Annotated in this window: 108 protein-coding genes, 1 tRNA gene, 1 other RNA gene and 1 pseudogene (2 of these 111 only partly in view); 70 read left to right on the top strand and 41 right to left on the bottom strand. The window is 70.8% G+C overall.

The window, feature by feature from the left end; translation table 11 throughout:
• Positions 1–109 carry the 5' portion of a GTP 3',8-cyclase MoaA gene (moaA, locus tag OVA26_RS14440; RefSeq protein WP_268104574.1) on the bottom strand. 1,112 nt of this gene lie to the left of the window's left edge, so only the first 109 of its 1,221 coding nucleotides appear in the window; it begins with the start codon at positions 107–109; its stop codon lies off the left edge, out of view.
• Between the two features lie 74 nt (positions 110–183).
• On the opposite strand from moaA, the gene OVA26_RS14435 reads away from it, so the two are divergent.
• The 4 genes from OVA26_RS14435 to OVA26_RS14420 all read left to right on the top strand — a co-directional run bounded on the left by OVA26_RS14435 (position 184) and on the right by OVA26_RS14420 (position 3,353).
• Positions 184–579 carry a TOBE domain-containing protein gene (locus tag OVA26_RS14435; protein WP_074695585.1) on the top strand — a complete coding sequence of 132 codons (396 nt, stop codon included), beginning with the start codon at positions 184–186 and terminating at the stop codon, positions 577–579.
• Positions 580–778: 199 nt separating this feature from the next.
• Complete coding sequence (gene modA, locus OVA26_RS14430) at positions 779–1,537, top strand: molybdate ABC transporter substrate-binding protein (protein ID WP_268104573.1); 759 nt, start codon at positions 779–781, stop codon at positions 1,535–1,537.
• Positions 1,534–2,313, top strand: coding sequence for a molybdate ABC transporter permease subunit (gene modB, locus OVA26_RS14425; protein WP_268104572.1), 780 nt, complete (start codon positions 1,534–1,536; stop codon positions 2,311–2,313). Before modA ends, modB begins: the two co-directional genes overlap by 4 nt.
• Positions 2,310–3,353: a sulfate/molybdate ABC transporter ATP-binding protein gene (locus tag OVA26_RS14420; RefSeq protein ID WP_268104571.1), complete on the top strand. Its 1,044-nt coding sequence runs from the start codon at positions 2,310–2,312 to the stop codon at positions 3,351–3,353. Before modB ends, OVA26_RS14420 begins: the two co-directional genes overlap by 4 nt.
• A gap of 1 nt (position 3,354) precedes the next feature.
• Here OVA26_RS14420 and cydC read toward each other — a convergent pair whose 3' ends face one another.
• The 5 genes from cydC to OVA26_RS14400 are packed head-to-tail and all read right to left on the bottom strand — an operon-like array spanning position 3,355 to position 9,233.
• On the bottom strand, positions 3,355–5,040 hold the full coding sequence (gene cydC, locus OVA26_RS14415) for a thiol reductant ABC exporter subunit CydC (RefSeq protein WP_268104570.1): 1,686 nt from the start codon (positions 5,038–5,040) through the stop codon (positions 3,355–3,357).
• Entirely contained in the window at positions 5,037–6,461 is a 1,425-nt protein-coding gene (gene cydD, locus OVA26_RS14410; protein ID WP_326493372.1) for a thiol reductant ABC exporter subunit CydD, read from the bottom strand. Before cydD ends, cydC begins: the two co-directional genes overlap by 4 nt.
• Positions 6,458–6,745 (bottom strand): hypothetical protein, encoded by a 288-nt coding sequence (locus OVA26_RS17380; protein WP_326493371.1) that lies wholly within the window; start codon positions 6,743–6,745, stop codon positions 6,458–6,460. The genes cydD and OVA26_RS17380 overlap by 4 nt, the downstream gene beginning before the upstream one ends.
• A gap of 7 nt (positions 6,746–6,752) precedes the next feature.
• Complete coding sequence (gene cydB, locus OVA26_RS14405; protein ID WP_268104569.1) at positions 6,753–7,784, bottom strand: cytochrome d ubiquinol oxidase subunit II; 1,032 nt, start codon at positions 7,782–7,784, stop codon at positions 6,753–6,755.
• A gap of 9 nt (positions 7,785–7,793) precedes the next feature.
• Complete coding sequence (locus OVA26_RS14400) at positions 7,794–9,233, bottom strand: cytochrome ubiquinol oxidase subunit I (protein ID WP_268104568.1); 1,440 nt, start codon at positions 9,231–9,233, stop codon at positions 7,794–7,796.
• Between the two features lie 131 nt (positions 9,234–9,364).
• Between OVA26_RS14400 and OVA26_RS14395 the strand changes: the two genes are divergently transcribed.
• On the top strand, positions 9,365–9,910 hold the full coding sequence (locus OVA26_RS14395; RefSeq protein ID WP_268104567.1) for a PadR family transcriptional regulator: 546 nt from the start codon (positions 9,365–9,367) through the stop codon (positions 9,908–9,910).
• A gap of 100 nt (positions 9,911–10,010) precedes the next feature.
• Positions 10,011–10,304 carry a hypothetical protein gene (locus OVA26_RS14390; RefSeq protein ID WP_268104566.1) on the top strand — a complete coding sequence of 98 codons (294 nt, stop codon included), beginning with the start codon at positions 10,011–10,013 and terminating at the stop codon, positions 10,302–10,304.
• Positions 10,305–10,345: 41 nt separating this feature from the next.
• Here the strand turns inward: OVA26_RS14390 and OVA26_RS14385 are convergent, their stop codons facing one another.
• Both OVA26_RS14385 and OVA26_RS14380 read right to left on the bottom strand, forming a co-directional pair.
• Positions 10,346–10,687, bottom strand: coding sequence for a heavy-metal-associated domain-containing protein (locus OVA26_RS14385; RefSeq protein WP_268104565.1), 342 nt, complete (start codon positions 10,685–10,687; stop codon positions 10,346–10,348).
• Positions 10,688–10,696: 9 nt separating this feature from the next.
• Positions 10,697–10,978 carry a metal-sensitive transcriptional regulator gene (locus tag OVA26_RS14380; protein ID WP_056230224.1) on the bottom strand — a complete coding sequence of 94 codons (282 nt, stop codon included), beginning with the start codon at positions 10,976–10,978 and terminating at the stop codon, positions 10,697–10,699.
• Positions 10,979–11,208: 230 nt separating this feature from the next.
• On the opposite strand from OVA26_RS14380, the gene OVA26_RS14375 reads away from it, so the two are divergent.
• A complete protein-coding gene (locus tag OVA26_RS14375; protein ID WP_268104562.1) occupies positions 11,209–11,571 on the top strand; it encodes a hypothetical protein in 363 nt (120 codons plus the stop codon).
• Here the strand turns inward: OVA26_RS14375 and OVA26_RS14370 are convergent.
• Both OVA26_RS14370 and OVA26_RS14365 read right to left on the bottom strand, forming a co-directional pair.
• Complete coding sequence (locus OVA26_RS14370; RefSeq protein WP_268104561.1) at positions 11,552–12,247, bottom strand: ABC transporter ATP-binding protein; 696 nt, start codon at positions 12,245–12,247, stop codon at positions 11,552–11,554. The genes OVA26_RS14375 and OVA26_RS14370 overlap by 20 nt on opposite strands.
• Positions 12,244–13,305, bottom strand: coding sequence for an ABC transporter permease (locus OVA26_RS14365; protein ID WP_056230215.1), 1,062 nt, complete (start codon positions 13,303–13,305; stop codon positions 12,244–12,246). Before OVA26_RS14365 ends, OVA26_RS14370 begins: the two co-directional genes overlap by 4 nt.
• Before the next feature lie 146 nt (positions 13,306–13,451).
• On the opposite strand from OVA26_RS14365, the gene OVA26_RS14360 reads away from it, so the two are divergent.
• The 5 genes from OVA26_RS14360 to OVA26_RS14340 all read left to right on the top strand — a co-directional run bounded on the left by OVA26_RS14360 (position 13,452) and on the right by OVA26_RS14340 (position 17,578).
• Positions 13,452–14,615, top strand: a complete 1,164-nt coding sequence (locus OVA26_RS14360) for a sensor histidine kinase (RefSeq protein ID WP_268104560.1) — start codon at positions 13,452–13,454, stop codon at positions 14,613–14,615.
• Positions 14,612–15,232 (top strand): response regulator, encoded by a 621-nt coding sequence (locus tag OVA26_RS14355; RefSeq protein WP_074695602.1) that lies wholly within the window; start codon positions 14,612–14,614, stop codon positions 15,230–15,232. Before OVA26_RS14360 ends, OVA26_RS14355 begins: the two co-directional genes overlap by 4 nt.
• A gap of 37 nt (positions 15,233–15,269) precedes the next feature.
• Positions 15,270–15,773, top strand: coding sequence for a bifunctional nuclease family protein (locus tag OVA26_RS14350; protein ID WP_268104559.1), 504 nt, complete (start codon positions 15,270–15,272; stop codon positions 15,771–15,773).
• An 86-nt stretch (positions 15,774–15,859) separates the two neighbouring features.
• A complete protein-coding gene (gnd, locus tag OVA26_RS14345; protein ID WP_074695606.1) occupies positions 15,860–16,921 on the top strand; it encodes a phosphogluconate dehydrogenase (NAD(+)-dependent, decarboxylating) in 1,062 nt (353 codons plus the stop codon).
• 90 nt (positions 16,922–17,011) lie between these two features.
• Positions 17,012–17,578 carry a ribonuclease H family protein gene (locus OVA26_RS14340; protein ID WP_268104558.1) on the top strand — a complete coding sequence of 189 codons (567 nt, stop codon included), beginning with the start codon at positions 17,012–17,014 and terminating at the stop codon, positions 17,576–17,578.
• On the opposite strand, the gene OVA26_RS14335 is transcribed toward OVA26_RS14340, so the two are convergent.
• Together OVA26_RS14335 and OVA26_RS14330 are read right to left on the bottom strand one after the other, a co-directional pair.
• Positions 17,575–18,546, bottom strand: a complete 972-nt coding sequence (locus tag OVA26_RS14335) for an NAD-dependent epimerase/dehydratase family protein (protein WP_268104557.1) — start codon at positions 18,544–18,546, stop codon at positions 17,575–17,577. The two genes, OVA26_RS14340 and OVA26_RS14335, sit on opposite strands and share 4 nt — an antisense overlap.
• Before the next feature lie 93 nt (positions 18,547–18,639).
• Positions 18,640–19,092, bottom strand: a complete 453-nt coding sequence (locus OVA26_RS14330; protein WP_268104556.1) for an HNH endonuclease signature motif containing protein — start codon at positions 19,090–19,092, stop codon at positions 18,640–18,642.
• A gap of 109 nt (positions 19,093–19,201) precedes the next feature.
• Between OVA26_RS14330 and yiaA the strand changes: the two genes are divergently transcribed.
• Complete coding sequence (gene yiaA / locus OVA26_RS14325; RefSeq protein ID WP_268104554.1) at positions 19,202–19,669, top strand: inner membrane protein YiaA; 468 nt, start codon at positions 19,202–19,204, stop codon at positions 19,667–19,669.
• Between the two features lie 4 nt (positions 19,670–19,673).
• Here yiaA and OVA26_RS17375 read toward each other — a convergent pair whose 3' ends face one another.
• Positions 19,674–20,840, bottom strand: a complete 1,167-nt coding sequence (locus tag OVA26_RS17375; RefSeq protein WP_326493370.1) for a GNAT family N-acetyltransferase — start codon at positions 20,838–20,840, stop codon at positions 19,674–19,676.
• A 216-nt stretch (positions 20,841–21,056) separates the two neighbouring features.
• On the opposite strand from OVA26_RS17375, the gene OVA26_RS14310 reads away from it, so the two are divergent.
• On the top strand, positions 21,057–21,341 hold the full coding sequence (locus OVA26_RS14310; RefSeq protein WP_268104552.1) for a hypothetical protein: 285 nt from the start codon (positions 21,057–21,059) through the stop codon (positions 21,339–21,341).
• A 75-nt stretch (positions 21,342–21,416) separates the two neighbouring features.
• Here the strand turns inward: OVA26_RS14310 and OVA26_RS14305 are convergent, their stop codons facing one another.
• Both OVA26_RS14305 and OVA26_RS14300 read right to left on the bottom strand, forming a co-directional pair.
• Positions 21,417–21,887 carry a GNAT family N-acetyltransferase gene (locus OVA26_RS14305; RefSeq protein WP_268104551.1) on the bottom strand — a complete coding sequence of 157 codons (471 nt, stop codon included), beginning with the start codon at positions 21,885–21,887 and terminating at the stop codon, positions 21,417–21,419.
• A 121-nt stretch (positions 21,888–22,008) separates the two neighbouring features.
• Positions 22,009–23,043, bottom strand: coding sequence for an LLM class flavin-dependent oxidoreductase (locus tag OVA26_RS14300; RefSeq protein WP_056230183.1), 1,035 nt, complete (start codon positions 23,041–23,043; stop codon positions 22,009–22,011).
• A 90-nt stretch (positions 23,044–23,133) separates the two neighbouring features.
• On the opposite strand from OVA26_RS14300, the gene OVA26_RS14295 reads away from it, so the two are divergent.
• Together OVA26_RS14295 and OVA26_RS14290 are read left to right on the top strand one after the other, a co-directional pair.
• Positions 23,134–23,895: a hypothetical protein gene (locus OVA26_RS14295; RefSeq protein WP_268104550.1), complete on the top strand. Its 762-nt coding sequence runs from the start codon at positions 23,134–23,136 to the stop codon at positions 23,893–23,895.
• 105 nt (positions 23,896–24,000) lie between these two features.
• Positions 24,001–26,595: a DEAD/DEAH box helicase gene (locus OVA26_RS14290; protein WP_268104548.1), complete on the top strand. Its 2,595-nt coding sequence runs from the start codon at positions 24,001–24,003 to the stop codon at positions 26,593–26,595.
• A 90-nt stretch (positions 26,596–26,685) separates the two neighbouring features.
• Here the strand turns inward: OVA26_RS14290 and OVA26_RS14285 are convergent, their stop codons facing one another.
• Positions 26,686–27,246, bottom strand: coding sequence for a Dps family protein (locus tag OVA26_RS14285; RefSeq protein WP_056230174.1), 561 nt, complete (start codon positions 27,244–27,246; stop codon positions 26,686–26,688).
• A gap of 242 nt (positions 27,247–27,488) precedes the next feature.
• Between OVA26_RS14285 and OVA26_RS14280 the strand changes: the two genes are divergently transcribed.
• The 9 genes from OVA26_RS14280 (at position 27,489) to OVA26_RS14240 (ending at position 40,834) form a co-directional block, all read left to right on the top strand.
• Positions 27,489–28,070 (top strand): hypothetical protein, encoded by a 582-nt coding sequence (locus OVA26_RS14280; protein ID WP_268104547.1) that lies wholly within the window; start codon positions 27,489–27,491, stop codon positions 28,068–28,070.
• Positions 28,067–34,453: an RHS repeat-associated core domain-containing protein gene (locus OVA26_RS14275; RefSeq protein WP_268104546.1), complete on the top strand. Its 6,387-nt coding sequence runs from the start codon at positions 28,067–28,069 to the stop codon at positions 34,451–34,453. Before OVA26_RS14280 ends, OVA26_RS14275 begins: the two co-directional genes overlap by 4 nt.
• Positions 34,454–34,551: 98 nt before the next feature.
• Positions 34,552–35,061, top strand: coding sequence for a hypothetical protein (locus OVA26_RS14270; RefSeq protein ID WP_268104545.1), 510 nt, complete (start codon positions 34,552–34,554; stop codon positions 35,059–35,061).
• A gap of 238 nt (positions 35,062–35,299) precedes the next feature.
• The gene (locus OVA26_RS14265) at positions 35,300–35,803 is read left to right on the top strand and encodes a hypothetical protein (RefSeq protein ID WP_268104544.1); all 504 of its coding nucleotides are present in this window, start codon (positions 35,300–35,302) and stop codon (positions 35,801–35,803) included.
• Positions 35,804–36,032: 229 nt separating this feature from the next.
• A complete protein-coding gene (locus tag OVA26_RS14260; protein WP_268104543.1) occupies positions 36,033–36,635 on the top strand; it encodes a hypothetical protein in 603 nt (200 codons plus the stop codon).
• A gap of 323 nt (positions 36,636–36,958) precedes the next feature.
• Complete coding sequence (locus tag OVA26_RS14255; RefSeq protein ID WP_268104542.1) at positions 36,959–37,270, top strand: hypothetical protein; 312 nt, start codon at positions 36,959–36,961, stop codon at positions 37,268–37,270.
• A gap of 180 nt (positions 37,271–37,450) precedes the next feature.
• A complete protein-coding gene (locus OVA26_RS14250) occupies positions 37,451–37,948 on the top strand; it encodes a hypothetical protein (RefSeq protein WP_268104541.1) in 498 nt (165 codons plus the stop codon).
• Between the two features lie 130 nt (positions 37,949–38,078).
• Positions 38,079–39,887 carry a glycoside hydrolase family 15 protein gene (locus OVA26_RS14245; protein WP_268104539.1) on the top strand — a complete coding sequence of 603 codons (1,809 nt, stop codon included), beginning with the start codon at positions 38,079–38,081 and terminating at the stop codon, positions 39,885–39,887.
• Positions 39,888–39,940: 53 nt separating this feature from the next.
• Positions 39,941–40,834, top strand: coding sequence for an SDR family oxidoreductase (locus OVA26_RS14240; RefSeq protein ID WP_268104537.1), 894 nt, complete (start codon positions 39,941–39,943; stop codon positions 40,832–40,834).
• A 66-nt stretch (positions 40,835–40,900) separates the two neighbouring features.
• On the opposite strand, the gene OVA26_RS14235 is transcribed toward OVA26_RS14240, so the two are convergent.
• A complete protein-coding gene (locus OVA26_RS14235) occupies positions 40,901–41,365 on the bottom strand; it encodes a GNAT family N-acetyltransferase (protein WP_268104536.1) in 465 nt (154 codons plus the stop codon).
• 42 nt (positions 41,366–41,407) lie between these two features.
• On the opposite strand from OVA26_RS14235, the gene OVA26_RS14230 reads away from it, so the two are divergent.
• Positions 41,408–42,382, top strand: coding sequence for a helix-turn-helix domain-containing protein (locus OVA26_RS14230; RefSeq protein ID WP_268104535.1), 975 nt, complete (start codon positions 41,408–41,410; stop codon positions 42,380–42,382).
• Between the two features lie 4 nt (positions 42,383–42,386).
• Here OVA26_RS14230 and OVA26_RS14225 read toward each other — a convergent pair whose 3' ends face one another.
• Positions 42,387–42,659, bottom strand: a complete 273-nt coding sequence (locus tag OVA26_RS14225; RefSeq protein ID WP_056229733.1) for a hypothetical protein — start codon at positions 42,657–42,659, stop codon at positions 42,387–42,389.
• Between the two features lie 142 nt (positions 42,660–42,801).
• Here OVA26_RS14225 and OVA26_RS14220 point away from each other — a divergent pair, with 142 nt between their 5' ends.
• The gene (locus OVA26_RS14220) at positions 42,802–42,960 is read left to right on the top strand and encodes a hypothetical protein (RefSeq protein ID WP_164481598.1); all 159 of its coding nucleotides are present in this window, start codon (positions 42,802–42,804) and stop codon (positions 42,958–42,960) included.
• A gap of 77 nt (positions 42,961–43,037) precedes the next feature.
• On the opposite strand, the gene OVA26_RS14215 is transcribed toward OVA26_RS14220, so the two are convergent.
• Positions 43,038–44,042: an epimerase gene (locus tag OVA26_RS14215; protein WP_268104532.1), complete on the bottom strand. Its 1,005-nt coding sequence runs from the start codon at positions 44,040–44,042 to the stop codon at positions 43,038–43,040.
• Positions 44,043–44,117: 75 nt separating this feature from the next.
• Between OVA26_RS14215 and OVA26_RS14210 the strand changes: the two genes are divergently transcribed.
• The 4 genes from OVA26_RS14210 to OVA26_RS14195 all read left to right on the top strand — a co-directional run bounded on the left by OVA26_RS14210 (position 44,118) and on the right by OVA26_RS14195 (position 48,647).
• The gene (locus tag OVA26_RS14210; protein WP_268104530.1) at positions 44,118–44,915 is read left to right on the top strand and encodes a hypothetical protein; all 798 of its coding nucleotides are present in this window, start codon (positions 44,118–44,120) and stop codon (positions 44,913–44,915) included.
• A gap of 51 nt (positions 44,916–44,966) precedes the next feature.
• Complete coding sequence (locus OVA26_RS14205) at positions 44,967–45,569, top strand: hypothetical protein (protein ID WP_268104529.1); 603 nt, start codon at positions 44,967–44,969, stop codon at positions 45,567–45,569.
• A 274-nt stretch (positions 45,570–45,843) separates the two neighbouring features.
• The gene (locus OVA26_RS14200) at positions 45,844–47,268 is read left to right on the top strand and encodes a PepSY-associated TM helix domain-containing protein (protein WP_268104528.1); all 1,425 of its coding nucleotides are present in this window, start codon (positions 45,844–45,846) and stop codon (positions 47,266–47,268) included.
• 50 nt (positions 47,269–47,318) lie between these two features.
• Positions 47,319–48,647, top strand: a complete 1,329-nt coding sequence (locus tag OVA26_RS14195) for a Cpe/LpqF family protein (RefSeq protein WP_268104527.1) — start codon at positions 47,319–47,321, stop codon at positions 48,645–48,647.
• Positions 48,648–48,700: 53 nt separating this feature from the next.
• Here the strand turns inward: OVA26_RS14195 and OVA26_RS14190 are convergent, their stop codons facing one another.
• Complete coding sequence (locus tag OVA26_RS14190) at positions 48,701–49,171, bottom strand: hypothetical protein (protein ID WP_056229707.1); 471 nt, start codon at positions 49,169–49,171, stop codon at positions 48,701–48,703.
• Positions 49,172–49,329: 158 nt separating this feature from the next.
• Here OVA26_RS14190 and OVA26_RS14185 point away from each other — a divergent pair, with 158 nt between their 5' ends.
• Positions 49,330–50,322, top strand: a complete 993-nt coding sequence (locus OVA26_RS14185) for an aldo/keto reductase (protein ID WP_268104525.1) — start codon at positions 49,330–49,332, stop codon at positions 50,320–50,322.
• 64 nt (positions 50,323–50,386) lie between these two features.
• Here the strand turns inward: OVA26_RS14185 and OVA26_RS14180 are convergent, their stop codons facing one another.
• The 4 genes from OVA26_RS14180 to OVA26_RS14165 all read right to left on the bottom strand — a co-directional run bounded on the left by OVA26_RS14180 (position 50,387) and on the right by OVA26_RS14165 (position 53,622).
• Positions 50,387–50,839: an SRPBCC family protein gene (locus OVA26_RS14180; RefSeq protein ID WP_268104524.1), complete on the bottom strand. Its 453-nt coding sequence runs from the start codon at positions 50,837–50,839 to the stop codon at positions 50,387–50,389.
• A 130-nt stretch (positions 50,840–50,969) separates the two neighbouring features.
• Entirely contained in the window at positions 50,970–52,163 is a 1,194-nt protein-coding gene (locus OVA26_RS14175; RefSeq protein WP_268104523.1) for an NAD(P)/FAD-dependent oxidoreductase, read from the bottom strand.
• 84 nt (positions 52,164–52,247) lie between these two features.
• Positions 52,248–52,574 (bottom strand): DUF7882 family protein, encoded by a 327-nt coding sequence (locus tag OVA26_RS14170; protein ID WP_268104522.1) that lies wholly within the window; start codon positions 52,572–52,574, stop codon positions 52,248–52,250.
• 115 nt (positions 52,575–52,689) lie between these two features.
• Entirely contained in the window at positions 52,690–53,622 is a 933-nt protein-coding gene (locus OVA26_RS14165; RefSeq protein WP_056229684.1) for a helix-turn-helix transcriptional regulator, read from the bottom strand.
• Between the two features lie 158 nt (positions 53,623–53,780).
• Between OVA26_RS14165 and OVA26_RS14160 the strand changes: the two genes are divergently transcribed.
• On the top strand, positions 53,781–54,140 hold the full coding sequence (locus tag OVA26_RS14160; protein WP_268104521.1) for a sugar ABC transporter ATPase: 360 nt from the start codon (positions 53,781–53,783) through the stop codon (positions 54,138–54,140).
• 203 nt (positions 54,141–54,343) lie between these two features.
• On the opposite strand, the gene OVA26_RS14155 is transcribed toward OVA26_RS14160, so the two are convergent.
• The gene (locus OVA26_RS14155; protein WP_056229676.1) at positions 54,344–54,799 is read right to left on the bottom strand and encodes an Hsp20/alpha crystallin family protein; all 456 of its coding nucleotides are present in this window, start codon (positions 54,797–54,799) and stop codon (positions 54,344–54,346) included.
• A gap of 244 nt (positions 54,800–55,043) precedes the next feature.
• Here OVA26_RS14155 and OVA26_RS14150 point away from each other — a divergent pair, with 244 nt between their 5' ends.
• Positions 55,044–55,925: a manganese catalase family protein gene (locus OVA26_RS14150; protein ID WP_056229673.1), complete on the top strand. Its 882-nt coding sequence runs from the start codon at positions 55,044–55,046 to the stop codon at positions 55,923–55,925.
• A 71-nt stretch (positions 55,926–55,996) separates the two neighbouring features.
• Entirely contained in the window at positions 55,997–56,491 is a 495-nt protein-coding gene (locus OVA26_RS14145; RefSeq protein WP_056229941.1) for a DUF2231 domain-containing protein, read from the top strand.
• A gap of 55 nt (positions 56,492–56,546) precedes the next feature.
• Here OVA26_RS14145 and OVA26_RS14140 read toward each other — a convergent pair whose 3' ends face one another.
• Complete coding sequence (locus tag OVA26_RS14140; RefSeq protein ID WP_268104518.1) at positions 56,547–57,437, bottom strand: SDR family NAD(P)-dependent oxidoreductase; 891 nt, start codon at positions 57,435–57,437, stop codon at positions 56,547–56,549.
• A gap of 238 nt (positions 57,438–57,675) precedes the next feature.
• Here OVA26_RS14140 and OVA26_RS14135 point away from each other — a divergent pair, with 238 nt between their 5' ends.
• Positions 57,676–58,503, top strand: coding sequence for a UbiA family prenyltransferase (locus OVA26_RS14135; RefSeq protein ID WP_268104517.1), 828 nt, complete (start codon positions 57,676–57,678; stop codon positions 58,501–58,503).
• Positions 58,504–58,670: 167 nt separating this feature from the next.
• Here OVA26_RS14135 and OVA26_RS14130 read toward each other — a convergent pair whose 3' ends face one another.
• The 5 genes from OVA26_RS14130 to OVA26_RS14110 form a co-directional block, all read right to left on the bottom strand.
• The gene (locus OVA26_RS14130; protein WP_268104516.1) at positions 58,671–59,783 is read right to left on the bottom strand and encodes an FAD-dependent oxidoreductase; all 1,113 of its coding nucleotides are present in this window, start codon (positions 59,781–59,783) and stop codon (positions 58,671–58,673) included.
• Entirely contained in the window at positions 59,776–60,438 is a 663-nt protein-coding gene (locus OVA26_RS14125) for a methyltransferase domain-containing protein (RefSeq protein WP_442786075.1), read from the bottom strand. Before OVA26_RS14125 ends, OVA26_RS14130 begins: the two co-directional genes overlap by 8 nt.
• Before the next feature lie 38 nt (positions 60,439–60,476).
• Entirely contained in the window at positions 60,477–61,571 is a 1,095-nt protein-coding gene (locus OVA26_RS14120) for a type III polyketide synthase (protein ID WP_268104514.1), read from the bottom strand.
• A gap of 77 nt (positions 61,572–61,648) precedes the next feature.
• Positions 61,649–62,845, bottom strand: a complete 1,197-nt coding sequence (locus tag OVA26_RS14115; protein ID WP_268104513.1) for a glycosyltransferase — start codon at positions 62,843–62,845, stop codon at positions 61,649–61,651.
• Positions 62,846–63,017: 172 nt separating this feature from the next.
• Entirely contained in the window at positions 63,018–63,206 is a 189-nt protein-coding gene (locus tag OVA26_RS14110; RefSeq protein WP_268104512.1) for a hypothetical protein, read from the bottom strand.
• Positions 63,207–63,423: 217 nt separating this feature from the next.
• On the opposite strand from OVA26_RS14110, the gene OVA26_RS14105 reads away from it, so the two are divergent.
• Positions 63,424–63,876, top strand: a complete 453-nt coding sequence (locus tag OVA26_RS14105; RefSeq protein WP_268104511.1) for a MarR family winged helix-turn-helix transcriptional regulator — start codon at positions 63,424–63,426, stop codon at positions 63,874–63,876.
• Between the two features lie 37 nt (positions 63,877–63,913).
• On the opposite strand, the gene OVA26_RS14100 is transcribed toward OVA26_RS14105, so the two are convergent.
• Positions 63,914–64,255, bottom strand: coding sequence for a hypothetical protein (locus OVA26_RS14100; RefSeq protein ID WP_268104510.1), 342 nt, complete (start codon positions 64,253–64,255; stop codon positions 63,914–63,916).
• 422 nt (positions 64,256–64,677) lie between these two features.
• On the opposite strand from OVA26_RS14100, the gene OVA26_RS14095 reads away from it, so the two are divergent.
• A complete protein-coding gene (locus OVA26_RS14095; protein WP_056229644.1) occupies positions 64,678–65,613 on the top strand; it encodes an AraC family transcriptional regulator in 936 nt (311 codons plus the stop codon).
• Positions 65,614–65,640: 27 nt separating this feature from the next.
• Here the strand turns inward: OVA26_RS14095 and OVA26_RS14090 are convergent, their stop codons facing one another.
• Positions 65,641–67,134: a SulP family inorganic anion transporter gene (locus tag OVA26_RS14090; protein ID WP_268104509.1), complete on the bottom strand. Its 1,494-nt coding sequence runs from the start codon at positions 67,132–67,134 to the stop codon at positions 65,641–65,643.
• Between the two features lie 118 nt (positions 67,135–67,252).
• On the opposite strand from OVA26_RS14090, the gene OVA26_RS14085 reads away from it, so the two are divergent.
• Both OVA26_RS14085 and OVA26_RS14080 read left to right on the top strand, forming a co-directional pair.
• Positions 67,253–67,624, top strand: coding sequence for a MerR family transcriptional regulator (locus OVA26_RS14085; RefSeq protein ID WP_268104508.1), 372 nt, complete (start codon positions 67,253–67,255; stop codon positions 67,622–67,624).
• Positions 67,621–68,196 carry a GNAT family N-acetyltransferase gene (locus tag OVA26_RS14080; protein WP_268104507.1) on the top strand — a complete coding sequence of 192 codons (576 nt, stop codon included), beginning with the start codon at positions 67,621–67,623 and terminating at the stop codon, positions 68,194–68,196. Before OVA26_RS14085 ends, OVA26_RS14080 begins: the two co-directional genes overlap by 4 nt.
• Before the next feature lie 3 nt (positions 68,197–68,199).
• Here OVA26_RS14080 and OVA26_RS14075 read toward each other — a convergent pair whose 3' ends face one another.
• Entirely contained in the window at positions 68,200–68,943 is a 744-nt protein-coding gene (locus OVA26_RS14075; RefSeq protein WP_268104506.1) for a FadR/GntR family transcriptional regulator, read from the bottom strand.
• A gap of 78 nt (positions 68,944–69,021) precedes the next feature.
• Here OVA26_RS14075 and OVA26_RS14070 point away from each other — a divergent pair, with 78 nt between their 5' ends.
• The 4 genes from OVA26_RS14070 to OVA26_RS14055 all read left to right on the top strand — a co-directional run bounded on the left by OVA26_RS14070 (position 69,022) and on the right by OVA26_RS14055 (position 72,543).
• On the top strand, positions 69,022–69,912 hold the full coding sequence (locus OVA26_RS14070; protein WP_268104505.1) for a proline iminopeptidase-family hydrolase: 891 nt from the start codon (positions 69,022–69,024) through the stop codon (positions 69,910–69,912).
• Between the two features lie 35 nt (positions 69,913–69,947).
• Positions 69,948–71,372 (top strand): APC family permease, encoded by a 1,425-nt coding sequence (locus OVA26_RS14065; RefSeq protein WP_268104504.1) that lies wholly within the window; start codon positions 69,948–69,950, stop codon positions 71,370–71,372.
• Complete coding sequence (locus OVA26_RS14060; protein WP_268104503.1) at positions 71,369–72,295, top strand: acetamidase/formamidase family protein; 927 nt, start codon at positions 71,369–71,371, stop codon at positions 72,293–72,295. The genes OVA26_RS14065 and OVA26_RS14060 overlap by 4 nt, the downstream gene beginning before the upstream one ends.
• A gap of 156 nt (positions 72,296–72,451) precedes the next feature.
• Positions 72,452–72,543, top strand: a tRNA-Ser gene (locus tag OVA26_RS14055).
• Between the two features lie 51 nt (positions 72,544–72,594).
• Here OVA26_RS14055 and OVA26_RS14050 read toward each other — a convergent pair.
• From OVA26_RS14050 to OVA26_RS14040, 3 genes are read right to left on the bottom strand one after another with little or no spacing between them, the layout of a single operon-like run.
• Positions 72,595–74,916, bottom strand: a complete 2,322-nt coding sequence (locus OVA26_RS14050; RefSeq protein WP_268104502.1) for a DUF3488 and transglutaminase-like domain-containing protein — start codon at positions 74,914–74,916, stop codon at positions 72,595–72,597.
• A complete protein-coding gene (locus OVA26_RS14045) occupies positions 74,903–76,159 on the bottom strand; it encodes a DUF58 domain-containing protein (protein WP_268104501.1) in 1,257 nt (418 codons plus the stop codon). Before OVA26_RS14045 ends, OVA26_RS14050 begins: the two co-directional genes overlap by 14 nt.
• The gene (locus tag OVA26_RS14040; RefSeq protein WP_144785769.1) at positions 76,156–77,208 is read right to left on the bottom strand and encodes an AAA family ATPase; all 1,053 of its coding nucleotides are present in this window, start codon (positions 77,206–77,208) and stop codon (positions 76,156–76,158) included. Before OVA26_RS14040 ends, OVA26_RS14045 begins: the two co-directional genes overlap by 4 nt.
• Before the next feature lie 168 nt (positions 77,209–77,376).
• Here OVA26_RS14040 and OVA26_RS14035 point away from each other — a divergent pair, with 168 nt between their 5' ends.
• The 6 genes from OVA26_RS14035 (at position 77,377) to OVA26_RS14010 (ending at position 85,999) form a co-directional block, all read left to right on the top strand.
• On the top strand, positions 77,377–78,309 hold the full coding sequence (locus tag OVA26_RS14035; protein ID WP_268104500.1) for an ROK family protein: 933 nt from the start codon (positions 77,377–77,379) through the stop codon (positions 78,307–78,309).
• An 89-nt stretch (positions 78,310–78,398) separates the two neighbouring features.
• A complete protein-coding gene (locus OVA26_RS14030) occupies positions 78,399–79,604 on the top strand; it encodes an ROK family transcriptional regulator (RefSeq protein WP_268104499.1) in 1,206 nt (401 codons plus the stop codon).
• 137 nt (positions 79,605–79,741) lie between these two features.
• A complete protein-coding gene (locus tag OVA26_RS14025; RefSeq protein WP_268104498.1) occupies positions 79,742–81,100 on the top strand; it encodes an extracellular solute-binding protein in 1,359 nt (452 codons plus the stop codon).
• A gap of 2 nt (positions 81,101–81,102) precedes the next feature.
• Positions 81,103–82,035 (top strand): carbohydrate ABC transporter permease, encoded by a 933-nt coding sequence (locus OVA26_RS14020; protein ID WP_056229602.1) that lies wholly within the window; start codon positions 81,103–81,105, stop codon positions 82,033–82,035.
• Positions 82,032–82,943, top strand: a complete 912-nt coding sequence (locus OVA26_RS14015) for a carbohydrate ABC transporter permease (protein ID WP_143017913.1) — start codon at positions 82,032–82,034, stop codon at positions 82,941–82,943. The genes OVA26_RS14020 and OVA26_RS14015 overlap by 4 nt, the downstream gene beginning before the upstream one ends.
• 29 nt (positions 82,944–82,972) lie before the next feature.
• A complete protein-coding gene (locus OVA26_RS14010) occupies positions 82,973–85,999 on the top strand; it encodes an alpha-mannosidase (protein ID WP_268104497.1) in 3,027 nt (1,008 codons plus the stop codon).
• Between the two features lie 68 nt (positions 86,000–86,067).
• On the opposite strand, the gene OVA26_RS14005 is transcribed toward OVA26_RS14010, so the two are convergent.
• Genes OVA26_RS14005 through OVA26_RS13995 form a run of 3 tightly spaced genes read right to left on the bottom strand, consistent with a single transcriptional unit; the run spans position 86,068 to position 88,336 of the window.
• Positions 86,068–86,892 carry an alkaline phosphatase family protein gene (locus tag OVA26_RS14005; RefSeq protein WP_268104496.1) on the bottom strand — a complete coding sequence of 275 codons (825 nt, stop codon included), beginning with the start codon at positions 86,890–86,892 and terminating at the stop codon, positions 86,068–86,070.
• Complete coding sequence (locus tag OVA26_RS14000) at positions 86,889–87,581, bottom strand: phosphonatase-like hydrolase (protein WP_268104495.1); 693 nt, start codon at positions 87,579–87,581, stop codon at positions 86,889–86,891. Before OVA26_RS14000 ends, OVA26_RS14005 begins: the two co-directional genes overlap by 4 nt.
• Positions 87,578–88,336, bottom strand: coding sequence for a GntR family transcriptional regulator (locus OVA26_RS13995; protein ID WP_268104494.1), 759 nt, complete (start codon positions 88,334–88,336; stop codon positions 87,578–87,580). Before OVA26_RS13995 ends, OVA26_RS14000 begins: the two co-directional genes overlap by 4 nt.
• Positions 88,337–88,508: 172 nt before the next feature.
• On the opposite strand from OVA26_RS13995, the gene OVA26_RS13990 reads away from it, so the two are divergent.
• From OVA26_RS13990 to ffs, 6 genes are all read left to right on the top strand, one after another.
• Positions 88,509–89,636, top strand: a complete 1,128-nt coding sequence (locus tag OVA26_RS13990; protein ID WP_326493369.1) for a TIGR03364 family FAD-dependent oxidoreductase — start codon at positions 88,509–88,511, stop codon at positions 89,634–89,636.
• Positions 89,637–89,691: 55 nt separating this feature from the next.
• Positions 89,692–90,864, top strand: coding sequence for an ABC transporter substrate-binding protein (locus tag OVA26_RS13985; RefSeq protein ID WP_268104492.1), 1,173 nt, complete (start codon positions 89,692–89,694; stop codon positions 90,862–90,864).
• 7 nt (positions 90,865–90,871) lie between these two features.
• Positions 90,872–91,786 carry an ABC transporter permease gene (locus tag OVA26_RS13980; RefSeq protein ID WP_268104491.1) on the top strand — a complete coding sequence of 305 codons (915 nt, stop codon included), beginning with the start codon at positions 90,872–90,874 and terminating at the stop codon, positions 91,784–91,786.
• A complete protein-coding gene (locus OVA26_RS13975) occupies positions 91,783–92,595 on the top strand; it encodes an ABC transporter permease (RefSeq protein WP_056229916.1) in 813 nt (270 codons plus the stop codon). Before OVA26_RS13980 ends, OVA26_RS13975 begins: the two co-directional genes overlap by 4 nt.
• Positions 92,592–93,671: an ABC transporter ATP-binding protein gene (locus OVA26_RS13970; RefSeq protein WP_268104490.1), complete on the top strand. Its 1,080-nt coding sequence runs from the start codon at positions 92,592–92,594 to the stop codon at positions 93,669–93,671. The genes OVA26_RS13975 and OVA26_RS13970 overlap by 4 nt, the downstream gene beginning before the upstream one ends.
• 59 nt (positions 93,672–93,730) lie before the next feature.
• An RNA gene (gene ffs / locus OVA26_RS13965) (signal recognition particle sRNA small type) lies at positions 93,731–93,827 on the top strand.
• A 45-nt stretch (positions 93,828–93,872) separates the two neighbouring features.
• Here ffs and OVA26_RS13960 read toward each other — a convergent pair.
• On the bottom strand, positions 93,873–94,361 hold the full coding sequence (locus OVA26_RS13960; RefSeq protein WP_268104489.1) for an NUDIX domain-containing protein: 489 nt from the start codon (positions 94,359–94,361) through the stop codon (positions 93,873–93,875).
• Positions 94,362–94,581: 220 nt separating this feature from the next.
• Here OVA26_RS13960 and OVA26_RS13955 point away from each other — a divergent pair, with 220 nt between their 5' ends.
• The 14 genes and pseudogenes from OVA26_RS13955 to OVA26_RS13890 form a co-directional block, all read left to right on the top strand.
• Entirely contained in the window at positions 94,582–95,343 is a 762-nt protein-coding gene (locus tag OVA26_RS13955) for a DeoR/GlpR family DNA-binding transcription regulator (RefSeq protein WP_268104488.1), read from the top strand.
• A gap of 58 nt (positions 95,344–95,401) precedes the next feature.
• On the top strand, positions 95,402–97,546 hold the full coding sequence (pta, locus tag OVA26_RS13950) for a phosphate acetyltransferase (protein ID WP_268104487.1): 2,145 nt from the start codon (positions 95,402–95,404) through the stop codon (positions 97,544–97,546).
• The gene (locus OVA26_RS13945; RefSeq protein ID WP_056229562.1) at positions 97,543–98,775 is read left to right on the top strand and encodes an acetate/propionate family kinase; all 1,233 of its coding nucleotides are present in this window, start codon (positions 97,543–97,545) and stop codon (positions 98,773–98,775) included. Before pta ends, OVA26_RS13945 begins: the two co-directional genes overlap by 4 nt.
• 126 nt (positions 98,776–98,901) lie before the next feature.
• On the top strand, positions 98,902–99,636 hold the full coding sequence (locus tag OVA26_RS13940; protein ID WP_056229557.1) for an HAD family hydrolase: 735 nt from the start codon (positions 98,902–98,904) through the stop codon (positions 99,634–99,636).
• A 121-nt stretch (positions 99,637–99,757) separates the two neighbouring features.
• Positions 99,758–102,295 carry a glycoside hydrolase family 65 protein gene (locus tag OVA26_RS13935; RefSeq protein ID WP_056229552.1) on the top strand — a complete coding sequence of 846 codons (2,538 nt, stop codon included), beginning with the start codon at positions 99,758–99,760 and terminating at the stop codon, positions 102,293–102,295.
• A 332-nt stretch (positions 102,296–102,627) separates the two neighbouring features.
• A complete protein-coding gene (locus OVA26_RS13930) occupies positions 102,628–105,588 on the top strand; it encodes a DNA polymerase III subunit gamma and tau (protein ID WP_268104485.1) in 2,961 nt (986 codons plus the stop codon).
• Positions 105,588–106,181, top strand: coding sequence for a recombination mediator RecR (gene recR / locus OVA26_RS13925; RefSeq protein WP_268104484.1), 594 nt, complete (start codon positions 105,588–105,590; stop codon positions 106,179–106,181). The genes OVA26_RS13930 and recR overlap by 1 nt, the downstream gene beginning before the upstream one ends.
• A gap of 287 nt (positions 106,182–106,468) precedes the next feature.
• Positions 106,469–107,008 (top strand): hypothetical protein, encoded by a 540-nt coding sequence (locus OVA26_RS13920; RefSeq protein WP_268104483.1) that lies wholly within the window; start codon positions 106,469–106,471, stop codon positions 107,006–107,008.
• A 58-nt stretch (positions 107,009–107,066) separates the two neighbouring features.
• Positions 107,067–107,738, top strand: a pseudogene (locus OVA26_RS17430) (serine/threonine-protein kinase); the annotation flags it as partial.
• A gap of 392 nt (positions 107,739–108,130) precedes the next feature.
• Positions 108,131–108,730: a PASTA domain-containing protein gene (locus OVA26_RS13910; protein ID WP_268104480.1), complete on the top strand. Its 600-nt coding sequence runs from the start codon at positions 108,131–108,133 to the stop codon at positions 108,728–108,730.
• A gap of 259 nt (positions 108,731–108,989) precedes the next feature.
• Positions 108,990–110,009 (top strand): phosphate ABC transporter permease subunit PstC, encoded by a 1,020-nt coding sequence (gene pstC, locus OVA26_RS13905; RefSeq protein ID WP_268104478.1) that lies wholly within the window; start codon positions 108,990–108,992, stop codon positions 110,007–110,009.
• A complete protein-coding gene (gene pstA / locus OVA26_RS13900) occupies positions 110,009–111,346 on the top strand; it encodes a phosphate ABC transporter permease PstA (RefSeq protein WP_268104477.1) in 1,338 nt (445 codons plus the stop codon). Before pstC ends, pstA begins: the two co-directional genes overlap by 1 nt.
• Entirely contained in the window at positions 111,343–112,953 is a 1,611-nt protein-coding gene (pstS, locus tag OVA26_RS13895) for a phosphate ABC transporter substrate-binding protein PstS (protein WP_268104476.1), read from the top strand. Before pstA ends, pstS begins: the two co-directional genes overlap by 4 nt.
• Positions 112,954–113,108: 155 nt before the next feature.
• On the top strand, positions 113,109–113,370 hold the 5' end (the start) of the coding sequence (locus OVA26_RS13890; protein WP_268104475.1) for a hypothetical protein. Its footprint extends 2,369 nt past the window's final position; 262 of the gene's 2,631 nt are visible here — the first part of the coding sequence; its start codon is at positions 113,109–113,111; its stop codon lies beyond the right edge, outside the window.

Below are 113,370 nucleotides of genomic sequence, written 5' to 3'. Positions count from 1 at the left end.
GAGAGGCGGCGCCGGTCGAGGGGAGCGCGGTGGCCCCCGATGACGTCACGGTCGCGCCGAGGGCCACGGCCACCGGCCGTCGCGTTGGGCTCGCGTGCTCGGCATCCATGGGTCGAGCCTAGGTCAGCGCGGGGAGGGGGAGGGCGACGGGCCCGAGTCTCACGGGAGGGGTACGGTCGGGGGATGCCGAACACCTTCCGGATCGCGCAGGCTGCGCGTCTGCTCGGAGTCAGCGACGACACCGTTCGCCGGTGGATCGACCAGGGTGCGCTGCCGACGACCGGGGCGTCGCCGACGGAGATCCCCGGGGCGGCGCTGGCCGCGCGGGCGGTGGCGCTCGCGGCCGAGCCCGATGACCCGACCGCGATCGCCTCGAGCGCCCGCAACCGCTTCGTGGGGATCGTCACCCGCGTGCAGATCGACGGGGTCATGGCCCAGGTCGACCTGCAGTGCGGACCCCACCGGGTGGTGTCGCTCATGTCGGCCGAGGCCGCCGAAGAGCTTGCTCTCGAGCCGGGGTCGCTGGCCGTCGCGTCGGTGAAGGCGACGGTCGTCACCGTCGAGGCCCCGCGCGGCTGAGACCCCGGATCGTCGGGCGAGCGCCGGGCGGGGCTTTGCCCGTCGAGACCGTATCTCGCTGACGACTCTGCGTCCGGCGGCAACCGATTCGTCGGCGAGATGCCGTCTCGCGGGCCCGAGCGGACGAAATGACCCCCTGACTCCGCATATGCGGAACAATGGGAGGTCAGCGAGCCGCCGGCGCGCCGAAAGGAACGTCATGAGCCGCCCCCTCCGTCTTGCCGTCGTCGCCGCCGCGGCGGCCCTGCTCGCCGGGTGCGCGAGCTCCGCACCCGCGCCCGCGGCATCCGAGGACTCCCTCTCGGGAACGCTGGAGGTGTACGCCGCCGCCTCGCTGCAGCGGTCGTTCGACGAGATCGCCGCCGCGTTTGAGGCCGCCCATCCCGGGGTCACGGTGAGCGCGGTGTACGACGGATCGAGCACCCTCGCGACGCAGATCGGTGAGGGCGCGCCGGCCGACGTGTTCGCCTCGGCCGACGAGAAGAACATGGCGAAGGTGAAGGAGCAGGCACCCGACCCCCGGCTGTTCGCCGGCAACACCCTCGTGATCGCCGTGCCGAAGGGTAATCCCGGCGCCGTGGCCACCCTCGCGGACCTGGCCCGGGTCACGACGGTGCTGTGCGCCCCCGAGGTCCCGTGCGGCGCGGCGTCGCAGACCCTCCTGTCGAACGCCGGAGTCGCCGTCACGCCCGCCAGCTCCGAGCAGAACGTCACCGCCGTGCTCACCAAGGTCGCCGCCTCCGAGGCCGACGCGGGTCTCGTCTACGCCACCGACGTCAACGGTCGCGACGACGTCGAGACGATCGTGCCGGCCGGTGCCGACGCCGTCGTCAACCGCTACCCGATCGCCGCCCTGACCGGTGCCCCGAACCCCGAGGCCGCGGCCGCATTCGTGGCGTTCGTGCTCGGGCAGGACGGGCAACGCGTGCTCGCCGACGCGGGCTTCCGCGTGCCGTGAGAGCGGCGGGATACATCCCCCGCTGGCTGATCGTGCCGGCGGTGCTCGGCCTGCTGTTCCTGCTGGTTCCGCTCACCGCCCTCATCGCGCGGGTGGAGTGGGCGACGCTCTGGAGCGACGTGACGTCGGAGGCCGCCCTCTCGGCCCTGGCGTTGTCGCTGGGAACGGGGGCCGCGGCCACCGCGGTGTGCGCGGTGGCCGGCATCCCTCTCGCCCTTCTCATCGCCCGCAGTCCCGCGCGGACGGCGGCTCTGCTGCGCGCGGTCGTCACCGTGCCGCTCGTGCTGCCCCCGATGGTCGGCGGCGTCGCCCTGCTGTATCTGTTCGGGCGCAACGGCTGGTTCGGCTTCCTCGCCCTGCCGTTCACCACCACCGCTGTCGTGCTGGCCCAGGTGTTCGTCGCCCTTCCGTTCCTCGTCCTCGCGGTCGAGGGGGCGCTGCGCAGCACGGGGGTCGAATTCGAACGCGCCGCCGCCTCGCTCGGGGCGTCGCGCGCGACGATCCTCCGGCGCGTCACCCTGCCGTTGGCCGCTCCCGGCATCGTCGCCGGAGTGGTGCTGTGCTTCGCTCGAGCGATCGGGGAGTTCGGGGCGACCGCGCTGTTCGCGGGCAACCGCCCCGGTGTCACGCAGACGATGCCGCTGGCGATCTACACCGCGTTCAACGGAGCGGGAGTGTCCCAGGGCACCGCGGTCGCTCTGTCGCTGCTGCTGCTGATCACCGCCGTCGCCGTGCTGCTGCTCGTGCGCGGGTGGCGACCGGGGGTGGGCAGATGACGATTCCGGATGCCGCTGAGCTCCGCGCCCGCATCCGCGTGCGCCGCCGTGACTTCGTCGTCGACGCCACGCTCGACGTCGCCCCGGGCGAGACCGTCGCCGTGATGGGCCGGAGCGGCGCGGGGAAGTCGACGCTGCTCGGCGCGCTCGCCGGGCTCACGCCGCTCGATGAGGGGGAGATCTCGGTCGACGGGCGGGTCCTCGACCGCCCGCCGCGCACGCGGACCGCCCCGATGCACCGGGGGATCGTGCTGCTCGGGCAGGAGGCGCGCCTCTTTCCGCACCTCCCCGTGCGCGAGAACGTCGCCTTCGGTCCGCGGGCGGCCGGGGTAACGGCATCCGTCGCCCGCGACGCCGCCGAGGAGTGGCTAGTCCGCGTCGGATTGCCGGGCACGGGCGATCGGCGCCCCGCACAGTTGTCGGGCGGCGAGCAGCAACGCGTCGCGGTTGCCCGGGCTCTGGCGGCCGAGCCGCGGGTCGTCCTGCTCGACGAACCCCTCGTCGCGCTCGATGCGCTCACGGCCTCGGAGATCCGCGCGATGCTGAGGGAGCGGCTCGCGGGCGTGACGACCGTCGCCGTCACCCACGACGCGATCGACGCGGCCGCCCTGGCCGACCGCCTCGTAATCGTGGAGCGCGGGCGGGTGACGCAGGAGGGGCCCGTTCGCGAGGTGCTTTCGGCCCCGCTCACCGACGTCGCGGCGCGGATCGCCGGTCTGGAGCGGCTCGTCGGCGAGGCCCGCGGCGGGGCGTTCGTGCGGGGCGCGCTCCGGCTCGCGTCGGCGGATCCGGCCTCTCGTGCGCTCGCCGCGACCGACGGTGCCGCTCTCGCGGCGGTCTACCGTGCGACCGACGCGCGACTCGGAGAGGGGACTCCGGTCCGCGTGGTCTCCCTGGAGCCCACGCCGACCGGCGTGCGCGTCGTCACCGACGAGGGTTCCGCCGAGGTGGCGCCGATCGAGGCGGCATCCATCCGGCCCGGCGACACGGTGCGGTGGAGCGTGCCGCCGGAGCGCGTCCGCTTCGTCGCGTCACGCTGACTCAGGCCGCCGCCACGCGCCCGTTCTCGAGCCGCACCTCGCGGTCGACCAGCCCCTCCGGCACCTCGACGTGCGAGACCAGCACGACGGCCCGGTCCCGTCCGATCGCACCGAGCAGGTCGACGAGCAGAGCGTCGGATGCCGCGGGATCGACGCCCGCGGTGGGCTCGTCGAGCACGAGCACCGGGAAGTCGCGCAGCACCGCCCGCGCGAGCGCGAGACGCTGAGCCTGCCCGCCGGACACCAGCCCACCCCGGTCGCCGACTCGGGCGTCGAGGCCGCCGCGCTCGCGGACCCAGAGATCGAGGCCGACGCGCTCGAGCACCGTCCACAGTTCGTCGTCGGTGGCGCCCTCGCGCGCGAAGAGGAGGTTCTGGCGCACGGACTCGTCGAACAGGTACGGCGACTGCTCGATGATCCCGACGGTGCGGCGCAGATCGTCGCCCGAGATGTCGCGGGCTTCGATGCCGCCGACCCGGTACGAGCCCTCGTAGTCGAGGAAGCGCGTGAGCACGTGCGCCAGCGTGGTCTTGCCCGCTCCGCTCGGACCCGTGACGAGGACGCGCTCGCCCGGCCCCAGGCGCAGGGCGATGTCGTCGAGGCGGCCGGCGTCGGCGTCGAGGTCGTCGCGTGCCGGCCAGTGCGCGCGGACGCCGGTCAGTTCGAGGCCCGCGCCGAGGATCGGCGCCGCACCGGTTGCGGCGTGCTCGTCGCGGGGGAGTCCGTCGGGGACGGCTTCGGGCACGGCGTCGGCGATACGTTCCGCCGCGGAGCGCACCTGGCGCCAGGAGGCCAGGGCGAGGGGCACCGGCCCGAACACCTCGAACACGGCCATCGGCACCAGCACGACGACGGCGAGCTCCGGGCCCGACAGGGATCCACCGGCGAGCGACGGGGCGGCGACGAGCAGGGCGGCGAGCGAGGCGACCCCGGCGAGCACCGAGACGGCTCCCGAGGTGAGCCCCTGCGCCCCGCCGCGTCGGACGACGGCTCGGCGCAGAGCGGCATCGGCACGGCGGACGCGCTCGGTCGCGGCATCCAGGGCTCCGTAGGCCGTCAGCACGTCGAGGTTCGCGAGCAGGTCGTGCACCGCGTCGGCGACGGCGGCGCGGAGGGGGGCGATCGAGCGCTCGGCGCGGGCACCGGTGGCCCCGCCCACGACGACCGCGACGGCGAACGCGACCGCCAGGCAGACGAACAGCACGACGGCCGCGGGCCACGAGTCGATCGCGGTGAACACCACGGCGGCGAGCGAGGTGAGGACGGCGACCGCGAGGGGGAGCATCACGCGCAGGGGGAGGTTCTGCAGTTCGTCGACGTCGTCGACGACGCTCGAGAGCAGCCCCCCGCGCCGCGAGCGCGCGAGTCCGTCGGGAGCGAGGGGGACGAGGTCGCGCACGAGATCGGCGCGAACTCCCGCGAGCTGTTCCAGGGCCGCGTCGTGTCCGGTGAGGCGCTCGAGGTAGCGGAACACTCCCCGCGACAGGGCGAACGCGCGTACCCCGACCACCGCCATCGACAGGTACATCACGAGGGGCTGTTCGGCGGCCCGCGCGATGAGCCACGCGCTCGCCGCGAGGAGTGCGATCGAGCTCGCCGCGGTGCCGAAACCCGACAGCACCGCGGGCGCGAAGCGTCGCCGCGAGGGCATCGCCGAGCGCAGGATGCCGCGGACACGCGCGTTCACGACCGCACCTGCCGTCCGCGTGCGCGCGAGGGGTCAGAATCTGTCGCCTGGGACCCCGTTGAAGCGACAGATTCCGACCCCTCACGCAAAAGGGACGGGGGCGTGAGCTCGACCACCTCGTCGGCGATCGCGCGGGCGGAGCGGCGGTGCGAGACGAGGAGCACGCCGCGGCCGGCGTCGGCCTCGCGGCGGAGGGTCTTCCACAGGTGGGCCTCGGTGTCGGCATCCAGGGCGCTCGACGGCTCGTCGAGCACGAGCACCGGCACCGCGCCGATTCGCGCGCGGTACAGGGCCCGCGCGACGGCGACGCGTTGCGCCTGGCCGCCCGAGAGGCCCGCTCCTCCCGCACCGAGCACGATCCCGGGGTCGATGTCGGATGCGCCCGCGTCGGCCAGGGCGGCGGAGATGCGGCCGGAGTCGAGGGGGGACCCGAGCGACACGTTCTCGGCGACCGTGCCCGACACCAGCCCCGGCCGCTGGCCCGCCCAGGCGACCGCGTCGCGGGCGTGCGGGACGGCGACGCCGTCGACGCGCACCTGGCCGTCGTGCGCGGCGTACCCGAGGAGAGCGGCGATCAGCGACGACTTCCCGACGCCGCTCGGGCCGGTCACGAGCACCACCCTTCCGGGCCCTACCGACAGCGATACGCGGGGCAGCGCGTGTCCCTCGCGGTGCACCCGGACCCCCTCGAGCGTCACCGTCGATCCGAGCGTCGAGGTCATGGCATCCGGACCCCGCTCTTCTCGAGCGGAGCGCGCGGCGTCGAGCGTGTCGAAGATCTCGTCGGTCGCCGCGACCCCCTCGGACGCGGCGTGGAACTGCACGCCCACCTGGCGCAGGGGCAGGTACGCCTCGGGGGCGAGCAGCAGCACGAACAGACCGACGAGCAGGCTGAGATCGCCCGAGAGCAGGCGGAAGCCGATGGTGACCGCCACGATCGCGACCGAGATCGATGCCAGGAACTCCAGCGCGAACCCGGAGAGGAACGACACGCGCAGCACCGTCATCGTCTCGCGCTTGTAGTCGCGCGTGATCGTCTCGATCGAGTCCGCCGCGCGATGCTGCCGACCGAAGGCCCTGAGGGTGCCGAGGCCTTCGACGGTGTCGGCGAAGCGCGCGGCCAGGCGGCCGAGGGTGCGGTACTGCTTCTGCTGCACGCCGCGGGTCGCCCAGCCGATCAGCACCATGAACAGGGGGATCAGGGGGATCGTGAGCACAACGATCAGGCCCGACAGCGGGTCGGCGAGCGTGATCGCCCCGATGAGGATCGGCATCGTGATGGCGGTGGCGACCAGCTGCGGCAGGTACCGGCCGAAGTAGGCGTCGAGCGCCTCGAGACCGTGGCCCGCCGTGACCGCGAGCGAGGCGGAATTGCGGCGAGCGAGCCAGGCGGGGCCGAGGCGTCCGACCGCGCCGATCACGGCCGTCCGCAGCTGCAGCGACGCCGCGGCCGCCCCCGGGCCGACACGCGCTCCGAGGCCGCCCCGAGGAGCCCGCGGAGCAGGACGAGCGATGCCGCGACCCCCACGAACCCCCACAGCTCGCCGACCGTTCGGCCCGCGATGACGCCGACCAGGGCGCTGGTGAGCGCCCAGGCGAATCCGATGATCGTGCCCGTCTGGGCGAGGACGATCGCCGCGGTCACCGCGAAGAAGCCGCGGGAGGCGGTGGCGTGACGGAGCAGCCGGGGGTCGACGGGTTTCATGACGGTCTCAGTGGGCGACGAGCGCGGCCTTCTCGATGCGGGCGCGGGTGACGCGCTTGCGGAACACCCAGTACGTCCAGCCCTGGTACGCCAGGATCAGCGGCAGGAAGATCAGCGCCGCCCAGCTCATGATCGTGAGCGTGTAGTCGGTGCTCGAGGCGTTGTCGATCGTGAGGCTCGAGTCCGCGGCGAGCGTCGAGGGCATGACGTTCGGGAAGAGGGCGAAGAACAGGGCTGCGACGGCGGCGACGATCGTCACGGCGCCGAGGGTGAAGGCGGTGCCTTCGCGATCACGGAGGTTCGCGATCCACGACCCGATGAGGGTCAGGGCGGCGACACCGGCCAGGGCGACGACACCGAGGAGCAGGGGCGCCTCCGTGCTCGCGGCGTTCACGATCGTCCAGCCGAGGAACAGGGCGGCCAGCGCGATGGTCAGCACTCCCGCCTTCTTTGCGAGCGAGCGGGCGTCGGCGCGCACCTGGCCGTCGGTCTTGAGGGCCACGAAGTACACCCCGTGCACGAAGAACAGGGTGAGGGTCGTGAGCCCGCCCAGGATGCCGTAGGGGTTGAGCAGCGTCAGCACGGTGCCGACGTACTCGTGGTCGGCGTCGAGGGGGACGCCCTGCACGATGTTGGCGAAGGCGACGCCCCACAGGAACGCCGGGGCGGCCGAGCCGAAGAAGATCATCCGGTCGAACGCGCGCTTCCACTTCAGCGAGTCGCGCTGGTGGCGGTACTCGAACGAGACGCCGCGGGCGATCAGGGCGATGAGGATCGCGAGCAGCGGCAGGTAGAACCCGCTGAACAGGGTCGCGTACCACTCGGGGAACGACGCGAACAGGGCGGCGCCGGCGACAATCACCCAGGTCTCGTTGAGGTCCCAGACGGGGCCGATGGTGTTGATGATCTGCCGTCGGGCGATGTCGTCCTTGCCGAGGAACGGGATCGACATGCCGACGCCGAAGTCGAAGCCGTCGAGCACGAAGTAGCCCACGAAGAGGAAGGCGACGATCCAGAACCAGAGGTATGCGAGGTCCATGAGGGGCTCCTAGTAGACCGTGGTCGGGGTGTTCTCGACCGAGTCGTCGTGTTCGGCATCGGGGTCGGGCAGCGGCTCGGGGCCCTTCTGCGCGAACTTCACGATGAGACCGAACTCGACGATTGCGAGGGTGAGGTAGACGAGGGTGAAGGCGACGAGCGAGATCAGCACGCTCCAGCCGGGCACGCTCGGCGAGACGCCGTCCTGCGTGAGCATCAGGCCGAACACGATCCAGGGCTGACGGCCCATCTCGGTGAACACCCACCCGACGAGGCTCGCGAGCATCGGCAGGGGAGCGGCCCAGATCGCGACGCGCCACATCCAGCCGGCGACGGGGCGCGTGGCCTTCTTGCGGGTGACCCACAGGCCGACGACGCTGACGAGCGCCGCGATGCCGCCGAGGGCGATCATCCAGCGGAACGCCCAGTAGGTGACCCACAGCACGGGGGCGAAGTTGCCGTCGACCTGGTCGGCGAACTGGGGGAACATCTGCTGGCTGTACAGGGTGTTGAGGTCGTTGATGCCCTCGACGCAGCCGTCGAGCGAGTGCGTCGACAGGATGCTGAGCAAGAACGGCACGCGGATGCTGAACAGCTCGCTCGTTCCGTCGGGCGTGCCGAGCGTGAAGATCGAGAACGAGGCATCCTGCCCGCAGACGGTGTTAAAGGTCGCTTCGGCCGCCGCCATCTTCATCGGCTGGGTCGCGACCATCACGAGGCTCAGCTGGTCGCCGACGATAGCGACGAGGACGAACGACACCACCGTCGACCACAGTCCGAAGCGGAGCGTCTTGCGCATCATCTCGGTGTTGCGCCCGCGTGCCATGTGCCAGGCCGAGACCGCGACGATGACCATGGCCGCGAACATCCAGCCCGCGAAGATCGTGTGGGGGAAGGCCGCGAGGGCGACGGGGTTGGTGAGCATGGCCCAGAAGTCCACGAGCTCGGCGCGGTGACCGTCCGCCGACATCTGATAGCCGACGGGGTTCTGCATGAAGGCGTTGGCGGCGATGATGAAGTACGCCGACAGGGTCGCGCCGATCGACGCCATCCAGATGCTCGCGAGGTGTGCGAGGCGGGGGAGCTTGTCCCACCCGAAGATCCACAGGCCGATGAAGGTCGCCTCGAGGAAGAAGGCGAGCAGGCCCTCGAAGGCGAGCGGGGCGCCGAAGACGTCGCCGACGAAGCGGGAGTAGGCCGACCAGTTCATGCCGAACTGGAACTCCTGGACGATGCCGGTGACCACGCCCATCGCGAAGTTGATCAGGAAGATCTTCCCGAAGAAGCGCGTGATGTGCAGCCACCGCACGTCTCCCGTGCGGTACCAGACCGTCTGGAAGATCGCCACGGCGAGCGACATTCCGAGGGTCAGGGGTACGAAGAGGAAGTGGTACAGCGTCGTCAACCCGAACTGCCAGCGGGCGAGGGCGAGGGGGTCGAGCCACTCCATCAGGAGCCTCCGATCGAACCGGATTGTGTGGTCAGACCACATGCTACGCCGGGGCTCTGCGGCGCGTCGAGGGATCCCTCGGCGTCGAACGATATACTCGGCAAGTCATTTCAGACCCGCCAGGAGGCGTCGTGTCCGTTCGTCTGAGCCTGCTCGCGATCCTCGATCGCGGCGCCTGCTACGGCTCGCAGCTGCGCGCGGAGTACGAACGGCGCACGGGGGCCCGGGTCAACGTCGGGCAGGTGTACACCACCCTCGAACGCCTCGAGCGCGACGGTCTCGTCCAGGGGGCCGGCATCGACGACGAGGCGCGCGTGCTCTGGGACCTGACGGACGACGGCCGCGCCGAGGCGCGAGCCTGGTTGTCCGGTGCCTCGCTGGTCGAGGGTCGCGACGACGTCGCCCTCAAGCTCGCGCTGGCGGTGACGCTCCCCGGGGCCGATGTCCCCGGCATCCTGTCGGTGCAACGCGACGCGACCCGCGCGGCGCTCGCCGAGGTCGACGAGGAGCTGCCGGATGCCGTGCCCTCAGCGATCGTGCGCGCAGCGCGCCGCGAGAGGCTCGAGGCGGACCTGCGCTGGCTCGACGAGGTCGAGCAGCTCGCCGCCGGAGCGGAGTCCTTCGACCTGTCCGAGGATCGTCCGCGCCGCGGGCGACCCGCGCGCAGCGCCGTCTGACCGGGCGTATCGCCGTTTCGCCATCCCGTCAAGGGAGGAGCGGATCAGGGGTCGACAGCGCACTGTGAGAACACCCCGGTACGACCCAAGGAGTTCTCGCATGGTCATGGAAGCACCCCTCAGTCGACCGGGATCGTCGAAGGCTGCCCGCGCGGCGGCGAAAGCCGGGGCGACACCGCTCGCGGCCCCGCCCGCTCTCACCGAGATCCCGTGGACGCGCATCGACCTCGACCTGTACGAGGTCGCCCGTGAGGGGGACATCGTCGGGTACGTCGAGGTCGTCGGTGCCGTCTTCGTGGCGCTCGGCGGCCCGCGCTACGACCGCGCCGTCGAGGTGTCGCAGCACCTGACCTTCCACGCGGCGGTCGACGCCCTGGTGCGTCGCGTCCTCTGAGTCCGCCCGCGTGGTGACGCAAGCCGTCCGTGCGTCCTCGGTCAGCGGATCAGCGTGTAGCCCGCTTCGTCGATCGCGGCGCTCAGGGCGGCCTGGTCGGCCGCGCCCGTCGAGGTGATGCGCACGAGCGACGCGTCGTCCGCGCGTAGGTCGATGTCGACGACCTCCACGCCGTCGAGGGCGTTGAGCTCTTCGGTCACCGCGCGCACGCAGTGGTCGCAGGTCATCCCCTCGACGCGGAGGACCGTCGACGCCCCCGCGTCCGCGCGGGAGGGGGAGGCGGGGGATGCCGCGGCCCCGTGGCCGCACCCGCATCCGTCGCCGCAGCCGCCGCCGGAGGAGCGGGGTGAGGTGAGGTCGAGGTCGATGCGCTGTTCGGTCATGGGTTCTCCTTACGAGCGGACCAGCCGGGCGATGGCCTGGTTGGCTTCTTTGAGCTTCTCTTCCGCGACGGGGCCGCCCTGCGCGGCGGCTTCGGCGACGCAGTGGGACAGGTGATCGTCGAGCAGGGAGAGGGCGACGTTCTCGAGCGCCTTCGTCACCGCCGAGACCTGGGTGAGGATGTCGATGCAGTACTGGTCGTCGTCGACCATGCGCGCGATGCCGCGCACCTGGCCCTCGGCCCGTCGCAGGCGCTTGAGGAGGTCGTCCTTGTGGCCCTCGTATCCGTGCATGCCCCGATGATACCCCCGTGGGGTATGCCTAGCACCGTCCCCGGTCCTGTCAACCCCCTCGGAATCCTCGGCTCGCGGGCGGATGGTCGAACCATCAGGAGGTCGACATGTTCTCTCGTCGCACCGGTGGTGGTCAGCGATGACCGCCGATCCCTTCCCCACCGGCCCCCATCGCCCCGTGCGCATCCCGCACCTGCCCCCGCTGCGCTCGCAGCGGCGAGAATCGAAGGATGACGCGAACACTGGCAGCGCTTCCGGGCGCCGCCCGGAGGCTGTGCCTCAGCCGAAGAAACGGCGAGATCTGCACCCGTGAGGACGGCCACCGCGGCCTTCACCACCGCACCGGCGGACGCCTGCTGTGGAACGACCTGCAGGCGGACCCGCCGGAGTGCGCCGCGGCCGGGACCCCCGCAGAACCCGCCCCGGTCCTCGACGACCGGTTCCCCGGCGGGCGCGCGCTGTGCCCCGTCTGCTGGGCGTTCGTGAGCCGCGACGGCGAGGGCCTTCTGGAGCCACACGATTCGTGGCGCGGCGACGAATCGCGCTCCGAAGCCGATCGCCGTCGCGAGTGGTTCAACGCGTACGGCTGGTGACGAGGGCCGCCCGCCCGTCGACGACCTCGACCATCTCGTCGAGGGCATGGGCGTGTACCAGATCGTGCGTCACCAGAAGGGTCGCCGTCTCGCGCTCGCGCGTCAGCCGCGACAGCAACGCCATGATCTCGGTGCCCCGGGCGCTGTCGAGGGCGCTCGTCGGCTCGTCCACCAGCAGCACCCGCGGCTCGTGCGCGAGGGCGCGGGCGATCGCCACGCGCTGGCGCTGACCACCTGACAGATGTGCGGGACGACGGTCCGCGACGGCGCCGAGCCCGACCGCGTCCAGCAGCTCGTCGACCCGCGCGCGCACGAGAGAGCGTCGCTCGCGCCGACCGGAGCCCCCGAGCTCCGCCATCACCCGCACCTGCTCACGGGCGGTGAGGGCGGGAAGCAGCTGGGGCTGCTGGAACACGATCCCGATGCGATCGCGTCGCAGCGCCGTCGCTCCCGAGGCGCTGAGCCGGGTGGCATCCGTTCCCGCGACGATCACCCGCCCGGAGTCGGGACGGATGAGGGTGGCGGCGAGGGCCAACAGGCTGGACTTGCCCGATCCCGAGGGACCGGTGATGCCGGTGACGATCCCCGGTCGTCCCTCCAGCGTGACACGGTCGACCGCGGTGACGCGGGCGTCTCCGTCGGGGTAGGTGAGGGTGACGTCGTCGAGAAGGATCATCGGGTGCTCCCGAGGGCGGTGAGAGGGTCGGACGAGGTGACGGTGCGCAGAGAGACGGCCGCGCCGAGAAGGCCGAGCGCGATCATGACCGCCGCGGGCGCGAGGGTCGTCAGCGGACTCAGGACGAAGGGCAGGGTGCCGCCGGCGACGGCCCCGAGCAGGGCGGTCAGACCGATCCCGACACCGACCCCGAGGATGAGGACCACCGACGCCTGGCCGAGGGCGTCGCGAACGAGGGCGGGGGTGCTCGCCCCGAGGGCCTTGAGGACGGCGATGTCGGCCGAGCGCTGCATCGTCCACACGGTGAAGAAGGCTCCGACCACGAGGGCCGAGACGCCGAAGAGCATCGCGATCATCAGCGCGAGCGAACCGATCTCGGACCGGAACGTCGACAGCGCCGTGAGACTCGCCAGAGGAGTGGATGCCGTGGTGCCGGTGTCGGCGGCCACGGAATCCCACGCGGGGGAGCCGGTGACGGCGAGCACCGTCGGCTGCCCCGTCCCACCCAGACGCTGGGCGAGGGTCGTCCAGGCCGCCGTGCTGAGCGCGACGACGGGCGTGTGGCTGTACCACTCGTCACCTCCGATCGCGGCCACGCGGTACGACGAGCCCGCGATCGAGACGTCGTCGCCGACCGCCGCCCCGAGCGCCTTCGCGGCGCCCGCCGACAGGTCGACCTCGTCGTCGCGGCGCGGGGCGGCGAAGGCCGTACCCGCGTCGAGCCCGAAGAGGGCGACAGCGGTCGAGGCGCCGGGACCCTCGGCCCGCGTCTGCGTGATGCCGACGGGGGTGACCGTGTCGACTCCGGGCGCCGCGCGCCAGGCGGCGACGGTGTCGGCCTCGATGGTCGAGTCCGCGAAGGTCGCGCTCGCGCCGTCGACCGGGTGCAGCACCAGCCGGTCCCCGGGGAGAGCGAGCACGCCCGAGACGTTCTGAGCGGCGAGGCCGCCCGTCAGCCCCGAGAGGAAGCCGACGAGCAGGGTGATGAGGGCGACGACCGCCCCGATGAGGGCGAATCGCCCGCGGGCGAACCGCAGATCGCGCCATGCGACGTACACGTCGCCTCCTTCCGCCGACGACTCTCGCCGGCACCGTCCCAGCCTCGCCAGGGGCGGGCTCGCGGGCATCGGCGGGGTGGGCGAACTCTCTCTCCACCTTTCGGATGATCCGCCGGGGTCCTGGCATCCGTAGCCTGGAGCGTGACATGAGCCATCGACCCCTCGCCCCCGTCTTCACGGGGCTGCGCGTGGGCCTGCACGCCCTCTTCGGGGGCCTGCTCGCCCTCGTCGTCGCGCGCGTCCTGCTGACGAACGGATCGCTGCTCGCCCTCGTGCTCGCCGGCGTGCTGGGGGTCGTGTACCTCGCGGGGCTCTGGGTCGCGCGTTCGGGGCGCTCGCGGCGCAGCGTCGTGTGGGTGGTGGCGCTCACGGTGGTGTGGGCGGCGCTGGTGTGGCTCGTGCCCGAAGCGGCGTACCTCGTGTTCCCCCTGTTCTTCCTGTACCTGCACGTCCTGCCGGGGGCGGCCGGACCGCTCGCCGTCGTCGGCACCACGGCCCTCACGATCGCCGCTTTCGCCGTGCACGGGGGGCTCACCGTCGGCGGGGTCGTCGGTCCGGTCGTCGGGGCGGGGGTGGCGCTGTTGATCGGCCTGGGCTACGGGGCTCTGGAGAGGCGGGCCGCGGAGCGCGAGGCGCTCATGTCCGAACTGATCGCCACGCGCGGTCGGCTCGCCGCCGCCGAGCGCGAGCAGGGGACGCTCGCCGAACGCGCGCGACTCGCCCGCGAACTGCACGACACCGTCGCCCAGGGGCTGTCGAGCATCCAGATGCTGTTGCACGCGGCGGAGCGGGCCGACGCCGACGGCCCCGGGATCGCGCACGTGCGCCTCGCGCGCCAGACGGCCGCCGACGGTCTCGCCGAGACGCGTCGGTTCATCCGCGAGCTCGCTCCGCCGAGCCTCGATCGCGGCCTGGGCTCGGCCCTCGAGCGTCTCGCCGCCGGGTGGGGCGCCCGCGAGGGCGTCGACGTGGAGGTGGAAGTGGATGCCGCGGTCTCGCTGCCCATGGACGCGCAGACCGCTCTGCTCCGCATCGCCCAGGGGGCCCTCGCGAACGTCGCCCAGCACGCGCGGGCGCGGAGCGTGCGCATCCGACTCGTCCCGCAGGCGGGGGGTGCGCGGTTGACCGTGACCGACGACGGCATCGGGTTCGACGCGAGCGGCGCCGAGCAGGCGGCATTCGGAACGGACTCCTTCGGGCTGCGCGCCATGCGCGAGCGCGTCGATCAGCTCGACGGCGTGCTCGACGTGGACAGCGCGCCCGACGCGGGATCGACCATCACCGTCGTCCTTCCGGGAGGGGCGGCATGATCCGCGTCGTGATCGCCGACGACCACCCGGTGGTGCGGGCGGGTGTGCGCGCCCTGCTCGATGCCGAAGCCGACATCGAGGTGGTGGGCGAGGCGGCCACCCCCGACGAGGCCGTCGCCCTCGCCGCGTCGCTCGCGCCGGAGCTCGTGCTGATGGACCTGCAGTTCGGCGAACGGGCGGCGGGAGCCGAGGCCACCCGACGGGTGCGCGCGCTCGCCGCGCCACCGTACGTGCTCGTGCTGACGAACTACGACACCGACGGCGACATCCTCGGCGCCGTCGAGGCGGGAGCCAGCGGGTACCTGCTCAAGGACGCCCCGCCACACGAGCTCCTCGCCGGCGTCCGTGCCGCTGCGGCCGGGCAGAGCGCTCTGGCCCCGGCGATCGCGGGGCGCCTCCTCGCCCGTCTGCGCGAGCCGCGGGTGACCCTGTCGGTGCGCGAGATCGAGGTGGTGCGTCTCGTCGCGCGAGGCGCCTCGAACGCCGAGGTGGCCGCGCGCCTGCACATCACCGACGCGACGGTGAAGTCGCACCTCGCGCACGTGTTCTCGAAACTCGGCGTCTCTTCTCGCACCGCCGCCGTCTCGGCGGCTCGAGCCCTCGGCATCCTGCGCTGATCCTCCACGCGGGTGCGCGGGCCTTTACGATGGCCCCATGATCAGGGTGCGCGTCGTCGGGGTCGCCCTCGACCCCGCCCAGCAGCACGTCATCCTGCTGAAACCGATCGACGCGACTCGAGGACGCGATCGCGTGCTGCCCGTGTGGATCGGACCGCAAGAGGCGATGTCGATCCTCGTCGCGATCGAGGGCACGGGATCTCCGCGCCCCCTCGCGCACGATCTCATGACCGCGATGCTCGGCGAGCTGTCCGCGTCGGTCGACCGGGTGGAGATCACCCACCTCGACGAGGGGACCTTCCACGCGCGGGTAGTGCTGAACACCCCGGTCGGGCCCCGCACCTTCGACTCCCGCCCCTCGGATGCCATCGCCCTCGCCGCCCGCGCCGATGCGCCGATCCTCGTGGCCGATGCCGTCTTCGACGAGGCCGGAGTCCCCGACGACGCCGTGGAGCTCGACGGCGACCGGGCCGACGAGGACCGCGTGGAGGAATTCCGAAGGTTCCTCGACCACGTCGATCCCGACGATTTCCAGGGCTAGCACCGATCCCGGGTGCCCCCGCACGCTCCTAGACTCGCGGAAGGGCCGCGTGCCGCGGTCCGTGATCCACGACGAACGGGGAACCAATGCAACTCGCCATGGTCGGACTCGGACGAATGGGCGCCAACATCGTCCGCAGACTCATGAGAGACGGTCACGACTGCGTCGTGTTCGACGTGAACCAGGATGCCGTGGCCTCCCTGGTCGCGGAGGGGGCGACCGGGGCGACGAGCATCGCGGACCTCGCATCGAAGCTGCAGAAGCCCCGCGCCGTCTGGCTCATGATCCCCGCCGGTCTCACCGGAAAGGTCGTCGACGAGGTCGCCGAGGTGCTCGAGCCGGGCGACATCATCATCGATGGCGGCAACTCGAATTACCGCGACGACGTGCGCCGGGCGAAGAAGCTCGACGACAGCGGCATCCACTACGTCGACGTGGGTACCAGCGGTGGCGTGTTCGGTCTCGAGCGCGGGTACTGCCTGATGGTCGGCGGCCACGACGAGGCCGTCGCGCACCTCGAGCCCGTCCTGCGCACGATCGCGCCCGGACCGGGAGAGGTCGAGCGCACGCCCGGGCGCACCGGCGACTACACGACCGAGGAGCGCGGCTACCTGCACTGCGGCCCCTCCGGCAGCGGTCACTTCGTGAAGATGGTCCACAACGGCATCGAGTACGGCATCATGGCCGCCCTCGCCGAGGGCCTCAACGTGCTGAACAACGCCGACGCGGGGCTGCACCAGGGCGAGCACTCCGCCGAGGTCGCGCCGCTCGAAGAGCCGGAGTTCTACCAGTTCGACATCGACACCGCCCGGGTCACGGAGCTCTGGCGCCGCGGCTCGGTCATCTCGTCGTGGCTGCTCGACCTCACCGCCGCCGCCCTCGCGCAGAACCCGACCCTCGACGGCCTCGCCGGTCGCGTGTCGGACTCGGGCGAGGGGCGCTGGACGGTCAAGGCCGCCGTCGACACGGGCGTGCCCGTGCCCGTGCTGGCGGCGTCGCTGTTCGAGCGCTTCGCCTCGCGCGGCGAGGACCACTTCGCCAACCAGGTGCTCTCGGCGATGCGCCTGCAGTTCGGCGGGCACCAGGAGCTGCCCGCGGGCGACGTGCTCGAGGCCGGTCAGAAGAAGGCCGAGAGCGGCCGCAACTGACGTCGTCGACCCCGCCCTCGCCGCCGGTGATTCGCACCGTCGGCGGGGGCGTCGTCGTTCGCGTGCAGCGCTCCGGGGGAGACTAGAGGGATGAGCAGTACCGAATCGCCCGCGTCCTCCGACCGCTACGTCGTCGCCACAGACGGCGCGTGCAAGGGCAATCCTGGCCCCGCCGGCTGGGCCTGGGTCGGCGAAGACGGACACTGGGCGGCAGGGTCCATCCCCGAGGGCACCAACAACATCGGCGAGCTGCTCGGCCTGCTGTACGCCATCACCGATCACTCCGACGTGCGTGAACTTGTCGTGCAGGCCGACTCGAAGTACGCGATCGACACGTACTCGACCTGGATGGACGGCCACCGCCGTCGCGGCTGGGTCACTAGCGCGAAGAAGCCGGTCGCCAACCAGGGCATCCTCGAAGCGCTGATCGCGGCGCGCGACGCTCGGCGGGCCGCCGGGCTCCCCGACGTCGTGCTCGAGCACGTGCGCGGGCACTCGGGCCACGTGCTCAACTCGTGGGCCGACGAGCGTGCGGTGCGGGCTTCGCAGCACGCCGCCAAGGGTGAGGAGCTCATCTGGACCTCGCTGCGCGGCCTCGACAAGCTCGAGGTGTCGTCGGCGCCTCCCCGTTCCGCGGCCGACCGCAACGGACGCTAGGCGCTGAGGACCTCCGCCTCTTCGGCGGGGGTGAGTCCCGCTCGGCGGGGGCGGTCCAGTCCGCGTTCGCGCTCGTCGTCGAGCGTGCGGCGCATCGTCTCGGCGAGAGAGCGGCGACGCCCTCCGCATGCCACGAAAGCGGCGTCGCTGCGGCGCGCGAAGCCTCCCGCGTTCTCGGGCAGCCAAAGAGGCAGCGAGCGCGGCCCAGCCCAGTAGGCGACGCCCCGCGCGGTGAGGGTGTCGTCGTCGAGGGTGACAGTCTCGGTCGGCGTTCCCGGTGCGTCGTGAGCGGCCGCGTCGCGGGCCGCCGCGAGCACGGCTGCGAGGGGGAGCTCCTCGCCGACCGCGTTGACCGGACCCGTGATGCCCGTGCGGCCGGTGAGGTCGATCCACGCGGCGAGGTCGTCCACGTCGATCGCTTGGACGTGACGACCGGTCGCCTCGGGCGCGAGGACCCGCCCGCCGCGGGCGTAGCGTGCGGGCCAGTAGCCGAAGCGATCGGTGGGGTCGCCCGGCCCCACGATGAGCCCGGCCCGCGCCAGGAGCGCCTGGTCGCCGCGCCGGGCCGAGGTGATCCGTTCGGCGTGCACCTTAGCATCCGCGTACTGTCCGAGATCGGTCGGCTCCACGAGTTCCGCCGTCTCGTCGGCGAACGGCATGTCGGAGCGGGAATACACCGAGACGCTCGAGACGAGCGTCCAGTGCGCCGCCCGGTCGGCGAGGGCATCGAGGGCGGATGCCACGAGCCCCGGGTCCCACGAGAGCTCGACGACCTGGTCCCACTCGTGTCGGACTTCGTCGTAGGCGCCGGGCGCTGCCCGGTCGGCGCGGATCAGCCGGGCGCCGTGCGCCGCGTCGCCGGATTCGCCGCGGGCGAGGCACGTGACCTCGGCGCCCTGTGCGACCGCGTGCGCCGCGATGGCGCGGCCGAGCCACGCGGTTCCGCCGAGGATGAGGATGCGTCTCATGCGGGTCAGCCAACCACCCGAAGCGGGGGCGGGGCGAGGGTGTTCGCGCTCGGCGGAGGGAGCGGCGATGGCTGGCGGAGGGCGCGAACGTGCTCAGAACGGCGGCGGGTCGGGGTCGGGGTGAGGATCGGGGTCGAGCGCGAAGGCGACCCGACGTTCGGGTGGGTCGGTGGTGCGGCGCCCGAGCGGGCTCGTCCACACGATGCTGCCGTCGGATTGCGGGGCGGCCGTCCAGGGCGTCTCGGTCTTGAGGACGTGGTGACGCTTGCACAGGCACGCGAGGTTGCACAGCGTCGTCGGGCCGCCCCTCGCGTGGTCGAGATTGTGGTCGATCTCACAGCGGCGGGCGGGCTGACGGCATCCGGGAAAGCGGCAGTGCACGTCGCGGAGGCGCACGAAGCGACGCATCGCCGGAGTCGGACGGTAACGGTCGACCCCGAGGACCACGCCCGTGACCGGGTCGGTGAGCAGGCGCTCCCACCCCGGTGCTTCGGCGAAGAGGTGGCGCGCCGTATCGGCGTCGACGGGGGCGCACCCGTCGAGCATCGCGCCGCGCTCGCTCGCGCCGGCATGGCGTTTTCGGCATGAACCTTCCGCTAGCTTCTCGGCCACGGCATATGTCCCCGTCAGGGGACCCGACGAAGGGGTGGGAAAGATGACGGATATTTACACGCAGCAGATGCTCGGTCGCCCGACCGGAGCGTTCGTGGGGGCCTCGTGGGTGGCGCTGGGGCTGGGGGCCTCGGTGTACTTCATCGGCCTGTACAACGCGCACATGACGCTCGCCGAGAAGGGCTTCTACCTCTCGGTGTTCCTCCTCGGACTGTTCGCCGCCATCTCGGTGCAGAAGGCGGTGCGCGACCGCGCCGAAGACATCCCGGTCACCGGCGCCTACCTCGGCGTCGCGTGGGGAATGTTGCTCGTCGCCCTCGCCCTCATGTCCGTCGGGCTCTGGAACGCCGAACTCCTCCTGTCGGAAAAGGGGTTCTACGGCATTGGATTTGCCATGAGCCTGTTCGCCGTCGTGGCGGTGCAGAAGAACGTGCGCGACCTCGCCGCGTTCCGCAACGTCCACCCCGACACCGCGCCCGTCGAGCACACCGGCTACCCGACCATGGGGTGAGGCGTCAGCCGACCGGCGTCCCCTGGTGGAACAGGCACCGCGGTGCGGGGTCGCACCGCCAGAGGGACGACCGGCGGCTGACACGGTCCTCGAATCTCAGCAGATAGGTGAGCAGGACGGTGGTGGGTCCGAGCACCCGTGCGGCTCGCTCTTCGATGGCGGGCGAAGCGTCGGCCCCCGGTTCTTCTCGAAGTGCGGCGATGATCTCGTCCCGCGTCCATCGGCGACCGGACTGACCGATCTCCACGAAGTCGGGGTCGAGAAACCGCTCGAGCTCTCCCCCATGCACGCGCACGGCCGGGTGAAGGAGTATCTCTTCGGCGGCCCAGGCCGCGGCGATGAGGGCATCGGCATCCAGAGCCCTCCCGCGGATGACATAGGAGCGCTGGATCCCCGCGGTCTCGCGTCCCCACGTGCTCGACGCGACACGGCGCTGGTGGGCGTCGAACGCGGCCTCGTCGAGGAAGCGCTCCGATACCCGCCAGACGCCGTCGGTCTCGGTCGGGGTGACGTCGAACGAGAGGCACCCCGGCTCGGCCCGGGTGAGGGCGAGGTGCTCGTCCAGGTGGGCGCGCACGCGGTCCGCCTGATCGTCGTCAGCGCACCGCAGCTCTCCGGTGAGGGTCACCTCGGGGCCGCGCGGTACCGGCGTTGTGATCCCGCTCGCCCAGTCGCGACGCAGGACGCTGTAGGCGACGGATGCCACGGGCTCACCGCCCTCGACGGGCCAGCCGTCGCGGTAGTACGCCTCGAACACCCATCCGCAGCGTTCGAAGACCCGCCGCATCGCGACGTTGTCCTCGCGGGTCTGGCCCTCGAGGCGGATGACCGCGGGGTGCCGGGAGAAGACGAGGTCGGTGGCGATCCGGAGCGCGGCGGAACCGTGCCCGCGACCCCGGGCAGCATCGGCGAGGCGCAGATCGACCATCGCCGTGGCGTCGTCGAGATCGTCGAGACGGAGCACGCCGACGCGACCGTCCTTCTCGTCGTCTATCCAGAAGGTCTGGATGTCGTCGCCCTCCCATGCACCCGCCCGGATGGCCTCACCGACCTGCTCCGCGGTCGGACGCGTGCGCATGTGGAACGGGAACGTGTTCGCGGTGAGGAATGCCGTCAGCGCGGCCCGGTCGTCCGGCTCGGACAGGGCGGCGCGCGTCAGAGAGATACCCACCCGCCCACCGTAGACACGAACGCCCGGCGGAGTCATATCGCGGCGTGGGTACGCTGGAAACGCCGATCTCGTCCGCCTTCGCTGACGGCGTCGGGTCCCTCCGCGCTTTCCGCCCCTTCGAAGGAGCATCCCATCGCCGCTTCGCCCTCCCCGACGAGGATCCGCGCCCTCCGCACCGCTTCGCTCACGACCGCCGGTGTCGGCGCCGCGATCACCATGGGCGCCCTGGGGCCGTGGTTCACCCCCGTCATCCTCCTCGTCGCGACGGCGGGAGCGTTGCTGGTGATCTGGCGTACCTCCGCGGGTGTCATCGGCGCCCGCGCGATCGTGCCGGTGCTGGCTGTCGTCGTCGTGCTGACGATCGCGGCGCTGCTCGGGCTCATCGGCATCCTGCCCTCCGCGTGGGTGTGGGCTGCTCTCGGCGCGTACGCGGTGGCGTGGGGCGAGTACCTCGTGTCGCAGACGATCGCCCGCTCGCACGGGCTGACGGGCTACCGGTGATCCCGGTCGCGCGCGTCACGGTCACCGACACCGCGCGCTGACGAGCCCGGCCTGGGAGTGCCGGTGCGGTTCACCTCATCGCAGCTCGAGGCACACGAGCCCCGGTCGCTCATCCCACGGCGGGACGATCCCGAAGCCCGCGGTGCGGTACATCCGCAGGGCGGGCTCGCGCCACTCCCACACCGAGAGGTGCACCGGCCGCGTCGCTCCGCGTAGCGCGGCCGTGAGCAGCGCCGACCCGACCCCGTGTCCGCGGGCGCCGGGGGTCACCCAGAACCGGGAGATCTCGGTCACGCCTCCGGAGGATCCGACCGCCAGCACTCCGCAGTCGACACCGTCGACCGCGGCGACCAGCACGCGGCGGTCGGCGAAGACGGTAGCGGGGTCGTCGATCTCACGGATGTAACGGGCGGGCATCGCGGCGCGCGGATCGACGAGTCCGTGCTCCGCCTTCTCGGCCTCGGTCCGTCGCAGATAGTCGCCGACGAGCGCGGAGACCGATCCTGCGTCGTGGGGGAAGCTTGCGGTGCGGATGACGACGCTCACCCGCCTACCGTACGAGCCGCCGGCGGTGTCCCACGCGCGACGACGACGGTCGCGTCTCCCCGAAACGCCGAACGGACCCGGATGCCGAGGTGATCGGCATCCGGGTCCGTTCGAGGTTCGCTCAGACCGTCGCGAGCGTCGACTGCCAGCCGAGGGCGGGAGCGACGTGCTTCGCGAAGTTCTCGACCAGGCGCAGGTTGAACTCCACACCCATCTGCGAGGGGATCGTGAGCATGAGCGTGTCGGCACTCATCACCGCGGCGTCGTTCTGCAGCTGCTCGACGAGCTTGTCGGGGGTGGCCGCGTACGTTTTGCCGAAGGTCGAGCGCATGCCGTCGATCACGCCGATCTGGTCGCTGCCGGCTGAGCCGCCGAAGTACATCTCGTCCTCGGCCGTCACGATCGGGAAGATGCTGCGGCTCACCGAGGTGCGCGGTTCGCCCTCGTGACCCGCCTCGCGCCACGCGGCGCGGAAGGCGTCGAGCTGCTGGGCCTGCAGGAGGTCGAACGGCGTTCCGTCGGCCTCGGTGAGCAGGGTCGACGACATGAGGTTCACGCCGAGGCGTCCGGCCCATTCGGCAGTCGCCGTGGTGCCCGCGCCCCACCAGATGCGCGTGCGCAGGCCCGGGGAGTGCGGCTCGATGCGCTGAAGACCGGTGCCTCCACCGAAGGGGCTCAGGGGGTCGCGCTCGGCGAGCCCCTCGCCGTCGATCGCGCGCAGGAACAGGTCGAAGTGCTCGCGGGCGATGTCGCCGCCGCGCGGATCTTCGGAGCCGGTGTATCCGAACGCCTCGTAGCCACGGACGACCGTCTCGGGTGACCCACGGCTCACGCCGAGGGCGAGTCGGTTGCCGCTGATGAGGTCGACGGATGCCGCCTCTTCGGCGAGCATGAGCGGGTTCTCGTACCGCATGTCGATGACGCCGGTGCCGACCTCGATGCGCGAGGTACGGGCGGCGATGGCGGCGAGCAGAGGCATGGGGGCCGCCTGCTGGCGAGCGAAGTGGTGCACGCGGAACGAGACGCCGTTGACCCCGAGGTCGTCCATGCCCTGGGCGAGGTCGATCGCCTGGAGCATCGAGTCGCCGGCGGTGAGCTGGCGGCCGCCGCCGAGGGGGCCGTAGTGGCCGAAGGAGAGTGTGCCGAAGGAGCGCATACCGGGTGCAACGCGACAGAGCGCGATCTATTCCCACGCATACACCGCGCACGACCCCGGACGCCGTGCAGGTGTGGAACCATTCAGGACATGGACGATGACGTGCGCGAGGAGCTGCGACTGCTCCGCGCGAGAGCGTACGGTCCCCACGCCGACATCGCCGACGACGCGACCGCCGTCGCGCGGCTGCGCGAGCTCGAGGATCTCGAACGGCAGGATCGCCTGCCACCCGCGCCGCGCGTGCCGTTGACCTCCGCGGGCTCACGGGCCGCTCTCGTCGCCCCCGACGACGATGAGGACGGCGACGACGAGGACGAAGACGGCGACGACGGCGAGCGCGATCGCCCCGCCCTCGTGGGATCGAAACGGCGGCTCTGGATCTGGGCGGCCTCTCTCGCGGTGGTCGCCGCCCTCGCCAGCGCCGCGACGGCGGCGAGCCTCACGGTCGTCCCCGTGACCGCCGCGGCGGGCGCTCCGCAGGTCGACACCCTCGTGCCCGCTCCCGACGCCGCGGTCCCCCCGGTCTTCGGCCAGCGCACCGGCGCGGAGCGCGCCTACGAGAACTACTACGGCGTCGCCGCCTTCACGGGCCGGGCTCCCACCGACGCAACCGACAACCGCAACCCCTGCCTCTACCTGCTCGACGCCGACGAGGTGGGTGCGGACGACACCCGCGGATTCCGCGGCAACTTCGTCTACGGAGGGTGCGGAGCCGGCGTCTTCCCGGCGACCGTGCAGTTCGTCGTCGCCGACGGCATGCCCGACGCGTTCGTGCAGCGGTTCCCGATCGGCACGAGCATGCAGTTCGTGTTCGACGGCGAGAACGTCGGCGTCTTCAGCGACCGCGGCTGACGCGCCCCCGGCTGACGCGCCCCGACGACGACGCCCGCCTCGCCGGCGGGAGGTTCGGCCCCGTCCGCGGGTTCGGGGGCTCCCCGCGGATGAGAGGCTGGGGGAGTGACCCCCCTCCTCGAGCACGTTCCCGTCGGCGCTGATCCGGATGCCGCGTACCTGGGCTTCGTCGAGTGGGCGAACTCCCGCGGCCTCACGCTCTACCCCGCGCAGGACGAGGCGGTCATCGAGATCGTCTCGGGTGCGAACGTGATCCTGTCGACCCCGACCGGCACGGGCAAGTCGCTCGTCGCGGTGGCCGCGCACGCGGCATCCCTCTCCCGGGGTGGACGCACGTACTACACCGCACCGATCAAGGCGCTGGTGAGCGAGAAGTTCTTCGCCCTCGTCGACATCTTCGGCGCCGAGAACGTCGGTATGGTCACGGGCGATTCGTCGGTCAACTCCGACGCCCCGATCATCTGCTGCACCGCCGAGATCCTCGCGAACCTCGCCCTGCGGCAAGGCGCCGACGCGAACGTGGACCAGGTCGTCATGGACGAGTTCCACTACTACGGCGAGGCCGACCGCGGCTGGGCCTGGCAGGTGCCGCTGCTGCTGCTCACGCGCGCGCAGTTCATCCTCATGTCGGCGACCCTGGGGGATGTCACCGACATCGCCGACGACCTCTCGCGTCGCACCGGTCGGCCCACCGCGCGGGTGACCGGCGTCGAGCGCCCCGTGCCGCTGCACTTCGAGTACGCGCGCACCCCCGTGCACGAGACGGTGCAGGAGTTGCTCGACACGAAGCAGGCGCCGATCTACGTCGTGCACTTCTCGCAGGCCGCGGCCATGGAGCGCGCTCAGGCGCTGTCGTCGATCCGCATCATCGGCCGCGAGCAGCGCGACGAGATCGCCGAGGCGATCGGCGGCTTCCGCTTCACGACCGGCTTCGGCAAGACGCTGTCGCGCTACGTGCGTGCGGGCATCGGCGTGCACCACGCCGGCATGTTGCCGAGGTATCGCAGGCTCGTGGAGACCCTTGCACAGCGGGGGCTGCTGCGTGTCATCTGCGGCACCGACACCCTGGGCGTCGGCATCAACGTGCCGATCCGCACCGTGCTCATGACGGCGCTCACCAAGTACGACGGCACCCGCATGCGCCAGCTCTCGGCGCGCGAGTTCCATCAGATCGCGGGGCGCGCGGGCCGGGCCGGCTACGACACCGCCGGAACCGTCGTCGTCATGGCACCCGACCACGAGATCGAGAACGCCGCGCAGATCCTCAAGGCCGGCGACGACCTCAAGAAGCAGAAGAAGATCGTGCGCAAAAAGGCGCCGCAGGGCTTCGTCAACTGGACCGAGCAGAGCTACGACCGCCTCGTCGCGGCCGAGCCCGAACCGCTGCAGCCGCAGATGAAGCTGAGCGCCGCGATGCTCATCAACGTCATCGCCCGCGGGGGCGACGTCTTCGGCAACGTCCGCTCGCTCGTCTTCGACAACCACGAGCCGCGCGCCCGCCAGTACGAGCTCGCGCGCCGGGCGATCGCGATCTTCCGCACCCTGGTTCAGGCCGGCGTGGTCGAGGTCGTCCCGCCCTCGCGTGAGGGGTCAGGAAGTGTCGCTTCGGAGGGGGCTCAGGCGACAGATCGTGACCCCTCACGCATTCGGCTCACCGTCGACCTGCAGCCGAACTTCGCGCTCAATCAGCCGCTGTCGCCGTTCGCGCTCGCCGCGATCGAGATGCTCGACCCCGAGGTCGAGCTCGGGAGGGGGCCGGATGCCGTGCCCCCGGCGTCCTCGGTCGGCACCGGGCACTACGCGCTCGACGTCGTCAGCGTCATCGAGTCGACCCTCGACGACCCGCGCCCGATCCTGTCGCAGCAGCAGTTCCGCGCGCGCGGCGAAGCCGTCGCGGCGATGAAGCGCGACGGCATCGAGTACGACGAGCGCATGGAGCTGCTCGAAGAGATCACCTGGCCGAAGCCCCTCGACGAGCTGCTCGCGCAGGCGTACGAGGTGTTCGCCTCGAGCCAGCCGTGGATCCGTGACTTCGAGCTGTCGCCGAAGTCGGTCGTGCGCGACATGTACGAGCGCGCCTGCTCTTTCGGCGAGTACGTCTCGCTGTACCAGCTCGCGCGCAGCGAGGGCCTCGTGCTGCGCTACCTCAGCGACGCGTTCCGCGCGATCCGCCAGACGGTTCCGGTCGACGCGCAGACCCCCGACCTGCTCGATCTCATCGCGTGGCTCGGCGAGGTCGTGCGTCAGGTCGACTCGAGTCTCGTCGACGAGTGGGAGCAGCTGATCAACCCGGCCGACGATCCCACGGCTCCGGTGGTTCCGCCCGCTCCGCCGTCGATCCTCACCAACCGGCGCGCGTTCGGCGTGCTCGTGCGCAACGAGATGTTCCGCCGCGTGCAGCTGGCCGCTCTCCAGCGCGACGACGAGCTCGTCGAACTCGATCCCGACATCGACTGGCCCGCATCCCTCGACGCCTACTTCGACGAGCACGACGAGATCGGCACCGGGGGAGCGGCGCGCTCCTCGGCCCTCGTCGTCATCGACGAGTCGTCGGCCTCTGACGGCGTCTGGCGCGTCGAGCAGATCATCGACGACCCCGCCGGCGACCACGACTGGCGCATCCGCGCCGAGGTCGACCTCGCCGCCTCCGAGGAGCAGGGCACGGCGATCGTGCGCGTCACCGAGGTGCTGCGGCTCTGACGCCCTGGCCGCCCCTGTCGGAACCGGGGGCCCGCGAACGACGGATGCCGAGGCCCTGAGGCCCCGGCATCCGGTGTCTTCGTCGCGTCGTCAGGAGGTGCGGGCGACGCGGTTCTCGGCACTGACCATCCACGACAGCTGCTCGAGGCGCTCGAGCACGCCGTGCAGGATGTCGGCGCTCGTGGGGTCTTCGTCGTCGACGTCGTCGTGCACGTCGCGCACCGTGCCGACGGTGACGTCGAGGCGCTCGGTGATGAGGTCGATGACCTCGGCGGTGTCGACCTCGCCCTGGGGGAACTCGGGCAGTGTCGTGGTCTCGGCGACGGTGTCGCTGCGGCCGTCGGGCAGAGCGTGCAGGGCACGCATGCGCTCGGCGATCTCGTCGCCGAATTCACGGGCGGCGTCGATGATCTCGTCGAGCTGCAGGTGGGTGTCGCGGAAGTTCTTGCCGACGACGTTCCAGTGGGCCTGCTTGCCCTGGATCGACAGCTCGATGAGGTCGACCAGCACGGCCTGGAGCGCGTCGGTCAGCTTCTCCGACGCCTGGAAGCCCTGTTCGGCGTTCTGCTCGTCGGTGGTCTCGGGACCGCTGCCTCCGCGCGCGGGGCGGCGACGGTTCTTGGTGGGGGCGTCCTTGGTGGTGGTGGACATGCGCGTTCCTTTCGCTGGCGGTCGATAGAGACGTTAGGCGCGGCATCAGAGGGGCGTCGGGGGGTTGCGAGGTCTGCGGAGGCGCGGTAACCGGGTGAATCACCGTCACCGAAAGTGGGTGATTCGCCGTTCTGGCGGGTGTTCGTTGGGCGGGGCCATCAGGTTCGGAGAGGGAACGTTCAGTTGCGTTCCGTCGAGAGGATCCGATGCGCTCCGTTACTCCTTTTCGTTCGCTGTCCGCCGTGACCGCTCTGCTGGTCGCCTTGGCTGTGGGGCCGGTGGTGGCGACGGCGATGCCGTCGCCGGCTCACGCGTCCGCGTCGGCGGATGCTGATCGCGACACCATCCCCGACGCTGTCGAGCGTGTGGTGTGCGGGTCGGCGACATGCGCCACGGGGGTCAAGGACCGCGATGGTGACGGGATCCCGGATGCCACTGAGGTTCCGGCCTGCGGTGACACCACGTGCGCCTCGCCGACTTCCGACAGAGACGACGACGGCATCCCCGACTACGCGGAGCGGCTCGTCTGCGGCTCCGACACCTGCTCGAACGCCAGGGAGGACGCCGACGGCGATCGGATCGGGGACTGGGTCGAGATCGTCATCTGCGGCACGCGCACGTGCGCTGACGGGACGGAGGATTACGACGCCAACGGTGTCTCGGATGCCGCAGAGCTGGCCGCCTGTGTGAAGAGCGTGAACGATCTCGCCGTGACGGGCGGCGTCGTGGCGCTGTGGGTCGCCGTCGCCGCGGCGCTTGCTCTGGCTGTGGGGGTCGCGCTGCGCACGCGTCGCCGCCGGGCGGGCACGGGGACGAGCGCGTGATCCGTCGCGCTGTAGCGGCCGTCGTCACGGCTACGGTGGTCTTCGGTGGCGGCGCGGTGGCCGAGCCGCCCGCCACCGCGGCGGAGCTCGCGGCCGTGGCCCGGGCTGAGGTGCTGGAGCGCGTGCGTCAGGCGGCGTCGCCCGACGCAGCATCGACGGCGGGCGTGAAGGAGCCGCATTCGGAGACGCCGGCGCCGGCGGGTTCGGCCACTCTGGACCCCGGTGCCGCGTCCACCCTCCGTGTCGACCAGCTCGGTGTGAGCGCGGTCTTCTCCGGCCACGACGTCGACCGCCGCGTCACGCTCGAAGCCCGCCAACCCGCCGACGAGGCGATGGCGTTGCGCACCGCGGCGGCTGAGACGGCCGGCGCCGTCGTGTCGGATGTGGTCGAGATCACGGCGACGGATGCCGGTGGTGAGCGGCTCACCTCGTTCCCTGCGGAGTTGCGCGAGGTGCCTGACGATGAGTCTGCAGACGGACCCCCGGTGTACAACGTCACCCCCGGTATCTCGCTGACGCTCGCGGTCGATGCGGCCCGGGTCGCCGAGGCGGCGGTTGATCCCGCGACGCTGCAGATCTACACCCGTTCCGACCCGGGTGAGCCGTGGTCACTGTTGCCGTCGTACTTCGACGCCGAGACGGGCACGGTGCGGGGCGAGTCGGATCACCTGTCCCAGTTCGTGGTGATCGGCATCCCGTTCGTTCCCGCTCCCGGTCCGCGGATCGTGCTGGACCCCGACAACGACGAGGGGTCGGTGCAGACGCCCGCGCCGGCGTCGGAGTTCCCGTACAACTGGGATCTCGTCGACCGCCTGCGCGGGATGCTCGAGGACCGGTGCCTCGCTCGGGTGACCGTGACGCGACCCGCGGGCGTGCGTTATGTCTCGCGCGACACCCGGGCACGGGTGGCCGAGGCGGCGAAGCCCGACGCGACCGTGGGCGTCGGTTTCAACACGTTCCGCGGCTTCGCGTGGGGCACCGAGCGGGAGGGCGGGACGCTGGCGTTCTCGCGGGGACGCGGCGGCGACAACGCTCTGGCGCAGTCGTTCGTCGACCAGATGCCCGCATACACCGGGCGTCCGGCCAAGCGGGCGGCATCCACTCGGAACTTCCCTTTCGCGGAGTACGCGAACCTGCCGGGCGCGTACGCGCACGTCGAGGCGCTGTACCTCGACCACAACTTCGACCGGCCGGTGATCGATCACGGGTTCGGCAGCATCGTCGACGGGGCGTTCCGCTCTCTCGGCGGTTACCTCGAAACGCAGGGGTTCGACTGCTCCGACCCGGCGACCGGGGGGTGGCCCTCTCCTCCCTCGCAGGCGGAGCTCGCCCGCTGGCGGAACCTCGGCTATCAGAATCACCAGATCTACGGCGCCGACCCGGTGTCGTTTTCGACCGGGAACCTGGTGGAGTCGTTCCCGTTGTTCGCGCTCAGCGGGCCGGGTGCGCAGGCGATCGAGGCGACCCTCGTCTACAACGCGCAGGACGGTCGCCTTTCGCGGGTGGGGGCGGGGTGGTCGTTCAGCCTCGGCGCACGGGCGCAGCGCTTCTCCGACGGGTCCGTGCTGACCGTGCGCGGCGACGGCGCGTCGGACGTTTTCACCCCGGACGGGGCGGGCGGTTACACCTCGGTCGACGATCCCGACCTGACCCTCGTCGAGGCGGGGGCGGGGCGTCTGCGCCTCGCCGACCGTGAGGGGGCGTCGTGGGTGTTCGATGCGGCCGACATCGAGGGCATCGGAGAACTCGTCAGTCACACCGACGCGTCCGGCGCCACGACCACCCTCACCTACGGCGCCGCCGACCCGAACGTGCACCAGTTCGTGCCCCTGACTTCGGTGACCGATGCCGCGGGGCAGACGGTGACGCTGGAGAGCGATGGCGTCGGGCGCGTCACGGCGTTCCGCCTTCCGGACGGGCGCATGTGGCACCTCGCGTACGACGGTGCGGGGGATCTCGTCTCGATCACCGACGCGACCGGCGGCACCCGCTCGTTCACGTACGACGCGGCGCATCGCATGCTCACCGCCACCGATCAGGCCGGTTCGACGTACCTCGTCAACGTGTACGACGACCAGGGCCGGGTGGTCTCTCAGCGCGACGCGGAGGGCACCGAGCGGCGCTTCGTCTACGAGGCGGGCCGCACCGTCTACACCGACAACGAGGGCCGGCGGAGCGTCTTCGGCTTCGACTACCGGTACCGCATCACCAGCGTCGAGAACCCGGCCGGGCAGGTCGCGCGGTGGGAGTTCGACGCGCGCGGGGACGTCACCGCGCACACCGACGAGGCCGGACGCACCACGCGGTACGTCTACGACGCGGCGGGGAATCTGACGAGCGAGACGGATGCCGCGGGCCACGAGACCCGGTACACCTCGACCCCGTCGGGTCAGGTGGCATCCCGAACCGACGCGCTCGGACGCACATGGGCGTACACCTACGACGCGCGTGGCCTCGTCACGGGCGAGGACCGGCCCGATGGGACGACGACGCGGTACGAGTACACCCCGGGCGGCGACCTCTCCGCGGCGATCGCACCGTCGGGGGCGAGGACCCGGTACGAGTACGACGCCTGCGGCAACCTCACCACGCTCATCGATCCGCTGGGGCAGCGCACCGCGTACGCCTACGACGCGAGCAACAGGCTGACAGCCGTGACCGATCCGCTCGGCGCTGTCACCACGTGGGAGTGGGATGCGGGCGACCGGATTGTCGCGACCGTCGACCCGACGGGCGCGCGCACCACGTTCACCTACGACCGGAACGACAACCTGACCTCGGCGACGGATGCCACCGGTGCCGTGACCCGGTACGAGTGGGACGCCCTGCTGCGCATGGTGATAACCATCGCTCCCGACGGCGGCGAGACCCGGTACGCGTACGACCGCGAGGACAACCTCGTCTCGTCGACCGACCCCGAGGGCGCGACGACACACCTGCTGCTGGATACGGCGTACCGCGAGACCGGCGTCGTCGACCCGAACGGCGGCCGCTGGGAGCAGGAGGTCGATGCCACCGGCATCCCGACCGCCGTCACCGATGCCGCCGGGGCGGTGACCTCTCTTGCCCTCGATGAGCTCGGACGGACGGTGAAGACCACCGATCCGACCGGTGTCTCGACGAGTGTCACCTACGACGAGGTCGGACGGGTGGCGACCGAGACCGACGCCGCCGGCGGGGTGACGGCCTACGCGTACGACGCACTGGATCGGGTGACGAAGGTCACCGACCCCGCCGGATATGCCAGCGAGTTCGTCTACGACGTCGACGGCAACCTCGTCGGCACGATCGACCGCCTCGGCAACCCGACGCTGTTCGAAGTCGACGCGGCGGGCCAGGTCCTCGCGATGACGGATGCCGCGGGCTCCGTCGAACGCTACGAGTACGACGCCGCGGGTCAGATCACGGCGGTCATCGACGCCGACGGCGGGCGGACGATGTTCACGTATGACGCGGGCGGTCGCACGACCAGCGTCACCGACCCGTTCGGGGCCGTGACACGGACCACTTACGACGCGGTGGGTCGGGTCGTCGTCGAGACCGATCCGCTGGGGGCCGAGACCCGCGTCGAATACGACTCCGTCGGTCGGGTGGTGCGCACCGTCGATGCGCTCGGTGCTGAGCAGAGGTTCGCCTACGACCGCGTCGGCCGCCGCACGAGCGCGACGAACGCGAACGGCGTCACGACCACATACGCGTACGACGCGGTCGGCAACCTGACGACCGTTACCGAAGCCGCGGATGCCGCAGCTCCCGCCGACAGCGACACCAATGTCACGACCACATACACCTACAGCGCCACCGGCCTCTTGACCGGGATGACGGGACCGACCGGCGCCACGACGGGGTGGGAGTACGACGCGGCCGGTCGTCCCGTCGTCGAGAGGGGGCCCGCGGGCGAGAGGACCGAAACGGCGTACGACGCCGCCGGGCGGGTGCAGCGGGAGTCGAACGGGGTCGGTCTGATCGCCGCGTACCGCTACGACGCGCGCGGCGAAATCGCCACTCTCACCCGCACTGACGGGGATGTCACGTTCGAATACGACGCTGAGCAGCGGCGCATCGCGATGACCGACCCCACCGGGGTGACCGGGTGGATCTACGACGAGGTCGGCCGCATGCGCGAGCAGCTCGACTCCAACGGGCAGAAGCTCACGCACGAGTACACCGCCACCGGTCTTACCGCGGCCACGACCCTGCCCGACGGCACGGTCACGCGGTTCGCGTACGACGCTGCGGGGCGCGCGACGACGCAGACCACTCCTTACGGTGAGGTCCACTACTCCTACGACGCGGTCGGCCGGCGTACGGGAATCGAGCGGCCGAACGGCGTGTCGACGTCGGTCGCGTACGACGCGATCGGAGACGTCACCCGTGTCGCCCACACCACCCCCCTGCCCACCGAGGGGAAGACCGCGGCTGTGGCGAGCACCGTCTCGGCGTTGCGGACACAGGTCGACGGATGCCGCAACATCGACGACTATCTCGGCTCTCGGACGCTGCCGGTCGCGGGGGCGGCGAAGAAGGAGTGCGTCAAGACCGCGGCCTACCTGGACCGGCGGACCCTGCCCGCGCCGGCACCCGCAGCGCCCGCGGGTGCGTCGCTGAGTTACGACTACACCTGGAACCCCGACGGGTCCGTCGCCACCAAAGCACGCACGATCACCGCCCCCGATGGGGCGGCGGACGCGGCCTCGCAGTCGTACGGGTACGACGACCTCGCCCGCCTCATCGAATCCGAAACGAACTCAGGGGAGACCACCCGATACGGGTACGACGCGGCCGGCAACCGCACCAGCGCCACCAGCGAGCGCCGCACCGTCACCTCCACCCTCGATGCCGCCGGACGGGTGACCTCCACCTCCGACGGGGCGCGCTACGAGTACGACGCTGCCGGTTCGCGCTCCTCGGCAACCGTGGGTGGAGAGCGGACCACCTACACCCACGACCCCGCCGGACGACTTACCGGCACCGCGGGCGAGGGGCGGAAGACGTCCTACGTCTACGACGGTCTCGACCGGCGCGTCCGCTCGAGCGACACCGAAGCGTTCGGAACCGACCGCGCGACCAGCGCGTGGGACGGGCTCCTTCCCATGGCGGGTGGTAGCTCCCGTCACAGGGCGTCCAGCGTTCTCCGAGATGCGGGTGGGGACGCGCTGGTGCAGTCCGGTCCCACGGGGGTGTCTTGGCTCCTGGGCGATGCCCGTGATGTCACCGCCACCGCCACCAACGGAGGAATGCTCGACGACCTCGTCGCCTACGGCGACTTCGGGAACACGTCCTACGCCACCACCGGGTGGAAGGGTGCCGTCGGCTACGACGGGCAACCGAGTGATGCCACCCTCGGGACGAGCGACTACTACGCCAGAAACTACGACCCCTCCCTCGGGTCCTGGCTGCAAGCCGACACCTGGCGCGGCCAGCAAGACGACCCGCAATCCCTCAACCGATACGCCTACGTCGAGAACTCGCCCGTCACCTACGCAGACGCGTTCGGGTTCGTGCACATGCGCGTAAGCGAGGGCACCCGGTCAGTCCGTCCCGCGGCGGTCGCCGGTCAGGCGCGAAGGAACAACGTGGGCTTCCTCAACCTGGCGAACCGGCGAAACTCGTCGGTCGGGAGCTTCTCAATCCCAGCGCTCGCGTCTCTTCAAAAGGCATCGCGCGGGCCCGGCGTGAAGTCGACGGTTCGAAAGCCCGCATCACGCTCAGCACAGACGACCGCACTTCGCCACGTCGCAACCACGACAGGGTGCACCGCTTCGGACTGGTCGTGTCGCAACGGGTGCGTCTTCTCCTACACAACGTGCAACACGAAGCCCAGCCCCGCCGTCAGAGCTACGCCGCCGCCAACCATCGCTTGCGGCAGAGACATGAAGGTGGGCACGAGCCCGGGCCAGGTCGCCATCAACGAGGCATGCGGACGCGCATACGCCGAAGCGAACATCCGCAAACAAGACCAGTGGGTCCAAAATCTCTGGGACTGGACTCAAGGCGTTGACCGAGCCATCAGACCAGCGGTCCCATTGATCTCAGCAGGGACGGCCGCCGCGCGAGGTGCCGCTCGAGCGCCCGACGTTGTTGTGCCGCCGAAGGTTCCGCTGGTATCGCGAGAGACCCTGCTGGAGACCTGGAGCAAGCTCGATGCCGGCAAGCAACCAAACGTGCGGCAAGTTTCCACAGAGGATGAGCTGTTGAGAATTTATGAAAACTGGACTGCTGGCGCGTCACCCGTTGCGAACCCGGGGAATGGCGGCAGCGCTTTTCTGCTCGCCGACGGCACGCGCATCGGTTGGCGCCCTACCTCCAAGTCGGTCGGCCCCACCATCGACATAAAAATTGCGGGAGAGGGTAAGCAGTTGAAGATTCACATAGGCGGGTAAGTCTAGGACGGTGATCGCGTTCTTCCAGACGCCCCTACTTCGCAAGATGGCGCAACTTAAAACTGAGACGAGCTGAGCGATGATTGGAGCAAAAGAGCATGGCCGAGAGACTGCGCTACTTAGGCGGCAGTGAAATGATGTTCCCGCGCGGAGATTATCGTTGGGTCGATGTGCGGAGGTTTGAGGTGGTTGAGCCGGCAGCTGCTGTTGAGGTGTTGGCCAGCCTTGTCGCAAGCCCCTGGTACGACCACGGATATGACGTCCCTAGATCGGACGCCGCTGATCCTGGTGGGCGAATTCATGGGCCTTACAAACTAGACGCGATACGCGCCTCCAAATTCAATCCGATCGATAGGGACCGGGTTTTGACACGGCTAAGAATGTGGGCGGATTTGCATGGGCCGCAGCCGGAGTCGTTCTCGTCAGACTTGGAAGCGTTCGTTGAGAGCGTCGTTCCCGTTGGCTTCGATGTATGGGAGCTTCCTTTGCTAAACACGTTGGCGAGACGTGAGTGGGGGGACGTGGTCGGGGTTGACGGGTTCCATGAGTTCGTTGCTATTTCCCCCGGCCGGAATCTCTTGAATCTTGTCGTCGCCGCGGACGACTGATTGCAGCGAGGTGCTCACATCGCCAGCGGTCAACTGTGTCCCCCTCGACATAGAGAGTCTTACGGAGCGGCGGGTGGCACGTCGACGCCGACTGCAATCATTTCGAATAATGGGCGGGTGGGGTGCGGTTCGTTTGGGGTCTATTACATAGGAGCCGCGGGAGTTTCGCAGGCACTCACCGGGAACGCCGGACGTCTGAATTATTTCGAACTCGAAGCTGGATTGAAGGAGGGGAACTATGACCAAATTTGTCGAAAGAAACGAAATGCTTCGTAATGGGATGCGCGTGTTGGCGTCGCTCGTTGCAATTGCCAGTCTGGGAAGTATTCTAACCTCTTGTCTATGGAGCTCGAACAATGCTTTCCCAATTTTTGCGACAGAGGGTAGAGGCGGACTGGAGTTTGTGTGGTGCGGGTCTGAAATTGGGCCTTACAGATATATTTCAGTCCACCATCGCAGCAGTTTGTCGGAGGACGGGGAAGATGAGGTGGTGTCCGCTTACGGAAGTTTTTCTCTGCACAATCGTGAAGCCTTTTCCCTTCGAACGGGTCCAAGTGGGCTGGATTTTCAAGGCAAAGAATTCGAGATGGGCGACGGCAGTCTAATTTTTATCTACTTCGGAGATTCCGCAAGCGAGTTGACGGGGCCGAACCCACAGTTCACAGTGTCATCCAAGGCGCAGATATCGAACGGAAACTGGCTGTCTCCCACTGGTGTTGTGACACAGGCACCTTGCTCGTGACCTTGAGCGGACCCTTTGCGCCCCTCAATGAGACTTTGGTGTGGACAGTGGGGCCGGTTGGGGTGCGGTTCGATCCGAAATTTAGAACAGATGTGGGTGTTGAGGAATTCATGGATAACTTTAAGAAGTAGTTAGCCCGAGAAGAAGCAAACAGTTGGGATGGTTGGAGTGTTGACTTCACGTCGAAATCGGGGCAGCTTGTGAAAATCGGATTGCCGGGAGAGTGACCATGGATGATCAAGTGATCTTCGCCCACAGCCAGGATGAATTTGACGCCATGCGCGCTCGGATGACAGACCTATGTGACGTGAACTCGGTGCTGCCTGCTTGGCCCTTTCGTGGCGGCGGGTACGCCTATACATACGACTTCTTGACGATTCTGTCACGAGGATTTGGGTCAGTTTTGCAGTATATTGCGTCAGAGTGTGGAGATGGCGGAATAGAGATAATGGGTTGGGGGCGCGGCGAGGCGCTCGACTACTTCGGCGTTTACCCCGCTTTCGCCATTGGCGCAGAGAGCATCAAACGATCGTATGAATTGGCGCTGAGCGCCGATCGAGTGAATCCTCTCAATAGATATAACGTTCCGGAGGATATGTTCGAAGGCATCGTTATCGTCGGCGACTCGGAGTCGTGGTGCCTCTATGGCGACCGCGATTGGGACGTAGTGCTCATCTGGTCGAGGTTCCCGCTTGACCTCGAACCTCAGGTCCACAAGCCGATGACTTTCGAGGACTTTCTTAGCCCGCTTCGCCCGAGCGGCCCTGGCAACGATCATTCAATCTGGCGGCAACTGTATTCGAACGTGCGCGCGAACTCCTGGAACGCTTGAGGTGACATTCACATGGGGCGAACGGGAACTGGACGGCGGGCGAGACAAGCTGGTTTCACTGCAGAGGACCTGACCGACGGGGATTCCCGGAATTACGACAGAGACCCCTCGTGAAGCGACACGTATTCGAGTAGGCGACCGCATACCCACGTAGGCCGCCATCAGTAGAACTGACCTGCAATTCAGGCGGACAGGAGTGGACAAATATGTTGGTGAGATGCACCAGCACTTCTCGTGTGTTACTTCCGACTTGGCGTGAACTCGCACCGTATGACCAAACCACTTTCCCGGTAACCGAGGGTCGGTCCTACTCGGTGCTTGGAATGCAGTCCACCACGGACTCTGTAGAGTATCTCATCCACACGGACACCTTTTACCCTAGCTTTGTTCCAGCAGTTCAGTTTTCGGTAGAGAACCCCCGGATACCTGAGTGGTGGGTATATCGATCCCTGGGCTACCCCTCGGAAAATTTATACTGGATGCCCATCGCGGAGTGGGGCTATCCAGAAATGGTATTAGAGGACGGGCACTGGGAAGCTGTAATTGACCGAGATCCTCGAGCGCTCGCAATTTACACAGAATATCTCAACGCGTCTCGAAGGTTCGATGGCGAGGACCTCGCGAGGGAGGAGTGATTCGACTCGCCGCGAGCGCCCGACGGTCGCTCCACCCTCCGCACATACGACGGAGAGAGGTCAGAGGTGAAAGACGCATCACGATCGGCAGCAGGTCCATCAGCGGCGGCACTCAGAGCTCAACTACGCTCCGGCTTTCCCTCCGAGCTCGGAGAAGAAGTCGAGGCGACGGCGCGGAGGATGACCGTCAGCATGAGCTATGGCATCCATGTCGACAACAGGCCCGGCCCAGTGCTTATCGACGGTGAGAAACTTCTGCTGCCCAAAAGACACGGCTTCATTCCGCGGCGTCGGTTTCTCGGCCTCAGTGCGAGGGGAGCGCGGGCAGAGACCCGCTCGACGATCTGCGCCGCCATCGCTTCTCACTCTACGAACGGTTTCGTGAGGCAGGCGTCCGTGGGGCCGCTCGCGAAGTCCGGCGCGCTCTGGACGATTCCGTACATCGTCGACCTGGCGTCCGACTACGTCATCGAGATTCTCGCGGAGCTGGACGCGAGTATGCACCTCGTCGACCGCGACAACCTCCGTCGCTACGTCGCCGACAATCCCGCTCATCTCGCCTTGACGGAGGCGCGGATCCACAGCTACTGGAACGAGTACTACCGCACGACATCACGGGAGCGCGCACTGGACTCGCATCCCGGGTTTCGGATCCTGCGGGCCCTCTCCGATCTCTAAAGGGGAACCGAACCACGCTCCGGACCCCGGCGCGGCGCCGACGGCGAGGCGGCGCGTTGCTCCCCTAGCCGCTCGGCATCCAATCAACAACCCCGGGGGAGCCCCGCCACGTCATTCCTAACGTGAAGACGTGCCTCTCACTCCGCCCGCTCCGTCCCGCCCGCTGCGCGACTACGCCGCGATCGGCGACGGACGCACTGTCGCCCTCATCGGGCTCGACGGGGGCGTCGACTGGCTTCCGTTGCCGAACATCCACTCACGTCCCGTGTTCGCGCGTCTCGTCGATGAGTCCGCGGGGGGCTGCATCCAGCTGGCTCCCGTCGAGGAGTACGAGGTCACCCGCCGGTACATCCCGCGCACGAACGTCCTCGAGACCACCTTCACCACGGCCTCCGGGGTCGCGACGTTGACGGACGCCATGGTGACCGGCATCGCCGGCCGACTGCCCTGGGCCGAGCTCGCGCGCCGCGTCGACGGCGTGAAGGGCGAGGTCGAATTCGCCTGGTGCGTGCAGCCGGGCACCATGCTGCGGTCGGCAGCGCCGTGGACCGAGCGCATCGACGGCTTCTCGATCATGCGCATCCGGCACGTCTCGCTCGCGGTGACGGGCCACGAGCACGGTGTGCACGGAGAGCCGGATGCCGGGAACGAGAGCATCGACGGAGGGTTCACCGCCACGAAGGGCTCGCGGCACCTGCTCGTGATCGCGGCCACCGAGGGGGAGCCCCTGCGCATCCCCGACGCGAAGAACGTCGACCGCGGCATCGACCGCACGATCGGCGGGTGGGAGATGTGGTCCGACGAGTTCTCGTACGAGGGCCCCTGGGCCGACGACGTGCAGCGCAGCGCCCTCGCCCTGAAGCTCCTGCTCTTCAGCCCCACCGGCGCGATCGCCGCCGCGGCGACGACATCGCTGCCCGAGAACCCGCGCGGCGGCAAGAATTGGGACTACCGCTACGCCTGGGTGCGCGACCTCGCCTATACCGCGCACGCGTGGGTCGGTTTCGGCCTGCGCGAGGAGACGCACGCCGCGATCTCGTGGCTGCTGCGCACGATCCGCAAGAACGGCCCCGAGGTGCAGGTCATGTACACCCTCGACGGCGACGCGGAGATCGGGCTCGAGAAGCATCAGGTGCCGGGGTGGAACGGCAACCAGCCGGTCGTCACCGGCAACCCCGCGCAGGGCCAGCTGCAGCTCGGCGTCTACGGCGACCTCATCGCCCTCTGCCGCACCTACGTCGAGGCCGGCAACCGCCTCGACATCCAGACCGGGCGACTGCTCGCCGACGTCGCCGACCGCACGTGTGATCTGTGGCGTCGCGAGGACTCCGGCATGTGGGAGCTCCCGGAGTTGCGGCACTACACCTCGTCGAAGATGGGCTGCTGGAAGGCGCTCGACGACGCGCAGTGGCTGGCAGCGGGCGGGCACATCCCCGACAACGGCGACCGCTGGCGTGCCGAGCGCGACCGCATCCACCGCTGGGTCGACGAGCGGTGCTGGTCGGAAGACCTCCAGGCGTACACCCTCGCGCCCGGCAGCGAGGATCTCGATGCCTCGGTGCTGCTGCACGCGCCCACCGGGTTCGACCGCGGTGAGCGGATGTCGAGGACGGTGGATGCCATCACCGAGCGTCTCACCACGGAGAACCACCTCGTCTACCGCTACACCGGTATGGACCAGGAGGAGCACACCTTCGTCGCGTGCGCCTTCTGGCGGGCGACCGCCCTGGCCTGCGTCGGCCGGCACGCCGAGGCCATCGAGGCGATGGACGCTCTCGTCGCCCAGGGCAACGACGTCGGGATCTACTCCGAGATGATCGCCGAGGACGACGGGGCCTTCTGGGGCAATCTGCCTCAGGCGCTCAGCCACCTCGCCCTCATCAACGCTGCGCTCGTCATCCGCGAGGTCGTCGACGACGCCGAACTCGGCGACCGCTGAACCTTCGCCGGGGCGCCTCGTCCCGGCATCCATCCCCCACGAAAGGACTCGCCATGAGCACGCAGTACACGTTCACCGATCCGTCGAAGCTGTACGCCGACATCGACCCGCAGTCGCAGGACCAGAAAGAGCCCGGCCTGGACGCCGAGCTGACGCCCAAGGCGAAGCTGGGCGAGGACACCTACGTCGGCACGGAGCGGCTGAAGGGGCGCAAGGCCCTCATCACCGGTGCCGACTCGGGCATCGGCGCGGCCACCGCGATCGCCTTCGCCCGTGAGGGCGCCTCGGTCGCCATGTCGTACCTGCCGCAGGAGAAGGAGGATGCCGATCGCATCGCCGGGATCCTCCGCGAGGCGGGCGCAACGGTCGTGCAGATCCCCGGCGACCTGCGCGAGCGCGACTACGCACGCACTTTGGTGAAGGAAGCGGTCAAGGGCCTCGGCGGCCTCGACATCGTCGTCAACAACGGCGGAAAGCAGATCTTCAACGAGGACGTTACGACCCTGACCGACGAGCAGTTCGACGATACGTTCAAGACCAACGTCTACGCGATGTTCTGGATCTGCAAAGAGGCCGTGCCGCACCTGCAGCCCGGCTCGACGATCATCAACACGACCTCGATCCAGGCCTACTCGCCGGCACCGATCCTCGTGGACTACGCCTCGACGAAGGCGACGATCAACACCTTCACGAAGGCCCTCGGCCAGCAGCTCGCGCCGAAGGGCATCCGCGTGAACGCGGTGGCACCCGGCCCCATCTGGACGCCGCTGCAGGTCACCGACGGCCAGCCCGACGAGAAGGTCGACGAGTTCGGCGAAGAGACCCCCCTCGGCCGCATGGGTCAGCCCGCCGAGCTCGCCCCGGCGTACGTGTACCTCGCCTCGGCGGAGTCCAGCTACGTCATCGGCGAGACGCTCAACGTCAACGGCGGCATGCCCACGCCGTAAGCCTCACCTGCGCGAAGGCCGTCGTCCCGATCGGGGCGGCGGCCTTCGCGGCATCCGGCATCACCGTCAGTCGGCGAGCGACTTGCGGTAGAAGATCTCGCCGTCCGCGGTCTCTTCGGAGCGGTGGTAGCCCTCGCGCTCGTACAGGCGCTGGTTGGCCTCGCTCAGCGCGCCGGTGAACAGCTCCGCCTCGGTGGCTCCGGCCTCACACCCCCGCTCCTCGACGGCGGCGAGGAGCAGGGTCCCGAGGCCCTCGCCCTGCTGATCCGGGGCGATGGCGAGGCGACCGATGAGCAACAGCTCGCCGTCGCGGCGCGCGCGCACCGCTCCGACGATGCGGTGGTCCGTGACGGCGACGCACCCCAGGTTCTCCACCAGCTCGGCGCGCAGCTCCTCGAGGGTCTGCGTGAGCGGGGGCATGTCGGGGTCGCCGTAGATGAGGGCTTCGCTCGCGAAGGCGGCGCGCTGGATCGTCAGCACCTCGCCGGCGTCGTCGGTGTCGATGGGGCGGATGGTGGGCGAGTCGGCCATCGGGATCCTTTCGGGGTTTCTCAGAGGGTGGGGTTAACTATCATGGGCAGTGCTGCCGCGTCTTTCGGGCGTTCGGCCGCCCCGCACATGAACGACTTCTTCAACGAGCGCGTCCACACCGACGACATCGCCGCCACCGACGCCTGGCTGCGTTCGCAGTACGGTCACGTCGATCTGCAGGCCGACGATGCGGCGTACTCCGAGCACTCGGTCGGCGACGGGTCCTTCGCCCTGCGGCGCCTCGAATGGCGAGCTCGGGTCGACGTCGCCCACGAGTCCGACCGGTTCTACATCTGCTCGTCCACGCCGGGGTACGCGTGGCGGATCGGGCGGGAGCAGGGGGAGTACAGCATCGACCCCGGCATCCTGCAGCCGGGCGACGACCTGATCGCCCGAGCCGACCACACCCGCGTGGACGTCGTGGCCTTCGACGCCGAGTGGCTCACTCGGACGGCGCGAACCGTGTACGGCGATGAGTCGCTGCGCGTCCGCTTCGCCGCGGCCGGTCCCGTCTCGCGGCGACTGCGCGACTACTGGCTGGCGACGCAGCAGTGGGCCCTCACGCAGATCCCCGTGATGTCGGAGCCGCTCGTGCGCGCCCACCTCGGCCGAACGCTCGCGGTGGCCGCGCTGGAGGCGTTCGCGCTCGTGGGCGACCCGCGTGAGAGACGCGCATCGGCCCTGGAGCAGGCGTCCATCTACTCGAGTGCCGCGGCGTGGATCGACGATCACGCCTCGCTGCCGGTCACGATCGACGACGCCGCGCGGGCGGCGGGGACGTCGGTGTCGGGACTGCGACGCGCCTTCGCCGCCAACGGCCAGATCTCGGCGACCCCCGAGGGCTACCTCGGGCTCGCGCGCCTCAGCGCCGCGCACGCCGACCTCGTCGAGGCCGACCCCGCGACGACCACTGTCGAGGCGACGGCCGCGCGATGGGGTTTCGCCGACGCCGCGTCGTTCGTCGCCGCGTACCGGGCGGTGTACCGCGCGGAGCCCGAGACGACGCTGCGCCGCTGAGGGCTCAGCGATCGCGATCGGTGTACTCGCCGGGGTCGTCGAGGTTCTCGCGCGACTCGTGCCCGCCGGGCTGCTCGACGTCGGTGTAGGCGCCGGCGTCGTCGGTGCGGGGCCGTGATTCGCTGCCGTCGACGTTTTCACGGTCGACGTACTCGCCGGGGAGGTCGGCGCTTCCGCGATCAGCGGTGCCGTCCGGCAGCTGCACGTCGGTGTACTCGCCCTCACCGGGACCGGTGCCGTGTCCTGAGTCGTGTCCGTTGACGTCGCGCTCGGTCATTGCCGCCTCCTGAGATCGTTGGTGACCCCGACGCTAGACCTCGCATGCCGAGCCCGCCGCGGTCTTGACACGCGGCATCCCGTCATCCGCTCTCCGTGTCAAGGCGGCTGTGCGTTCGCGCTGTCACACGGAGAGTGGAGGTATGCCAGCTCTCGCCATCATCCTCGTCATCGTGGGCCTCGTGCTCTTGTTCTTCGGCCTCTTCGTCGAAGCCGTCAAGTTCCTGCTCTGGATCGGCCTCATCATCCTGATCGTGGGGATCATCGCCGCCGTCCTGCGCTTCGTTCGACGGAAGGTCTGACCGCCGAGCGCGCGACCGTGCACCTGAGGCCCCCGACCGGTGATCGCAATCGGGCGGGGGCATCGCGCGTGCGCGTGTCAGGCGGTGAAGAGGTCGCGCGCCCGCGCGGGGCGCTCGGCGGCGACGGCGTCGAGAGCCGGGCCGATCTCGGGATACCCGAAAGCGAATCCCGCCTCCGTCAGCTTGCGGGGAACCGCCCACCGGCTCTTGAGGACGAGTTCGGGCTCGTTCCGCAGGACGGCCATCGCCGGATCGAGCATCCACCGGAAGGCGGGGAGTCCGAAGGGTGCTCGGGCGACGCGGCGAAGCTCGCGCATGAGGGTGCGGTTGTCGGTGACGCCGGGGGCGGAGAGGTTGACGGGCCCGTCGAGGTCGTCTCGATCGCGGATGAAGCGGACGGATGCCACGACATCGTCGATGTGGATCCAGCTGAAGCGCTGCCGGCCCGAGGTCCGGTACCACCGCGACAGGACGGGGCCCGTCGGGTGAGCGCCGATGCCGCGGTAGCGGCGGTGCGGGAACCACCAGCTGTCGATCTGCGTCCCGCCGAATCCGAGCCGCGGCAGGGCCAACAGCACCCGCGTCGCGGGCCCGTCGCCGAAGACGATGGCCATGCGCAGAGCCACACGGCGTGTGCGGGGGAGATCTCCCGCGAAGAGCGCGCGCTCCCACGCGGTCGCCACGTCGACCGAGAAGCCGTCGCCGACGACGCCGTTGATCTCGTCGTTGCCGTGCGCCATCTCGTGGCGGTAGATCGTCGCGGTCGACGCGTTCATCCAGACGCGGGGAGGGTGCTGCGCCCCGGCGACGGCGTCGTGCAGCTCTCGGGTGGTGTCGACCCGGGAGCGGAGGATCTCGTCGCGGTTCGCGTCGGTGTACCGGCAGGACACGATCTTTCCGGCGAGGTTGATCAGCACGTCGGCGCCGTCGACCAACCGGGCGATCCCCGGGGCATCGCCCCAGACCGCGTCCCCGGAGCGTCCGACCGTGGCGACCTCGTAGCCGTCGGCGCGGAAGGCGCCCGTGAGAGCGTGACCGACGAAGCCGCTCGCGCCGGCGATCACGACACGGGGTGGGGTCACGGCATCCTCCTGGGCACGGTGGGTTCAGCCTAGGGGGGCGTCGCGGCGCCCCGATGCGCCGGGCAGGATGGGTCCGTGACCGCCGATGCCCGCTGGATCCCCGTGCCGACGAACGTGGCGTACGACGCCCTGACCCCCGGTGCGCCGGGAATCCCGGCGTTCGCGGCCGCGAACGGCTGGCAGCACCACCCGCTCGTTACCGCGCAGCCCCTCCCCGGGGTGGTGTTCCGGGATGCCGCGGGGCGGTCGCGCTTCACCCAGCGCGCGGGAGACGTCGTGCGCCTCCCCGGCTCCGCGGGGCTCGAGGTCGGCAACAGCGCGTACACGTACTCGGTGCAGATGAACCAGATGAGCGCGGAGTGGGGCTACGCGGCCGTGCGTCTGCCGCGAGCGACCCCCGGTCTCGTCGTCGAGACGCGCAGCGCGCGGGCGGTCCGGCCCCTTCCCGCGTTGCCCGGTCTCGCCCCGCGGTCCGTCTCGGGCCAACCCGAACGGGCCGCCCTGCACGTCGCGCCCGAGAACGCGGAGTGGGCGCAGGCGGTCGTCACCGAACACATCGTCGACCTCCTCGATCAGGACGGACTGCCGCTCGATCTCGAGATCGCCGAGGGGTGGCTGTTCCTTTACCGCCCCGGGCGTCTGTCGGTGCCCGACCCGTTGGTGTGGCGGCGGGTGTTCGGGATCCTCGATGCGCTGGACGTCTCGCTGAGCGCTGCGGCCGGGAGCCTCCCGGGGCCGGGGCCGTTTGCGGCGCTCCCGATGCGGGAGCAGGTGGCCCAGACCACTCGGCACGCGACGGCGACCTACTTCGCGGTCGTCGGTGGTCTCTTCGTCGTCCTGGCCGGCGGGGCGTATCTCGTGTTCGGGCGGTGACGCCTCAGCACCCGTCCGACGCGCGAGCGCTCGCCTGACATGATGAATCCCATGCGACGACAGGCCAGGGCGACACGCGTCCGTCGCGGCGGTGCTGCGGCATCCGTCGCCACGTTCGTCGCCCTGCTCTCGCACGTCAGCGGCGGGGGAGAGATCCCCGGTGTGTTCGGCGTCGTCGTCCCGCTCGCCCTGTCGTTCGTGGTGTGCACGGCGCTGGCCGGCCGCCGCCTCTCGACGTGGCGCCTCGCGGTGGCCGTCGCGGTCAGTCAGGTGCTGTTCCACTCGCTCTTCGTCCTCGGCAGCTACGATCTCGCCGCGGCGGCGCACGTCCACGGTTCGGCCCTGCCGGTTCTGACGGGCGGGCCGGCCCTGCCGGCGATGACCCCGGATGCCGCGATGTGGCTGGGCCATGCCGTGGCAGCCCTCGTCACGACGGTCGCCCTTCACCGGGGCGAGCGGACCCTCGTGGCCCTGCGCGTGCTCGCGGAGCGGAGCGTCGCCTGGCTCCGCGCCCGGGTCCGGGTCCTGGCAGGTCTGCCGACGGCACCGTCGGTGCGCCGCACGGCGGCCGTCGTGGTCGCCGCGGTGCGGCCCACCTCGGCTCTGGTCGTCTTGGCCGCGCAGCGGCGCGGTCCCCCTCTCGCGGCATCCTGAGTCCCGCTCCGCCCGTCGCCGAGATGGCGGAGCGGGCGACCGCCGCGTCGGGCCTCGCCTCGACGGCGGCGCGATCGTCGGCGCGCCCTGCCGCGCCCGCCCCCTCTTCTCCGCCCGCACGCCGACCCTCGCCTCAAGGGGGCGATGCCGGGCGATGACCCACGAGCGCGTTCGCGCTCGGAAAGCGATTCCCGATGTTCCCCTGTCCTCTCCACCCCGTCGCCGCCCCCGCGTCGGCGCGGATTTCCACCCCGGCGCCCCCGCGGAGCGCCGCATGACCGCCGTCGGTTCCGGCCCGGCCGTGGCATCCCCTCCCGAGCCCTCCCCGAGGGCCGCTTCTCGGGGGTGGTTCACCGCCCTCCTCCGACGCCTGCACTTCTTCGCGGGGCTGCTCGTGGGGCCGTTCCTGCTCGTCGCAGCCCTGAGCGGCGCGCTGTACGCGATCACCCCCACGCTCGAGAACGTCCTGTACCCGCACGAGCTCACCGCGGAATCGACCGCGCCGGCCGTTCCGCTGGCCGATCAGGTGCGAGCGGCCGAGAGCTACGTCGGGGGCGGGGCGACCCCCGTCGCCGTCCGACCGGCTCCCGAGGCCGGGGCCACCACCCGCGTGATGTTCGCCGACGACACCCTGCCCGAGAGCACGACGCGAGCGATCTTCGTCGATCCCGCCACCACGGCGATCCGCGGCGACCTCCCCGCGTACGGGACGAGCGGGGCCCTCCCGCTCCGGCACTGGATCAGCGATCTGCACCGTTCGCTGCATCTCGGCGATGTCGGACGCTGGTACAGCGAGCTCGCGGCATCCTGGCTCGGGATCGTCGCTCTCGCGGGGCTCGGACTGTGGATCGGGCGCTTCGTGCGCAGCCGTCGCGGGCGTCGCGATCTGCTGCGGCCGAATCGCCGGCACACGGGGTACCGGCGCCTGTCGGGCTGGCACTCCGCGGTCGGGATCTGGGTCGTCGTCGGGGCCCTGTTCTTCTCGGCGACCGGCATCACGTGGTCGACGTTCGCGGGCGCCCACGTCTCCGACCTGCGGACCCTCGTCGGCGAGGGGACGCCCGCCCTCACGACCACCATCGACGGGGCGGCTCCGACCGGGGGCGAGCACTCGCACCACGGAGGACACTCGGCGACCGGGCCGGCCTCCGACCCGGCGACCTTCGACGCGGTCTGGGCCGTGGCGCGCGGGGTGAACGTGAACTCGGGCGATCTCGAGATCCGCCCGCCCGCGACCGAGGGGAAGGCCTGGGTGGTGCAGGAGATCCATCGCAGTTTCCCGACCGAGGTGGATGCCGTGGCGATCGACGCCGCGACCATGCGGGTGACCGACCGGGTCGACTTCGCCGACTTCCCGCTCCTGGCGAAGCTCTCGCGCTGGGGGGTCGACCTGCACATGGGGACGATGTTCGGCCTGGCGAACCAGCTCGTGCTGTTCCTGCTCGCGGTCGGCATCGCCGCGCTCGTCGTGCTCGGCTACGCGATGTGGTGGAAGCGCCGCCCGACCGGGGGTACCGCCGCGGCGCCGGCCCGCGGAGTGCTGCGTCACGCGCCCTGGTGGGGGACCGGGGCGGTCGTCGTCGCGGCGGTCGCGATTGGTCTCGTTCTGCCGCTGGTCGGCTACACCCTCGCGGTGTTCGTGGTGATCGACGCGGTCCTCGGGTGGCGGGGACGAAGATCCGCCGCGCGAGGGAGGTGACGAGGGGGCGGCGTGCGTAGCGTGGGAATCCCCCCCCGGAAGGATTCACCGTGACACTCGCCCGTCGCCTCGCCGCCGCCCTCTCATTCGTCGCCGTCGCGGCGCTCACCGCCTGCGCGAGCGCCGCGCCGGAGACGCGCTCGAGCCCCGCGGCATCCGTCGACATCCCCCACACCCCGGTCGGGGAGCGGGTGACGTGGATCATCGACATCCTGGAGCGCGAGGCCGACACCACGGCGGGGGAGTGGTCGCGCGTGCTGCACGAGAATTTCCTCGCTCAGGTTCCGGCAGAACAGGTCGCCGAGCTCGTCAACCGGCAACTGCGCCCCGCCGCCCCCTTCACCGTCACGGCGTACCAGGGCACCGAGACGCAGGCCGTGGCCACGCTCGCCGGCGCGCTGGGCGACCCCTTCGACCTGTCGCTCACGATCGACGGGGCGAACCGCATCACGGGGATGGTCTTCGGCCCGGTGGCGAAGCCGTGGACGCCGTCGACCTCTCTCGGCGAGGTGGAGCAGCGTCTGGCCGCGCTCCCGGGTCAGGTCAGCGCCCTCGTGCTCCGCGGAGACGAAGAAGCCCTCGCCCTCGACCCCGATCGGTCGGCGCCGCTGGCCTCGGTCTTCAAGCTCTACGTCCTTCTCGCGGTGTCGGATGCCGTCGCTTCGGGCGACCTGACGTGGGACGAGACCCTCGTGCTCCGCGACGTCGACCGCAGCCTGCCGTCCGGTGAGCTGCAGGACGCCCCCACCGGGACGGAGGTGTCGGTGCGCGACGCGGCCTCGGCGATGATCCGCATCAGCGACAACACCGCCACCGACTTGCTCATCACGCGCCTCGGTCGCGAGCGGGTGGAGGCGGCGGTCGTGCGATCGGGGCACAGCGACCCGGCGTCGCTGTCGCCGTTCCTCTCGACGAAGGAGCTGTTCACGCTCGGCTGGGGCGACCCCGCGGTGCGCGCCGAGTGGGCGGGGGCCGACGAGGCCGGACGACGCGCCCTGCTCGACCGGATCGCCGCGGCGCCCCTGGCGGTCGACGGGGCCGCGGTCACGACGGCGCAGTGGCAGGACGGGTTCGACTGGTTCGCCGGTGCGAGGGACGTCGCCGCCGTGCATCGCTCGCTGCAGCAGACGCAGGATGCCGAGGTGCTCGGCATCCTGAGCGAGAACCCCGGGCAGGGCCTCGACGTGGGGTCGTGGCCGTACGTCGCCTTCAAGGGCGGGTCGAGCCGCGGCGTGTTGAGCGGCAGCTGGTTCGTGCGTGACGACGCGACGGAGGCGACGGTGGTTTTGCTGATGGCGGACGAGGACCCGCAGGCCGTCGCCGGCGCGATGAGCGACTTCTTCCACCTCGCCGAGGACGCTCTGCGTCTCGCCCACTGACCGCGCGGCCGCCCTCCGCCCCGACACGGGACCGAGGGCGGCGACGCTCCCGGTCAGGCGTCGTCGGGATCGGGCAGGTTCTGCGCGATCTTGCTGGAGGCGGCGGAGTCGCGGCCGACACCGGGCTGGAACGCCGCGATGGGGTCGTCGTCGTCGACGTGCGGCTCACCGCCGTCGGCGGCCGGGGCCGGGGAGGCGGGGGTGCGGCTCGTGCCGTCGTCAGGCTCGCGGTCGGAGCGACCGGTGTCCTCGGTGTGGCGCGACGTCGAGCCGCCCTCGCCGCGGGCGTCGTCGGTTCCGCGCTCGGTCAGGCCGTCAGCGGCGCGCGTGCCGACACCGGGGAGGTCGTTCTGGCTGGAGATGCCCTGGAGGCGTGCTTCGTCGTCCGGATCGATGCGGGCGGCGTCCACGGCACCCGAGTCCGCGCCGGCGGCGCCGGCGGGCACGTCGGCGGCGAGGCCGTCGGATTCGGGGACGAGGTTCTCTTCGTCGGCTCCGGGGAGTCGGTCGGCGGGAGTGTCCATGGTGTTCCTTCCGTGGGTGTGCCGCCACGCTAGGTGCGTCCGGGTCGCGAGGGGCCGGGGTTGCGCTCGCGCGGATGGCGGTGACTCGGTGGACGCATGCCGGCCCGGGCGTCGGAGGGGCTGGCTAGGCTCGAACCACGCTTCGAAAGGAAACCGCAATGCAGCAGCGCCCTCTCTCCCGCACCGGCCGTCAGGTCTCGGCGATCGGTCTCGGAACCTGGCAGCTCGGCGCCGATTGGGGCGACGTGTCCGAAGACGACGCACGCGCCGTCCTGGCCGCCTCGGCCGACGCCGGCGTCACTCTCTTCGACACCGCCGACGTCTACGGCGACGGTCGGTCGGAGCAGATCATCGGGACGTTCCTGAAGGGACGGGATGCCGATGACATCACCGTCGCGACCAAGATGGGGCGCCGCGAAGACCAGGTGCCCGAGAACTACGTCATGGAGAACTTCCGCGTCTGGCTCGATCGCTCGCGGCGCCTGCTCGACACCGAGACGCTCGACCTGGTGCAGCTGCACTGTCCGCCGTCGGCGGTCATCGACGACGACGCGACGTGGGACGCCCTCGACCAGCTGGTGTCGGAGGGCGTGATCGCCGCCTACGGCGCCTCGGTCGAGACGATGGACCAGGCCCTGTCGGCGCTTCGACGCCCGAACCTGACGAACCTGCAGATCATCTTCAACCCGTTCCGACTCAAGCCCCTCGACGAGGTTCTCCCGCTCGCGGCCGAGAAGAACGTCGCGGTCTTCGCCCGCGTCCCGCTCGCCAGCGGCCTGCTGTCGGGCAAATACACGCGCTCCACGACGTTCGATGAGAACGACCACCGCACGTACAACCGCAACGGCGAGGCCTTCGACAAGGGCGAGACGTTCTCGGGCGTCCCCTTCGACGAGGGAGTGGCCGCGGCCGACGGGCTCAAGGCGTCGCTGCCCGAGGGGGTGACGCTTCCGGCCGCCACGCTGGCGTGGATCGCGTCGCGCGAGGGGATCACCTCGGTGATCCCGGGTGCCCGCTCCACCGACCAGGCGGCCGCGAACGCTCGCGCGGCGGATCTGCTCGACGGCGGGTTCGACGTCGAGGCCTTCGACGCGCTCGTGCGCGACGTGTACGACCGACGACTGCGGGCGGAGATCCACCCCCAGTGGTGACCCGCTCATGACGAAAGCCGGGCCTGTCCTCACGGACGGGCCCGGCTTCTCTCATCGGTCGACGTCAGCTGACGTCGCCACGCCAGGCGCCGGACTCGGCACCGCGCGACTCGATGTACTTCTTGAAGTTCTCGAGGTCCTTCTTCACGGAGTGGTCGTCGGCACCGAAGGCGGCACCGAGCTTCTCGAGAACGCCGGAGGGCGCCCAGTCGATCTGGACCGTGACGCGCGTCTCGTCGTCGGACAGGCGGTGGAAGGTGACGACGCCGGCGTGGTTCTCGTCGCCGCCCACGCTGTTCCACGCGACGCGCTCGTCGGGGTGCTGCTCGGTGATCTCGGCGTCGAACTCGCGCTCGGCACCGGCGATCTTGACCTTCCAGTGCGTGAGGGTCTCGTTCTTCTGCGTGATCGACTCCACGAAGCTCATGAAGTGCGGGAACTCCTCGAACTGCGTCCACTGGTTGTACGCGACGCGGACGGGAACGTTGACGTCGATGGTTTCGATGACCTGTGCCATGGTGTCCTCTTTTCGTGTGGTTTCCGGGGCTGCCCCCAGTCTTCGTTCGTCGCCGGTCTCGAGGCCCGGGGGTTGAGGGATCGGCCCTCGTGGCCTATACGCGTGCGTGCCGGCTGCTCCCGCCGCGGCGTCAGGCGCGGCCGCGCAGGATCAGGTGCCAGTACACCCACGGCAGGATGCGTCGATCCGCGAGCCACGACAGTCGCCGCTCGCGGTAGAGCGAGCGCCAGAACGGCACCGTCGGCTGCAGTCGGCCCCTCCGGTCGAATTCTGCGAACACGACGGTGCCGCGCGAGACGGTGAAGGGGACGACGCTGTAACCGTTGTATTTCGCGGAGGGCGTACGCCCCGCCATCGCGGCTTTCATGTTCTTCACGAGCGCCTTCGCCTGCTGTCTGATCGCCCCTCCCGAGCGTCGGGTCGCGACGGTCGCTGCGTCGCCCACAGCCCAGATCTGCGGGTGGCGCACGTGCTGGAAGGTCTCGGGATCCACATCGACGAAGCCATGCGGATCGTCGGATGCCGCCAGCCCGCTGCCCGCGATCCACTCCGGCGCCCGCTGCGGGGGGACCGCGTGCAGGACGTCGTACGCCATCGTCTCCTCGGTGTCGCCCCGGCCGATGACGAGCGTGCGGGAGTCGGCATCCACCCGTCGAAGATCCTGGCTGTACCGCACCTCGATGCCGTACTCGTCGAGCTTGCGGCGAAGCTCGTCGTCGATCGCCGGGACCCCGAAGGGGACGGGGTCGGGGCAGACGAACACGACGCGGATGTCGTCGCGCACCCCGATTGCCCGCCACCAGTCGCACGCGAGGTACATGGGCTTCTGCGCGGCCGCTCCGCAGGAGGCGGGTTCGGGTGGCTGCGTGAAGACGACCGTCCCGGAGCGCAGGTCGCGCAGCACGGGGGAGGCCTTCGCGGCGAGCCGGTAGTCGTAGTTCGAGATTCCGGTGGGGGCGGCCATGGCCTCGGGGAGACCGGGGATCTGTTCCCAGGCCATGCGCATTCCCGCACAGACGACGAGCTGGTCGTAGTCGATCCGTCCGCCCGAGACGAGGTGCACGCGCCGGGCGTCGGCATCCACCGTGAAGGCCTCATCGCGCAGCCACCGCACCCCCGGAGGGATGACGTCGGCCTGCGGCCGCGCGGCTTCGGACGCGCGCGCGGCGCCTCCGGCGATGTGCGATTGGAGAGGGGCGAAGACGTGGGTCGTGCGCGGCTCGATCACGGTGATCTCGCCGAGGCGCGCGCGGTGCAGGCGCCCGGCGACGGACAGGCCGGCGTTTCCGCCGCCGATCACGACGATGCGCGGGGAGTCGGTCATGGGGGATCCTCTCGTCTCCCTCACGGTGGGGCCTCGAGCGGCTTACGGCCAGCGCCTTGACACCCGCGGTCCGCGGCCGACGTGTCAGGCGAAGGACTCCGGTGGGGCGGCGTCTTCGGCGGGCTCGGGCACGACGTAGAGCCCGGTGGGCGAGTTCGCCGTCGACATGAGGGCCTCGAGCCACGCGCGGTTCAGGGTCGGCGGGCGTCCTCCGTTGAACGTGAAGACCAGGTTCGAGCGCGGGTGGACCCACACCGAGGTGCGGCCGCCTCCCGTGCTGATGTCGTCCTTCCACACGAAGTAGAACGGTTCGCCCCGTCGCAGCTTGTTGCCGACGACGACCTGCAGGTGTGCGAGGAGACGGTCTTCGAATTCGTTGCGAACGCCGCTCTCGTAGATGAACGTGCCCAACGTGGTCCTCTCGCGGGCACCGTGCCCGCTCCGCTTTTCACTGTGCATTCGCTGTGTGCGATCGGGCACGGCCCGGCACGCCGCGCGCAACGACGAGACCGAAGGCGTTACGGCGTCAGAACATGCGCGCGACCTGCGCGGGGTTCTGCCCGTAGTGCTCGCGGTGATAGCGCGCGAAGCGCGAGGCGCTCGAGAAGCCCCACCGCCGGGCCACCTCGGCGACCGATACCGGGACGCCCGCGCGCAACTCCTCGTGCGCGCCGACGACGCGGACCAGGCGCAGATACTCCATCGGCGTCGTGTCGAGCGCGCGGCGGAACGCGTGCTGGAGTCCGCGGGAGGAGATCCCGGATGCCACGGCGATGTCCTCGAGCGTGAGGGGTTCCTTCGCGTGCGCCTCGATGTGGGCTATCGCGCGGCGCACGGTGCGCGGGGCGGCCCTGCGCTGGTGCGAGCGTTGCAGGGCGTCGACGTAGGGGGTGTGGAACGTCGACAGGGTCGTCAAGAGCGCGTGACGCTGCAACTCGGCCGAGAGGATCGGGTCGTCGTGCGCGGCCTCGAGCGAGGCGGAGACGTGAGCGAAGCTGCGCTCCCACTGCGTCGCGGCGGCGCGGTCGCGTGCGGCCGGGTTGAGGCGCCGCAACACGAGGCGGTCGTCGCCCGAGACGATGCGAGCGAGGCGCTCGGCGTCGCTGCGATCGAACACCAGAGCGCGCACGCGGGCGGCTCCGCTCCAGTGCGCTTCCGCGCCTCCGTCGGCCGCCAGCCACGGGCGGCGCGGATCGAGCGAGCGCCCCTCGGCCTCGACGCGGATGTCGTCGCCGATCATCCGGCACGCCATGATCTGCTCGTCCATCCGGACGGAAGAGTGGACAGAGGCAGCCAGCTCGTAGGCCACGACCGAGAACCCGGGGAGTTCGACGGAGTTCCACGAGAACGACACCCGCTGCGGGTCCACGCGCTCCAGTCGTGCGCTCGGCACGAAGCGCTGCCAGACGCGCTCCACGTCGTCGATCCCGTGCGAGCGGACCGTCAGCCTGTCAGCCATGTTGTTCCTTCCGCCGCGGCGAGGGGCGGCATCCCGTCTCTTCCCCGTACGAAGGCGGGGACGTGCGTGTCAAGGGGCGGGGTCGCGGGCGGTGCGCCCCGTTTGATGAGGGGACCGCTGATCCCGGCGGTGACGTGCGTCCCACGAAAGGACCCCCCATGAGCGACGCTTCGATCGACCCGACCCCCGACGCGACGACCCCGGCCGCCGACGTGGGTATCGCGGGCGTGCAGCCCCTGCGCGACGGCGACACCTCCATCGAGCCCGACCCGACGCTCGACCCCGCGCAGGCGGAGTGGGACGCCACGACGGCCCTCGACAAGGGCGCCGACTCCGACGACATCAACCCGGCGACCGCGACGGGCGCCGACCCGGCGGAGATCCCCGCCGATGACAGCGACATCCCGCTCGAGGACATCCACCCCGAGTCCACCGGCACCGACTCCCAGGGCATGGACCCGGGCGTGGTCGAACTCGGCGAAGAAGGCCAGGGCGATCTCGCTCCCGAAGACCTCTGACCCACCTTCGAATGCCCCGGGCCCGTTCGCGACGCCCGGGGCTTCGCTGTGTCCCTCGCGCACGCGGCGACGGACGGGCGGGGCACTGCGGCACTCTCCGATCGCGCGGGCGCAAAGGCCAGACCCTTGACAAGCGACGTCGTCATCGCGCCCAGGCGCGCGAATGGGGCGGCCCCGCAGGACCGCCCCTCGAGGTCGCGCCGTTACTGCTCGATCAGCTGAGGCGTGCTCTCGTGCGCCTCGATGACGCCGTCGCGCTCGTCGGTCGAGACGGCGATGCGGCGGGGCTTCGCCTTCTCGCTGACGGGGATCGTCACGCTCAGCACGCCGTTGCGGTACGACGCGCTGATGCCGTCGGTGTCGATGCCCTGGCCGAGGTTGAGCTGGCGGACGAACGACGCCGTCTCGCGCTCACGCGTGATCCACTTGACGCCCTCACCCGAGCCGAGGGTGCGCTCGGCGCGAATGGTGAGCAGCTGGCCGTCGACGTCGATGTCGACCGAGCCGGGGTCGACACCGGGCAGGTCTGCGGCCAGCACGTAGTGGTCGCCGTCGCGGTAGAGATCCATCGGCATCCGTCGCGGACCACCGCCGCGGCGGGCGTCGAGGAGCGTCGACGCGAGGCGGTCGAGGTCGCGGAAGGGGTCGTAGGTGGCCATGGTCGTTCTCCTTTTCGATCGGTCGGGACTCGGCATCCCGGATGTTCTGTGAAGTTGAGTCGATACGGCTCAACTGCATTCAGATTAGCACTCACCCCATGAGAGTGCCAAGACTCGGGCGCGCCATTGTGGCCCACGCCGCGGCGCCCCACAACCCCCGCGCGTGAAGGGCGGAAACAGACGTTTCGTAGCACTCACGCGCCACCGGTCACCCGGCCATCCCCCCGGCGCCGTGAGGAGAGACATGTACTTCCACCGGCAAGAACTGCAGCACTCCGCCACCCCCGACAAGCCCGACGCGGTCTACGCCCGCAAACTCCAGGAGGTGCTCGGCGGGCAGTACGGCGAGATCTCCGTCGCGATGCAGTACCAGTTCCAGGCCTGGAACATGCACATGCCCGGCAAGTACCGCGACCTGGTGTTCGGCATCGGCGCGGAGGAGATGGGCCACGTCGAGATGCTCGCGATCATGATCGCCCAGCTGCTTGAGAAGTCGCCGCTCGGCATCACCGAGGAGGCCGTGCAAGACGACCCGACCGTGGCGGCCGTGATCGGCGGCACCGACATCCAGCACGGGATCGTCGCGGGCGCCGGCGCGCGCCCCGTCGATTCCAACGGCAACCCGTGGCAGGGGAGCTTCATCACCGCGAGCGGCAATCTGCTCGCCGACTTCACCGCGAACGCGAACGCCGAGATGCAGGGCCGTGTGCAGGTCGCGCGGCTCTATCACCAGACCGACGACCACGGCGTGAAGGATCTGCTCGCGTTCCTGCTGGCGCGCGACACGATGCACCAGAACCAGTGGGCAGCGGCCGCCGCCGAGTTGCAGGCCGAGGGCTACGAGAAGCTCCCCGTGCCCAGCAACTTCCCTCTCGACAAGGAGGACCGCGACGTGGCGTACCAGTACATCAACTTCAGCGACGGTGCCCAGGCCGGCGACGGCACGTGGGCCTCGGGCCCGACCCCCGACGGCAAGGGCGAGTTCACCTACCTGCCCGAGCCCCCCGCGGGCGTGCCCATGCCCCCGCCCACCAAGCCCGACGTGCGGTTCTACGGGACGACCGAGCTGCCGAACACGGTCGAGAAGCTCGCCGGGCGCGCGCAGGACGCGCTGCACAAGGAATGAGCGGGACGGATGCCGCGACGCCGGGGCCCTCGACGGTCTCGGCGCCGCGGAGCGGGGCGAGCTTCCCCGCGATGCGAGCGGCCAAGGTGCCCCGGGCGATCGTGGCGGGGCCGTACGGGCACCCGTTCCACCCGGTGGCGGTGACCATCCCTATCGGGGCCTGGTCGTCGAGCCTGGTGTTCGATCTGCTCGGCCTGGCCGCCGACGATCCGCGTGGATTCGCGCAGGGCTCGCGCTGGCTCATCGCCATCGGGCTCGGGGGAGCCGTGGGCGCCTCGGTGCTCGGGCTGCTCGACATGTCGCGCATCCCGAAGGGCACCCCCGCTCACCGCACCGCGCTCGCGCATCTCGTGCTGAACGTCACGGCGATGGTCCTGTTCTCGATCGGGCTGGTCGTGCGACTGCTCGACCTCGGGCGCGTGCCGGTGGTGGCGTTCCTGCTCAGCGCGATCGCCGCGGCGGGCCTGAGCGTCTCGGGCTGGCTCGGCGGCAAGCTCGCCTACCGCTGGGGCGTCCGCGTCGCCGACGAGAACACGCAGCGAGAGGGCTTCGAGACCGCAGCCTGAAGCTGTCCACGGGACTCCGGATGCCCCATGGCCTCCGGGGTCCTTCCCGGTCTGGTCAGCGCGGGCGGCGAAGCGGGATGCGCGACCAGCCCCCGCTCACCGCGCCGGGGTCGTGCTGCGGGGTGAGCACCGCTCCGGTGGTCGCTGCGGCGGGGCGACGGCGCAGCCCCAGGGCATGCTGCAGCGCACGGATGAAGCGGTCGTACACGCGCGGAGCGAAGAACTGAAGGGGGCGGGTCACGAACTGCGCGGCTCCCACCCCGACCTCGTGTCGGGGTCCGCGCGCCACCCGCACGATGGCCCGGGCGACGCGGTCGGCCGACACCACCGGCGGGAGCGGGAAGGGCGTGCGCCCCGTCGAGTTGGCGGCGCGCTGGTAGATGGGCGTGTCGATGCTCGCCGGGAGCACGATCTTCACCCGGATGCCGCGATGCGCGAGCATCTCCTGCCGCAGCGACCGCGTGAACCCGAGCAGTCCGTGCTTGGCGGCGACGTAGGACGAGACGTACGGGCCCGCCACCTGCGAGTACAGGGAGCCGACGAAGACGATCGTGCCCCGGCCCGCCGCGCGGAAATGGGGGATGACGGCGCGGGCCGCGCGCATGTGCCCGGTGAGGTTCGTCTCGATGACGCGGTCGCGCACCTCGTCGGGGGTGTCCTCGACCGAGCCGTACGAGAAGACGGAGGCGGAGGCGACCCACACGTCGATCCGCCCGAACCGCATCAGAGCGAGGTCCACAGCGCGCCGGGGGCCGTCGGCGCGGGCGAGGTCGATCGACGCCGTCTGCACCTCGGCGCCGCGGGCTCGGCACTCCGCCGCGGCCGACGCGAGCGCCTCATCGTCTCGGGCCACCAGCACGAGACGCGCCCCCGCTCGGGCGAAGCGCAGGGCGGTGGCGCGGCCGATCCCTCGGGATCCTCCGGTGATGACGACGACCTGGGGCATCGGGGCTCCTCGAGGCTTGTGCGGAACGCTGCTGCCCCGGCTCTCGCGACGGTAGGCGGCGACGGGTCGGATGCCGCGGGGGTTGACGGACGGCGGCAGCCACCGGCGCGTGCACGACGGCGGGCCGCGCGGTCGACACGCCGTCCCCGGATGCCGGTCCGCGGCGCGTCGTGAAAGATCTCCGCCGCTATGCACGACGGAGGCCGGCGAACCGCCGCCGCGCGGTAGCGTCGGACGCGTGACGGATAGCGTGACCCCGAGGTCGCCCCTGCGGGCCCTGTGGGGCGCGACCCACCCCGGGCCCACGCTCGTCGTGACCGTCCTGTCGCTCGCCCTCGGCATCGCGGCGGGCGTCGAGCCGTGGCGCCTCGCGGTGCTGGTCGCCGCGGTCTTCGCCGGTCAGGTCTCGGTCGGTCTCTCGAACGACGCGATCGACGGTGCCCGCGACGCCGCGGTCGGACGCACCGACAAGCCCATCGCCGGGGGAGCGGTCACCCCGGAGCGCGCGCTCGCGGTGGCCGTGGCATCCGCGATCCTCGCCGTCGTGCTGTCGCTGCCGCTCGGACCAGGCCTCGTCGCTGCTCACGCCGTCGCTCTCGCCTCGGCCTGGGCCTATAACGCGGGGCTCAAGTCGACGCCCGTCTCGATTGCGCCCTTCGTGCTGAGCTTCGGACTCTTCCCCTCGTTCGCGACCCTGTCCCTTTCGCCGCCGATGCTCGCGGCGTGGTGGGCGTCGCTGGCGGGGGCGGCCCTCGGTGCCGCCGTCCACCTGACCAACGTCGTCCGCGATCTCGACGACGACCGCCGCACGGGGGTGCGGGGCCTGCCGCATCGACTGGGCGCGCGCCGTTCCGTGGTGCTCGCGGCGGTGGGGATCGCCGCCGGGGCGCTCGCCGTCTTCTTCGGGACGGATGCCACGGCCCTCGGCGTCGCCTTCTTCGTCGCCGTGCTCGCGCTCGCCGTCGGCGCCGCGGTGCTGGTGTTCGTGCGCCCTCCCGGGCGCGCGGTTTTCCAACTCACGATGCTCGCCGCCCTGGTGCTGGCCGCCCAGCTCGTGGCCGCCTGAGACTCGGCCGATCGACGTCGCGGATGAGGCCGGTTGATCGTCGGCCGCGCCCAACGGCGGGCGCCGACCCCGGCACGCCGCGGCAACGGCGTCTTCGGCGGCGTGCCGCGCACGGCATCCGCCGCTGTTCACGTCTTCCCCCGGCCATGTCTTCCCCGCCCGGCGGCTCAGGTCCCGGGTGCCGCCCGGTCGAACCGCATCGCGTACGCCCGGGTGAACAGCGCCCCGCCCGGTCCACGCAGGCCCGCGCGCAGCGCCGCGGCACGCACCGCGTGCGCGACGGGGGCGGCGGCCCGACCGAGCAGGGTGTTGAGGAAGGCCAGGCGCGCGGCGTGGCGGGCGGACGCGAGCCGGTCGCGCTCCCAACGGTCCAGGCCCGCCTCGTCGCCCGCGCGGACCCACGGGGCAAGCAGCGGCGCGAGGGTGAGCGCGTCGAGCAGTCCGAGGTTCATGCCCTGTCCGCCGATCGGGCTCACCTCGTGCGCGGCGTCGCCGACGACGATCACCCGGCCCCGACGCAGTGCGGGAGCCACCGCCCGCCGGACGCCGAAGGTCGAGGCGCCCGCGGTGTCGACCTCGAGCCCCGTGCGTCGAGCCACGGCGTCGTGGAGGAAGCCGGCGGCATCCGGAACCTCTTCCCGACCCGCCCAGGCGACGAGCCGTCGGCGCCCGCCGGGGAGGGGGAACGATTCGACCACGCCGTCGCGCTCGAGGTGCACGCGCGCGATCGGTCCGCCCGGCGCGGTGACGTCGGCCATGACGTAGCGGTCGGGGTAGTGGTGGGTGCGCACGGCCCCGTCGCGGTACACCAGCGAGCGTCCCGCCCATCCGGAGGCCACGACCACGACCTTCGCGCGCAGCTCGCCGCCGCCCGCGACCCCAACCCGCACGCCGTCGTCGTCCTGTCGCAGGGACTCCACGGTCACGCCGCGCCGCACCGGCGGGGCCAGGGCCGTCAGCACCTCGATCGTGTCGGACTGCGGCAGCGCCGCGACGTACGGATGCCGCGCCCGCAGGCGGTCGAAGCGGATCGCGGCGAGCAAGCGTCCGCCGGCCCGCGCCTCTCCGCGGGCGATCCGCTCCGCGCGGTCGAGGATCCCGGCCGTGGCGCCCGAGGCCTCGAGCAGGGCGAGGGCGGGGGAGTGGATGCCGATCGCCCGCGTTCCCGCGCCGACCTCGGTGCGGCGCTCGACGAGGGCGACGTCGACGCCGCGCGCACGCAGGTCGGCGGCCAACGCCAGTCCCACGGGGCCGCCGCCGACGACGAGGACCTCAGTCATTCCCGGCCTCCCCGCGGGCGACCGCGAGCACCCGGAACGGCGCCGGGGTCTCCACGCGCCAGGGCGAGCCGAGAGCCGCGGCGAGTTCGGGCGCGCGATAGCTGCGGCGGATCGAACGGAGGCCGTCGACGCGCAGGAACGTGCCCGCCGACAGCGGCGCGATGCCGACGGCGTACAGGGCGTACGCCAGACGCCCGCGGGCGATGTCGGCGTGCAGGACGGTGCCGGTCGACAGGGCGAGCGAGTCGCCGGTGAAACTCGCCAGCGCCGCCGCGTCGAGGTGGTGCAGCACGTGGTTCGAGATGACGAGATCGAAACGCTCCCCGGCGGCGAGCAGGGCCGTCGAGTCCTGCGCGACGAAGCGCACCCCGGGGCGGCCGCGGTCGCGAGCGGCTGAGATCGCGCGCGGGTCGGGGTCGGCTCCGACGCACTCGACCGAGAAGCCATCGCGCGCGGCCAAACCCGCCAGCCGCACGAGCACGTCCCCTGCACCGCACCCGAGGTCGAGCACGCGCGCGGGGCGACCGAGCGCGCGCAGCTCGGGCCGCACCCGCGTGCGGTAGACGTGCCCCCAGGCCGAGACCAGGCGGTTCACGAGGTCGAATCGGCGGTAGGTCGCCGCCAGCGCCCGGGGATCGCAGTCGGGGTCGTCCATCAGCTCGGTCAGCGCGACGTCGCGCTGAGACAACCCCGTCACGCCGCCGGGCGGCGCAGCGTCAGACGTGCCGCCTCCACCGTGAGCCCCGGGCCGAACGCGAGAGCCGCGACGCGGTCTCCGTCGCCGCGCGCGGAGTCCGCGAGCAGGTCGCGCAGGATGAACAGCAGCGTCGCGCTCGACATGTTGCCGTGCTGACGCAGCACCTCCCGCGAAGGGGCCAGGGCCGTGGCATCCAGCGACAGGGCGTTCTCCACCCGGTCGAGGATGCTGCGCCCGCCGGGATGCACCGCCCACGCGTCGACCTCGTCGAGGTCGCCGATCACGTCGGCGGCGATCGCCGAGATCTCGCGGCCGATGATGCGCGGAACCTCGGGGGTCAGCGTCATCTCGAACCCCGAGTCGCCGACGGTCCACGCCATGTCCTTCTCACCCTCGTCGGTCACGTGCGTCGCGAAACCGTCGAGGTCGAAGCCCGCCCGGGAGGGGTCTCCGGATGCCACGACGGCGGCCCCCGCCCCGTCGGCGAACACCGAGGCGGCGACGATCTGGTCGGGGTGGGACGAGGTCTGCCAGTGCAGCGAGCACAGTTCGGTGCACGACACGAGGACGACCGCGTCGGGGTCGTCGCCGACGATGCGCGCCGCGAGGCGCAGGGCCGGGATCGCCGCCGCGCAGCCGATGAAGCCGAGGTGGTAGCGCTCGACGGTGGGGGAGAGGCCGAGATCGCGGACCAGGTGATAGTCGGGTCCGGGCGCGAACATCCCGGTGCACGAGACGGTCACGACGTGGGTGATGGCATCCGGAGTCCGTCCCGACCCGGCGATCGCGGCCCGTGAGGCTTCCGCGGACAGGGGCGGAGCGGTGCGGCGGTACTCGTCGTTGCGCGCTCCGGTCGGGGGCATGAGCAGGGTGTCGCCGTCGAGGACCCCGAGCGCTCCGCCCTCACCGCCCGCGAGCTGCGGGAGCACCACGTGGCGGGTGTCGATGGCCGCCGCATCGAACGCGGCGCCCACCAGACGCTGGGCCTTGCGGTCGAATCCGGGCTGTGCGGCGAACAGGTCACGCAGGGTCGACTGGTCGACACGAGTGTCGGGCAGGGCCGTGCCGATCGAGAGGATGCGGGCGGTCATGACTCACTGTAGACACGGTTCTTCCGCTCCTCGGCGGGGATGGCGTCGTGTCGACCCGCCGTCTACAGTGGCGGGTCTCAGGCCGCGAGCATGCGCGAGACGAGCAGGCCCTCGACGGTCGTCCGGTAGTCGGCGATCATGCGTCCCCGGTCCATCCGCCCCCGGGCCGCGAGAGCGGCTGCCCGCAACGCCGGGCCGAGGGCGAGGGCGTCTCCCCACGCCTCGACGATCGCGTCGACCTCGCGCGCGGTCACGAGCCCGAACCCCTCCACCAGGCGCGCCGCGTCTCCGACGTCCGTGGTCACCGGGACGGCTCCGGATGCCGCTCCCTCGACGAGGCACAGCGGAGACGCCTCACCGAAGGCGCTGGTCAGCGCGACGACGTCGGCGATCCGGTACAGCTCCGGCATGTCCTCGCGAAGCCCGAGGGCGTGCAGGGCCACCCCGTCGTCGACACCGCTGTCGGCCAGCAGCGAGACGAACGCGGGGTTGGTGCGGGTCATACCCGACCCGCACACCACGTAGTGCGTGCCCGGCGCGGTCCGCGCGTGAGCCGCGACGGCGCGGAGGAACAGCCCCGGGTCCTTCATGGCGTCGAAGCGCGCCGCCAGCAGGACGACGGGGGCGGAGTCCGGGATGCCGAGACCCCCGCGGATCCGTCGGCGCTCGGCGCGCGTGCCGGGGCGGAAGCGGCGGGTGTCGATGCCGTTGTCGATGACCCACGCCTCACCGGCGGAGACGCCGGCGCGCGCGTAGGCGCGGGAGGTGGATTCGGCGCACGAGATCGTCGCGCTCACCGCGCCGGAATCGGCGGCCTCGACCAACCAGCCCAGTGCGGGACCGGAATGGGTGGGGTCGGAGCGGTGCAGACAGGCCGCGACAGGTCGGTCGGGCAGCAGCCCGGCGCGCTCGAGCGCGACCACGAGGCTCAGCGGCTGCTCCTTGAGCGAGAGGATGACATCGGCCTCGTCGAACAGTCGCGCGGCGTGCTCCAGTTCGATCCGCGAGAACTCCTCGGGAGCCAGCGGTCGATCGCCCGCGACACGGTCGAAGGTGTCGATGCGAACCCCGCGGTCCTGCAGGCGGCGGAAGCGGGTGTCGTCGCGCGCGAACTGAAGAGAAGCGTCGCGGCGCGCGGCCGAGGTGAGCGACAGCACGCGATGCTCTTGCGATCCGTCGGAGGCGAGGCCCGCCACGACGTCGGAATGCAGGATCCTCGCCCCTCCGGCGAAGAAGCCTTCGTAGAGCGAGAGCACGCGCACGGGTCGGGTCATCGGGGTCGCTTTCCAGCCGGGATCCACCACCGCGGATGCGGTCGTCCCATGCTGAGGCCTCGACCCCGTGCGGTGGGTTACACGGCAGAGACCATCGTGTGAACGCCCGGACACGAGCCGACGCGCCGACTTCCGGGGAAGAAGCCGACGCGCCGGGTGAAGGGGTGGGTGATTAGGCGCGGGGCGCGACGACCATCGGTTCGCCGGCCGGGGCCGTACGCGACCAGGGCCACCGCTTCGCCGAGCGCGGCGCGGGTGTCTCCTCGATCGAGCGCGGGCCGATGCCGTTGCCCATGGCGGCCGTCATGGCGATACTCCACACCGAGCCCGTCTGTCGTGCGCTCTGCTGTCCGTAGATCATGGTGTTCTCCTCATTCCCGTCTCCCGACGGGGTCCGGCCGTCTCCCGACGGCTCTTCCTCCGTCATAGACCGCGGTGGCGGGGGCCGAGACCGGCTTGACAGGCGTCACCGGGTGCGCTTGGCCCCCGGTTCACCCGGGCGGGGGCCCGTGGAACACGCGAGGGCGCTCCGTGCAAGCTGCGCGCGCGCTGGGCAGGAATGAGTACGATCATGGGTCGTGCACTCGTCCCCCGATACTTCGCTTCCCCCCTCGCCGGGGTCGGAGCTCGGTCGCGCCCTTCTCTCCTACGGAGAAGCGCGTCGCGTCGCCGCCGCGGAGGCCCGTCGTGAGCTGTCTCTGAACGAGCTCGACGCGCGCGCCCTGCTTTTCGTCGCGGAGAACCCCGGAGCCCGGCCCACGCACGTCCGCGACCATCTCGGCATCACGTCGGCCGGCGTGACCACGCTCATCGACCGGCTCGTGCAGCGCGGAGCCGTGCGCCGCGACCTCGACGCCGAGGACCGTCGCGTCAACCACATCACCGCGATCGTCGATCTCGACACTCCGCCGTGGTCGCAGCTGCGCGCGTTCGACGCGGCGGTGGAAGAGGCGGTCGCCGAACTCGATCCCGAAGAAGCACGACGCGTCGCGCGGTTGCTCACGCACATCACGGCGCACGCCGGCGGCTGAGGTCCCTCGGCGGGGTCGGTCGCGGCGTGAATCGTGCTCAGGTGTTCGCGAGGAACGCTTCCGAACGAGCCTGCAGGAACGAGCAGAGGGCTGAGAGCGTCGCCAGTTCGCCGGACAGGGCCATGACGCGGCCCGCGGGCAGCGGCGCGGCATCTTCGCGCGGTTCGAAGGTGACCGCCCACTCGGTCGAATTCTGCTCCGGCCCCGGCGCGACGAAGAACGTCGTCGACACGCTCTTCAGCTGAGCGGCGATGAGTCCGGCGTCGGCGCCGTCCTCGCTGTCCTGGGGGATCACGCGCAGGATCGACGCGTCGTCGTAGCCGAGGGCCCGGAAGTCGTCGACCCAGGCCTGCAGCGTGGTCATCGTCCGAAACGGCATGAGGATCCCTTCGACAGGCTGACGCCGGATGGCGGCCCCTCCCATTATGGGGCGCTGACCCGCGCCTCGGAGCGGGGTCACGAGCTCCGCCCCGAGGCGCCGGACGACCACCCGCCGGGGAACGAGGAGCGGTCGGTGTGCGGCACGCGCGCCGCGGGGGAATGCTCGCCCGCGTCCGTGCTCGCGGTCAATGTGGACGCCGTCCATTTTTCGCATTAGGGATGTCGATTCGCGCCTCGGGGCCGAATGCGCCGAATTGCGCATTGTTTTTCCTATGAGCGATAGCGTGGAAAGCGGATGGGGGGCATCCACGACGCCGCGGTCTCCGGAACCTGCAGGGCGTGAGAGCGTTCCCATAGTGGCCCCCGCCACTGGGCGCAATGGTCTTGCCGCACATCCTCGGACTATTTAGGAAACAAGGCGTGGAGCACACCAACATCGAAACCCGCGACGCCGAGACGGTGGAGCACCTCTGGCAGACCGTGGTTCCCGGCGCGCGCATCTCGCGCGCCGAGGTAATCCAGCCGGCGCTCGCCTGGCACGCGGCATCCGAGCCCGGTTTCGCTTTCTGCGACTACACGATCGGGTCGACGATGCTCGTCGAGTCCGACCCGCTCGATCAGGTCGTGGTGGGGCGCATCGCCGGCCCGCGGGTGTCGGGCACGTACCGCCGCGAACGGATCGACACGGCCGTGCCGTTCATGGTGGTGGATCGCCCTCTCGAGATCGCGTTCACGGGTCGTATCGCGGGCACGGCCGTCTCGTTCGCGCGGACCGAGTTCGACGAGGCCGCGCGCCGCATGTCCGGCGATGACACCCTGAGGGTCCGGCCCACCGGTTACGCGCCGGTGAGCGAGCAGCGTCTGCGGTACTGGTCGCGCACCTGGGAGTACGCGCGCGACATCCTGCTGCGCTCGCCCGAGCGCACCCCGATCATCGAGCAACAGGCCCGCACCCTGCTTCTGGAGGCGTCCCTGCTGGCGTTCCCCACGACCTTCACCGAGGCGCTGGCCGCGGGCCGCCCGTCGCGCCCCCTGCCCGCGCCGGTGCGCCGGGCCAAGGCGTACGTCGAGGCCCACGCGGCCGAGCCGGTCGTGCTGTCGGACATCGCCCAGGCGGCGCGCTTGTCGCCGCGCGGTCTGCAGTACGCCTTCCGCGCGGCCACCGGCCGTACGCCGATGCAGTACCTGCGCCGCGTCCGGCTCGATGCCGCGCGTGCGGAGCTGCGCAGCGCGGATCCCTCCGTCGAGACGGTGGCGGCGATCGCCGCGCGCTGGGGGTTCTCGAATCTCGGACGCTTCGCCGCGATGTACCGCGGAGAGTTCGGCGAGACGCCGTCGACCACGCTGAGGTCGTAGAGCCGAGATTTCGGGCGGCTCCCGCGGTCAGTGCCCGGCGCCGAGCCCTCCGCTCAGGCGTGCGTGCAACCGGGCGGCGGTGGCGTTCATGCCCGCAATCTCGACCGTCGTGCCGAGATGGGCGTACTTCGTCTGCACCGCGTCGAGGGCGGCGACCGTCGAGGCATCCCACACGTGCGAGTGCGAGAGGTCGATGACCACGTGCCGCGGATCGTCGTGGTACGCGAACTTCGTCGTCAGGTCGTTGCTCGAGGCGAAGAACAGCTCGCCCTCCACGGTGTAGCGGGCGGTGTCGCCCTCCACCTCGCGCGTCACGGAGGTGACGCTGGCGACCCGGCGGGCGAACAGGACGGCGGCGGCGACCACGCCCACGCCCACGCCGATCGCGAGGTTGTGCGTCCACACCGTGATCGCGACCGTGAGGATCATCACGATCGTCTCGCTCAGCGGCATCCGACGAAGAGTCGAGGGGCGGATGCTGTGCCAGTCGAAGGTCGCGATCGACACCACGATCATCACGGCCACCAGCACCGCCATCGGGATGACGGCGACGACATCGCCGAAGGCGAGCACGAGCACGAGCAGGAAGACGCCGGCCAGGAAGGTCGAGATACGGGTGCGCGCCCCCGACGCCTTCACGTTGATCATCGTCTGGCCGATCATCGCGCAGCCGCCCATTCCGCCGAACAGACCCGACAGCACGTTCGCGGCGCCCTGTCCGAGCGACTCGCGCGTCTTCGACGAGGGGGTGTCGGTGATGTCGTCCACGAGGGCGGCGGTCATGAGCGATTCGAGCAGGCCGACGATCGCCATGGCGACGGCCAAGGGCAGGATGATGGCGAGCGTCTCGCCGGTCAGCGGGACATTCGGCATCAGAAGGGCGGGCAGGCTCTCGGGTAGCGCGCCCTGGTCGCCGACCGTGGGGACCGAGATGCCGAAGACGACCGCGGCGCCGGTCAGCAGCACGATCGCCACGAGCGGGGCGGGCACGACCTTGGTGACGCGCGGCAGGAGGTACATGATCGCGAGGCCCGCCGCGGCGATCGGGTAGACGGCCCACGGCACGCCGATCAGCTGCGGCACCTGCGCCGTGAAGATGAGGATCGCGAGCGCGTTGACGAAGCCCACCATGACGCTGCGCGGAATGAAGCGCATGAGCTTGGCCACCCCGAGCAGGCCGAGGATCACCTGCAGGATGCCGCCGAGGATCACCGTCGCGAGCAGGTAGTCGACCCCGTGCTCGCGGGCGACGGGGGCGATGACGAGAGCGATCGCGCCGGTCGCGGCCGAGATCATCGCGGGGCGTCCGCCGAGGAACGCGATGGCGACCGCCATGACGAAGGACGAGAACAGGCCGAGTCGCGGGTCGACGCCGGCGATGATCGAGAACGCGATCGCCTCGGGGATGAGGGCGATGGCGACGACGAGGCCGGCGAGCACCTCGCGGGTCAGCAGGCGGGGGGAGCGAAGGGCCTGCAGGACGGTGGGCTCGGTGCGCGGGCGCGCGATGGCAGAGGTCATGGAGAGTCTCCAGGAGGTAGGGGAGGGGACCCGCGTCGGCGCGGGGAAGAATAGGGGGGTCGCGATCGCGACGAAGGAGACTCTACCGTAACGAGAGGGTTGCGGGATCGGGGATGCGATGACCGAGGTGCGACCGATGCAGATCGGCGAGCTCGCCGAGCGGACGGGGCTGTCGATCCGCACGCTCCGTCATTACGACGAGATCGGTTTGCTGCGTCCCTCGGCTCGAACCGAAGGCGGCTTCCGTCTCTACACGGCCGACGACGAGTCGCGACTGCTCCTCATCCGCCGCATGAAGCCGCTCGGCTACTCCCTCGAGCAGATGGGTGAGCTGCTGGCCGTGGTCGACGGTCTCGAGGCTGACCCCTCCGACGACGCACTCCGCGCGCAGCTCGCCGACATCCGCGACGAAGCGCACCAGCGGCGAGAAGACCTCCGCCGCAAGGTCGCCGCGGCCGACGAGTTCATCGCCCAGTTGGAGGCACGGTGACCGCGCACGAGATCGCGCTCGAGGGTCACGGCATCCGGATGTCTCCTGCTCGAGCCGCCGACGCGGCCGAGGCCTGGCCGCTGACCGACGCCGAGCTGTGGAGTCGCATGACCACGCCCTGGGCGGACTCGGTCGAGGCCTACGCCGCGCGCGTCGAGCAGCAGAACGCGACCCCGGGTCTGTACGCCTTCACGGTGCGGGATGCCGAGACCGGCCAGGTCCGCGGCGCCACGACGTTCTACGAGTACGTGCCCGCGCAGGGGCGGGTCGAGATCGGCACGACCTGGTATGGCCGGTCTTTCCAGGGCGGTCGCACCAACCCCGCCGCGAAGCTGCTGCTGCTCGCGCACGCGTTCGAGGGGTGGGGGGTCAATCGCGTGGCGCTGCGCTGCGACGCGCGCAACGAGCGCAGCGCGCGGGCCATCGAGCGCCTCGGCGCCACGCGCGAAGGGCGCTTGCGACAGCACCGCATCGCCCCCGACGGGAGCGTCTCGGACACGCTGTACTTCTCGATCCTGCGCGACGAATGGCCCGCCGTGCGCGCGGGTCTCGAGGAGCGCCTGCGCGGCTGAGGCTCAGCCGGTCGCGGCCTCGGCCGCCCGCCGGCGGGCGAATTCGCGGGCCTCGGTGAACAGTTCGAGGTCGATCTGTACGTGTCGGCGGGCGAGCTCGGCGGCCTCGTCGGGGGTGGCCTGCACGATCGCGTCGACGATCGCGTCGTGCTCGCGCGCGGCGCGGGTCTCCATGTGGCGGTGGCTTCCGCGATCGCCCCACGGGTGGGCCGGGGCCGAGAGCGAGAGGTGCCGCTCGTGCTCGAGGAGGATGTCGCGAAGTGCGGTGTTGTGCGCGGCGTCGATGATGGCGAGGTGCAGCAGACTGTCGGCGCGCTGCTTCGGGTCGCCCGACTCCGCGGCGTGGAAGTCGTCGAGGCGGCCCCGCATCGCGGTGATGTCGGCGTCGGTGCGCCGCTCGGCGGCCAGGCGCGCGAGCGAGGAGTGCAGCATCGAGCTCGCGGTGCACGCGTCGACGAGGTCGCTCCAGCGCTCCTCGAACCACCGGTCGACACCGACCACGATCGACGCGGGCCAGTCCTCGGCGACGAAGGTGCCCCCGCCCCGGCCGCGACGGCGCTCGATCAGGCCCCGGGTCGACAGGTCGTCGAGGGCCGCGCGCACCGTCGTCCGCCCGACGCCCAGGAGGGGCGAGAGGTCGCGCTCGGCGGGAAGACGGGTGCCCGGGAGGAACTCTCCCACCGCCACGGCGGTGATCAGTCGCTCGGTCACGCGCTCCACCAGGGAGGCGTCGTCGGTGTCGGCCATGGGCTCCCGTCGTTTCTCCCATGTTAATTCCGCAGAAAAGGTTTGCCAACGCACCTTTAAGGGGTCCACGATGACTCCATGCAACGCGAGATCACCGTCCCCTTCCGCGACGGCTACACCTGGGCCCGTCTGACCGAACCGTCCGAGCCCACCGGCGCAGCGCCCCTGTTCGTGCTGCACGGCGGGCCGGGGATGGCGCACAACTACGTCTCGAACCTCGACGCCCTCGCCGATCTGACCGGGCGCACGGTCGTGCACTACGACCAGATCGGGTGCGGCAAGAGCTCGCACCACCCCGACGCCCCGGCTTCGCAGTGGGTGCCGCAGCTCTTCGTCGACGAGTTCCACAACCTGCGCGAGGCCCTCGGCTTCGACGAGTACCACGTGCTCGGTCAGTCGTGGGGTGGCATGCTCGGCGCCGAGATCGCCGTGCGTCAGCCCGCGGGGCTGCGGAGCCTCGAGATCTGCAACTCCCCGGCATCCATGGCCCTCTGGCTCGCGGGAGCGGCGCGACTGCGCGCCGAACTCCCCGATGAGGCCCGCGAGGCCCTCGACCGGCACGAGGCCGCCGGCACCCTCGACGACCCCGAGTACGCCGAGGCCACGCGCGTCTTCTACGAGCGTCACGTGTGCCGCGTCACGCCGATGCCGCAGGACTTCGTCGACAGCGAGCAGCAGATGCTCGCCGACCCCACGGTCTACTTCACGATGAACGGCCCGAACGAGTTCCACGTCGTCGGGACGGGCCGTGACTGGACGATCATCGACCGCCTGCCCCAGGTCGCCGTGCCCACCCTGGTGGTCGCGGGCGAGTTCGACGAGGCCACCCCCGAGACGTGGGAGCCCTTCGTCGCGCACATCCCCGGCGCCCGTTCCCACGTGTTCGCCGGAGCGAGCCACTGCACCCACCTCGAGATGCCCGACGCCTTCCGCGCGGTCATCGCCGACTTCCTCGCGCCCCTTCCCTGACACCCGCCCCCGCCCCACCCGAACCAGGAGACCCGATGTCGCACCCCGCCCCCGAGGCCCAGCAGTCGCTGGAGTCGTTCGGCTACAAGCAGGAGCTCAAGCGCTCCATGTCCACCTTCGACCTCGTGGTCTACGGTCTCGTCTTCATGGTGCCCATCGCCCCGTGGGCGATCTTCGGCGTCGTGTTCAACGCCGCGAGCGGCATGGTTCCGCTGGTGTACCTCACCGGCGTGATCGCGATGATCTTCACCGCCCTCGCCTACGCGCAGATGTCGAAGGCGTTCCCGATCGCCGGCTCCGTGTTCTCGTACGTCGGTCGCGGCCTGCACCCCACGGTCGGCTTCTTCGCCGGCTGGGCGATCCTGCTCGACTACCTGCTCGTCCCCACGTTGCTCTACGTCTTCGCCGCCTCGTCGATGGCGGGCATCTTCCCCGACGTGCCGCAGTGGATCTGGGCCGTGGCTTTCGTCGTCATCAACACCGTCATCAACGTGCTCGGCATCGGCTCGATCAAAATCGCCAACCGCGTCATGCTCGCCATCCAGCTCGCCTTCGTGGTGATCTTCGTCGTGATCGCCATGGTCGCCCTGTCGTCCGGCACGATCCCGGGCGCCGAGTTCACGATGGCTCCGCTGTGGGATGCCGAGAAGGTCAACCCCGCGCTCATCGCCACCGCCCTCTCGATCGCAGTGCTGAGCTTCCTCGGCTTCGACGGCATCTCCACGATGGCCGAGGAGTCCACCGGTGACCGGAAGTCGGGCGGTCGCGCCATGATCATCGCCCTGCTCGTGGTCGCGGTGCTCTTCATCGCCCAGACCTGGTTCGCCAGCGCTCTCGCGAACGGCACGATCGCCTTCGGTGACGACGAGGTCAACAACGCGTTCTTCGTGCTCGTGGCCAAGGCCGCCGGCAGCGGGTGGGCGACAGCCTTCCTCGCGGTCAACGTCATCGCGGTGGGTATCGCCAACGCGGTCGCGGCCCAGGCGGCGACCTCGCGCCTGCTCTACTCGATGAGCCGCGACCGGCGCCTTCCCGCCTTCCTCTCGAAGGTCACCTCGCGCCAGGTGCCGATGGCGGCGATCCTGCTGGTGAGCGCGATCTCGCTCGTGCTGGTGCTGTTCTTCGTCGGCCAGATCGCCGTCATCTCGTCGCTGGTGAACTTCGGCGCCCTGCTCGGCTTCATGCTGCTGCACGTGTCGGTCGCGGCGTACTACCTCGGCAAGAAGAAGTCGAAGAACTACCTGCTGCACCTCGTGGTGCCCCTGGTCGGCTTCCTGATCATCGGATACGTGCTGCTCAACGCCGACATGACCGCCAAGATCGGCGGCATCCTGTGGCTGGTCGTCGGCGGGATCGTCTACCTGATCTTCGCCCGCAAGAACGGCGGGGCCACCGGCCCCCTGCCCGAGCACGCGACGGCGACCGCCGGCGAGGGCGGCGGAGAGGTGGCCTCCCGATGACCGAGGAGCGCTGGCTCGGCAAGGAGCACGGTCGCCCGGGTTACGACGCGTCGGTGCCCCCGGCGCTGCGCATTCGGCCCGGCACCGGCGAAAGGATTGCGTTCGAGACCGACGACGCGGTGTACGCCGAGCTGCACGAGCACGGCGACCTCGGGGCGCTGAAGGCCCCCATCAACCCGGTGACCGGCCCCGTGTACGTCGAGGGGGCGAAGCCCGGCGACGCCCTCGCGGTGCACGTCCACGAGATCCGCCTCGGCGCGTACGGGTGGTCGCAGAGCCTCCCCGGCGCCGGGGCGCTGCAGCACCGCATGCCGGATCACGTCGTCAGCCGGCGCATCCCGATCGACGCGGCGGGCGTGCACCTCACCGAGCGGCACGTGGTGCCCGCGCGCCCGATGATCGGCTGCATCGGCACGGCGCCCGCCGCCGGAACGAACTCGACGGTCATGCCGACCACCGCCCTCGGCGGCAACATGGACCTCACCGACGTCGCCCCGGGTGCCACCGTCTACCTGCCCGTCGAGGTCGAGGGAGCCCTCCTCTCGATCGGCGACATCCACGCCGTGATGGCCCGAGGCGAGTCGTCGTTCGTCGCGATCGAAGCGGCGGGGGTCGCCGTGGTCTCGATCGATCTGATCCCGGATGCCGCTTTGCGCGCGCCCCGCGTCGAGACCGACGAGGAGTGGATCTTCGTCGGCCTGGGCGACCCGGTGCAGGAGAGCGTCCGGCGCGGCTACGAGGACGTCTTCGACGAGCTCGTCGAGGTGCGCGGATGGGATCGGATGGACGCGTACGCGGTCATGAGCGCCCTCGTGCACAGCGAACTGGGCGGACCGACGGGTTCGGAGGTGCCCGACCCGCTGCATCCGTTCCGTGCCGTGGGGGCGGTGACCCTTCACCGCCTGCCGAAGAGCGTGCTCTGACCCGGGCCGAATCCCGCTGAGACTGCACCTCGTTGACGAAAGGGGCGCAGCCTGCAACCGGCTTGTCAGCGAGATGCAGTCTCGCGGTACCTGCGGGGATGCGGCGACCCGGCACCGATTCGAGCGGGGCCGGAGCGCCGTGTAGGATCGTCCCTTGGAAGTGTGTCCGAGCGGCCTAAGGAGCATGGCTGGAATCCATGTAGGCGGGGTAACTCGCCTCGCAGGTTCAAATCCTGTCACTTCCGCCACACGAAGAGCGTCACCCGAGAGGGTGGCGCTCTTCGCCTTTCACGCGGCGACTACCGCGACACGCTCTCGCGCTCGACCGCGCCGACGGCGCCGGGCCGCACGACGAGCGAGCGAGGGTACGCCCGCGCGAGCACCCGCCGCAGCGGCGTCGCTCTCGCGTCGAGAGCCCCGCGCACGCCCGCGACGGCGGAGACGAGGGCGGGTCCCCGAGCGGGGTCGAGGCTGTCGCCCGCGTAGCTCACCCGTTCGACCGCGTCACGCAGGAGATCGACGTCCTCGGCCGGCGCGCCCTGCTCCTCGACGAGCCGAGCCGCGAAGGCGCGCGGAGACAGAGCGGACGAGACCGGGATGCCGAGATCCACCGCGTCCTCCCGCATCGCCGTCCACGCCGCCACCGGATCGCCCGCCCGCGCGGCGGCGAGGCGTCGACGACGCAGCACCATCCGGGCCGCGGCCGGGACCCCGGCGAGCAGCAGCAGTGCGAGGACCCCGAGGACCGGGGCGACCCACGCCGTGCTCTGACGCGCGGTCACCGAGCCGCCGCCGGTGGTCTGCGCCCCGGGGTCGTTCTCAGCCGCCGTCGAGGGGGCCGTCGACGGCTGGTCGGCCGGGGTCTCGGCATCCTGGCTCGGGGTGTTCGGGGCCGTGTTGTTACCGCCCGTCGAGCCCGAGGCGAAGTTCGTCGGAACGCCGAGGCTGTTCGTCGGCTCGAACGGCACCCACCCGATGCCCTCGAAGTACACCTCGGGCCACGAGTGCAGCTGGCTCGAGGTAACCGTGTACTCCGTGCCGCCCTGCTGGGGAAGGCTCGAGGCGGTGCCGGGGAGATATCCGATGACGATGCGCGCCGGGATGCCGAGGGTTCGCGCCATGACCGCGAAGGCCGACGCGTAGTGCACGCAGTATCCGGCGCGCACCTGCAGGAACTGCGCCACCGCGTCGAGGCCCGCCCCGTCGAATCCGGCGTCGACCGGGGCATCGAGGGAGTAGCGGAACTGACTGCTGCGGAACCAGTTCTGCAGCGTCACGAGCTTGTCGTACGGCGTCTGAGCGTTGGCGGTCACCTCGCGGGCGGTGTCGCCGATGACGGCCGGCACGTCGGCGGGAAGAGCGGTCAGGGCGGGATCGAGATCCGTGCCGCCCACCGTCTTGGAACGGATCTGCTCGAGGGTGGGGCGCGGAACGTTCGCCTGCACCTCGTAGACCTGCTCTCGCGTCGACCCCGCGCGCGTGACGACCGTGCGGTTCTGCGGCATGCCGAGCCAGTCGCCGTTGAGGCCCGTGACCGTCGAGGCCGGATAGGGCACCGGCAGCCACGGGCTGTCGAGCTGATCGACGGTGACGGTGGTCGTCCAGTCGGCGAGGGTGATGTCGCCGTCGACGCCGACCCGGTCGAACACGGCGCCGCTCGGGGGGACCGCGACGGTGTCGAAGCTGTCGGGCTGCCACACGGCGCCGTCGAAGCGCGAGAGCGTGACCGCGCGCAGGTACGGGGCCGTCGGACCCGTGGTGCGGACCGTGAGCACCTCGACGTCGCGGGGCTGGCGCAGATCGTTTCCGAGTTCGAGGTTGGGGTTGATGGTGGTTCCCAGCCCGCCCGTGCCGCCGCTGGCGAACCGCAGACCCGGTTGGGGCAGCAGGGGAGTGGCCACCACGGCGACGATCACGGCCACCGCCGCGACCCCCAGGGCCGTCGCCGACACCCCGAACAGGCGGCGGGGCGACGGATCGGGCGAGCGTCCGTCGCGTCGGGGCGGGGCCGCGGTTCGCGCGCGCGTGTCGATCCGCAGCAGGAACAACAGCGCCGCTGCGAGCAGCACGAAGCTCGCGATGTCGACGTCGGAGGGGATCGCGATCGTCGGGATGAGCGAGACGGCGACCAGTCCGACCCCGGCGAGCAACGGCATCCGGGCCGTCAGGACGACGTGGTCGAGCACGATCGCGAGCGCGCCGATCGCCGCGACCAGCAGGAACGCCAGGCCCTCGTCCGGGGGCACGGGGGCGACGCCGTCGCGGATCTCGGCCGAGGCCTGAGCGATCAGACCAGGGACCGCCGCGAAGGTCGACGGAGTGGGGATCACCAGCAGAATCGCCGTCGTCCGCCCGAAGATCGCCGTGAGCAGGACGATCCAGACGACGAGCTCGGCCACGCTGGCGAGCACCGCGGGCAGGCGCGAGAGGCGCACGATCAGCCCCGCGCCGAGAGCGCCCCCGGCCACGAGGACGGCTCCCGCGACCCACGCGCCCGGGGCGATGACCGAGAAGACCGGCAGCATCGCCGCGGCGATCGCGGCGAACAGGCCGACGGTCAGCAGGGTGGCGTCGCGGCGCCGACGGGGGGAGCGCAGCACGGTGAGATCAGCGGCCGACACGGGCGTACCCCTGTTCCATCGCGTCGTCCCACGCCAGGGCCACGTCCCCGGCCGGGAGCAGGTGCGTCGCGCGCCAGCCGGCGACCTGGAGGGCGTCGAGGTCCGCGTGCTCGGCCACGACGATCAGGACGGGAAGAGCCGAGTGCAGGCCCGCCGCGCCCAGCGTCGCGCGGTCCTCGGGCGACAGGATTCCGGTGATCACCACGACCGGACCGAGCAGGGCGGACACGGTCGCCGGCACGACGCGGTGGGAGGGGTCGTCGGCGCGGGCGCGCAGGCTCGCGAACCCGGCGGCGGCCGCTCGCGCTTCGACGTCGTCCCCGCCCTCGACGGGATCGGTGAGGAGCGTGCCGTCGCTGTCGACGACGTCGACCGTGTAGCCCTCGTGCACGAGATGGGCGATGGCCGACACGCACGCGGTCACCGCCGTCTCGAACGCGGGGTCGCTCCCGGGGGCGTGCGCGGCCTGCGACGACCACCGCGAGAGCGCACGGTCAATGACGACCGTGGCGGCGGGAGAGGATTCCTGCTCCTCCTGACGCACCATGAGGGTGTCCCGATGCGCGGTCGCCCGCCAATGGATGCGCCGCATCGAATCGCCCGGAGCGTAGGGGCGCGCGACGAGGTTGTCGGCGCCCTGGCCGAGCTGCAGCGCCGCGGTCTGTCGCGTGCCGCCGGCCTCACCCGAGGCGGAGGGCAGGGGCGTGAGATCCACGATCGCCGGGGCCACCGTCACCGCGGTCGTGCGGCCGAGGGCGAGTCGCCGACGCACCAGACCGAACGGGTCGGTCGTGGTCACCTCGAGCGGACCGATCGAATGGATGCCGCGCGACGCGCCGACCACGTCGTAGCGCACCTCGACCGTGCCGGCACCGCCCGCCAACGTGGAGCCGAGGGGAGCCGAGGCCCCCTCGGCGCGTCCGGTCAGGCCCGCGGGAAGAGTGTCGCTCCACCGGCCCGGACCGGTGGGGAGGGCGCTCGAGAGGCCCGCGCGGACCACGACCGTCGCCGAGCCCCCGACCTCGGGGGTCTCGGGAGTCACGACGCGCGACACCGACCCCGTCCCGCGCGTCAGCAGCAGAGCGATCGCGGATGCCGCCAGGAGCGCGACGAGCAGGGTCGCGAAGTACAGCAACTCCGGGATGCCGGCGCGTTGCGCGATGACGAACCCCGCGACGGCGAGGAGGACCGCCCCCGTGCCCCGGAGGGTGAAGGGCCACAGGCGCTTCACGCCGGCGCTCACGGCCGCGGGGCGAGGGGGACGCGCACGCTCGTCGCGATCCGGTCCAGGGCGTCGGCGACGACCGCGGCTCCGGCGCGGCCGCCCGCGGCGGACCGGTTGGCGATCAAGCGGTGGGCGAACACCGGCGACAGCAGAGCGGTGATGTCGTCGGGGATCACGTAGGCGCGACCGTCGAGGGCGGCGCGGACCTTCGCGGCGCGGACGAGCTGCAGGGTCGCTCGGGGGCTCGCGCCCAGGCGGATGTCGGGATGGCTGCGCGTCGCCTGCGCGAGGGCGACGACGTACTCCTCGAGCGCGGGGGCCACGTGGACGCCCCGGGCCCAGGCGATCATCGCGGTCACCTGGCGAGCGGTGACGACCGGCGTCAACCCGTCGAGGGGGTTCACCGCGTCGCGCTGCCGGAGCATGAGCGCCTCGGCCGCGGCATCCGGGTATCCCATCGAGATCCGCAGCAGGAAGCGGTCGCGCTGCGCCTCGGGGAGAACGTACGTGCCCTCCATCTCGAACGGGTTCTGCGTGGCCACCACGAGGAACGGCGAGGGCAGGACGTGCGTGCGCCCGTCGACGGTGACCTGGCGTTCCTCCATGGCCTCGAGCAGCGACGACTGCGTCTTGGGGGAGGAGCGGTTGATCTCGTCGGCGATGACGATGTGGGCGAACACCGCGCCGGGGGTGAACTCGAACTGCCGCTGCACCGGATTGAACACCGACACGCCGGTGATGTCGCCGGGCAGAAGATCGGGGGTGAACTGGATGCGACGGACGTCGGCGTCGACCGTGGCGGCGAGCGCCCGGGCGAGCATCGTCTTGCCGACGCCCGGGACGTCTTCGATGAGCAGGTGCCCCTCGGCCAGCAACGCGATCAGGGCGCTGCGGACGGCCTCGGGCTTACCGTCGATCACCTTCGAGACGGATGCCAGGATCTCCCCGGTCAGGCGGGCGAAAGACTCCGCGTCGAGAGCGGTGTCGACCCCGGGGCGGGCGGGGCCGCCGGCGGTATCGGCGCGGCGCAGCCGCGTGGTCGCCTCGGGCGTGACCGTCTCGTCCATGGCATCCCTTGTGTCGCGGAGGCGGAGGCGCGTCGTCGCCGCCGTGACCCGATCGTAACCCGCGTCGCGGCAGCGGGGGTCGGAATACCGCGGGTGCACAGGCGGCACTCGGCGAGAGCGGAGCGCCCCTAGGATCGGGGAGCGTTGGTCCACCCGAGGAGCCCGCGCATGTCGCACACCACCCCGTCCCTGCCCGCCGCCCCCCACGTGCTCGCCGTCGACATCGGCGGAACGAAGGTCGACGCGGCCCTGGTCTCGGCCTCGGGCGAGGTGGTCCGCGCGAGCGTGACCCGACGCCCCACCGGTCGCGAGAACGACCGCGACACGATCGCCCGCCACGTGCGCGAGGCCGCCGCCGCAGCGCTGGCCGCGGTCCCCGGGGTCACGGTGACCGCCATCGGCGTGGGCAGCGCGGGCCCGGTCGACCTGCCCTCGCGGTCGGTGTCGCCCCTCAACCTGCCCCTCGCGGCGGGTCTGCCCATCGACGAGGTACTCGCGGGACTCGTGGACGGCCCGATCCACCTGGCCCTCGACGGCACGTGCATCGCCCTCGCCGAGCACTGGCGCGGTGCCCTGGTCGGCTGCGACGACGCGATGGCGATCGTCGTGTCGACGGGAGTGGGCGGCGGCCTCGTGCTGGGCGGTCGCCCCGTCAGCGGCGCCAGCGGCAACGCGGGTCATCTGGGGCAGACCTTCGTCCGCACCATCGAGGGCGACGAGGTCGTCGCGGCCACCCTCGAAGCCGTGGCCGCGGGGCCGGGCACCGTCGCCTGGGCGAAGACGCAGGGCTGGCAGGGCGAGACCGGTCTCGATCTCGCCGCCTCCCACGCGGCGGGCGACGCCATCGCGATCGCCGCTGTGACGCGATCGGCGACCGCGGTGGGACAGGCCATCGCCGCGGCGGCCACCCTGTGCGATCTCGAGGCCGTGGCCATCGCCGGGGGCTTCTCGCAGGTCGCGCCCGACTACGTCGACCAGGTGCGTGCGGCCGCCCAGGCCGCCTCGCTGCACGCGTACGCGCGGCGCTGCCGCATCGTCGGCTCGGGCCTCGACGGAGACGGTCCGCTGCTCGGGGCGGCGGCGTTGGCGCTGCAGTCCTGACGGATTCCGCAGAGGGTGGCGCGCTGATGGGCGGGCGTAATCTGGACGAGAGGGCCCGCGCCGCGGACCGGCGAACGAGGGCAGGGGTCATGCGTACGGGATCCAACCTGCCCGCCGTCGGGGAGTACAACCAGGCTCTCGTGCTGGATCACATCCGCCGCTCGCCCGAGGGGCTCAGCCGGGTCGAACTGTCGGCGCGCACGGGTCTCAGCGCCCAGACGCTCAGCAACGTGACCCGTCGTCTGGCCGACGAAGGGCTGATCGTCGAGGCCGGCAAGGTCATCTCGGGTCCCGGCAAGCCCCGCACGCTGCTCAAGCTCGAGCCGCGCTCGCGGTTCGCGGTCGGGGTGCACCTCGACCCGGTGGTCGACACGGTCGTGGTGGTCGACATGGCGGGTGAGGTCATCGCGCACGACGAGATCGCCCGCCCGGCGGTGTCGACTCCCGCCGGACTGGTGGATGCCGTGGGTGCCGCTGTCGACGCGATCGTCGAGCGCGCCGGCATCCCCCGCGAGCTCGTCCTCGGGGTCGGTGTGGCAGCCCCGGGTCCCTTCGACGCGCGCGGCGGCCGCCTTCTCGATCCGCCCCTGCTGCCGGAGTGGCACAACGTGAACGTGCGCGAAGACCTCGGCGCCGTCACGGGCCTGCCGGTGATCGTCGAGAAGGACGTGACGGCCGCGATGGTAGGGGAGATGTGGTTCGACCGCTCCGACGCCCTCGGGGACGCGATGTTCCTGTACTACGGCGCGGGCGTCGGTGTGGGGCTCGCGATCGCGGGTGCGCCGGTGCGCGGACGCACCGGCAACGCCGGTGGCATCGCCCACGTGATCGTCGATCCCGATGGTCCGCCCTGCGCGTGCGGCGCTCGCGGGTGCCTCGGGGTGTCGATCGAGCCGCGCGTGCTGCTGGCCGAGGCCGGGTACGCTCCCGCGGCGGCCGGCGACACGCGCCCCGACCTGGACCGGCTCGTGCGCGACGCCCGTGAGGGCGAGGAGGTGCCGGCCGCGGTGCTGCGGCGGGCGGGGGAGCGGATCGCGCGCGCGCTGGTCGTGACCAACAACCTGATCGACGTCGACGAGGTCGTCCTCGGCGGCCCCGTGTGGGAGCGCCTGGCGGGGGTGCTGGGCGATGTCGTCGCCGAGCGCGTCGCCGTCGACGCGGCCTCGACCGCGACGCGCGAGATCGTCGTGCGTCGCTCGCGGGTCGGAACCGACGTCGCGGCCGTGGGGGCCGCCTGCCTCATGCTCGACGGCGCCTTCGCGGCACGGCCGACGCGCATGATGATCGCCCTCTGAGCCCGACCCCTGGGGCGCGGAGCCGCGCGTTTCCCGATCGTTACATGGGCTGCGCCGTTCGGACTTGCCGAGTTAGTCCATTTGATTTATAAAAGGTTCTGGCGACGTGGTGTCTCCACCCGAGCAAGGGAGCTTTCATGAAGAAACTGACGATGGTGACCGGTCTTCTGACCGCCACCGCCCTGACCGCGGCCCTGGCCGGTTGTTCCGCGGGCAGCGGAGACGCCGGCGACGCGAAGACCATCCGCGTCGCGTACCAGACCACGGCGACCTTCAACCAGATGCAGACGCTGATGGAGACCGCGAAGTCGCAGTACGAGGCCGCGCACCCCGGCATGACCGTCGAGCTCGTGCCGATCCAGGCCGAGGGCGCCGACTACTACACGAAGCTCGCGCTGATGAACAAGTCGGCCAGCACCGCCCCCGACGTCCAGTACGAAGACACCTTCAAGATCCAGTCCGACGCCGCGGCGGGGTACCTGCTGCCCCTCGACGACTACCTCGCGAAGTGGAGCGACTGGTCGCAGTTCGCCGACGGCGCCCAGCAGGCCGGCCTCGGCCCCGACGGCAAGACCTACGGCGTCTCGCTCGGAACCGACACCCGCGGCCTCTGGTACAACAAGGAGATCTTCGCCAAGGCGGGCATCTCCGTCCCGTGGCAGCCCAAGACCTGGGCCGACGTGCTCTCGGCGGCCGAGAAGGTCAAGGCGGCCGATCCCGACGTCATCCCGATGAACGTGTACTCGGGCAAGACGGCCGGTGAAGCGGCATCCATGCAGGGGCTCGAGATGCTCCTCTACGGCACCGAGGACACCCTCTACGACATCTCCTCGAAGAAGTGGGTCGTCGGCAGCCAGGGCTTCAAGGACTCGCTGAAGTTCGTCTCCGACGTCTACCAGGGCGGACTCGGGCCCTCGCTCCAGCAGGCGCTCGACCCCAACATCTTCACGAGTGTGACCGCCGACTGGCTGCCGAAGGGCAAGCTCGCGATCGCCCTCGACGGCTCGTGGCAGTCGGCCGCGTGGGTCGACGGCGGTACCGCCCCGTGGCCCGCGTGGAGCGACACGCTCGGCATCGCCGCGATGCCCACCCAGAACGGTCAGGCGCCCGGCACCACGAGCATGTCGGGCGGGTGGACGCTCGCCATCGGCAAGAACACCAAGAACGCGGACGCCGCCTGGGACTTCCTCTCCACCGCGGTGAACAAGGACAACGCCACGTCTTACGACATCAACAACAGCCAGATCGCCGTGCGCGCGGACGTCGCCCAGTCCAGCGAGTACCTCGACGCCAACCCGAGCTTCGAGACCTTCTCGAGCTTCGTCGACACCACCCACTTCCGCCCGGCGACCGAGGACTACGACAAGATCTCGAACCAGATCCAGGTCGCGATGGAAGCCGTCATGACCGGGCAGTCCAGCGTCGACGACGCCGCCGCAGCCTACGACCAGGCCGTCATCGGCATCGTCGGTCAAGACAACACCCAGCAGGGCTGATCGTGACCGCCCTGGCTCAGACCGGGGCGACCGGAACCGACCGGAGGTCGCGCGCCACCACGCGCGGCCTCCGGTCCTCGGCCCGGGCGCTCCCGCTCCTTCCCGCAGCGCTGCTGCTCGCGGTGTTCCTGCTCGGACCGATCCTCGTGTCGCTGTGGGGCTCGCTCACCAATGCGACCCTGTCGGGCTCGACCGCCGTCGCGAGCCAGTTCATCGGCCTCGACAACTACACCCAGCTCTTCAAGGCCCCCGACTTCCCCGTGGCGGTCGTCAACACGATCGTGTTCGTGTTCTTCTCGGCCGTGATCGGTCAGAACATCCTGGGGCTCGCCCTGGCCCTCATGATGCGCTCGGGCAATCGCGTCGTCACCGCGGTGGTCGGCACGATCGTCGTCACCGCGTGGGTCCTGCCCGAGATCGTCGCGGCCTTCGCCGCGTACGCGTTCTTCCGCGACAACGGAACCCTGAACGTGATCCTCGGCTTCTTCGGTCTCGACCCCGTCAGCTGGCTCTTCACGATGCCGGTGCTCATGGTCATCTTCGCCAACATCTGGCGCGGGACGGCGTTCTCGATGATGGTCTACTCGGCGGCCCTCGCCGACGTGCCGCCCGAGATCACCGAGGCGGCCGAGGTCGACGGGGCGAGCGGCATCAAGCGCCTCTTCCTCATCACGATCCCCATGATCCGCTCGACCATCGGCACGAACTCGATGATCGTGACGCTGCAGACCCTGTCGGTCTTCACGCTGATCTTCGTCATGACCGGCGGTGGCCCCGGCACCAAGAGCACGACGCTGCCGATCCTCGCCTACCAGCAAGGTCTGAAGTTCGGCGAGCTCGGCTACGGCACCGCGATCGCCACGATCATGCTGCTCATCGGCGCGATCTTCTCGTTCTTCTACGTCCGCGCTCTGCGCGAGGAGGTCTCGTCATGACCACCGCCACCCTCCCCGAGGTGACCGGAGCGCGCGTCCGCTCGGCCCGCCGCGCCCCCGCGCGCAAGAAGGCGTCGCTGTCGTCGCCGCGCACGCGCGCCCTCCGCGTCGTCGCCAACACGCTCCTGATCGTGGTCGGCATCCTGTTCGTGGTCCCGCTCGTGTGGCTCGTCACGGCCTCGCTCGACGCGCAGCCCACGCTGGCGATCAAGATGCCCGAGGTCGTCACCCTCGACAATTTCGCGGCCGTGATGAAGCCCGACCTGCTCTTCCAGCCCCTGTGGAACAGCGTGCTTCTGGCCGGGGGCACCTCGATCGCCACGGTCGTGCTCGCCTCGCTGGCGGCCTACCCGCTCTCGCGGTACAAGATGCGCGTCGGCAAGCCCTTCCTCTACGCGGTGCTGTTCGGCACGTGCCTTCCGATCACGGCGATCATGGTGCCCGTCTACAGCCTGTTCGTCCAGCTCAACCTGATCGACTCGATCGGCGGCACGATCCTCTTCCTCACCGCGAGCGCCCTGCCGATCGCGATCTGGATGATGAAGAACTTCATGGACGGGGTTCCCGTCGAGCTCGAGCACGCGGCCTGGATGGACGGCGCGGGGTCGATGCGCACGCTCGTGCAGATCGTGCTGCCCCTCATGCGCCCGGGCATCGCGGTGGTGTTCATCTTCACCTTCATCCAGGCGTGGGGGAACTTCTTCGTCCCCTTCGTGCTGCTGCTCAGCCCTGACTACCAGCCGGCCGCCGTCAGCATCTTCAACTTCTTCGGGTCGTTCGGAGCCGTGGCCTACGGCCAGCTCGCGGCCTACTCGATCGTCTACTCCCTTCCGGTGCTCGGCCTGTACGTCCTCGTGCAGCGCGGACTCGGCGGCCCGTCGGCTCTCGCCGGCGCGGTCAAGGGCTGACCCGTCCCCCCAGACAAGGAACCCACTTCATGCACGACCGCACCGCGCTCATCGAGATGCGTATCGAACGCTTCGTCCGCGAGCGTCTCGCCCCCGCCGTCTACCGCGACCGTCAGCCCCTCGAGATCTCGGCGTGGGAGGCCCCCGGCGAGCCGGTCACCTTCGACGAGGCTCGGGATGCCGAATACCGCCCCTTCGCGATCGGAACGCCGTGGGGCCGGGCGTGGGGGACGACCTGGTTTGCCGTGTCGGGAGAGACCCCCGCCGCGTGGCGCGACGACTCGGGGGTCCTTCCCGCGGGCACCGTCGCCGAATTCGTCGTCGACCTCGGGTTCACGGCCGGGCAGAGCGGTTTCCAGTGCGAGGCGCTGATCTGGAACCGCGACGGGGCCCCGATCAAGGGCATCTCGCCGTTCAACAACGCCACCGCCGCCGCGATCGACGCCGACGGCCGGATCGACGTCCTCGTCGAGGCCGCGTCGAACCCCGACGTGGGGAGCCTCTTCACCTTCGAGCCGACCCCGGTCGGCGACCCCGTGACGGCGGGCGACGCCCCCCTCTACGTCTTGCGCGAGATGTCGATCGCACTCCGCGACGTCGCGGTGTGGGAACTCCTGCAGGACTTCCGCCTGCTCCACGGTCTGCTGGCCGAGCTCGACGCGACCTCGGCGCGCCGCGCGACCCTCCTCGAGGGGATGGATGCCGCGATCGACGCGGTCGATCCCCACGACGTCGCCGGTACCGCACGGGCCGGTCGCGACGTGCTCGCTCCGCTGCTCGCCGCGCCCGCGGCATCCAGCGCCCATGTCCTTCACGCGGTGGGCCACGCCCACATCGACTCGGCGTGGCTCTGGCCGGTGCGCGAGACCGCCCGCAAGGTGTCGCGCACCTTCAGCAACGTGCTCTCGCTGATGGACGAAGACCCCGGGTTCGTCTTCGCCAGTTCGTCGGCGCAGCAGTTCGCGTGGATGAAGGAGCACTACCCGGCGCTGTGGGAGCGCCTCAAGGCGCGCGTCGCCGAGGGACGCTTCGTGCCGGTGGGCGGCATGTGGGTCGAATCCGACACCAACATGGTCGGCGGCGAGGCGATGGCCCGCCAGTTCGTCGAGGGCAAGACGTTCTTCCTCGAGGAGTTCGGCATCGACACCGAAGAGGTGTGGCTGCCCGACTCCTTCGGATACAGCGGCGCCCTGCCGCAGATCATGAAGGCCGCGGGAGCCCGCTGGTTCCTCACGCAGAAGATCTCGTGGAACGAGACGAACCGCATCCCGCACCACACCTTTCGGTGGGAGGGAATCGACGGCTCGCGCATCTTCACCCACTTCCCGCCCGTGGACAAGTACAACTCCGAGGTCACAGCGGCCGACCTCGCGCACGCCGAGCGCAATTTCGCCGACAAGGGCCGGGCGCGCACCTCGCTCCTTCCCTACGGCTTCGGCGACGGCGGCGGCGGCCCCACCCGCGAGATGACCGCGACGATCGCGCGCACGGGCTCGCTCGAGGGCGCCCCGATCGTGAAGCACTCGACCCCGCGGGAGTTCTTCGAGACGGCCGAGGCCGAGTACGCCGACCCGGCCGTGTGGGCGGGGGAGCTGTACCTCGAGTTCCACCGCGGCACTTACACCAGCCAGCTGCGCACCAAGCAGGGCAACCGCCGCAGCGAGCACCTGCTGCGCGAGGCGGAGCTGTGGGCGGCCACCGCGACCGTCCGCACCGGGGCGGAATACCCCGCCGAGGCGTTCCAGCGCCTGTGGCGTCTGGTGCTGCTGCAGCAGTTCCACGACATCCTGCCCGGCACCTCGATCGCCTGGGTGCACCGCGACGCCGAGCGCAACTACGCGGCCATCGCGACCGAGCTCGAGCAGATCATCGCCGACAGCCTGCGCGCGCTCGTCGGCACCGGCGACCACGCGGTCGTGGCCAACGCGGCCCCGCACCGCCGCGCCGGCGCTCCCGCCCTCGCGATCGCTTCCGCGGCACCCGCGGGAGACGTCGCCCCGCGGGCGGACGGCGAGGGCTTCGTCCTCGACAACGGCATCGTGCGCGCGGTCATCGACGGACGCGGTCTGCTCACCTCGCTGGTTGAGGTGGCCAGCGGCCGCGAGGTCGTGCCGGCGGATCGCGCGGCGGGGCTGTTCGAGGTGTTCCGCGATACGCCCACCCAGTGGGACGCATGGGACATCGACGAGACCTACCGGCGCCACGTCACCCCCCTCGACTCCGCCGACGCCGTGCGCCTGGACGGCCACGCTGTCGTCATCGAGCGCAGCACGGGCGCGTCCACGATCGTCACGCGCATCGCCCTGGCGAACGGCTCCCGCACCGTGCGTCTGTCGCTCGACGTCGACTGGCACGAGCAGCAGAAGCTGCTCAAGCTCGGTGTCCCCGTCGACGTCCACACCGATCGCGCGGCCTCGGAGATCCAGTTCGGGCACATCGTCCGCCCCACCCACACGAACACCTCGTGGGATGCGGCACGCTTCGAGACGGCCGCGCACCGCTGGGTGCGGGTCGCCGAGCCGGGCTTCGGCGTTGCCGTCACCAACGACTCCACCTACGGCCACGACATCACACGCCACGAGCGCGCCGCCGGTGGGACCTCGTCGCTCGTGCGCCTCTCGATCATCCGCGCGGCGACCTTCCCCGACCCCGGTCAGGACCAGGGCGCTCATCACCTCGAGGTGGGCATCGTCGTGGGGGCCGACGTGATCGACGCCGTCACGGAGGGGTACCGCACGAACCTGCCCGAGCGGACGATTCCGGATGCCGCCGAGACGGCGGTCGCCCCGCTCGTCGCGATCGACCGGCCCGGCGTCGTCGTCGAGGCGGTCAAGCTCGCTCAGGACGGCTCGGGGGATGTGCTCGTGCGCCTCTACGAGGCTCTGGGGGAGCGCACGCGCGCGCACCTCGAGGCCGGGTTCGCTCTCGCCGGTGTCGTCGAGACGGACCTGCTCGAGCGCGAGGTCGAGGCAACGGCGGTGTCGAGGACGACGGACGGAGTGGTCGAGCTCGACCTGCGTCCGTTCCAGCTGGTGACGCTGCGTCTGAAGCGCTGACGCGGCGGATGAGGGACGGCCGGGGCGCTGATGCCCTGGCCGTCCCGTCGTTCTCGACCCTGGCCGCCTCAGGAACGAACGAGATCCGCCCGCAGCAGGTCCACGACCTGCCAGGGCTCGATTCCCACGGGATGGGGGAGCGGGGCGCTTGCACCCACACGGCCGAGCGCGAGGAACGAACGACGTTCGACCGCCGCGTCCCCGCCGTGACCGCCGGAGTCGAGGTGCCCGTGGTCAGTGGTGACGGCGACGAGCCAATCCTCCCCGTGCGCGGCGGCGCGCTCCGCCACGGTGTCCAGGATCCCGCCCAGGAGCGCATCGACCCGGCGGATCGCGGCGGTGTACTCCGCAGCGATTCCCCCGAAGCGGTGACCCGCCTCGTCGACCTCACCGAGGTACACGAACGACACGTCCGGGCCCACGGCACGCAGGTGCGCCCGCGCGGCGGCGGCGATCTCGGCATCCATGGGTCCGTATCCGTGGGTCTCGCCGTCGCGGAGGACGACCGTGTGCAGCCCCGTGCGTTCGCGGTCGGGGTTCGGGGCGATGATCGGACCGGGCCCCGCCGGATCGACGAGCGGTGGCCAATCGGCGGCGGCGAAGGTGGTGGCCGTGGGGCGGTCCACCACTGCGCGAGCGAGCAGATCGAGGTGGCGACGCAGTCGATGCCCGGTGAAGAGGTTGTCGATGACGCCGTGCTCGGTGTGGCGCGTGCCCGTCAGCAGCGACGACCACCCCGGCCCCGAGACGGTGGGCACCTCCATCGTCAGGGGAAGCAGCCGACCGCCCGCGGCGAACGCGGCGAGCCGCGGGGCCGCGGCGGGGGAGCCGAGGGCGTCGTCGACCCGGAGCCCGTCGATGCCGACGAGGAGCAGTTTGCGCGCGGGGCTCATGTGGCCGGAAGCTCGCCCGCGGCATCCAGCAGCGCGGGGATGTCGGCGACGCCGTCCAGAAGGTGGGTGTGCCGCGATCGGCCGAGGTCGGCAGCGGACCCGGCCCCCGTCCGCACGCCGACGACGAAACGGGCGCCGGCGGCGGTTCCGGCCGCGAGGTCGTTGGGGGTGTCTCCCGCGACGAGCACCTCGGCGACCGAGCGGGTGCCGGTGAGCTCCATGGTGCGGAAGACGAGGTACGGGGCCGGTCGCGACGCCGTCACGAGCTCGGACGTCGCGAGGGCGTCGACGTCGATCCCCACCTCCCAACCCACTCTCGCGAGCAGCCCCTCGGCCACCTCTCGGGTGTACCCGGTCTGCAGGGCGACCTTGACCCCGGCGGCGCGGAGCGAGGCGATCGCCTCGCGGACTCCCGGGAACAGTGTCGGCGTCGCGGCCGCGTACGCCTCGTCGAGCTGCGCGGCGAAGCCCGCGTAGACGGCCTCGGTGCGCGCGGGATCGCCCCCGAGCGTGGTCAGCAGCCCGCGGATGGCCTCGGTCTTGTCGGTTCCCGTCCAGGGCGCGAGGACGTCGGCGGGGACGGGGGAGCCGAGCTCGTCGGCCACGCACCGCGAGAGCAGCTCGTAGACGACGCCGCCCTCGTCGATCGTCGTGCCGGCCATGTCGAGGGAGAGGAGCGAGACGGTCATCGAGAACCTTCCGGAGTCATACTGCGCGAGGCGTGGGGTCCGGCGGGACCCCGCGAGCGGGAGTTGTGGATGATGAGGGCGGCGCGATCGGGGCGGTACCGGTCGTCCGAGACCTCGAGCGCCTCGCCGTCGTCCGACCGCGTGACACGTCTCACCCGTAGGAGCGGGGAACCGGGCTCGACACCGAGCTCTGCGGCATCCGTCTCATCGGCGGCGACCGCGTCGATGGTGTGCTCGCCCTGATCGAGCGCCACGCCCCGGGCGAGGAGCCCGGCGAAGATCGAGCCCGCGTCGGGGTCCAGGTCGAACAGCAGTCGGCCCACCGGCTCGACGAAGGCGGTGCGCTCGATCATGACCGGTTCGCCGTCGATCGACCGGACGCGCACGAGCTCGACGGCCCGCGCGTCGTCGTCCAGGTCGAGAGCGGCGGCGACGGCGTCGGAGGGACGACGGACGGCGATCTCGAGCGTGCGCTGGCCCGGGGTGCGCCCGAGCGAGGACACCCACGCCGAGAACGAGAAGAAGTCGTCGATGTCCTGGGCGAGCGGGGCGCGCGCGACGGTGGGCACGCGGCCCTGACCGGTCGCGATGAGGCCCTCGGCGGCGAGAGCTGCGAGGGCCTGTCGCACCGGGCCCCGGGACGCGCCGAACTCCACGCACAGTTCCGCTGTCGAGGGCAGAGGCGTGCCCACCGCCAGGGTTCCGCTGACGATGCGCTCGCGCAGCGACGAGTGAACGGTTTCGTGGAGGAGCATGGGATCAGCTTGTCAACACAAGTGAGCGGCATGCCACCCGCATAGGCAATGTTCGGTCGCCGTTCACCTTCGACAGACCCCTCTATAGGCGACGTCCTCGTCGGGTGAACATCGCATGACAAGTGCCGCGAGCGAGCGGATTCGACCCCGTCGACGGGTAAGACTCGTCGGCGTGAACACCCCGTCTGCGTCCCCCGTCGATCTCGTCGTCGTCGGTGCGGGCATCGTCGGCCTCGCTCACGCGTGGCACGCGGTCCGCTCCGGTCTGTCGGTGATCGTCCTCGACCGCGACGATCGCCCCGTCGGCGCGAGCGTGCGCAACTTCGGTCACATTTGCACGAGCGCTCAGGCCGGGCTGGCGCGGCAGTACGCCGAGGTCGCCCGCGACGCCTGGCTGACGCTCCCGGCGAGCGCCGGCATCGAGGTGCGCGAGAGCGGAACGGTCGTGGTCGCCCGCACGGATGCCGAGATGGCGGTGCTCGACGAGTTCGCTGCGGCGCGCCCCGGCGAGGCCGAGATCCTGCGACCCCGCGACGTGGCCGCGCGCCTGGGATGGGCGGCGCCGGACGCGGTGGGGGGAGCATTCCTCGCCCGCGACCTGCGCGTGGACGCGCCGACGGTGATCCCCGCCCTCATCGGGCATCTGCGGGAGCTCGGCGTCGACATCCGATTCGGCGAGAACGTGGTGGATCTGCGGGAGGACGGCGTGCGGACGGCCGCCGGTTGGTTCCCCGCCACCGCCGTCGCGGTGTGCGTCGGTCACGACGTCGACCGCCTGTTCCCCGACATCGCGGGCGAGGGCGCGGTGCGCCGCTGCCGCCTGCGGATGCTCGAGATCGATGCCCCGCACGCGACGCCCCTCGACCCCGCACTCTTCACCGGCACCTCGCTGCTGCGCTACGGCGGTTTCGCCGAGACCGCCGCCGCCGACGGCGTTCGCGCCGAACTCGCCGCGACCGACCCCGAGCTGGTGACCCACGTCGTCAATCTCATGGCCACCCAACGTCCCGGCGGACGCGTGGTCATCGGGGACACCCACCACTACGAGCGCACCCTCGACCCGTTCGACGACGAGACCCTCGACGAGCTGCTCCTCGAGCGGTTCCGCCGACTGTTCGGCGTCGACTCCCTCCGCGTCCGCCGACGCTGGCGCGGCGTCTACGCCGCGAGCGAGGTCTCGCCGTACCTGCTGGCCTCGCCGCGGCCGGGTCTCGTGATCGCGTCCGTGACCAGCGGCATCGGCATGACCACCGCTCTCGGCTTCGCCCGTGACGCCCTCGAGCGCCACGGCATCCTCTGACTCCTCCTTCGCTGCCTCTCCCTCTCCACTCGAGTACCCGCCCGAAAGGACTCCCATGCCCTCCTCCACCCCCGTGACGGCACGCCGCCTCGTGCGCGCCGTCGTCGCGACCGCGGCCGTCGCCGCCGTCGCCGTGACGCTCTCGGCGTGCTCCGGCGCCTCCGACGCCGCCACCGGTTCGATGACGCTCGAACAGAAGCAGAAGGCCACCAGCGCCGCCGACTTCGGCGGAATGGACGGCCTCGTCGCCGCCGCCAACGCCGAGGGCAAGCTGAACGTCATCACCCTTCCGCCGTCGTGGGCCAACTACGGCAAGATCATCGCGGGCTTTCAAGCGAAGTACCCCGACATTCAGATCGACTCGCAGAACCCCAACGGCTCCAGCGCCGACGAGGTCGCGGCCGCCCAGTCGCAGAAGGGTCAGGACACCGCTCCCGACGTCTTCGACATCGGCACCGCCGTGCTGAGCCAGAACCTCGACCTGGTCACGCCGTACACGGTGTCGAACTGGGGCGACATCCCCGACGACTTCAAGGACCCGAACGGCTCCTGGTTCTATGACTACACGGGGCTGATGTCGATCGGCTACGACTCCTCGGTCATCACCACCCCTCCCACCTCGGTCGCCGACCTGCTCTCGCCCGAGTTCCAGGGCAAGGTCGCCATCAAGGGCGACCCGACGCAGGCCAACGAGGCCGCGAGCGCCGTCTACTGGGCGGCTCTGCAGAGCGGCGGCAGCGTGAACGACATCAGCGCCGGCGTCGACTTCTTCTCGAAGCTGAAGAAGGCGGGCAACATGCTGTCGGTCCTGCCGACGCAGGCGACCGTCGCCTCGGGCGAGACCCCCGTGGTGATCCAGTGGAGCTACAACAACCTCGCGTGGGGCCCGGACGGCGGCTCGTCGGGCAACCCGAACTGGAAGACGGTCGTGCTCCCCGGCGTCGCGCTGGGCAGCTACTACAACCAGGCCGTCAACGTCGACGCCCCGCACCCCGCCGCCGCGCGCCTGTGGGAGGAGTACCTCTACAGCCCCGAGGTGCAGAACCTCTACCTGGCCTCGGGGGCGTACCCCTCGACGCTGAAGGCGATGATGGCCAACGGCACGGTCGATCAGTCGGTGCTGCAGAAGGTCGGCGAGCCGCCGGCGCAATTCGTGCAGCTCACGAGCGACCAGGCGGCCGCCGCCGCGAAGGTGCTCGGGTCGACCTGGTCGGCAGCGATCGGCTGATCGCCCCATGACCGCCGCCTCCGCTCGGATCGCGACGGCCACCCCCCGCTCCGGCGTCGGACTTCTCCGACGCCGGAGCCTGGGCTGGTGGGGCTTCTCGCCCTTCGCCGTCTACGTTCTGCTGTTCCTCGCCATCCCCACCGTCTACGCCGTGGCGAGCGGGTTCTTCACCGCGAAGGGGGAGTTCACCCTGTCGAACTTCTCGGCCTTCGTCTCGCCCTTCATCGTCACCACCTTCGTCAACTCCCTGTGGCTCTCGGCCGTGGTCGCGGCGATCTCGGCCGTGCTCGGGGCGATCATCTGCGTGGCCCTCGCGGGGATGGACCCCGAGGGGTGGGTGCGCTCCGCCGCCGATTCGGCGTGCAGCGCTCTCGCGCAGTTCGGCGGGATCATGCTCGCCTTCGCGTTCATCTCCCTGATGGGCGCGCAGGGTGTGCTCACGGTGTGGCTCAAGCAGAGTCTCGGTCTCGACCTGAACTCGCTGACCCCGAACGGTCCTCTGCTCTATCAGGTCGGCGGGCTCGTCTTCCCGTACGTCTACTTCTCGGTGCCCCTGATGGTGCTCACCTTTCTCCCCGCCCTGACGGGGTTGCAGTCGCAGTGGGCGGAAGCGGCGGCGACGCTGGGCGCTCCGCGACGGGTCTACTGGACGCGTATCGCCGCCCCCCTCCTCGCGCCGGCGTTCGGCGGGTCGACGATCCTCGTGTTCGCGAGCGCGTTCTCGTCCTTCGCCACGGCGGCGGCCCTCATCGATCAGGGCGGCATCGTGCCGCTCGCGATCAAACAGCAGGTGACGAGCGAGACCATCCCCGGTCTGGCGAACACCGCCGGTGTCCTGGCGCTGGGCATGGTCGTGGTGATGGCGGTCGTCATGACCGTCTACGCGGTCCTCGATCGTCGCGCGCGGCGGTGGCGGCGGTGAGCCGGCCGGTGGGCGCGGCCCTTGGCCGCTCGGGCGCCGTGGCTGTTCTCGTGGTCGCCGCCGCCGCGTTCGCGCTGCCGCTGGTCGCCCTGCTGCTGTTCACGTTCCGCGTCTCGGGTGACCCCGGTGCCCTGACGCTCGTGCACTACGCGGCGATCGTCGATCCGGCGCAGGAGTTCACCTACGACGGCCTGTTCCGCGGGCTGAGCAACTCGCTGGGCATCTGCGTCGTGACCGTCGCGATCGTGCTGCTCGTCCTCGTGCCCACTGTTCTGCTGGTCGAGATGCGCTACCCGGCGATGCGCCGCGTGGTGGAGTTCGTGTGTCTGTTGCCGTTGACCGTGCCCACGGTGGTGCTGGTGGTCGGCTTCGTGCCGGTCTACAAGGTGGTCTCGGGGGCGTTCGGCAGTGCCGCGTGGACCCTGGCGTTCGCGATCGGCGTCATCGTGCTGCCGTACGCCTACCGACCGATCCAGGCGAACATCGCCGCCCTCGACGTGGTCGTCCTGGGCGAGGCGGCGCGGTCGCTGGGAGCGGGGGTCGTCCCGACCGTGTTCCGCGTCATCCTCCCGAACCTTCGCCGCGGCATCCTGTCGGCGTGCCTGCTGACGGTCGCGGTGGTGCTGGGCGAGTTCACGATCGCGTCGTTCCTGTCGCGCACGACCTTTCAGACCGCCCTCTTCCTGTTGCAGCAGAGCGACCCCTACGTCGCTGCGATCTTCTCTCTCGCCGCCCTCGTCTTCGTGTTCGTGCTGCTGCTGGTCATCGGCCGCCTCGGCTCCTTCCGACCCTCCCGGAGAACCTCATGAACGTCCCCCCTCCCACCGCTGCGCCCCTCACCGGCCCGCTGACCGTCACCGGGACCGCGGTCTCGCTCGCCGGCATCCACAAGTCCTTCGGGCCCCACGTGGCACTGCGCGGAGTGAGCCTCGACGTGCGTCCGGGGGAGTTCGTCGCCCTCCTCGGTCCCTCGGGCTGCGGAAAGACGACGCTGCTCCGCGCCCTCTCGGGGTTGGACCGGATCGACGCGGGAACCATCTCGATCGACGGCACCGACGTGTCGCGCGTGCCCGTCGACAAGCGCGACATCGGGATGGTGTTTCAGTCGTACTCCCTCTTCCCGCACCTCACCGCGGCGCAGAACGTCGAGTTCGGCCTGCGGATGCGCAAGGTCGACGCGGCGCGTCGGGCGGTGCGCGTGCAGGAGGCACTCGACATGGTCGGCCTCGGCGACCGCGGCGGTCGCTACGCGCACGAGCTCTCGGGCGGTCAGCAGCAGCGCGTCGCCCTCGCCCGCGCGCTGGTCACCCGGCCCCGCGTGCTGCTCCTCGATGAGCCGTTGTCGGCTCTCGATGCGAAGGTGCGCGTGAAGCTCCGCGAGCAGATCCGTCGCATCCAGCGCGATCTCGGCATCACGACGGTGTTCGTCACGCACGATCAAGAAGAGGCTCTCGCCGTCGCCGATCGTGTCGCCGTCATGCACGACGGCGTCATCGAGCAGATCGGCACGCCCGAGGAGCTCTATCGTCGTCCGGTCTCGCCCTTCGTCGCCGATTTCGTGGGTCTCAGCAACGTCCTCGAGGGCGTCGCCCGCGGCGCCGAGGTCGAGGTCTGCGGGCGGGTCCTGCCCGTGCTGGGTCCACCCGTCGAGGGGGACGTCTCGGTGTACGTCCGCCCCGAGGACGTCGCGTTCACGCTCGATTCCGGGGGAGTGGATGCCACGGTGGTGGCGTCCAGCTTCCTCGGATCGCTCCGGCGCACCTCGGTGCGTCTGGCCGACGGGACGATCGTCGCGGTGCAGCACGACGCCTCCGATCGTCGCGAACCCGACGAGGCCGTGCGGCTGCGGTTCGCGGGGTTTCCGGTGGTCGTGCGGCCGCGCTGACAGCAGTGCCCGCGCGGCGCCGGTGACCACGAGCGCCCGTTCGCGTCGGGTAGGCTGTAGACGGCTCTCCGCGTGGCGGTATCCCGGCCAACTCCCCCAGGACGGAAACGTAGCAAGGGTAACCAGGCTCTACCGGGTGCGCGGAGGGTCTTTTCTTTGCCCGGAAACCGGAGCCCGGAGCCCGATCTCGGATGCCGTGCCTCAGTACCGGGCGAAGGGCCCGTCGAGCACCGCCCACTGCAGCAGCATGATGGTCTTGGCATCCTGGATCGATCCGTCGCGGATCTTCGCCAGCGCGACGTCGATGTCGTACTCGACGATCTCGATCTCTTCGTTCTCTTCGGCAAGGCCCCCGCGGTCGCCCTCGCGTTGGGCGCCGTCGTAGGCCGCGGCGAAGAAGTGCAGCCGCTCGGTGACCGATCCCGGGCTCATGTAGACGTCGAACACGTGCTGCACCTCGTCGACCCGCACCCGCGTCTCCTCCTCGGCCTCGCGGCAGATCGCGGTGATCGGATCGTCGTCGTCGAGCAGGCCTGCGGCGGTCTCGATGAGCATGCCGTCGGGGTGGTCGTTGACGTAGGCGGGGTAGCGGAACTGCCGGGTGAGCAGAACGGTGCGCCGGTCGGGGTCGTAGAGCAGGATCGTCGCCCCGTTGCCCGGTCGTAGGTCTCGCGCGTGAGGGTCGTCCACTCGCCGTCGTCTCCGCGGTAGCGGAACGTCGTCGCCCGCAGCACGTGCCAGCCGGCCGCGAGGAGGTCGACGTCGGAGACCTCCACCCGCGGGTTGCGGTCGAGGGCGAGACCCGTGAGGTGCAGCCCGCTGCGACCGCGGTGATCGGGGACGGTGGTGCCGGGGCGAGCGTTGTCCATGATCCGGAACGATAGTGCAGAAACGTGCAACAATGTGAACCATGCTCGCCGCCGCCCGCAAAGACGCTCTGCTCGACCGGCTCCGGCGCGACGGGCGTCTCGTCGTGAAGGACATCGCCGTCGAGTGGGGACTCTCCGAAGACAGCATCCGCCGAGATCTTCGAGAATTGGATGCCGCGGGCCTCGCGGTCCGCGTCTACGGCGGGGCTCTCCCGGCGTCGCCGGCCGTCGCCGACTACTCCGCCCGTCGCGAGGTCGCTCGGGGGAGTAAAGAGCGCGTGGCCGCCGCCGCGGTCGCCCTCATCGAGCCCGACTCCACCGTCCTGCTCGACGGGGGCACGACGACCCTGGCGATGGTCGACCTGCTGCCACGCTCTTTCGGCGGCGCGATCATCACGCACTCGCCGACGATCGCCGCCGCGCTCCTCGATCACGACGCCGAGGTCATCGTGCTCGGTGGGCGCCTCTTCAAGCATTCGGCGGTCGCCTGCGGAGCCGCGGCGATGGAAGCAACGCAGAGCGTCAGCGCCGACCTCTTCTTCCTGGGTGTGACGGGGGTTCATCCCGAAACGGGACTGTCGACGGGGGATGCCGAGGAGGCGGCCATGAAGCGCGCGCTCGCGGCCCGCGCGGCCGAGACGTTCGTCCTCGCGAGTGAGGAGAAGCTCGGGACGGCGTCGCGCTTCGGCATCCTCCCGCTCGACGGGGTTTCCGGGATCATCGCCGACCTCGACCCCGACGCGGCGCTCGCCGGGGACCTCCGCGCGGCCGGTGCGCGCATCCTGTCCGCGCACCGCTCCTGATCACTCGACGCCGAAGCAACCCCGCGGCGGTGTCGGAGGCCCGCAATAGGCTGGCTCCGTGACGCAGAGCATCTACATCACGTCGGCCGAAGGTCATTCGGGCAAGTCCTCCGTGGCTCTGGGCGTGCTCGACGCCCTGAGCCGCGTCACCCCGCGCGCGGGGGTGTTCCGGCCCATCGCGCGCTCCACCGCCGAGCGCGACTACGTGCTCGAGATGCTGCTCGATCACGACAGCGTCGACCTCGCCTACGACGACTGCGTGGGCGTGACCTACGACGACGTGCGCGACGACGCCGATGCCGCGCTGGCCCGCATCGTCGAGCGCTACAAGGCCGTCGAGGCCCAGTGCGACGCGGTCGTCATCATCGGTAGCGACTACACCGACGTCGGCAGCCCCGCAGAGCTCGCCTACAACGCCCGCATCGCGGCGAACCTGGGCGCCCCCGTGCTGCTCGTGCTCGGCGGTCGCGCGCAGCAGGGGCACAGCGAGACGCTGGGCATGTCGGTCGCGCGCACCCCGAACGAGGTCGGGCAGATCGCCTCGCTCGCCGTCTCCGAACTGCAGCACGAGCGCGCCGCGCTCTTCGCCGTGATCGCCAACCGCGCCGATCCCGACCACCTCGACGAGATCACGGCATCCGTGCGTCAGGTCGTCGACGCGCTTCCGGTCGGGGCTCCGGCCGAGCGTCGCAGCGTGCCCGTCTGGGCCCTCCCCGAAGACCGCTTCCTCATCGCCCCTTCGGTGCGCGGCGTGCTGCGCTCGGTCGAGGGCGAGCTCATCAAGGGCGACCCGGCTCTGTTGACCCGCGAGGTCCTCGACGTCGTCGTCGCCGGCATGTCGATGGTCAACGTGCTGCCGCGACTCAAGGAGTCGGCGGTCGTCGTCATCCCGGCCGACCGCAGCGAGGTGCTCATCGCCGCCCTGCTGGCCAACGCCTCGGGCACGTTCCCCTCGCTCGCGGGCATCGTGCTGAACGGCGGGTTCGAGCTTCCCGATGCGATCGTGCGCCTCATCGACGGTCTCGGCTCGCCGCTGCCGATCATCGCGACCGACCTCGGCACCTACGACACTGCGGTGCGCATCATGAACACGCGCGGTCGCCTCGCCGCCGACTCGCAGCACCGGTACGACACCGCGCTCGCGCTCTTCGAGCGCCACGTCGACACCGAGCTGCTCACGCGCGAGTTGGGCGTCGCCCGCCCGAGCGTCGTCACCCCGCTCATGTTCGAGTACGGCCTCGTCGACCGCGCCCGCAGCGACAAACGCCGCATCGTGCTGCCCGAGGGCAACGACGACCGCGTCCTGCGGGCGGCGGCCACCGTACTCTCGCGCGGCATCGCCGACCTCACGATCCTCGGCGAACCGATCGAGGTGCGCGGCCGCGCGATCGAACTCGGCATCGACATCCGCGACGCCGAGGTGCTCAGCCCGTTCGACGCCGTGCACGTCGACAAGTTCGCGACCGAATACGCCCGCCTCCGCGCCCATAAGGGCGTCACCTACGCCCAGGCCGCCGACACCGTGACCGACGTGTCGTACTTCGGCACGCTCATGGTGCACCTCGGCCTCGCCGACGGCATGGTCTCCGGAGCCGCCCACACCACGGCGCACACGATCCGCCCGGCGTTCGAGATCATCAAGACCGCCCCCGGCGTCTCGGTCGTCTCGAGCGTGTTCCTCATGGCCCTCGCCGATCGCGTGCTCGTGTACGGCGACTGCGCCGTCATCCCCGACCCCACGAGCGAGCAGCTTGCCGACATCGCGGTGTCGTCGGCGGCCACGGCCGAGCAGTTCGGCATCGCGCCGCGCGTGGCCATGCTGTCGTACTCGACGGGGGAGTCGGGCACGGGAGCAGACGTCGAGAAGGTCCGCACCGCGACCGCCCTGGTGCGCGAGCGCGCGCCCGAGCTGCTCGTCGAGGGGCCGATCCAGTACGACGCCGCGGCCGACGCCGCCGTCGCGCGGGCCAAGATGCCCGACTCCGAGGTCGCCGGTCGGGCGACGGTGTTCGTCTTCCCCGACCTCAACACGGGCAACAACACCTACAAGGCCGTGCAGCGCTCGGCCGGCGCGGTGGCCATCGGCCCCGTGCTGCAGGGCCTGAACAAACCCATCAACGACCTCTCGCGCGGCGCCCTCGTCGACGACATCGTCAACACCATCGCCATCACCGCGATCCAGGCCCAGGGGGGCACCCAGTGAGCGTCGTCCTCGTCGTCAACAGCGGTTCGTCGTCGTTCAAGTACCAGTTGCTCGACATGGCGCACGAGCGCGTGCTGGCATCCGGTCTCGTCGAGCGCATCGGCGAGGGCACGGGCGTTGCGACCCACACGGTCACGGCGGCCGCCCTCGCCGCCCCCGACGCTCCGGCACCCACGGTGACGGATGCCACGTACACGATCGAGCGCGAGATCCCCGACCACACCGCGGGCTTCGCGGTCATGCTCGACGCCTTCGCCGCGCACGGGCCTTCGCTCGACGAGTACGCCCCGGTCGCGGTCGGTCACCGCGTCGTGCACGGAGGTGCGCGGTTCTTCGCGCCCACCGTGGTGACCCCCCTCGTCGAGATCAACATCGACGAGCTGTCGGTGCTGGCGCCGCTTCACAACCCCGCGAACCTCGCCGGGATCGTCGCGGCGAAGAAGGCGTTCCCCGACGTCCCGCACGTGGCCGTGTTCGACACCGCCTTCCACCAATCGCTCGCCCCCGAGGCGTACACCTACGCGATCGACCGCGAGGTCGCCGAGGCTCACCGCATCCGCCGGTACGGTTTCCACGGCACCAGCCACAAGTTCGTCAGCGAGGCCGCGGCCGCCTTCGTGGGGCGCCCGCTCGCCGAGCTGAAGCAGATCGTGTTCCACCTCGGCAACGGCGCCTCGGTCGCCGCGATCGAGGGCGGCCGCTCGGTCGACACGTCGATGGGTCTCACTCCGCTCGAGGGGCTCGTCATGGGCACACGCTCGGGCGACCTCGACCCGGCGGTGCTGCTGCAGCTCGCGCGGCGCGCCGACATGTCGACCGCCGACCTCGACACGCTCCTCAACAAGCGCTCGGGCCTGCTCGGCATCGCGGGGGTGTCCGACATGCGCGACATCCAGCAGCGACGCGAGGCGGGAGACCCTGCGGCGCGCCTCGCCTTCGACGTCTACATCCACCGCCTGCGCGCGTACGCGGGCGCTTACCTCGCCCAATTGAACGGGGTCGACGTGATTTCGTTCACCGCGGGAGTGGGCGAGAACGCCGCCGCCGTGCGCGCCGAAGCCATGGCGACGCTCGGATTCGCCGGGGTCGAGATCGACGCCGAGCGCAATGCGACGCGCGGTCGCGGCATCCGGCGCATCTCCGCCGACTCCTCGCGCGTCGAGGTGCTCGTCGTACCCACCGATGAGGAGCTGGAGATCGCTCGGCAGACGCTGTCCGTCGCAAGCTGACCCCCATCGACCCTCTACCGGGTTGAATGAACCGACGCCACGACCCGCCCCGGTGGGGCCCGCCCGCTACTCTGAGAGCGCCGCGGCCCCGCCGCCCACGCACCGCATCCCGACCTGGAGCCCGCCGTGACCGACAGCCCCGACCTGCCTGACCTCACCGCATTCGAGGGTGTGCTCTTCGATCTCGACGGCGTGCTCACACCCACGGCCGAGGTGCACATGAGGGCCTGGAAGACCATGTTCGACGAGCTCTTCGCGGCGTGGAAGATCGAGCCGGCCTACACCGATCGCGACTACTTCGAGTACGTCGACGGCAAGAAGCGGTACGACGGGGTCGCGAGTCTGTTGCGCAGCCGCGACGTCGAGGTGCCGTGGGGCGACCCCTCCGACGATCCGTCCGAAGACACCGTGTGCGGGGTCGGCAACCGAAAGAATGTCGTCTTCTCCGAGATCCTCCGTCGCGAGGGGATCGCCCCCTACCCGGGGTCGGTCGCGCTCCTCGACGTGCTCCAGGCGGCGGGGACCCCCATCGCAGTGGTCTCGAGCTCGAAGAACGCCGTCGAGGTCCTCGAAGCCGCGGGCATCCGCGACCGCTTCCCCGTCGTGATGGACGGTGTCATCGCCGAGCGCGATCACCTCTCGTCGAAGCCCGCCCCCGATGTCTTCGCCGAAGCGGCTCGGCTGCTCGGCGTCGACCCCGCGCGGTCCGTAGCCGTCGAAGACGCGCTGAGCGGCGTGCAATCCGCCGTCGCCGCCGGCTACGGCGTCGTCGTGGGGGTCGACCGGGGCGTCGGAGCCGACGACCTCCGCTCCGCCGGGGCCACCGTGGTCGTCGACGACCTCGCCGCGTTCGTAGACTGAGCCGTCACCACCCGCGACACCCCCGCGCTGTCCCGCACGGCGACACCGCGCACCACCCGCGCGAGCGGCCCCCCGCCGTCTCGCGTCGACGTTCGACCCTGCCACCGGAAGGCACGCCCCGATGATCGATCGCGATCGCTTCCCCGTCGACGAATGGCGCCTCGTCGAGACCGAGTACTCGATCGACGACGTGGGGGTCACCGAGACCCTCTTCGCCGTCGGCAACGGCTACCTCGGCTTGCGCGGCAACTCGATCGAGGGGCGGTTCGCCCTCGAGCAGGGCACGTTCATCAACGGCTTCCACGAGACGTTCCCCATCCGTCACGCCGAGCAGGCCTACGGCTTCGCCGAGGTCGGGCAGACGATCATCAACGCTCCGGATGCCAAGGTCATGCGCGTCTACGTCGACGACGAGCCGCTCTCGCTCGATGTCGCCGACGTCCGCGAGTACGAGCGCGTGCTCGATATGCGCCAGGGGATCCTGCGCCGCAACATCCTGTGGGTCACCCCCTCGGGCAAGCGCGTCCGCATCGAGGACGAACGCTTCGTGTCCTTCGACGAGAAGCACCTCGCGGTGCTCCGCTTGACCGTCACGGTGCTCGACGCCGACGCTCCCGTCACCGTCAGCAGCCAGCTGTTGAACCGGCAGGACGGCGAGGGCATCTACGGCGGCTCGCCGATGGCATCCAAGCAGTCCGGTTTCGACCCGCGGAAGACCGAGAAGCTCAGCGACCGCGTGCTGCAGCCGCGCGAGTACTGGCAGGACGGCAACCGCTCAGCGCTCAGCTACGAGGTCAGCGAGTCGAACATGACCCTGGCGGTCATCGCCGACCACCTCGTCGAGACCGAGAACGAGTACACCTCGCGACAGCTCATCGAGCCCGACATCGCCAAGAACGTCTATCGCGTCCATGCCCGGGCCGGCGTCCCGACCACGATCACCAAGCTCGTGAGCTACCACACCTCACGGGGTGTCCCCACGGGTGAGCTTCTCGACCGCTGCCGTCGCACGCTCGACCGCGCTGTCGAGACGGGCATCGACAAGCTCGTCGAGAAGCAGATCGCCTGGTACGCCGACTTCTGGGACCGCTCCGACGTGCGCATCGGCGGTCACGGCGACCTGCAGCAGGCCACCCGCTGGTGTCTGTTCCAGCTCGCGCAGGCCGCGGCCCGCGCCGACGGACAGGGCGTTCCCGCCAAGGGCGTCACCGGATCCGGCTACAGCGGCCACTACTTCTGGGACACCGAGGTCTACGTCCTCCCGTTCCTGGCGTACACATCGCCGCTCTGGGCGCGCAACGCGCTGCGCATGCGCTATCTCATGCTCCCCGCCGCGCGGAAGCGTGCGCACCAGCTCAACGAGGCCGGGGCGCTGTTCCCCTGGCGCACCATCAACGGCGAAGAGGCCTCCGCGTACTACGCCGCCGGCACCGCGCAGTACCACATCAACGCCGACGTCGCCTTCGCCCTGGCCAAGTACGTCCGCGCGACGGGAGACGAGGAGTTCCTCGCCCGCGAGGGGGTGGACATCGCCGTCGACACCGCGCGCCTGTGGTCGACGCTCGGGTTCTGGCGTTCGAGCGACGCGGCCGACGAGGGCGAGCACGACTCGTTTCACATCCACGGCGTCACCGGGCCCGACGAGTACACGACCGTCGTGAACGACAACCTCTTCACGAACGTCATGGCGCGCTTCAACCTGCGCTTCGCGGCGCGCACCGTGCGCGATCTCGCCGAGAACAGCCCCGAGGCCTACGCCCAGATGGCCGACCGCATGAACCTCGACCCCTCCGAGCCCGAGCGCTGGGACAAAGCCGCCGAGGCCATGCACATCCCGTTCAGCGAGGCCCTCGGCATCCATCCTCAGGACGCCGTCTTCCTCGAGCGCGAGATCTGGGACCTCGAGAACACCCCGCCCGATCAGCGCCCGCTCCTGCTGCACTTCCACCCGCTGGTGATCTACCGGTACCAGGTGCTCAAGCAGGCCGATGTGGTGCTCGCGCTGTTCCTGCAGGGAAACCACTTCACGGATGCCGAGAAGCTCGCCGACTTCGAGTACTACGACCCGCTGACCACGGGCGATTCGACGCTGTCGGCGGTCGTGCAGTCGATCCTCGCGGCCGAGGTGGGCTACCAGGACCTCGCGCTGGAGTACTTCCGTCAGGCGGCGTTCGTCGACCTCGGCGACCTGCACCACAACGCCTCCGACGGGGTGCACGTCGCCTCGGCCGGTGGCGTCTGGACGGCCCTCGTGAGCGGTTTCGGCGGCATGCGCGACCACTTCGGTCTGCTCACCTTCGACCCGCGTCTGCCCGCCGACTGGCCCGAGCTGTCGTACGTGCTGCACTGGCACGGCACGCGTCTCGACATCACCCTCACCGCGTCGGCGCTGACCCTGCGCGCCGGGGGAGAGGGCGAAGCGGTCACCTTCGCGGTGCGCGGAGTGGACTACACCGTCAGCCCGGGCGAGACGGTGCGCGTCGCGCTGCACGGCCAGGGTCCGGTGCGTCCGGGACGCCCGTCGATCCGGCAGCTCGAGGGATCGGTGCGCGAGGACGGGACGCTTTTGTCGGCGTCGGTCCCGATCGTCACCACGGCGATTCCGATCGTCGGGGACGACACCGGCCCGATCGCGGTCGGACTCGACGGCGGCTTCTGAGTCTCCGTGACGCGGCGGCATCCTCCGGGGTGTCGCCGCGTTCGGCGTTTCGGGGGAGCGGTGCGGCGCCGGCGTCGGGGGCGCGGCGGATGGCATGAGAACAGGCGGATGCGACGAGAACAGGGCGGCGAGAGAAGAACCGGCCTGTTCCGAAGACGTCTCCTGTTCCGGTGACGGCGGGCGGGTCGGTCGAGCGTCGAGCGGCGTGGCGGCGGCGGCGTCGCGGCGTGGGGATCCGGCATCCGGTGCTCGATACACCCCCCACGCGGAGGGTGAACCGCGCGGGGAGCGGCCGCGGAGGCGATGTCGGAGGTACGCCGTAGGCTGGGGGAGTGACCACAGCCCTGTACCGCCGCTACCGCCCCGAGGCGTTCGGCGAGATGATCGGGCAGTCGCAGGTGACCGAGCCGCTCATGACCGCCCTGCGCAGCGACCGCGTGGGTCACGCGTACTTGTTCTCCGGTCCGCGCGGCTGCGGAAAGACCACGTCGGCCCGCATCCTCGCCCGCTGCCTCAACTGCGCAGCCGGCCCCACCGACACCCCGTGCGGAACGTGCGACAGCTGCGTCGAGCTGGGGCGCGGCGGCGGCGGCTCGCTCGACGTGGTCGAGATCGACGCGGCGAGCCACAACGGCGTCGACGACGCCCGCGACCTGCGTGAGCGCGCGATCTTCGCCCCGGCGCGCGATCGCTTCAAGATCTTCATCCTCGACGAGGCGCACATGGTCACGCAGCAGGGCTTCAACGCCCTGCTCAAGCTGGTCGAAGAGCCGCCCGCGCACGTGAAGTTCATCTTCGCCACGACCGAGCCCGAGAAGGTGCTCGGCACCATCCGCTCGCGTACGCACCACTACCCGTTCCGGCTCGTGCCGCCGGCCGCGATGCTCGAGTACGTCCAAGAGCTCTGCGAGACCGAGGGCGTGGGCGTCGAAGCCGGCGTGCTACCCCTCGTCGTCCGCGCCGGCGGAGGGTCGCCGCGCGACACCCTCTCGTTGCTTGACCAGCTCATCGCGGGCAGCGACGCCGACGCCGACGGCCACGTGCTTGTGCGTTACGAGCGCGCGGTCGCCCTGCTCGGCTACACGCACTCCGAGCTGCTCGACGAGGTCGTCGACGCCTTCGCCGCGAACGACGGCGGAGGAGCCTTCGCCGCGGTCGACCGGGTCGTTCAGACCGGTCAAGATCCGCGTCGGTTCGTCGACGACCTGCTCGAGCGGCTTCGCGACCTGATCGTCGTGGCCGCCACCGGTGCCGGCGCCTCGGCGGTGCTGCGCGGGGTGCCCGACGACGAACTCGAGCGCATGTCGCGCCAGGCGACAGCCTTCGGCGCCGCGCGCCTCTCGCGCACGGCCGACCTGGTCGTCGCGGCTCTCGACGAGATGACCGGGGCCACGTCCCCGCGATTGCAGCTCGAGCTTCTCGTTGCGCGCGTGCTCACCCACGCCGGGGTCGCCCAGGGCACATCGCCCGCCATGGCGCACGACCTCGAGGCGGCACGCGGCGGAGCGTCCGCCCCCGCCCCGGCCACGGGGCGTCCGGCATCGCCCTCCGCTGACATCGCCACCCGGGGTGCGGCTCCGGCGGCCCCCGCGGTCGCGAGCCCGGGTGGTTCTCGGTTCGCTTCGCCGGGGATCGCGGCGCCGGGCGCGGCGTCCGCGCCAGTGGCATCTCCCGGTGTCGCGTCGACGGGTGTGGCTTCCCCGGGTGTCGCCTCGCCGGGTGTGGCTTCTCCGGGTATCGCGTCGCCGACGGTCGCTTCGCCCACCGTTTCGCCTCGCTCGGGTTCCGCCGCCGTCGCATCGCCGACCGTGGCGTCTCCGGGGCGGATCGCGGCGCCCGAGGTGGCATCCCCCTCCGTCGCCCCCGCCGCGGCGGCGTCGCCGGATGCGGCCCCGTCCGAAGCGGTGTCGGCCGCCGTCGCGCCCTCGAGAGCCGCTGCTCCCGGCCGACCCGACACGTCCGCCGAGCCCCTGCCGAGCGATGACGACGCCCCGCCGCCGTTCACCGACGACGATGCTCCTCCGCCGTTCGACGACGAGCCGATGTCCGCGCCCGCCGCCGCCGTAGATCGCCGGGGGCAGGAGCAGCCCGACCGCGCGTCGATGCCGGGGGCGGCTGTTCCCGCGCGAACCGGTTCCTCCGCGGCTGGTCGTGCCCGCGCGGTCTCCTCCGACGAGGCCCATCCTTTCGACACGGCTCCCACTCCCGAGACCGCCGCCGCAGAGCGCGACGCCGACTCCACGTCGGCGTCGACCGCAGCGGAGTCCGAGGTGGGCGCGTCGTCTCCCGACGATGCACCGTCTTCCGCGTCCTCGCCGACCGTCGCTGAGGCTGGGGACGGCCCGACGGCCAACGCTTCGTCGGTCGATGCTCCGAGCGCCGACGCTCCGCTCGCCGAGGCTCCGGCCGCCGACGCCGCCAGCGCCGACGCCCCGCCCGCCGACGACGCGTCTCCTCTCGAACCGACCGCGCCCACGCCTCCAGCCACCCCGGTCGGTCCGATCGAGCTCGGCCACGTGCGCGACGCGTGGCCCGAAGTGCTCGGTCAGCTCGAGGTCGCGAGCCGGTCGTCGTGGCTCGTCGTCTCCACCGCCGCGGTCGCCGCCTTCGAGGGCGACGTGCTCACCCTGGCGTTCCGCACGGCCAGCGACCTCGCGGCCTTCAAGACGCGCACCCCCGAGGGCGGTCCGAGCGAAGACCTCCGCCAGGCCATCCAGGCCGTCCTCGGCATCCGGGTCAAATACCTCGCGCGCCTCGAGCAGGACGGTTCGGGCGGGCCCGGAGGCTCCGGTCCCGGCGGGCCGTCTCGTGGTCCGGCGGGTTCGGCGCCGACGCACGGTCCCACCTCGGGGGCCCCGGCGTCCGGTCCGCGTGGCTCGCAGACCTCCGCGCCGTACTCGTCGTCGGTCACCGAATGGGCCGTCGCCCCGATTCCCGCATCCGACGGTTCCGCGCCGACCGCCCTCCGGGCTCCCGTGGCACCGTCTACGGCGCTCGCGGTCGACGACGAGCCCGATGAAGCCACGGCCGTCGCTCCTGCGGCGGTGCATGAGGGCGCCGTCCTGCCGCCGCGCGAGGTCACCCCCTCGGTGCCCGCCCCCGACGAGGTCGACGATGACGACGTCATCCCCCCGGTCGACGAGGTCGAGGCGCCCATCCCGCCCGTGGTCGTCCCGCGCATGGCCCCGCTCAGCGGGGGAGTCCAGCGGTACGGCGAGGCCGTGGTCCGCCAGATGCTCGGCGCCACCTACGTGCGCGACGAACCCTACGAGCCCCCGACGAGGTTCAACTGATGTACGACGGCATCGTCCAAGACCTGATCGATGAGTTCGGACGCCTCCCCGGCATCGGCCCGAAGTCTGCGCAGCGGATCGCGTTCCACATCCTCCAGTCGCCGTCCTTCGACGTATCGCGCCTGTCGACGCTCCTCGGCGAGATCCGCGACAAGGTGAAGTTCTGCGAGATCTGCGGCAACGTCTCCGAGCACGATCGCTGCTCGATCTGTCGCGACCCCCGCCGCAACGCGACGCTCATCTGCGTCGTCGAAGACGCCAAAGACGTCGCGGCCATCGAGCGCACCCGAGAGTTCCGCGGGCTGTACCACGTGCTCGGCGGCGCCATCAGCCCCATCGCGGGCATCGGCCCCGACGACCTGCGTGTCACCCAGCTCATGCAACGGCTCGCCGACGGCACCGTTCAAGAGGTCATCCTGGCGACGAACCCCAACCTCGAGGGCGAGGCGACGGCGACCTACCTCAGCCGGTTGCTGCACACCCTCGAGATCCGCGTGACGAGGTTGGCATCCGGTCTCCCCGTCGGCGGCGACCTCGAATACGCCGACGAAGTGACTCTCGGCCGCGCCTTCGAAGGGCGCCGCACGCTCTGAGCCGACCACCGCGGCGTGTTCGCGGAGGGTCCGTCCTCGGGCGCGCGTCTCCTGACGCGCGTTCCGTCGCACGTGTGTCGCTGACGTACCCGCCGGACGTCACCATGCCGGATGAACCGGCTGGTGAACGTCGCTTATGAGTTCGCGACGAATCGTTGCGGGGTGGTGAACCGCTCGTTCACCCTCTGCTCGCGCCACGGCCATGCGGGGGGAGGACGTTCTTCTCTGCGGAACAGCGTGGGGGACCCGAAGCCCCGACGCAGAGGTCCGTCAGACAGGGGCCTTCCGTGAGCGAACCGCTCTCCACACGACCGACCGCGCACGCGCGCGTGGTGTTCGACACCTTCCGCTCGGCGCGCGACCCGCGCCTGAGCGCGTGGCTGCTCTTCCGTTCGTACCTCCTCCCCGAGCTGGCGGCATCTCAGCTCGCCCTCATGGAGAGCCCCACGGCCGCGGGTGCTCTCGCCCCGATCGGGGTCTTCGGCGTCTGGCGGCTCCTCGCGACGAATAACCGCGAGCTCGCTCGCTGCGCAACGGTCTTCGCGTCGCCGTCCGTCGCGGTCGACGCGGCCCGGGTGGAGAAGTCCCGCGCCGACCAGATGCAGGTGTCGACGGTCCGCGGCCCCGTGGCGACCAAGCACGCGTGGGTGCTGCGCCGCGGCGATCGGCCGATCGCGACCGCCGCGCGCTGGTACGAGTCCGCCGGCGAGGCGTCCGCGGCCGGCCGCGCAGCCGTCGCGGTGTTCCGGTCCGCCGACGTCGTCGAGGGCGTCAGCATCGGCAGCGCCTCCGGACGTCGGTCGCGCGTGTCGGCGCAGCCCGCGTGATCGCTCGTCGGCGCGCGGGGTTGCGGCAGCCGGTCGGCCGGTCTGAGGGCGCCGACTGATGGTAGACGATGCCGGCGGTCTCGTCGCGGGGAGGTTCCGCGTCGAAGGGCTCCTCGGCACCGGGGGAACGGCATCCGTCTTCCGCGCCCGGGATGAGGTGACCGGTCAGACCGTCGCCGTCAAACTGCTGCATCCCCACCTCTCTCAGAGCGACACCGTCCGCGAGGCCTTCCTCCGCGAGGGCAGGCGGACGGCGCACGTCTCCCACCCGTCGATCGTCGCCGTCGTCGACATGGGGACCTTCCGCGAGCACGGCATCCCCATCGCATGGATTGCCCAGCAGATCGTCGAAGGCGTGACCCTCGCTGAGCACGTCCGTGCCACCGGTCCGCTCTCCGCGGTCCACGCCGCGGCGGTGGCCGGGGACATCCTCGATGCGCTGGGTGCCGCTCACGCGGTCGGTCTCGTGCACCGCGATGTGTCGCCAGCGAACGTGCTCGTGCACGTCGTCGACAACGGCCTTCCCCGATCGACGCTCCTCGATTTCGGCCTCGCCGATGCGGCGGGAGAGACGGCCCACGGCGACGACGTTCTGCGCAGTTCCGTGTCGCCGGTCACCGCGGGAGTGGTCGGAAACGCCGAGTTCGCCTCGCCCGAGCAGCTGAGCGGGCAGCCCGTCGGCCCGCGAGGCGACCTGTACCAGGTCGGCGGGATGCTGTACTTCGCGCTCACGGGACGCGCCCCGTTCACGGGGAGTGACCGGTCCGCCGTCATCCGGGCGCACCTGCACGCCCCGCCTCCCGTCCCGTCCGTGGCCGTCCGCTCCGTCCCCGGTGCGCTCGACCGCGTCGTCGTGCGATCGATGCTCAAGGAGCCGGCGGACCGCTTCGCCGACGCCGCCGAGATGCGCGCGGCGGTCCTCGAGGCGGTCACCCCCGCGCGAGTGCGCGTCCCCGGCGATGACGAGGTGTCGTCGACACGGGTCCTGGCGGCCGCCCCTCTCGGTGCCGGTTCGGCACCGGCCCCCGCGCCGGTGGACGAGTCGACGCGACACGGACCCCGGTGGGGAGCGATCGCGGCCATCGTGCTGCTGCTGGCGGGCACGGCGGCCGCCGTCCCCTCATGGCGAACGCCGGTCGTGCGGCGCCCGCGGCCGAGCCGTCCGCGGCGGCCTCGGCTCCGGTGCCCACCGCGACGACGACATCGACACCGCAACCGACCGCGTCCGACCCTGGCACGCCCGCACCGATCGCCACCGCGCTCGTGCCCGCCTTCGGCTCCCTCGACGACACGCGACTCGCGCTCGCGGCGGCGGGGTTCGTCGTCGGCGACATCACCGAGCGCGACGCGCCCCAGTCGGCGGGGACGGTGCTCTCCTCCGACCCGGCCCCCGGGACGGCGGTGGCGCGTGGTTCCGCGGTGCGTCTGGTCGTGGCATCCGGATCCAATCTCGTCCCGAACGTCGTCGGAATGGATGCCGCGGCAGCGGCCTCGTCGATGCGCGCAGCGGGGTTCGTCCCGGCGCAGACGACCGTCGCCTCCGACCGACCGATGGGGACCGTCGTCGGCGTCGAACCCGCGGCGGGGAGCGCCGCCCGTCTCGGAAGCGCCGTGACGATCCTCGTGGCCGCAGCCCGGGCGACTCCGACGCCGGCCCCGCCGTCTCCGTCGTCCACGCCGACGCCTGTCCCGACCGCCACGCCGACGGGCGGACCTCGATGACGCCTCGACCGGCGTCGTCCCTCGTTCACCTTCGAGCGTCTCTCGTTCACCACCCCGCCAGCCGACGTGGACAGTCGAACCGGGTGCCGTTCACGGCTGACTCCTAGCCTCGCAATGCCGGCGACCCGAGCCGGTTCCACGGGAAGCGAGCGAGTCGCGACACCGGCCGGTCGACCGGCGCCCCGCGATCCTCCCCTCGTCGTTCGAGGCTGAGCGACGTGAGGCGCGGCCGACTCCCGGCGCGATCGATGGAGGGCGCATGACGGACACCACGACGGCGGTGCTACCGCCGACGACGGACGCGGCGAAGCCGAAACCACGCTCGTTGAAGAGCGCTCCCGTTATCGCCGATCGGGTGTTCCGGACCACCGCGTATGCCGCGGGAACCATCACCGTCGCCGTGATGCTCGCCGTCGGGATCTTCCTCACGGCGCGCGCCGGCGACGCCCTCGCGGTGGCGGGTCCGTCGTTCCTCACGACGCAGGAATGGTCGCCCGAGACCGGCACGTTCGGTGTCGCCGCCGTGCTGTTCGGGACGGTGACCATCGCCCTGGTTGCCATGGCCATCTCTGTGCCGCTGGCGATGGGGACGGCGTTGCTCATCAGTGAGATCGTGCCGCCACGGGCGCGGGGCCTTCTCATCACGATGGTCGACCTGATGGCGGCCGTGCCCAGTGTCGTGTTCGGGCTGTGGGGCGTGTTCTTCCTCCAGGCGGGCGTCATCCCGGTCGCCCAGTGGATCTCGACCTACTTCGGCTGGATCCCGATCTTCCGCGTCGCCGACGAGGCCGGCGCACGGCTGACGGACGCCGGTGCCTACACCTCTTCGGCGTTCATCGCGGGGATCGTCGTGGCGCTCATGGTCGTGCCGACCCAGACCTCGGTGATGCGCGAGGCGTTCTCGCAGGCGCCGCTCGGCGAGCGGGAGGGTGCCCTCGCGCTCGGTTCGACCCGGTGGGGGATGATCCGCGCCGTCGTACTCCCCTTCGGCCGGGGCGGCATCATCGGCGGCACCATGCTCGGCCTCGGACGCGCCCTCGGCGAGACCATCGCCGTGGTCATGATCATCTCGCCGATCTTCACGATCAACACCGAGCTGCTGAAGACCGGCACCAACTCGGTGTCCGCGCTCATCGCCCTCCGTTACGGGGAGGCGAGCCAGTTCGGCCTGTCCGCCCTCATGGCGGCGGGGCTCGTGCTGTTCATCATCACGTTGATCGTCAACTTCACCGCGTCGACGATCGTCGCGCGCAGCCGGTCCGGAGCGGAGAGCAACTGATGGCGATCCTCACCCCCGAGGCCCCGACGGCCACGGCTCGAGACGAGTCTCCGCGTCACACCTCGCGCACGTCGATTCCGCATCGCACGGGCGCCGTCGGGGAGCGACGCGATCTGCGGACGGTTCCCTTCGGCGACCGCTTCGACCTCATCGGCAGCGGGGCGGCGGCCGTCGCCGTCTCGACACTGATGTTCGGATGGCTCACCCCCATGACGGGTGTCGTCGGGTGGGTGGTGCTGTCGTTCATCGGCTTCCTCGGCATCTACGCGGTCCTGACCGCGATGCGCGCCGACCGTCTCGCCATCAGCGAGCGGGTCATGACCGCGTTGTTCTACTCCGCGGGCGTGCTCCTGCTCGGGGCGCTGGCCTTCGTGGTGTTCTTCACCCTCGTGCGGGGCTCGTCGGCCCTGTTCCACCTGAACTTCTTCACCGAGACGATGAAGCTCGCCGGTCCCCTCGACCCGCTGACGATGGGCGGCATCGCGCACGCCATCGTCGGAACGCTCATCCAGATCAGCATCGCCCTGACGATCACGATCCCGCTCGGGGTGACCACGGCCGTCTTCCTGAACGAGATCGGCGGACGCTTCGCCCGCTTCGTGCGGACCATCTCGGATGCCATGACGGCTCTGCCCTCGATCGTCGCGGGACTGTTCGTCTATGCCGCCGTCGTGACCCTCATCACGAATCAGCGCTCGGGGTTCGCGGCATCCCTCGCCATCAGCGTGATGATGCTCCCGATCATCATCCGGGCCTCCGACGTGGTGCTGCGCCTGGTGCCCCACAACCTGCGCGAGGCGTCGTACGCGCTCGGCACGAGCCGGTGGCGCACGGTGTGGAGCGTCGTCCTGCCCACCTCGCGCTCCGGTCTCGTCACGGCCGTGATCCTCGGCACCGCCCGCGGAATCGGCGAGACCTCTCCGGTGCTGCTCACCTCGGGCGTCACCGCGGAGATGAACCTGAACCCCTTCTCGGGTCCGATGATCTCGCTCCCGCTACAGGTGTTCGACTTCGTGAAGTCCCCCGAGCCGAGCATGATCGCCCGCGGGTTCGGCGCCGCCGCCACCCTCGTGCTGCTCGTGCTGACCCTGTTCATCGTCGCCCGCCTCATCGGTGGACGAGGGCCCGGCCAACTCTCGGACCGTCAGCGCCGTGCCGCCTCCGCTGCGTCGGCTCGGGATCTTGTCCGCATCGAGGGGGAGTCCGCCGTCGCCGCTTCGCGTGCCGGACGACGCATCATGCCGCCGGGCCGTCCGCCCAAGGACCTCGAGCGTCGCCTCTCGCTGCGCGCGCTCACCGCACGCTTCAACCGATCCACCGAGGAGAACCCGTCGTGAATGTCCGTCCCCGCCTGGCCCGCTTCGCCGCGGTGCTCGCGGTCGTCTCCCTCGTCGCGCTGGCCCCGTCGCCCGCACAGGCCGACGGGTACGTGCCAATCTCCGGATCCGGCTCGACCTGGTCGCAGAACGCGCTCGATCAGTGGCGCAAGAACGTGGCCAGCAACTACGGCATGACGGTGAACTACTCGGGGACGGGGTCGAGCGCCGGGCGCACGGATTTCCGCAACAGCACCGTCGACTTCGCCATCAGTGAGATCCCCTTCCAGGACAACCCCGAGGACGGTTCCGCGCCGGAGACGACGTTCAGCGACGGGACCCCGCTGCAGGGGAAGTTCGCGTACATGCCGATCGTGGCGGGTGGTACCTCGCTGATGTACAACCTCAAGATCGGCGGCAAGCGCGTCACGAACCTGCGACTGTCTGGCGAGGTGATCGCCAAGATCTTCAGCGGTCAGATCGCCAAGTGGAACGACCCGGCGATCCAGTCCGACAACCCCGCCCTCGCGATGCCGGATAAGACCATCACGCCGGTCTATCGTTCGGACGGCTCCGGGACGAGCGCGCAGTTCACCCTGTGGATGTCCAAGCAGTTCGGCAACATCTGGACGCAGGGCATGCGCTCGCAGTTCCCGCAGGTCAACGCCTCATTCAAGGGACAGAACGGCTCCTTGGGCGTGGCGGGCTACGTGAGCCAGGACTACGGCGAGGGGGCCATCACCTACGTCGAGTACTCGTACGCGATGAAGTCCGGGTTCCCCGTCGTGAAGGTGCTCAACAAGGCCGGGTACTACGTCGAGCCGACATACCAGTCGGTCGCCGTGGCGCTGATGTCCGCCGCGATCAACCCCGACCTCACGCAGAACCTGGACGGCGTGTACAACAGCGGCGACCCTCGGGCGTATCCGATGTCGAGCTACTCGTACATGATCGTCCCCACCCAGACGAACAAGATCTTCACGGTCGAGAAGGGCAAGACCCTCAGTCGTTTCGCGAACTACATGCTGTGCGAGGGCCAGCAGCAGGCTTCCGCCCTCGGGTATTCCCCGTTGCCGATGAACCTCGTCCAGGCGGGTTCCGACGTCTTGAAGTCGATCCCCGGAACAGAGGGGCCGGTCGACTTCAACAAGTGCAACAACCCGACGTTCAAGCCGGGCGACTCCCCGGCGAACAATCAGCTCGCCGCCTCCGCTCCCAACCCTCCCGACTGCGACAAGAAGGGATCCACGCAGTGCGTGGAGGGAACGGGCGGTGCCCAGGAAGCCACACCGGCGACGGGCGCGGGCGGGGCCTCGGGTGGGGCCAACAGCGCTGCCGCGGCGGCGGGCGCCTCAGGTGGCGGCTCGGCCGGCGGGGCTGCGGCGGCCGCGGGTTCAGCCGCTGCCGGTGATGCGGCGGGCGCCCCCGTGTATGACGCGAACGGCGTGCTGGTCTCCGGGGGAGGGGCGGCCGTGAACGCAGCGGTGTCGTCGCCGTTCACGTTGGCGGATGACGGGTGGGGGACCCCGCAGTCCATCATGCTCGTCGCCGGGCTGCTCATGCTCGCGGCCATCCTCATCCCGCCCGTGATCATCCGACGATCCGGCGCGCGAACGAACCGTCGATGACCGAGCCGGCGTCCGCCGGAGCCGCGGCGGAAGCGTTCGCGCCTCGAGCCCGCCGCATCGGTACCTCGTTGGGGGCGCGTTCATGCCACCGTCACCTCCGCGCTTTTAGCTCATCGCGGGTGGAAAGTCACCCGCAGAATTTAAGGAATTCACCTGTGTCTGACCCCCGCGAGCGCAGCGACGCCGAGGCCTCGACGACCCGGTCATGGACGCGCCGTCCGAGACGCGCGGGCCAGTCCGGTCGAGGCGTGCGTCGGGCGCTCGGCCCGCTCGCGGCGGGTCTGGTCGCGGGCGTCTCCGTCTTCGCGCTGGTCTCGGGAGGCGTGGTGTCGGGCGGCCAGTCCGCCACCGCCGCAACCTCCTCCGCCGTGACGATCACGGCGAAGCAGCAGGACCCTCAGCTCGACACGGCCCCCC

The sequence above is a fragment of the Microbacterium sp. SL62 genome (genome assembly GCF_026672635.1).
Lineage (GTDB): Bacteria > Actinomycetota > Actinomycetes > Actinomycetales > Microbacteriaceae > Microbacterium > Microbacterium testaceum_A.
This window is presented reverse-complemented; position numbering and strand designations above follow the sequence as displayed.

Coding starts and splice junctions, on each gene's coding strand:
- OVA26_RS13955 (WP_268104488.1), top strand. CDS start 94,582: ATGCTCGCCGCCGCCCGCAAAGACGCTCTGCTCGACCGGCTCCGGCGC.
- OVA26_RS14400 (WP_268104568.1), bottom strand. CDS start 9,233: ATGGAGTGGCTCGACCCCCTCGCCCTCGCCCGCTGGCAGTTCGGGTTG.
- OVA26_RS14255 (WP_268104542.1), top strand. CDS start 36,959: ATGCAGTCCACCACGGACTCTGTAGAGTATCTCATCCACACGGACACC.
- OVA26_RS14435 (WP_074695585.1), top strand. CDS start 184: ATGCCGAACACCTTCCGGATCGCGCAGGCTGCGCGTCTGCTCGGAGTC.
- OVA26_RS14150 (WP_056229673.1), top strand. CDS start 55,044: ATGTACTTCCACCGGCAAGAACTGCAGCACTCCGCCACCCCCGACAAG.
- OVA26_RS13970 (WP_268104490.1), top strand. CDS start 92,592: ATGAACGTCCCCCCTCCCACCGCTGCGCCCCTCACCGGCCCGCTGACC.
- OVA26_RS14190 (WP_056229707.1), bottom strand. CDS start 49,171: ATGGACACTCCCGCCGACCGACTCCCCGGAGCCGACGAAGAGAACCTC.
- gnd (WP_074695606.1), top strand. CDS start 15,860: ATGCAACTCGCCATGGTCGGACTCGGACGAATGGGCGCCAACATCGTC.
- OVA26_RS14175 (WP_268104523.1), bottom strand. CDS start 52,163: ATGACCGACTCCCCGCGCATCGTCGTGATCGGCGGCGGAAACGCCGGC.
- modA (WP_268104573.1), top strand. CDS start 779: ATGAGCCGCCCCCTCCGTCTTGCCGTCGTCGCCGCCGCGGCGGCCCTG.
- OVA26_RS14145 (WP_056229941.1), top strand. CDS start 55,997: ATGCGAGCGGCCAAGGTGCCCCGGGCGATCGTGGCGGGGCCGTACGGG.
- OVA26_RS14155 (WP_056229676.1), bottom strand. CDS start 54,799: ATGGCCACCTACGACCCCTTCCGCGACCTCGACCGCCTCGCGTCGACG.
- OVA26_RS14310 (WP_268104552.1), top strand. CDS start 21,057: ATGGGCGCCCTGGGGCCGTGGTTCACCCCCGTCATCCTCCTCGTCGCG.
- OVA26_RS17380 (WP_326493371.1), bottom strand. CDS start 6,745: ATGAAACCCGTCGACCCCCGGCTGCTCCGTCACGCCACCGCCTCCCGC.
- OVA26_RS14265 (WP_268104544.1), top strand. CDS start 35,300: ATGACCAAATTTGTCGAAAGAAACGAAATGCTTCGTAATGGGATGCGC.
- OVA26_RS14390 (WP_268104566.1), top strand. CDS start 10,011: ATGGTCATGGAAGCACCCCTCAGTCGACCGGGATCGTCGAAGGCTGCC.
- OVA26_RS13980 (WP_268104491.1), top strand. CDS start 90,872: ATGACCGCCGCCTCCGCTCGGATCGCGACGGCCACCCCCCGCTCCGGC.
- OVA26_RS14065 (WP_268104504.1), top strand. CDS start 69,948: ATGTCGCACCCCGCCCCCGAGGCCCAGCAGTCGCTGGAGTCGTTCGGC.
- OVA26_RS14160 (WP_268104521.1), top strand. CDS start 53,781: ATGAGCGACGCTTCGATCGACCCGACCCCCGACGCGACGACCCCGGCC.
- OVA26_RS14010 (WP_268104497.1), top strand. CDS start 82,973: ATGCACGACCGCACCGCGCTCATCGAGATGCGTATCGAACGCTTCGTC.
- OVA26_RS14375 (WP_268104562.1), top strand. CDS start 11,209: ATGACGCGAACACTGGCAGCGCTTCCGGGCGCCGCCCGGAGGCTGTGC.
- OVA26_RS14115 (WP_268104513.1), bottom strand. CDS start 62,845: ATGACCCGACCCGTGCGCGTGCTCTCGCTCTACGAAGGCTTCTTCGCC.
- OVA26_RS14385 (WP_268104565.1), bottom strand. CDS start 10,687: ATGACCGAACAGCGCATCGACCTCGACCTCACCTCACCCCGCTCCTCC.
- OVA26_RS14240 (WP_268104537.1), top strand. CDS start 39,941: ATGAGCACGCAGTACACGTTCACCGATCCGTCGAAGCTGTACGCCGAC.
- recR (WP_268104484.1), top strand. CDS start 105,588: ATGTACGACGGCATCGTCCAAGACCTGATCGATGAGTTCGGACGCCTC.
- yiaA (WP_268104554.1), top strand. CDS start 19,202: ATGACGGATATTTACACGCAGCAGATGCTCGGTCGCCCGACCGGAGCG.
- OVA26_RS14270 (WP_268104545.1), top strand. CDS start 34,552: ATGGCCGAGAGACTGCGCTACTTAGGCGGCAGTGAAATGATGTTCCCG.
- OVA26_RS14380 (WP_056230224.1), bottom strand. CDS start 10,978: ATGCACGGATACGAGGGCCACAAGGACGACCTCCTCAAGCGCCTGCGA.
- OVA26_RS14235 (WP_268104536.1), bottom strand. CDS start 41,365: ATGGCCGACTCGCCCACCATCCGCCCCATCGACACCGACGACGCCGGC.
- OVA26_RS13935 (WP_056229552.1), top strand. CDS start 99,758: ATGATCGATCGCGATCGCTTCCCCGTCGACGAATGGCGCCTCGTCGAG.
- OVA26_RS14220 (WP_164481598.1), top strand. CDS start 42,802: ATGCCAGCTCTCGCCATCATCCTCGTCATCGTGGGCCTCGTGCTCTTG.
- OVA26_RS14025 (WP_268104498.1), top strand. CDS start 79,742: ATGAAGAAACTGACGATGGTGACCGGTCTTCTGACCGCCACCGCCCTG.
- OVA26_RS14015 (WP_143017913.1), top strand. CDS start 82,032: ATGACCACCGCCACCCTCCCCGAGGTGACCGGAGCGCGCGTCCGCTCG.
- OVA26_RS14225 (WP_056229733.1), bottom strand. CDS start 42,659: ATGACCGAGCGCGACGTCAACGGACACGACTCAGGACACGGCACCGGT.
- OVA26_RS14260 (WP_268104543.1), top strand. CDS start 36,033: ATGGATGATCAAGTGATCTTCGCCCACAGCCAGGATGAATTTGACGCC.
- OVA26_RS13995 (WP_268104494.1), bottom strand. CDS start 88,336: ATGCTCCTCCACGAAACCGTTCACTCGTCGCTGCGCGAGCGCATCGTC.
- pstA (WP_268104477.1), top strand. CDS start 110,009: ATGGCGATCCTCACCCCCGAGGCCCCGACGGCCACGGCTCGAGACGAG.
- OVA26_RS14420 (WP_268104571.1), top strand. CDS start 2,310: ATGACGATTCCGGATGCCGCTGAGCTCCGCGCCCGCATCCGCGTGCGC.
- OVA26_RS14090 (WP_268104509.1), bottom strand. CDS start 67,134: ATGACCTCTGCCATCGCGCGCCCGCGCACCGAGCCCACCGTCCTGCAG.
- OVA26_RS14230 (WP_268104535.1), top strand. CDS start 41,408: ATGGGCAGTGCTGCCGCGTCTTTCGGGCGTTCGGCCGCCCCGCACATG.
- cydB (WP_268104569.1), bottom strand. CDS start 7,784: ATGGACCTCGCATACCTCTGGTTCTGGATCGTCGCCTTCCTCTTCGTG.
- OVA26_RS14075 (WP_268104506.1), bottom strand. CDS start 68,943: ATGGCCGACACCGACGACGCCTCCCTGGTGGAGCGCGTGACCGAGCGA.
- OVA26_RS14340 (WP_268104558.1), top strand. CDS start 17,012: ATGAGCAGTACCGAATCGCCCGCGTCCTCCGACCGCTACGTCGTCGCC.
- OVA26_RS14005 (WP_268104496.1), bottom strand. CDS start 86,892: ATGAGCCCCGCGCGCAAACTGCTCCTCGTCGGCATCGACGGGCTCCGG.
- OVA26_RS14030 (WP_268104499.1), top strand. CDS start 78,399: ATGCGTACGGGATCCAACCTGCCCGCCGTCGGGGAGTACAACCAGGCT.
- pstC (WP_268104478.1), top strand. CDS start 108,990: ATGACGGACACCACGACGGCGGTGCTACCGCCGACGACGGACGCGGCG.
- OVA26_RS14355 (WP_074695602.1), top strand. CDS start 14,612: ATGATCCGCGTCGTGATCGCCGACGACCACCCGGTGGTGCGGGCGGGT.
- OVA26_RS14120 (WP_268104514.1), bottom strand. CDS start 61,571: ATGACCGCCCGCATCCTCTCGATCGGCACGGCCCTGCCCGACACTCGT.
- OVA26_RS14125 (WP_442786075.1), bottom strand. CDS start 60,438: ATGGACGACCCCGACTGCGATCCCCGGGCGCTGGCGGCGACCTACCGC.
- OVA26_RS14110 (WP_268104512.1), bottom strand. CDS start 63,206: ATGATCTACGGACAGCAGAGCGCACGACAGACGGGCTCGGTGTGGAGT.
- OVA26_RS14330 (WP_268104556.1), bottom strand. CDS start 19,092: ATGCTCGACGGGTGCGCCCCCGTCGACGCCGATACGGCGCGCCACCTC.
- OVA26_RS14350 (WP_268104559.1), top strand. CDS start 15,270: ATGATCAGGGTGCGCGTCGTCGGGGTCGCCCTCGACCCCGCCCAGCAG.
- OVA26_RS14370 (WP_268104561.1), bottom strand. CDS start 12,247: ATGATCCTTCTCGACGACGTCACCCTCACCTACCCCGACGGAGACGCC.
- OVA26_RS13910 (WP_268104480.1), top strand. CDS start 108,131: ATGGCGAACGCCGGTCGTGCGGCGCCCGCGGCCGAGCCGTCCGCGGCG.
- OVA26_RS14060 (WP_268104503.1), top strand. CDS start 71,369: ATGACCGAGGAGCGCTGGCTCGGCAAGGAGCACGGTCGCCCGGGTTAC.
- OVA26_RS14295 (WP_268104550.1), top strand. CDS start 23,134: ATGGACGATGACGTGCGCGAGGAGCTGCGACTGCTCCGCGCGAGAGCG.
- OVA26_RS14040 (WP_144785769.1), bottom strand. CDS start 77,208: ATGGACGAGACGGTCACGCCCGAGGCGACCACGCGGCTGCGCCGCGCC.
- OVA26_RS14035 (WP_268104500.1), top strand. CDS start 77,377: ATGTCGCACACCACCCCGTCCCTGCCCGCCGCCCCCCACGTGCTCGCC.
- OVA26_RS14185 (WP_268104525.1), top strand. CDS start 49,330: ATGCAGCAGCGCCCTCTCTCCCGCACCGGCCGTCAGGTCTCGGCGATC.
- OVA26_RS14180 (WP_268104524.1), bottom strand. CDS start 50,839: ATGGCACAGGTCATCGAAACCATCGACGTCAACGTTCCCGTCCGCGTC.
- OVA26_RS14200 (WP_268104528.1), top strand. CDS start 45,844: ATGACCGCCGTCGGTTCCGGCCCGGCCGTGGCATCCCCTCCCGAGCCC.
- OVA26_RS14335 (WP_268104557.1), bottom strand. CDS start 18,546: ATGAGACGCATCCTCATCCTCGGCGGAACCGCGTGGCTCGGCCGCGCC.
- OVA26_RS14000 (WP_268104495.1), bottom strand. CDS start 87,581: ATGACCGTCTCGCTCCTCTCCCTCGACATGGCCGGCACGACGATCGAC.
- OVA26_RS14250 (WP_268104541.1), top strand. CDS start 37,451: ATGACCGTCAGCATGAGCTATGGCATCCATGTCGACAACAGGCCCGGC.
- OVA26_RS14285 (WP_056230174.1), bottom strand. CDS start 27,246: ATGTCCACCACCACCAAGGACGCCCCCACCAAGAACCGTCGCCGCCCC.
- OVA26_RS13985 (WP_268104492.1), top strand. CDS start 89,692: ATGCCCTCCTCCACCCCCGTGACGGCACGCCGCCTCGTGCGCGCCGTC.
- OVA26_RS14100 (WP_268104510.1), bottom strand. CDS start 64,255: ATGCCGTTTCGGACGATGACCACGCTGCAGGCCTGGGTCGACGACTTC.
- OVA26_RS14205 (WP_268104529.1), top strand. CDS start 44,967: ATGCGACGACAGGCCAGGGCGACACGCGTCCGTCGCGGCGGTGCTGCG.
- OVA26_RS14070 (WP_268104505.1), top strand. CDS start 69,022: ATGCAACGCGAGATCACCGTCCCCTTCCGCGACGGCTACACCTGGGCC.
- OVA26_RS14140 (WP_268104518.1), bottom strand. CDS start 57,437: ATGCCCCAGGTCGTCGTCATCACCGGAGGATCCCGAGGGATCGGCCGC.
- OVA26_RS14300 (WP_056230183.1), bottom strand. CDS start 23,043: ATGCGCTCCTTCGGCACACTCTCCTTCGGCCACTACGGCCCCCTCGGC.
- OVA26_RS14085 (WP_268104508.1), top strand. CDS start 67,253: ATGACCGAGGTGCGACCGATGCAGATCGGCGAGCTCGCCGAGCGGACG.
- OVA26_RS14130 (WP_268104516.1), bottom strand. CDS start 59,783: ATGACTGAGGTCCTCGTCGTCGGCGGCGGCCCCGTGGGACTGGCGTTG.
- OVA26_RS14165 (WP_056229684.1), bottom strand. CDS start 53,622: ATGGCTGACAGGCTGACGGTCCGCTCGCACGGGATCGACGACGTGGAG.
- OVA26_RS14360 (WP_268104560.1), top strand. CDS start 13,452: ATGAGCCATCGACCCCTCGCCCCCGTCTTCACGGGGCTGCGCGTGGGC.